The 114087-nt window shown below is 68.5% G+C and carries 101 protein-coding genes, 5 tRNA genes and 1 other RNA gene (2 of these 107 cut by a window edge); 74 read left to right on the top strand and 33 right to left on the bottom strand.

What is annotated here, in order from left to right; genetic code table 11:
* On the bottom strand, window positions 1-668 hold the 5' portion of the coding sequence (gene lepB / locus ACMX37_RS09065) for a signal peptidase I (RefSeq protein ID WP_483145614.1). Its footprint begins 172 nt before the window's first position; only the first 668 of its 840 coding nucleotides appear in the window; its start codon is at window positions 666-668; its stop codon lies off the left edge, out of view.
* A 58-nt stretch (window positions 669-726) separates the two neighbouring features.
* On the opposite strand from lepB, the gene pgi reads away from it, so the two are divergent.
* The 7 genes from pgi (at window position 727) to ACMX37_RS09030 (ending at window position 8448) form a co-directional block, all read left to right on the top strand.
* Window positions 727-2277 (top strand): glucose-6-phosphate isomerase, encoded by a 1551-nt coding sequence (pgi, locus tag ACMX37_RS09060; protein WP_483148388.1) that lies wholly within the window; start codon window positions 727-729, stop codon window positions 2275-2277.
* A 244-nt stretch (window positions 2278-2521) separates the two neighbouring features.
* Window positions 2522-2920 carry a hypothetical protein gene (locus tag ACMX37_RS09055; RefSeq protein WP_483145613.1) on the top strand — a complete coding sequence of 133 codons (399 nt, stop codon included), beginning with the start codon at window positions 2522-2524 and terminating at the stop codon, window positions 2918-2920.
* Between the two features lie 65 nt (window positions 2921-2985).
* Window positions 2986-3432, top strand: coding sequence for a hypothetical protein (locus tag ACMX37_RS09050; RefSeq protein ID WP_483145612.1), 447 nt, complete (start codon window positions 2986-2988; stop codon window positions 3430-3432).
* Window positions 3433-3635: 203 nt separating this feature from the next.
* A complete protein-coding gene (locus ACMX37_RS09045) occupies window positions 3636-5189 on the top strand; it encodes a DEAD/DEAH box helicase (RefSeq protein WP_483145611.1) in 1554 nt (517 codons plus the stop codon).
* 105 nt (window positions 5190-5294) lie between these two features.
* The gene (gene gorA / locus ACMX37_RS09040) at window positions 5295-6647 is read left to right on the top strand and encodes a glutathione-disulfide reductase (protein ID WP_483145610.1); all 1353 of its coding nucleotides are present in this window, start codon (window positions 5295-5297) and stop codon (window positions 6645-6647) included.
* A 56-nt stretch (window positions 6648-6703) separates the two neighbouring features.
* On the top strand, window positions 6704-7726 hold the full coding sequence (locus tag ACMX37_RS09035; protein WP_483145609.1) for an NAD-dependent epimerase/dehydratase family protein: 1023 nt from the start codon (window positions 6704-6706) through the stop codon (window positions 7724-7726).
* Window positions 7726-8448, top strand: coding sequence for an SDR family oxidoreductase (locus ACMX37_RS09030; RefSeq protein WP_483145608.1), 723 nt, complete (start codon window positions 7726-7728; stop codon window positions 8446-8448). The genes ACMX37_RS09035 and ACMX37_RS09030 overlap by 1 nt, the downstream gene beginning before the upstream one ends.
* Here the strand turns inward: ACMX37_RS09030 and ACMX37_RS09025 are convergent.
* Window positions 8445-9548, bottom strand: coding sequence for an NAD(P)/FAD-dependent oxidoreductase (locus ACMX37_RS09025; protein ID WP_483145607.1), 1104 nt, complete (start codon window positions 9546-9548; stop codon window positions 8445-8447). The two genes, ACMX37_RS09030 and ACMX37_RS09025, sit on opposite strands and share 4 nt — an antisense overlap.
* A gap of 99 nt (window positions 9549-9647) precedes the next feature.
* On the opposite strand from ACMX37_RS09025, the gene ACMX37_RS09020 reads away from it, so the two are divergent.
* The 10 genes from ACMX37_RS09020 to ACMX37_RS08975 all read left to right on the top strand — a co-directional run bounded on the left by ACMX37_RS09020 (window position 9648) and on the right by ACMX37_RS08975 (window position 21144).
* Window positions 9648-11180, top strand: a complete 1533-nt coding sequence (locus tag ACMX37_RS09020) for an acyl-CoA carboxylase subunit beta (protein WP_483145606.1) — start codon at window positions 9648-9650, stop codon at window positions 11178-11180.
* A 110-nt stretch (window positions 11181-11290) separates the two neighbouring features.
* The gene (gene mce / locus ACMX37_RS09015) at window positions 11291-11743 is read left to right on the top strand and encodes a methylmalonyl-CoA epimerase (RefSeq protein WP_483145605.1); all 453 of its coding nucleotides are present in this window, start codon (window positions 11291-11293) and stop codon (window positions 11741-11743) included.
* A gap of 115 nt (window positions 11744-11858) precedes the next feature.
* Window positions 11859-12644 (top strand): enoyl-CoA hydratase-related protein, encoded by a 786-nt coding sequence (locus ACMX37_RS09010; protein ID WP_483145604.1) that lies wholly within the window; start codon window positions 11859-11861, stop codon window positions 12642-12644.
* A gap of 126 nt (window positions 12645-12770) precedes the next feature.
* Window positions 12771-14924, top strand: a complete 2154-nt coding sequence (gene scpA, locus ACMX37_RS09005) for a methylmalonyl-CoA mutase (protein ID WP_483145603.1) — start codon at window positions 12771-12773, stop codon at window positions 14922-14924.
* A 403-nt stretch (window positions 14925-15327) separates the two neighbouring features.
* Entirely contained in the window at window positions 15328-16338 is a 1011-nt protein-coding gene (gene bioB / locus ACMX37_RS09000; RefSeq protein ID WP_483145602.1) for a biotin synthase BioB, read from the top strand.
* Window positions 16335-17168: an alpha/beta hydrolase gene (locus tag ACMX37_RS08995; RefSeq protein ID WP_483145601.1), complete on the top strand. Its 834-nt coding sequence runs from the start codon at window positions 16335-16337 to the stop codon at window positions 17166-17168. Before bioB ends, ACMX37_RS08995 begins: the two co-directional genes overlap by 4 nt.
* A gap of 1 nt (window position 17169) precedes the next feature.
* Window positions 17170-17961, top strand: coding sequence for a heme-dependent oxidative N-demethylase family protein (locus tag ACMX37_RS08990; RefSeq protein ID WP_483145600.1), 792 nt, complete (start codon window positions 17170-17172; stop codon window positions 17959-17961).
* The gene (locus ACMX37_RS08985) at window positions 17958-18368 is read left to right on the top strand and encodes a lysozyme inhibitor LprI family protein (RefSeq protein ID WP_483145599.1); all 411 of its coding nucleotides are present in this window, start codon (window positions 17958-17960) and stop codon (window positions 18366-18368) included. Before ACMX37_RS08990 ends, ACMX37_RS08985 begins: the two co-directional genes overlap by 4 nt.
* Window positions 18369-18456: 88 nt before the next feature.
* Window positions 18457-20511, top strand: coding sequence for an ATP-binding protein (locus ACMX37_RS08980; RefSeq protein ID WP_483145598.1), 2055 nt, complete (start codon window positions 18457-18459; stop codon window positions 20509-20511).
* Between the two features lie 351 nt (window positions 20512-20862).
* Window positions 20863-21144, top strand: a complete 282-nt coding sequence (locus ACMX37_RS08975; protein WP_088915552.1) for a hypothetical protein — start codon at window positions 20863-20865, stop codon at window positions 21142-21144.
* Window positions 21145-21163: 19 nt separating this feature from the next.
* Here ACMX37_RS08975 and ACMX37_RS08970 read toward each other — a convergent pair whose 3' ends face one another.
* From ACMX37_RS08970 to ACMX37_RS08955, 4 genes are read right to left on the bottom strand one after another with little or no spacing between them, the layout of a single operon-like run.
* Complete coding sequence (locus ACMX37_RS08970) at window positions 21164-21622, bottom strand: GNAT family N-acetyltransferase (RefSeq protein ID WP_483145597.1); 459 nt, start codon at window positions 21620-21622, stop codon at window positions 21164-21166.
* 2 nt (window positions 21623-21624) lie between these two features.
* The gene (locus ACMX37_RS08965; RefSeq protein ID WP_483145596.1) at window positions 21625-22395 is read right to left on the bottom strand and encodes a cyclase family protein; all 771 of its coding nucleotides are present in this window, start codon (window positions 22393-22395) and stop codon (window positions 21625-21627) included.
* Window positions 22392-23510 (bottom strand): 3-dehydroquinate synthase, encoded by a 1119-nt coding sequence (aroB, locus tag ACMX37_RS08960; RefSeq protein WP_483145595.1) that lies wholly within the window; start codon window positions 23508-23510, stop codon window positions 22392-22394. The genes ACMX37_RS08965 and aroB overlap by 4 nt, the downstream gene beginning before the upstream one ends.
* Window positions 23501-24070 (bottom strand): shikimate kinase, encoded by a 570-nt coding sequence (locus ACMX37_RS08955; protein WP_483145594.1) that lies wholly within the window; start codon window positions 24068-24070, stop codon window positions 23501-23503. Before ACMX37_RS08955 ends, aroB begins: the two co-directional genes overlap by 10 nt.
* Before the next feature lie 38 nt (window positions 24071-24108).
* Here ACMX37_RS08955 and ACMX37_RS08950 point away from each other — a divergent pair, with 38 nt between their 5' ends.
* The 5 genes from ACMX37_RS08950 (at window position 24109) to ACMX37_RS08930 (ending at window position 29677) form a co-directional block, all read left to right on the top strand.
* Window positions 24109-24309 carry a hypothetical protein gene (locus ACMX37_RS08950; RefSeq protein WP_483145593.1) on the top strand — a complete coding sequence of 67 codons (201 nt, stop codon included), beginning with the start codon at window positions 24109-24111 and terminating at the stop codon, window positions 24307-24309.
* Entirely contained in the window at window positions 24306-26240 is a 1935-nt protein-coding gene (locus ACMX37_RS08945) for a hypothetical protein (protein ID WP_483145592.1), read from the top strand. The genes ACMX37_RS08950 and ACMX37_RS08945 overlap by 4 nt, the downstream gene beginning before the upstream one ends.
* Before the next feature lie 10 nt (window positions 26241-26250).
* A complete protein-coding gene (locus ACMX37_RS08940; protein ID WP_483145591.1) occupies window positions 26251-27138 on the top strand; it encodes a tyrosine recombinase in 888 nt (295 codons plus the stop codon).
* A gap of 9 nt (window positions 27139-27147) precedes the next feature.
* Window positions 27148-28092: an acetyl-CoA carboxylase carboxyltransferase subunit alpha gene (locus tag ACMX37_RS08935; protein WP_483145590.1), complete on the top strand. Its 945-nt coding sequence runs from the start codon at window positions 27148-27150 to the stop codon at window positions 28090-28092.
* 103 nt (window positions 28093-28195) lie between these two features.
* Window positions 28196-29677, top strand: a complete 1482-nt coding sequence (locus ACMX37_RS08930; RefSeq protein WP_483145589.1) for a M48 family metalloprotease — start codon at window positions 28196-28198, stop codon at window positions 29675-29677.
* Window positions 29678-29781: 104 nt separating this feature from the next.
* On the opposite strand, the gene ACMX37_RS08925 is transcribed toward ACMX37_RS08930, so the two are convergent.
* Together ACMX37_RS08925 and ACMX37_RS08920 are read right to left on the bottom strand one after the other, a co-directional pair.
* Window positions 29782-29958 (bottom strand): Flp family type IVb pilin, encoded by a 177-nt coding sequence (locus ACMX37_RS08925; protein WP_483145588.1) that lies wholly within the window; start codon window positions 29956-29958, stop codon window positions 29782-29784.
* Between the two features lie 114 nt (window positions 29959-30072).
* On the bottom strand, window positions 30073-30255 hold the full coding sequence (locus ACMX37_RS08920; protein WP_483145587.1) for a Flp family type IVb pilin: 183 nt from the start codon (window positions 30253-30255) through the stop codon (window positions 30073-30075).
* 99 nt (window positions 30256-30354) lie between these two features.
* On the opposite strand from ACMX37_RS08920, the gene ACMX37_RS08915 reads away from it, so the two are divergent.
* Window positions 30355-30765: a (deoxy)nucleoside triphosphate pyrophosphohydrolase gene (locus tag ACMX37_RS08915; RefSeq protein ID WP_483145586.1), complete on the top strand. Its 411-nt coding sequence runs from the start codon at window positions 30355-30357 to the stop codon at window positions 30763-30765.
* A gap of 60 nt (window positions 30766-30825) precedes the next feature.
* Window positions 30826-30902, top strand: a tRNA-Arg gene (locus ACMX37_RS08910).
* Window positions 30903-30966: 64 nt separating this feature from the next.
* Here ACMX37_RS08910 and ACMX37_RS08905 read toward each other — a convergent pair.
* A complete protein-coding gene (locus ACMX37_RS08905; protein ID WP_483145585.1) occupies window positions 30967-31356 on the bottom strand; it encodes a metallopeptidase family protein in 390 nt (129 codons plus the stop codon).
* 196 nt (window positions 31357-31552) lie between these two features.
* On the opposite strand from ACMX37_RS08905, the gene folE reads away from it, so the two are divergent.
* The 4 genes from folE to ACMX37_RS08885 all read left to right on the top strand — a co-directional run bounded on the left by folE (window position 31553) and on the right by ACMX37_RS08885 (window position 34110).
* Window positions 31553-32179 carry a GTP cyclohydrolase I FolE gene (gene folE, locus ACMX37_RS08900; RefSeq protein ID WP_483145584.1) on the top strand — a complete coding sequence of 209 codons (627 nt, stop codon included), beginning with the start codon at window positions 31553-31555 and terminating at the stop codon, window positions 32177-32179.
* Between the two features lie 152 nt (window positions 32180-32331).
* Window positions 32332-32781, top strand: coding sequence for a hypothetical protein (locus ACMX37_RS08895; protein WP_483145583.1), 450 nt, complete (start codon window positions 32332-32334; stop codon window positions 32779-32781).
* A gap of 132 nt (window positions 32782-32913) precedes the next feature.
* A complete protein-coding gene (locus ACMX37_RS08890) occupies window positions 32914-33414 on the top strand; it encodes a c-type cytochrome (protein ID WP_483145582.1) in 501 nt (166 codons plus the stop codon).
* Window positions 33415-33420: 6 nt separating this feature from the next.
* On the top strand, window positions 33421-34110 hold the full coding sequence (locus ACMX37_RS08885) for a cytochrome b/b6 domain-containing protein (RefSeq protein WP_483145581.1): 690 nt from the start codon (window positions 33421-33423) through the stop codon (window positions 34108-34110).
* A 69-nt stretch (window positions 34111-34179) separates the two neighbouring features.
* On the opposite strand, the gene ACMX37_RS08880 is transcribed toward ACMX37_RS08885, so the two are convergent.
* The gene (locus ACMX37_RS08880; protein WP_483145580.1) at window positions 34180-34659 is read right to left on the bottom strand and encodes a redoxin family protein; all 480 of its coding nucleotides are present in this window, start codon (window positions 34657-34659) and stop codon (window positions 34180-34182) included.
* 189 nt (window positions 34660-34848) lie between these two features.
* Between ACMX37_RS08880 and ahcY the strand changes: the two genes are divergently transcribed.
* From ahcY to trxA, 8 genes are all read left to right on the top strand, one after another.
* Entirely contained in the window at window positions 34849-36273 is a 1425-nt protein-coding gene (ahcY, locus tag ACMX37_RS08875) for an adenosylhomocysteinase (RefSeq protein WP_483145579.1), read from the top strand.
* Between the two features lie 100 nt (window positions 36274-36373).
* Window positions 36374-38734, top strand: a complete 2361-nt coding sequence (locus ACMX37_RS08870) for a PAS domain-containing sensor histidine kinase (RefSeq protein WP_483145578.1) — start codon at window positions 36374-36376, stop codon at window positions 38732-38734.
* Window positions 38731-39195, top strand: coding sequence for a tRNA (adenosine(37)-N6)-threonylcarbamoyltransferase complex ATPase subunit type 1 TsaE (gene tsaE, locus ACMX37_RS08865; protein WP_483145577.1), 465 nt, complete (start codon window positions 38731-38733; stop codon window positions 39193-39195). Before ACMX37_RS08870 ends, tsaE begins: the two co-directional genes overlap by 4 nt.
* The gene (locus tag ACMX37_RS08860; protein WP_483145576.1) at window positions 39192-40178 is read left to right on the top strand and encodes an aminoglycoside phosphotransferase family protein; all 987 of its coding nucleotides are present in this window, start codon (window positions 39192-39194) and stop codon (window positions 40176-40178) included. Before tsaE ends, ACMX37_RS08860 begins: the two co-directional genes overlap by 4 nt.
* Window positions 40175-40891, top strand: a complete 717-nt coding sequence (locus tag ACMX37_RS08855) for a nucleotidyltransferase family protein (RefSeq protein ID WP_483145575.1) — start codon at window positions 40175-40177, stop codon at window positions 40889-40891. Before ACMX37_RS08860 ends, ACMX37_RS08855 begins: the two co-directional genes overlap by 4 nt.
* Window positions 40884-43946, top strand: a complete 3063-nt coding sequence (gene addB / locus ACMX37_RS08850; protein WP_483145574.1) for a double-strand break repair protein AddB — start codon at window positions 40884-40886, stop codon at window positions 43944-43946. Before ACMX37_RS08855 ends, addB begins: the two co-directional genes overlap by 8 nt.
* Window positions 43943-47464: a double-strand break repair helicase AddA gene (gene addA, locus ACMX37_RS08845; protein ID WP_483145573.1), complete on the top strand. Its 3522-nt coding sequence runs from the start codon at window positions 43943-43945 to the stop codon at window positions 47462-47464. The genes addB and addA overlap by 4 nt, the downstream gene beginning before the upstream one ends.
* Before the next feature lie 68 nt (window positions 47465-47532).
* The gene (gene trxA / locus ACMX37_RS08840) at window positions 47533-47853 is read left to right on the top strand and encodes a thioredoxin (RefSeq protein ID WP_483145572.1); all 321 of its coding nucleotides are present in this window, start codon (window positions 47533-47535) and stop codon (window positions 47851-47853) included.
* A gap of 3 nt (window positions 47854-47856) precedes the next feature.
* Here trxA and ACMX37_RS08835 read toward each other — a convergent pair whose 3' ends face one another.
* A complete protein-coding gene (locus tag ACMX37_RS08835; protein WP_483145571.1) occupies window positions 47857-48651 on the bottom strand; it encodes an inositol monophosphatase family protein in 795 nt (264 codons plus the stop codon).
* Window positions 48648-49874, bottom strand: a complete 1227-nt coding sequence (gene argJ, locus ACMX37_RS08830; RefSeq protein WP_483145570.1) for a bifunctional glutamate N-acetyltransferase/amino-acid acetyltransferase ArgJ — start codon at window positions 49872-49874, stop codon at window positions 48648-48650. The genes ACMX37_RS08835 and argJ overlap by 4 nt, the downstream gene beginning before the upstream one ends.
* 89 nt (window positions 49875-49963) lie before the next feature.
* Between argJ and ACMX37_RS08825 the strand changes: the two genes are divergently transcribed.
* From ACMX37_RS08825 to ACMX37_RS08815, 3 genes are all read left to right on the top strand, one after another.
* On the top strand, window positions 49964-50239 hold the full coding sequence (locus ACMX37_RS08825) for a hypothetical protein (RefSeq protein ID WP_483145569.1): 276 nt from the start codon (window positions 49964-49966) through the stop codon (window positions 50237-50239).
* A 124-nt stretch (window positions 50240-50363) separates the two neighbouring features.
* Window positions 50364-53126: a preprotein translocase subunit SecA gene (gene secA, locus ACMX37_RS08820; protein WP_483145568.1), complete on the top strand. Its 2763-nt coding sequence runs from the start codon at window positions 50364-50366 to the stop codon at window positions 53124-53126.
* Between the two features lie 22 nt (window positions 53127-53148).
* A complete protein-coding gene (locus tag ACMX37_RS08815; protein WP_483145567.1) occupies window positions 53149-53904 on the top strand; it encodes a sulfite exporter TauE/SafE family protein in 756 nt (251 codons plus the stop codon).
* A 110-nt stretch (window positions 53905-54014) separates the two neighbouring features.
* Here ACMX37_RS08815 and ACMX37_RS08810 read toward each other — a convergent pair whose 3' ends face one another.
* The 3 genes from ACMX37_RS08810 to ACMX37_RS08800 all read right to left on the bottom strand — a co-directional run bounded on the left by ACMX37_RS08810 (window position 54015) and on the right by ACMX37_RS08800 (window position 57326).
* The gene (locus ACMX37_RS08810) at window positions 54015-56153 is read right to left on the bottom strand and encodes a hypothetical protein (RefSeq protein ID WP_483145566.1); all 2139 of its coding nucleotides are present in this window, start codon (window positions 56151-56153) and stop codon (window positions 54015-54017) included.
* Window positions 56154-56364: 211 nt separating this feature from the next.
* Window positions 56365-56439 (bottom strand) — tRNA-Asn (locus ACMX37_RS08805).
* A gap of 92 nt (window positions 56440-56531) precedes the next feature.
* Window positions 56532-57326, bottom strand: a complete 795-nt coding sequence (locus ACMX37_RS08800; RefSeq protein ID WP_088914155.1) for an NAD kinase — start codon at window positions 57324-57326, stop codon at window positions 56532-56534.
* Window positions 57327-57480: 154 nt separating this feature from the next.
* Here ACMX37_RS08800 and ACMX37_RS08795 point away from each other — a divergent pair, with 154 nt between their 5' ends.
* Window positions 57481-58314, top strand: a complete 834-nt coding sequence (locus ACMX37_RS08795; RefSeq protein WP_483145565.1) for an EAL domain-containing protein — start codon at window positions 57481-57483, stop codon at window positions 58312-58314.
* Between the two features lie 18 nt (window positions 58315-58332).
* Here the strand turns inward: ACMX37_RS08795 and ACMX37_RS08790 are convergent, their stop codons facing one another.
* The 3 genes from ACMX37_RS08790 to ACMX37_RS08780 all read right to left on the bottom strand — a co-directional run bounded on the left by ACMX37_RS08790 (window position 58333) and on the right by ACMX37_RS08780 (window position 63135).
* Window positions 58333-59109: a transglutaminase-like domain-containing protein gene (locus ACMX37_RS08790; protein WP_483145564.1), complete on the bottom strand. Its 777-nt coding sequence runs from the start codon at window positions 59107-59109 to the stop codon at window positions 58333-58335.
* Between the two features lie 88 nt (window positions 59110-59197).
* Window positions 59198-62698 (bottom strand): transcription-repair coupling factor, encoded by a 3501-nt coding sequence (mfd, locus tag ACMX37_RS08785; protein ID WP_483145563.1) that lies wholly within the window; start codon window positions 62696-62698, stop codon window positions 59198-59200.
* Window positions 62699-62856: 158 nt separating this feature from the next.
* Window positions 62857-63135 (bottom strand): FAD assembly factor SdhE, encoded by a 279-nt coding sequence (locus tag ACMX37_RS08780; protein WP_483145562.1) that lies wholly within the window; start codon window positions 63133-63135, stop codon window positions 62857-62859.
* A 74-nt stretch (window positions 63136-63209) separates the two neighbouring features.
* Here ACMX37_RS08780 and recG point away from each other — a divergent pair, with 74 nt between their 5' ends.
* Complete coding sequence (gene recG / locus ACMX37_RS08775; RefSeq protein WP_483148387.1) at window positions 63210-65285, top strand: ATP-dependent DNA helicase RecG; 2076 nt, start codon at window positions 63210-63212, stop codon at window positions 65283-65285.
* Between the two features lies 1 nt (window position 65286).
* On the opposite strand, the gene ACMX37_RS08770 is transcribed toward recG, so the two are convergent.
* From ACMX37_RS08770 to ACMX37_RS08760, 3 genes are all read right to left on the bottom strand, one after another.
* Complete coding sequence (locus ACMX37_RS08770; protein WP_483145561.1) at window positions 65287-65787, bottom strand: low molecular weight protein-tyrosine-phosphatase; 501 nt, start codon at window positions 65785-65787, stop codon at window positions 65287-65289.
* A gap of 134 nt (window positions 65788-65921) precedes the next feature.
* On the bottom strand, window positions 65922-67226 hold the full coding sequence (locus ACMX37_RS08765; protein ID WP_483148386.1) for an ABC1 kinase family protein: 1305 nt from the start codon (window positions 67224-67226) through the stop codon (window positions 65922-65924).
* Between the two features lie 169 nt (window positions 67227-67395).
* A complete protein-coding gene (locus tag ACMX37_RS08760) occupies window positions 67396-68169 on the bottom strand; it encodes an SDR family NAD(P)-dependent oxidoreductase (RefSeq protein WP_483145560.1) in 774 nt (257 codons plus the stop codon).
* A 78-nt stretch (window positions 68170-68247) separates the two neighbouring features.
* Here ACMX37_RS08760 and ACMX37_RS08755 point away from each other — a divergent pair, with 78 nt between their 5' ends.
* Complete coding sequence (locus ACMX37_RS08755; RefSeq protein WP_483145559.1) at window positions 68248-68703, top strand: DUF3429 domain-containing protein; 456 nt, start codon at window positions 68248-68250, stop codon at window positions 68701-68703.
* A gap of 94 nt (window positions 68704-68797) precedes the next feature.
* Window positions 68798-71164, top strand: a complete 2367-nt coding sequence (locus ACMX37_RS08750) for an EAL domain-containing protein (RefSeq protein WP_483145558.1) — start codon at window positions 68798-68800, stop codon at window positions 71162-71164.
* A gap of 317 nt (window positions 71165-71481) precedes the next feature.
* On the opposite strand, the gene ACMX37_RS08745 is transcribed toward ACMX37_RS08750, so the two are convergent.
* A tRNA-Pro gene (locus ACMX37_RS08745) sits at window positions 71482-71558 on the bottom strand.
* Between the two features lie 111 nt (window positions 71559-71669).
* Between ACMX37_RS08745 and thyA the strand changes: the two genes are divergently transcribed.
* The 6 genes from thyA to ACMX37_RS08715 all read left to right on the top strand — a co-directional run bounded on the left by thyA (window position 71670) and on the right by ACMX37_RS08715 (window position 77268).
* A complete protein-coding gene (gene thyA, locus ACMX37_RS08740) occupies window positions 71670-72638 on the top strand; it encodes a thymidylate synthase (RefSeq protein ID WP_483145557.1) in 969 nt (322 codons plus the stop codon).
* 113 nt (window positions 72639-72751) lie between these two features.
* On the top strand, window positions 72752-74059 hold the full coding sequence (locus tag ACMX37_RS08735; protein ID WP_483145556.1) for a thiamine pyrophosphate-dependent enzyme: 1308 nt from the start codon (window positions 72752-72754) through the stop codon (window positions 74057-74059).
* Window positions 74056-75111, top strand: a complete 1056-nt coding sequence (locus ACMX37_RS08730; RefSeq protein WP_483145555.1) for an alpha-ketoacid dehydrogenase subunit beta — start codon at window positions 74056-74058, stop codon at window positions 75109-75111. Before ACMX37_RS08735 ends, ACMX37_RS08730 begins: the two co-directional genes overlap by 4 nt.
* Before the next feature lie 7 nt (window positions 75112-75118).
* On the top strand, window positions 75119-76471 hold the full coding sequence (locus ACMX37_RS08725; RefSeq protein WP_483145554.1) for a dihydrolipoamide acetyltransferase family protein: 1353 nt from the start codon (window positions 75119-75121) through the stop codon (window positions 76469-76471).
* 34 nt (window positions 76472-76505) lie between these two features.
* On the top strand, window positions 76506-77072 hold the full coding sequence (locus ACMX37_RS08720) for a YdeI/OmpD-associated family protein (protein ID WP_483145553.1): 567 nt from the start codon (window positions 76506-76508) through the stop codon (window positions 77070-77072).
* A gap of 119 nt (window positions 77073-77191) precedes the next feature.
* A tRNA-Asp gene (locus tag ACMX37_RS08715) sits at window positions 77192-77268 on the top strand.
* Window positions 77269-77286: 18 nt separating this feature from the next.
* Here the strand turns inward: ACMX37_RS08715 and ACMX37_RS08710 are convergent.
* The 6 genes from ACMX37_RS08710 to ACMX37_RS08685 form a co-directional block, all read right to left on the bottom strand.
* The gene (locus ACMX37_RS08710; RefSeq protein WP_483145552.1) at window positions 77287-78360 is read right to left on the bottom strand and encodes an MBL fold metallo-hydrolase; all 1074 of its coding nucleotides are present in this window, start codon (window positions 78358-78360) and stop codon (window positions 77287-77289) included.
* 116 nt (window positions 78361-78476) lie between these two features.
* The gene (locus ACMX37_RS08705; protein ID WP_483145551.1) at window positions 78477-78731 is read right to left on the bottom strand and encodes a DUF2842 domain-containing protein; all 255 of its coding nucleotides are present in this window, start codon (window positions 78729-78731) and stop codon (window positions 78477-78479) included.
* The gene (locus ACMX37_RS08700; protein ID WP_483145550.1) at window positions 78731-79300 is read right to left on the bottom strand and encodes a 5-formyltetrahydrofolate cyclo-ligase; all 570 of its coding nucleotides are present in this window, start codon (window positions 79298-79300) and stop codon (window positions 78731-78733) included. The genes ACMX37_RS08705 and ACMX37_RS08700 overlap by 1 nt, the downstream gene beginning before the upstream one ends.
* Before the next feature lie 222 nt (window positions 79301-79522).
* Window positions 79523-79694: non-coding RNA, 6S RNA (gene ssrS, locus ACMX37_RS08695), on the bottom strand.
* Between the two features lie 11 nt (window positions 79695-79705).
* The gene (locus ACMX37_RS08690; protein ID WP_483145549.1) at window positions 79706-80182 is read right to left on the bottom strand and encodes a cell division protein ZapA; all 477 of its coding nucleotides are present in this window, start codon (window positions 80180-80182) and stop codon (window positions 79706-79708) included.
* Between the two features lie 8 nt (window positions 80183-80190).
* A complete protein-coding gene (locus ACMX37_RS08685) occupies window positions 80191-80406 on the bottom strand; it encodes a hypothetical protein (protein WP_483145548.1) in 216 nt (71 codons plus the stop codon).
* A gap of 201 nt (window positions 80407-80607) precedes the next feature.
* Between ACMX37_RS08685 and tkt the strand changes: the two genes are divergently transcribed.
* The 7 genes from tkt to thiE all read left to right on the top strand — a co-directional run bounded on the left by tkt (window position 80608) and on the right by thiE (window position 87532).
* Window positions 80608-82587, top strand: a complete 1980-nt coding sequence (gene tkt / locus ACMX37_RS08680; RefSeq protein WP_483145547.1) for a transketolase — start codon at window positions 80608-80610, stop codon at window positions 82585-82587.
* A gap of 15 nt (window positions 82588-82602) precedes the next feature.
* Entirely contained in the window at window positions 82603-83610 is a 1008-nt protein-coding gene (gap, locus tag ACMX37_RS08675; RefSeq protein WP_483145546.1) for a type I glyceraldehyde-3-phosphate dehydrogenase, read from the top strand.
* Window positions 83611-83741: 131 nt separating this feature from the next.
* Window positions 83742-84944, top strand: coding sequence for a phosphoglycerate kinase (locus ACMX37_RS08670; protein WP_483145545.1), 1203 nt, complete (start codon window positions 83742-83744; stop codon window positions 84942-84944).
* A gap of 2 nt (window positions 84945-84946) precedes the next feature.
* Window positions 84947-85372, top strand: coding sequence for a YybH family protein (locus ACMX37_RS08665; RefSeq protein ID WP_483145544.1), 426 nt, complete (start codon window positions 84947-84949; stop codon window positions 85370-85372).
* A 2-nt stretch (window positions 85373-85374) separates the two neighbouring features.
* The gene (locus tag ACMX37_RS08660; RefSeq protein WP_483145543.1) at window positions 85375-85827 is read left to right on the top strand and encodes a PaaI family thioesterase; all 453 of its coding nucleotides are present in this window, start codon (window positions 85375-85377) and stop codon (window positions 85825-85827) included.
* A gap of 122 nt (window positions 85828-85949) precedes the next feature.
* The gene (locus ACMX37_RS08655; protein WP_483145542.1) at window positions 85950-86834 is read left to right on the top strand and encodes a fructose bisphosphate aldolase; all 885 of its coding nucleotides are present in this window, start codon (window positions 85950-85952) and stop codon (window positions 86832-86834) included.
* A gap of 59 nt (window positions 86835-86893) precedes the next feature.
* A complete protein-coding gene (gene thiE, locus ACMX37_RS08650; protein WP_483145541.1) occupies window positions 86894-87532 on the top strand; it encodes a thiamine phosphate synthase in 639 nt (212 codons plus the stop codon).
* A 14-nt stretch (window positions 87533-87546) separates the two neighbouring features.
* Here thiE and ACMX37_RS08645 read toward each other — a convergent pair whose 3' ends face one another.
* Together ACMX37_RS08645 and ACMX37_RS08640 are read right to left on the bottom strand one after the other, a co-directional pair.
* A complete protein-coding gene (locus ACMX37_RS08645; RefSeq protein ID WP_483145540.1) occupies window positions 87547-88284 on the bottom strand; it encodes a haloacid dehalogenase type II in 738 nt (245 codons plus the stop codon).
* Between the two features lie 22 nt (window positions 88285-88306).
* On the bottom strand, window positions 88307-88735 hold the full coding sequence (locus ACMX37_RS08640; protein ID WP_483145539.1) for an elongation factor P: 429 nt from the start codon (window positions 88733-88735) through the stop codon (window positions 88307-88309).
* 195 nt (window positions 88736-88930) lie between these two features.
* Here ACMX37_RS08640 and efp point away from each other — a divergent pair, with 195 nt between their 5' ends.
* From efp to ACMX37_RS08615, 5 genes are all read left to right on the top strand, one after another.
* Window positions 88931-89494, top strand: a complete 564-nt coding sequence (gene efp / locus ACMX37_RS08635; RefSeq protein WP_088914183.1) for an elongation factor P — start codon at window positions 88931-88933, stop codon at window positions 89492-89494.
* A gap of 97 nt (window positions 89495-89591) precedes the next feature.
* A complete protein-coding gene (locus ACMX37_RS08630) occupies window positions 89592-90410 on the top strand; it encodes an inositol monophosphatase family protein (RefSeq protein WP_483145538.1) in 819 nt (272 codons plus the stop codon).
* A 143-nt stretch (window positions 90411-90553) separates the two neighbouring features.
* Window positions 90554-90638: transfer RNA gene (locus ACMX37_RS08625), tRNA-Leu, on the top strand.
* A gap of 68 nt (window positions 90639-90706) precedes the next feature.
* Entirely contained in the window at window positions 90707-92545 is a 1839-nt protein-coding gene (locus ACMX37_RS08620; protein ID WP_483145537.1) for an SLC13 family permease, read from the top strand.
* Between the two features lie 23 nt (window positions 92546-92568).
* Entirely contained in the window at window positions 92569-93891 is a 1323-nt protein-coding gene (locus tag ACMX37_RS08615) for an amidohydrolase (RefSeq protein WP_483145536.1), read from the top strand.
* Window positions 93892-94037: 146 nt separating this feature from the next.
* Here ACMX37_RS08615 and ACMX37_RS08610 read toward each other — a convergent pair whose 3' ends face one another.
* The gene (locus tag ACMX37_RS08610) at window positions 94038-94226 is read right to left on the bottom strand and encodes a hypothetical protein (RefSeq protein ID WP_088914187.1); all 189 of its coding nucleotides are present in this window, start codon (window positions 94224-94226) and stop codon (window positions 94038-94040) included.
* Between the two features lie 108 nt (window positions 94227-94334).
* Window positions 94335-95933 carry an isocitrate lyase gene (locus ACMX37_RS08605; protein ID WP_483145535.1) on the bottom strand — a complete coding sequence of 533 codons (1599 nt, stop codon included), beginning with the start codon at window positions 95931-95933 and terminating at the stop codon, window positions 94335-94337.
* Between the two features lie 180 nt (window positions 95934-96113).
* Here ACMX37_RS08605 and ACMX37_RS08600 point away from each other — a divergent pair, with 180 nt between their 5' ends.
* The 6 genes from ACMX37_RS08600 (at window position 96114) to ACMX37_RS08575 (ending at window position 104968) form a co-directional block, all read left to right on the top strand.
* On the top strand, window positions 96114-97469 hold the full coding sequence (locus ACMX37_RS08600) for a helix-turn-helix domain-containing protein (RefSeq protein ID WP_483145534.1): 1356 nt from the start codon (window positions 96114-96116) through the stop codon (window positions 97467-97469).
* Between the two features lie 122 nt (window positions 97470-97591).
* The gene (locus tag ACMX37_RS08595; protein WP_483145533.1) at window positions 97592-98977 is read left to right on the top strand and encodes a TIGR03013 family XrtA/PEP-CTERM system glycosyltransferase; all 1386 of its coding nucleotides are present in this window, start codon (window positions 97592-97594) and stop codon (window positions 98975-98977) included.
* Window positions 98956-101088 (top strand): XrtA/PEP-CTERM system histidine kinase PrsK, encoded by a 2133-nt coding sequence (gene prsK / locus ACMX37_RS08590; protein ID WP_483145532.1) that lies wholly within the window; start codon window positions 98956-98958, stop codon window positions 101086-101088. The genes ACMX37_RS08595 and prsK overlap by 22 nt, the downstream gene beginning before the upstream one ends.
* The gene (prsR, locus tag ACMX37_RS08585) at window positions 101088-102452 is read left to right on the top strand and encodes a PEP-CTERM-box response regulator transcription factor (RefSeq protein WP_483145531.1); all 1365 of its coding nucleotides are present in this window, start codon (window positions 101088-101090) and stop codon (window positions 102450-102452) included. Before prsK ends, prsR begins: the two co-directional genes overlap by 1 nt.
* Window positions 102436-103914: a hypothetical protein gene (locus tag ACMX37_RS08580; RefSeq protein WP_483145530.1), complete on the top strand. Its 1479-nt coding sequence runs from the start codon at window positions 102436-102438 to the stop codon at window positions 103912-103914. Before prsR ends, ACMX37_RS08580 begins: the two co-directional genes overlap by 17 nt.
* Window positions 103915-103966: 52 nt before the next feature.
* Window positions 103967-104968, top strand: coding sequence for a bile acid:sodium symporter family protein (locus tag ACMX37_RS08575; RefSeq protein WP_483145529.1), 1002 nt, complete (start codon window positions 103967-103969; stop codon window positions 104966-104968).
* Between the two features lie 189 nt (window positions 104969-105157).
* On the opposite strand, the gene panB is transcribed toward ACMX37_RS08575, so the two are convergent.
* Window positions 105158-106030 carry a 3-methyl-2-oxobutanoate hydroxymethyltransferase gene (gene panB / locus ACMX37_RS08570; protein WP_483145528.1) on the bottom strand — a complete coding sequence of 291 codons (873 nt, stop codon included), beginning with the start codon at window positions 106028-106030 and terminating at the stop codon, window positions 105158-105160.
* Between the two features lie 137 nt (window positions 106031-106167).
* On the opposite strand from panB, the gene ACMX37_RS08565 reads away from it, so the two are divergent.
* The 7 genes from ACMX37_RS08565 to ACMX37_RS08535 form a co-directional block, all read left to right on the top strand.
* Window positions 106168-107745: an amino acid permease gene (locus ACMX37_RS08565; protein ID WP_483148385.1), complete on the top strand. Its 1578-nt coding sequence runs from the start codon at window positions 106168-106170 to the stop codon at window positions 107743-107745.
* A 174-nt stretch (window positions 107746-107919) separates the two neighbouring features.
* Window positions 107920-108624 carry a recA-like protein gene (locus ACMX37_RS08560; RefSeq protein WP_483145527.1) on the top strand — a complete coding sequence of 235 codons (705 nt, stop codon included), beginning with the start codon at window positions 107920-107922 and terminating at the stop codon, window positions 108622-108624.
* Window positions 108506-110125, top strand: coding sequence for a DUF6504 family protein (locus ACMX37_RS08555; RefSeq protein WP_483145526.1), 1620 nt, complete (start codon window positions 108506-108508; stop codon window positions 110123-110125). The genes ACMX37_RS08560 and ACMX37_RS08555 overlap by 119 nt, the downstream gene beginning before the upstream one ends.
* A 56-nt stretch (window positions 110126-110181) precedes the next feature.
* Window positions 110182-110514: a PilZ domain-containing protein gene (locus tag ACMX37_RS08550; protein WP_483145525.1), complete on the top strand. Its 333-nt coding sequence runs from the start codon at window positions 110182-110184 to the stop codon at window positions 110512-110514.
* An 89-nt stretch (window positions 110515-110603) separates the two neighbouring features.
* On the top strand, window positions 110604-111845 hold the full coding sequence (locus ACMX37_RS08545) for a putative DNA modification/repair radical SAM protein (protein WP_483145524.1): 1242 nt from the start codon (window positions 110604-110606) through the stop codon (window positions 111843-111845).
* Window positions 111842-113290, top strand: a complete 1449-nt coding sequence (locus ACMX37_RS08540; protein WP_483145523.1) for a UdgX family uracil-DNA binding protein — start codon at window positions 111842-111844, stop codon at window positions 113288-113290. Before ACMX37_RS08545 ends, ACMX37_RS08540 begins: the two co-directional genes overlap by 4 nt.
* A 1-nt stretch (window position 113291) precedes the next feature.
* Window positions 113292-114087 carry the 5' end (the start) of an error-prone DNA polymerase gene (locus tag ACMX37_RS08535; protein ID WP_483145522.1) on the top strand. It continues 2672 nt past the right edge of the window, so 796 of the gene's 3468 nt are visible here — the first part of the coding sequence; it begins with the start codon at window positions 113292-113294; its stop codon lies off the right edge, out of view.

Genomic DNA, 114087 nt, shown 5'->3' with positions numbered 1-114087 from the left:
AGCGAGCTGTCGCGGTTGTCGCCCATCACGAAAAGCGCGCCCTCGGGCACGGTGACCTCGGCGAAGTCGTCGGCACCGGTGCGGCCGAAATCGAGCACGCGGAAGGCGGGGCCGCCGCCGGGCAGGGTCTCGCGGAAGGCGGCATAGCGGCACGCCTCGCTCCCGTCGGCGGCGCGTTCGATGTCGCCGCCCCAGGCGCAGCCGGTGTTGGGCGAGACCGGCACCAGCGCATCCGGCGCCCGCACGCGCGCGACACGCGCGCCGTTCAGCACCACCTCGCCGCCCTGCACCGCCACGCGGTCGCCCGGCAGGCCGATGACGCGCTTGATGTAGTCGCGCCGGTCGACGGGGTGCTTGAAGATGACGATGTCCCCGCGCTCCGGCGTTGCCGCCAGCAGCCGGCCCTCGGGCAGGGCGAGATCGAAGGGCAGGGAATGGCGCGAGATGCCGTAGGGCCACTTGGCGGCGAGCAGGTAGTCGCCGTTCATCAGCCGCGGAAGCATGGATTCGGACGGGATCGAGAAGGGCGAGAAGACGAAGATACGGAAGGCCAGCACGGCCAGCAGCAGCTTGACCAGAAACCAGGCGAAGCTGCCCCAGCCATCGCCCGTGCGGGGCCCGGCTGCGGCGGGCGGCGCTGCCCCCAGCGATTGGGTCTTAACATCCATCGTTCATGCCCTTACTCGCAGCCGCACACTTGCGCAAAGGGGAACGATGATGAGCGGCATGGACGGGTCTGGCGGCGGGGATGCGGCGGCGGTATGGGCGAGCCTTCGCGCCGCGGAACACCCGACGCTGGCGGGGCTGTTTGCGAATGATCCCGATCGTCCCTCCGCCCTGACCCGGCGGATCGACTGGCCGGTGGAGCCCGGCAGCGAGACGCGCGCGGGGATGCTGATCGATTTCTCCAAGACCCACCTCTCGGGCGAGACGCTCGGCCTGTTCGAGGCGCTGGCCGAGGCGCAGGGCTTCGGCGCGGCCCGCGAGGCGCTGTTCGGCGGGGGGATCGTCAATCCGACCGAAGGCCGCGCCGCCACCCACGGCGCCCTGCGCGGCAGCGGCACGCCCGCGCAGGTCGACGAGGCCGAGGCCCTGCTCGCCCGCATGGGGATGCTGGTCGAGGCGATCCATGAGGGCGCACTGGGCGAGGTCCGGCACTGCATCGCGATCGGGATCGGCGGGTCGGCGCTCGGCCCGGCGCTCGCCATCGATGCGCTGACCCGCGATCTCGCGCTGGTCGATGTCCATGTCGTCTCGAACATCGACGGCCTCGCGCTCGAACAGGCGTTCCGCGCCTGCGATCCGGCGACGACGCTGATCGCGGTCGCCTCCAAGACCTTCACCACCATCGAGACCATGACCAACGCCGCGAGCGCGCTCAAGTGGCTTGCCGAGAACGGCGTCGAGGACCCGGGCGGGCGGGTGGTGGCGCTCACCGCTGCCCCCGAGAAGGCGGTCGAATGGGGCGTCGACGAAACCCGGGTGCTGCCCTTCGTCGAGAGCGTCGGCGGGCGCTATTCGCTGTTCTCGAGCATAGGCTTTCCGGTCGCGCTGGCGATCGGCATGGACGAGTTCCGGGCGATGCTCGCCGGTGCCAAGGCGGTGGACGACCATTTCCGCCAGACTGAGGGCCGCGCCAACGCGCCCCTGCTCGCGGCCTTCTGCGACCAGTATTACACCCGCCTGCGCGGCTGCCACACCCGCGCGGTCTTCGCCTATGACGAGCGCCTCGCGCTGCTGCCCGACTATCTCCAGCAGCTCGAGATGGAGTCGAACGGCAAGAGCGTGACCGCCGACGGCAAGCCCGTGGACGGGCCGACCGCGGCGGTGACGTGGGGCGGGGTGGGGACCGATGCACAGCACGCGGTGTTCCAGCTGCTCCACCAGGGCACGCACCTCATCCCGGTGGACTTCATCGCCTCGATCGCGCCCGGCGACGCTCTCGATCCGGCGCATCACCGCATCCTGCTGATGAACTGCCTTGCCCAAGGGGCGGCGCTGATGGCGGGCAAGCCGTCGGACGATCCCGCGCGCGCCTATGCGGGGGACCGGCCCTCGACGACGTTCCTCGTCGACGATTGCGACGCTGCCGCGCTCGGTGCGCTGATCGCCTTCCACGAGCACCGCACCTTCGCCAATGCCGTGCTGATGGGGATCAACCCGTTCGACCAGTTCGGGGTGGAGCTGGGCAAGGCGATCGCCAAGCAGATCGAATCCGGGGAAGGGACCTTCGATCCCAGCACCCGCGCGCTGATGGCGGCGGCGGGGCTGGCCTGACCGGCTGCTGGTGCAGAATTGCCACACCGGACGGGCGGCATTGCGCGGAACGCTATTCTTGTTCCTCGCGGAAGTTGCAGTCTTTCGTAGGCCGGTAACTTAATTGCTGGCTTGTGTGGGCGGTGTGCAAGAAACCGCCGATTTGAACGGTTTGCCGCGTTCGAATTGCACCTCGGCAATGAGCGGTTAAGGTGGAGGCTCTGCGGCGCTGACCGCATCCTCCATCCGCGATCAGGGCCCGTTCATGAAATCCGCGCTTTTCCTCGTTCCGATCGCCGCGCTTGTCGCGATTTCCACTCCCGTGATCGCCGAGGAGAAGGCCCAGAACGACGGTACGGCGCGCTCCAAGGTCAAGCCGGCGCGGTTGATCGAGTTCACCGGCGACCGTGAGTTCCTCAAGGAATCCTCGCGCCTCAGGGTTTGGCGCGGCGAAGTGGGTTACACGCTCGAAGTGGACGCGGCCGGAACGCCGACCGATTGCGAGCTGACCGAGAAGTTCCGCATGAACTACGTCAACGACAAGCTGTGCGAAGTGCTGCTCAAGCACCACAGCTTCGAGCCTGCGGTCGACGACAGCGGCGCGGCAGTCGAGAGCAGCTACGAGGGTAAGCTCAACTATCTGGAAATGCGCGAGAAGGATTGATTTACCGCCGGAACCGTGTTTTCCTTCGGCCGTTTCCAAGGCACCGCCGTTGGAAAGGGTCGCATATGAAGGTCGCCGGTCTCGCGCTTGCCGCACTCGCCGCCACTGCGGGTTCCGCTCCGGCTTTCGCCTCGACGCCGCCGGTTACCGAAAGCGCCGCCGTGCGCGCTGCGATCGGGCAGGCCCACACGGTCGCTTCACCCGCCCGGGCCAGCGGAGCCCAGCCTGCCGAACTGGTCGATTTCGACTACCACCGCTTCTTCGAACGCGCCTTCCGGCTCGGTATTCCGACCCAGCGGATCGCCTATGAGCTGACGGTAGGGGCAGACGGCAAGCCCACCGGTTGCGCGCTGAGCCGCGACTACCGCTACGCCGCGACCGACCGGCAGATGTGCCGCCAGATCATGCGCGTGGCGCGCTTCAATCCCGCCCGCGATGCGCAGGGCAATGCCGTCGCCGGCACCTATAGCGGCGAGGTCATGATGGTGAATGTCGTCTTCTACGACCGATAATCCTTTGACATTCGGGCGCCGAGGCCCCATCTGCGCCCCATCGAAGCGCGCTAGCCAGCGTGAAGCGGCGGAATTCTGAAAGCATCCGCCCCGGCCGCGCCTCGGTTTTTTCCAAGGACTTCCCTTTTCACGCGGGCGGTTTGAACCCCCGCGCCGCGCGCCCCGTTAGGGCTGCGCGCGTCGCACATATTGCGAGTATTCACATGACCACTTTCGCTGAACTCGGGCTGTCGCAGCCCGTGCTCCAGGCCCTCGACATGAAGGGCTATACCACTCCCACGCCGATCCAGGAGCAGGCCATCCCGGCCGTGCTCAAGGGCCGCGACCTGCTCGGCATCGCCCAGACCGGGACCGGCAAGACCGCCGCCTTCATGCTGCCGTCGATCGACCGTCTGCGCGAGGCCGACAAGCAGATCCCGTTCAAGTCCTGCCGCATGCTGGTGCTGGCCCCGACCCGCGAACTCGCGGTGCAGATCGCCGACAGTGCCAAGGATTACGGCGCGCTTGCCGGGCTCAAGGTGCAGGTGATCGTCGGCGGCACCTCGGTCGGCAAGGACCGGAACAAGCTCCACCGCGGCACCGACATCCTCGTGGCGACGCCGGGCCGCCTGCTCGACCTGATCGACCAGAAGGCCTTCAACCTCAACGGCATCGAGGTGCTGGTGCTCGACGAGGCCGACCAGATGCTCGATCTCGGCTTCATCCACGCCCTGCGCAAGATCCGCGAGCTCGCGCCGAAGGACCGCCAGACGCTGTTCTTCAGCGCCACCATGCCCAAGGCGATCAAGGAGCTGGTGGGCGGATACTGCAACAACCCCGTGCAGGTCTCGGTGACGCCCGAGAGCACCACGGCGGAGCGGATCGACCAGTATCTCTTCATGGTCCAGCAGGACGAAAAGACCGCGCTGCTCGAAATGATCCTCAAGCGCCGTCACGAGGTGCCCGGCGAATTCGAGCGCATCCTTATCTTCACCCGCACCAAGCACGGCGCGGACCGGGTGGTGAAGAAGCTCGCCCATGCCGGGATCGAGGCCAACGCGATCCACGGCAACAAGTCGCAGCCGCAGCGCCAGCGTGCGCTTGACGAGTTCAGGAAGGCCCGCGTGCCGATCCTGATCGCGACCGACGTTGCCGCGCGCGGGATCGACATCCCGGGCGTCAGCCACGTGATCAATTACGAGCTGCCCAACGTGCCGGAACAATATGTCCACCGCATCGGCCGCACCGCGCGCGCCGGGCGTGACGGGGTGGCGATCGCCTTCTGTGCCGAGGACGAGCGCGCCTATCTGAAGGACATCCGCAAGACGACGGGTGCCGAACTGGAGCGTCTGCCGCTCCCCGACAACTTCCGCGCGGTGGTGGAAGGCGAGGGGCCGGAAAAGCCGGCACCGCGCCAGCCGATGAAGCGCGTGCAGCCGCGCCCGCTCGGGCAGCGCAAGCCGCAGGGTGAGCGTCGCGAGGGCGAGAACAGGGGCGAGCGTCGCTCGCAGCAGGGCAAGCCGCAGGGCCGTCCGCAGCATGACCGCAGTGGCGGCGGTGGCGAGCGGCGCCATGCCGATGCCCCGCGCGGCGAACAGCGCCCGCAGGGTGATCGCCGCCAGCCCTCTGCCAAGGCCGGGCAGGGTGGCCGTCCGGGCGGCGGTGGCCGTCCGCAGGGGCAGGGCCATGGCGGCGGCGCAAACGGCGGGGGCGGCAATCGCCACCGCGGGCGTCGCGGCGGCGGTGGCGGCGGGCGTCCGCGTGCCGCACAGGGCTGATCGCCCTTTCAGGACTCTTGTCTGAAATGCGGCATTTCGGGCCCCGATGGTTGCCGCCATCGGGGCCTTCGCCCATATGCGCTTGCGACAAAGCGGGAGCAGGCGATGGCCGACGAATACGATTATGACCTCTTCACCATCGGCGCAGGATCGGGCGGGGTGCGCGCCAGCCGCGTTGCTGCCGCCCACGGCGCGCGCGTGGCTGTGGCCGAGGAATACCGCGTCGGCGGCACCTGCGTGATCCGCGGCTGCGTGCCCAAGAAGATGCTGGTCTACGGCGCGCACTTCGCCGAGGACCTCGTCGATGCCCAGCACTTCGGCTGGACGATCGAGGGCAAGCGTTTCGACTGGGCGGTCTTGCGCGACCATGTTCAGAAGGACGTGACGCGTCTCGAGGGGCTCTATGGCCAGACCCTCGGCAACCACAATGTCACGATCTACAACGAGCGCGCGACGATCACCGGCGACCATGAGATCACCCTGGCGAGCGGCAAGGTCGTGACCGCCAAATACATCCTCGTCGCCACCGGTGCGCGCCCGCACGTGCCGGAGTTTCCGGGCAACGAGCACGTCATCACCTCCAACGAAGCCTTCCACCTCGACGAACTGCCGCGCCGCATCCTGATCGCGGGCGGGGGCTATATCGCCAATGAATTCGCGGGCATCTTCAACGAATTCGGCTGCAAGGTGACGATCGCCAACCGCTCCGACACGATCCTGCGCAGCTACGATGCCGCGCTGCGCGACCGGCTGCTCCAGATCTCGATGGTGAAGGGCATCACCTTCCTGTTCCACGCCGAGTTCGAGAGCATCGAGAAGCAGGCCGACGGCACGCTGATGGTCAAGCTCACCGGGCAGGAGCCTTGCGAATATGACGCGGTGATGGTCGCGACGGGCCGCGTCCCCAATGTCGAGGGGCTGGGGCTGGAGACGGTCGGGGTCGAACTCGGCCGGAAGGGCGAGATCGTGGTCGACGCCTTCAGCCGCACCAATGTCGATTACATCTACGCCGTGGGCGACGTGACCGACCGGGTGCAGCTGACGCCCGTCGCGATCCGCGAGGGCCAGGCCTTTGCCGACTCTGTCTTCGGCCCGGGCGAGCCCTATGCGGTCGATCATTCCTGCGTGCCGAGCGCCGTCTTCAGCCACCCGCCCATCGCCGCGGTCGGCATGACCGAGAGCGAGGCGCGCAACACGCTCGGCAACGTCAAGGTCTACCAGTCGGACTTCCGCCCGATGAAGAACGTCGTGGCGGGCCGCAACGAGCGCAGCCTCTACAAGATGATCGTCGATGCGGCGAATGACCGGATCGTCGGCATCCACATGATCGGGCCGGATTCGCCCGAGATCATGCAGGCCGCCGCGATCGCGGTGAAGGTGGGCCTGACCAAGGCCGATTTCGACGCGACGGTGGCGATCCATCCGACCATGGCCGAGGAGCTGGTGCTCTTCAAATAGGTTGCAGGCCGAAACCCACCTGTTAGGCTGCGTTCGATCGAGGGGAGAGGGCGCGCATGGCAGGCACGGTTCTGGTGACGGGGGCGACCGGCTACATCGCCGGGGAGCTGATCCGGCAATTGCTGGCCAAGGGCTGGACAGTGCACGGTACGGTCCGCAATGTCGCCAAGAGCGAAGCGGGCTTGCGCGCGCGGCTCGGCAATCCTTCGGCGGATGCATTCAAACTGTTCGAAGCCGAACTCATGTCCGACGAGGGCTGGGCCGAGGCGGTGGCCGGCTGCACCCATGTCGCCCACGTCGCCTCGCCGATCCCCGCCCAGGCACCCCGCCACGAGAACGATCTGATCGTTCCCGCGCGAGAGGGCACGCTGAGGGCGCTGCGCTTTGCGCGCGATGCGGGCGTCACGCGCTTCGTCCAGACCTCCTCGACGGCGGCGGTGGTCTATGGTGTCGACCGCGGCACCTATACCTTCGACGAGAGCCACTGGACCGATGTCGACCACCCCGACGCCTATCCTTACGTCAAATCCAAGACCATCGCCGAGCGCGCCGCGCGCGACTGGGTGGCGGCAGAGGGCGGCGCGCTGGAATTCGTCTCGGTCAATCCCGGCATGGTGCTGGGGCCGGTCGACAGCGGGGACTTCTCGGCCTCGGTCGAGCTGGTGCAGCAATTGCTCTCGGGCGCGATGCCGATGGCGCCGAACCTCGGCTTCCCCATCGTCGACGTACGCGACATCGCCGCGCTTCACGTGCTGGCCCTGGGGACCCCGGGGCTGGCGGGCGAGCGGTTCCTGGGGGCGGGACCATTCCTCAGTGCGCTCGAGGTCGCAGGCGTGCTGCATGCGCGGCTCGGCGCGAAGGCGAGGAAGGCCCCGACCCGGCCCATGCCCGACTGGATGGTCAACATCCTCGCGCTGTTCAACGCCGAGATCCGCGGTATCAAGACCGAGATCGGCAAGGTCCGCAATGTCGATGCGAGCCACGCGCGGGAGCGGCTCGGCTGGACGATGCGCCCCGTCGAGGACACGATCGCGGACTGCGGCGAAAGCCTGATCGTACATGGAGTGGTGAAGGTCTGATGGATGTGAACGGCAAGAGCGTGCTGCTGACGGGCGGCAGCGCAGGCATCGGGCGCGAGCTTGCCCGCCAGCTGAAGGCGAAGGGTGCGAAGGTGCTGCTCACCGGACGCGATCCGGCGCGGCTGGCGGCGATGGAGGCGGAGGGTTTCGAGACCCTCGCCGCCGATCTGTCGAGCGCCGCGGGCGTCGACGGGCTGGTCGCGGCGCTCGGGGACCGCGTAATCGACATCCTCATCAACAATGCCGGGCTGGGCGTGCCGCATGATGTGAGAAATAAGCTGCCCGATCCGGACGCGGCCGACGGCTGCCTCTATGCCAACCTCTCCGCCCCCGTGCGGCTCATCACCGCGCTTCTCCCCCGTCTTCGCGCGCGCCCCGAGGCGGCGATCATCAACGTGACGAGCGGCCTCGCCATCGCGCCCAACACCGCAAGCTCGGTCTATTGCGCGAGCAAGGCGGGCTTGCGCAGCTACACCATGGCTTTGCGCGCGCAGCTGGCCGACGAGAACATTCACGTGATCGAGGCGCTCCCCCCGGTGGTCGACACCCAGATGACCGCCGACCGCAAGACCTCCAAGATGCCGCCCGAGGAATGTGCCCGCCAGATCATCGCCGCGCTCGAAAACGGGCAGGACGAGGCGAATGTCGGCATGGTGAAACTGCTGCGCGCGGTCTATTCGATCTCGCCCGCGCTGGCGCGCAGCGTGATGCGGCGGTTCTAGGCCCCGAACCGCGCCGGGGCGAAGGTCTCGAACGACAGTCCCGCCGCCGCGCAATCGGCTGGGAAGGGCTGACCAAGCGCCGCCGCCGCCGCGATCCGCGAGAGCGCGGGTGCGGTCTGGAACCCCGCGCCGCCTTGCCCGGCGCACCAGATGAACCCGGGCGCATCCGCCGCCTCGCCAATCACCGGCAACTCGTCCGGCGCGAAGCTCCTGAGACCCGCCCAGCTGTGGGCGATGCGGCGGATCGCGAGGGTCGTCGCCTGCTCCACGCGGTCGGCGGCGATGGCGATGTCGAGTTCCTCCGCCGCCGCGTCGCAGGGCTCGGACGGGGTCTGGTCCATCGACGATGCGAGCAGCGCGCCGCGCCCCTCGGGCAGCAGGTAGAAGCCCTCGCCGACGGTCTTGGTGAAGGGCCAGTGCCGCACGTCCTCCCCCTCGGGCGCGGCGAAGCTGATGACCGTGCGGCGGCGCGGTTCGAGACCGACGGGCGTGACGCCCGCCATGCGCGCGACCTCGTCCGCCCAGGCTCCTGCCGCGTTGACGAGAATGGCAGCGGCGAATTCGCCGGCGCTGCTTGCCACCCGCCATTCGGCCCCCTCGCGCGCGACAGCGGAAACCCGCGCCCCCGTGACCAGCGTCCCGCCTGCCGCCTTCAGCGCCGACGCATGGGCCTGCAGCATGGCATTGGTGTCGAGCTTCAGCGATCCATGATCGACCAACGCCGCCACGCAGGCCTCGGGCTTCAGGGCGGGCATCAGCGCGCGCGCTTCCTGCGGCCCGATCCGCGCGCAGTCGCAGCCGAAGTTGCGGTGAACCGCCTCCAGCGCATCGAGCGCGCCGATCTGTTCGCCGCCGGCGATATGCAGCGCAGGGTGCACCGTGCCATGCGCCGCCAGTTCGGCCATGCTGAGAGCGGTCAGCGTTCGTACCACCGTCTCGCCGAGCCCGTAATGCGCGAAAGCGACCGAGCGGCCCGAGGCATGGTAGCCCGGCGCGCTCTCGCCCTCCAGCACCACGACGCGGGCGTGCACCGCCATCCGCGCCGCCACCGAGAGTCCCGCGATCCCTCCGCCGACCACCACCACATCAGCCGTCTTCACCCGCGCACCTCCTGCCGACCGCCACTTTTGCCACGTTGACGCTTGGGACGCGCTAAGGCAACGCGTCAGCCCAAGAGACCTGACGAGAGAGGATCCCGCGTGTCCGCCAACATCGCCGAAATGGAACGTCGCCGCGAAGCCGCCCGGATGGGGGGCGGGGCCAAGCGCATCGCCGCGCAGCACGCCAAGGGCAAGCTGACCGCGCGCGAACGCCTCGACGTGCTGCTCGACGAGGGCAGCTTCGAGGAGGTCGATGCCTATGTCGAGCACGACTGCATCGACTTCGGCATGGAGACGCAGAAGATCCCCGGCGACGGGGTGGTGACCGGCAGCGGCACGATCAACGGGCGTCTGGTGTTCGTCTTCAGCCAGGACTTCACCGTCTTCGGCGGCTCGCTCTCCAAGCGCCATGCCGAGAAGATCTGCAAGATCATGGACATGGCGATGAAGGTGGGCGCGCCCGTGATCGGCCTCAACGATTCGGGCGGCGCGCGCATCCAGGAGGGCGTGGCTTCGCTGGGTGGATATGCCGAGGTGTTCCAGAGGAACGTGCTGGCCTCCGGCGTCGTCCCGCAGATCAGCCTCATCATGGGGCCGTGCGCGGGCGGGGCGGTCTATTCGCCCGCAATGACCGACTTCATCTTCATGGTGAAGGACTCGAGCTACATGTTTGTCACCGGCCCCGATGTGGTGAAGACCGTCACCAACGAGGTCGTGACGCAGGAGGAACTGGGCGGGGCGATCACCCACACCACCAAGACCTCGGTCGCCGACCTCGCCTACGAAAACGACATCGAGGCGCTGCTTGCGACCCGCCGCTTCTTCGACTTCCTGCCGCTCTCCAACCGCGAGGAAGGGCCGACGCTCCCCACCAACGACCCGTGGGATCGCTTCGAGAACAGCCTCGACACGCTGATTCCCGACAACGCCAACCAGCCTTACGACATGCACGAGGTGATCACCAAGGTGCTGGACGAGGGCGATTTCTTCGAAATCCAGCCGGCCCACGCGGGCAACATCATCTGCGGTTTCGGCCGGGTGGAGGGCCGCACCGTCGGCGTGGTGGCGAACCAGCCGATGGTGCTCGCCGGGGTGCTCGACATCAACTCCTCGAAGAAGGCCGCGCGTTTCGTGCGCTTCTGCGACGCCTTCGAGATCCCGATCATCACCTTCGTCGACGTCCCCGGCTTCCTCCCCGGCACCGCGCAGGAACTGGGCGGGATCATCAAGCACGGCGCGAAGCTGCTGTTCGCCTATGCCGAGGCGACCGTGCCCAAGATCACCGTCATCACCCGCAAGGCCTATGGCGGGGCCTATGACGTGATGGCCTCCAAGCACCTGCGCGGCGACCTCAACTACGCCTGGCCCACCGCGGAAATCGCGGTGATGGGCGCGAAGGGCGCGGTGGAGATCATCTTCCGCTCCGAGAAGGACGACCCCGCCAAGATCGCCGAGCGGACGAAGGAATACGAAGACCGCTTTGCCAACCCCTTCGTGGCGGCGCAGCGCGGCTATATCGACGAGGTGATCCACCCGCACTCGACCCGCCGCCGGATCGCGCTGGGGCTACGGAAGCTGCGGACGAAGCAGTTGGAGAACCCTTGGAAGAAGCATGACAATATTCCGTTGTGAGCATTTCCGTCGTTGCGAGCGCAGCGAAGCAATCCAGAGCGTTGCGCGAACAGCTCTGGATTGCCACGGCGGCTGCGCCGCCTCGCAATGACGATTGAGAGAGGAATGAAATGAAACTCGGCCGTCTCAACCACATCGGGGTCGCCACGCCCTCCATCGCGGACTCCATCGCCTTCTACCGCGACGTCATGGGCGCGACCAAGATCCACACGCCCTTCGATCTCGAGGAGCAGGGCGTGAAGGTCTGCTTCGTCGACACCCCCGGTGCGGACGGGGCGATGAACGGGACGCAGATCGAACTGATCGAGCCGCTGGGTGAAAACTCCACCCTTGCGGGATTCCTCGCCAAGAACCCCTTGGGCGGGCAGCATCACCTGTGCTTCGAAGTGCCCGACATCGCCGAGGCGCGCAGCGAGTTCGAGGCGCTCGGCAAGCGCATCCTCGGCCCCACCCGCATCGGCGCCCACGGCACCCCTATCTTTTTCGTCCATCCCAAGGACATGGGCGGCATGCTTACCGAGATCATGGAGACGCCCAAAGAGGGCACCCACTGGTCGAACTAAACCAGAGCCGTTCGGGCTGAGCTAGTCGAAGCCCCGCACTTCACTTTGATCGCCGCGCCCGAAGGAAGAACGGCCCTTCGACAGGCTCAGGGCGAACGGGGAGTTGAACAGAAGAATGTCCTACGAAACCATCCGCGTCACCCGCGAAGGCCCGCTGCTCACCATCACCCTGAACCGCCCGGAACGGCTCAATGCCATGCCGCCGCAGATGGCGGACGAGCTGGGCCAGGCGTTCTACGACCTCGGCGATGCGCGCGCGGTGCTGATCACCGGCGAGGGCAAGGGCTTCTGTTCGGGCGCGGACCTTTCGGCGCGCGGTTCGGGCTCGGCGCTGGGCGGCAAGGGCGGTAGCCACGAGGCGCTCATCAACCATTACAACCCCGCGATCAGCCAGCTGATCCGCGCGAGCGTGCCGGTGATCTGCGCGGTCAACGGCCCCGCGGCGGGCGTCGGGTGCTCGCTGGCCCTCGCTGCCGACTTCACCATCGCGGCCAAGAGCGCCTATTTCCTCCAGGCCTTCGTCAATATCGGCCTCGTGCCCGACGGCGGCTCGACCTGGCTGCTCACCCGCGCCATCGGCCGCGCCCGCGCGACGCGGATGATGATGCTGGGCGAGAAGATTTCGGGGCAGCAGGCCGAGGAGTGGGGCCTCGTCTACAAGTGCGTCGAGGATGCCGACCTGATGACCGAGGCCCGCGCGCTCGCCGAGAAGCTCGCCAACGGCCCGACCATCGCCTACGCCCAGATGAAGCGCAACATCGCCACCGCGCTCGACCAGAACCTCCAGATGGTGCTGCTCGCCGAGGCCGAGGGCCAGCGCATCGCGGGCGCGACCAAGGACGCGATGGAGGGCGGCATGGCCTTCCTCCAGAAGCGAAAGGCGGAATTCAAGGGGGAGTAATCCCTTCCCAAACCAACCCCGTTCGGGCTGAGCTTGTCGAAGCCCTGCACTTCCTCTTCCAGCTCTGAGCCGCAAAAGAAGGACAGCCCTTCGACAGGCTCAGGGCGAACGGATATGGTATCTGACATGACCGACAAACCCACGCTCGAAGACTGGAACGCCCTCGCCGCCAAGGAGGTGAAGGGCCGCGACCTCACCTGGCACACGCCCGAGGGCTTCGCGATCAAGCCGCTCTACACGGCTGAGGATCACGCCGGCTTCGACCCGGGCCTCCCCGGCTTCGCGCCCTTCACGCGCGGGGTGAAGGCCTCGATGTATGCGGGCCGCCCCTGGACGATCCGGCAATATGCGGGCTTCTCCACCGCCGAGGAGAGCAACGCCTTCTACCGCCGCAATCTGGCGATGGGGCAGAAGGGCCTTTCCGTGGCCTTCGACCTCGCCACCCACCGCGGCTACGATTCCGATCACCCGCGCGTCGTCGGCGATGTCGGCAAGGCGGGGGTGGCGATCGACACGGTCGCGGACATGGAGATCCTGTTCGACCAGATCCCGCTCGATTCCATGAGCGTCAGCATGACGATGAACGGCGCGGTGATCCCGGTGCTGGCCTTCTTCATAGTCGCGGCGGAGCGTCAGGGCGTGTCGCAGGAGAAGCTCGACGGGACCATCCAGAACGACATCCTCAAGGAGTTCATGGTCCGCAACACCTATATCTACCCGCCCGAGCCCTCGATGCGGATCATCTCCGACATCATTGCATACACCTCGGCCAACATGCCGAAGTTCAACAGCATTTCGATCTCCGGCTACCACATGCACGAGGCCGGGGCGACGGCGGTGCAGGAGCTCGCCTTCACCATCGCCGACGGCAAGGAATATGCCCAGCGCGCGATGGCCGCGGGGCTGGATATCGACGCTTTCGCGGGCCGCCTGTCGTTCTTCTTCGGCATCGGCATGAACTTCTTCATGGAGATCGCCAAGCTGCGCGCCGCGCGCACCCTGTGGTGGCGGGTGATGGACGGGCTGGGGGCGAAGGACGAGCGCTCCAAGATGCTGCGCACTCACTGCCAGACGAGCGGCGTGAGCTTGCAGGAGCAGGACCCCTACAACAACGTCATCCGCACCACGGTCGAGGCGATGGCGGCGGTGCTGGGCGGCACCCAGTCGCTCCACACCAATGCGCTGGATGAAGCGATCGCGCTCCCCACCGATTTCAGCGCCCGCATCGCCCGCAATACCCAGCTGGTGTTGCAGGAAGAGAGCGGGATCACGAGCGTCGTCGATCCGCTCGGCGGCTCGCACTATATCGAGGCGCTGACCTCCACCCTTATCGACGAGGCGTGGAAGCTGATCGAGCAGGTCGATGCGGCGGGCGGCATGACCGCCTTCGTCGCCACCGGCGCGCCCAAGGCTGCGATCGAGCGCGCCGCTGCCGAAAAGCAGACCAAGGTCGACAAGGGCGAGACGGTGATCGTCGGCGTGAACAAGTACCGCAAGGAAAGCGAAGACGCGCTCGAGACGCTCGAGGTGGACAACCAGAAGGTCCGCGCCGGCCAGATCGCGCGGATCGAACGGGTGCGCGCCGGCCGCGACGAGGCGCGGTGCCGCGCGGCGCTGGCGGCGCTGACCGAAGGCTGCAAGTCGGGCGCGAACCTGCTGGCGCTCGCCGTGGAAGCCGCGCGCCACGATGCGACGCTGGGTGAGATTTCCTCGGCGATGGAGGAGGTGTTCGGCCGCCACGATGCGACCCCCGCGCCCGTCACCGGCGTCTACAAGAGCGCCTACGAATTCGACCGCCGCTGGGCGCAGGTGGTGGACGGGGTCGAAGCCGTGGGTCGCCGCCTCGGTCGCAAGCCCCGCATCATGATCGCCAAGATGGGCCAGGACGGCCACGACCGCGGCGCCAACGTGATCGCGTCTGCGTTCGGCGACATGGGCTTCGAGGTGATCTCCGGGCCGCTGTTCCAGACCCCGCAGGAGAGCGCCGCGATGGCGCTCGAACACGATGTCGACGTGGTCGGCGCGTCGAGCCTCGCCGCTGGACACAAGACCCTGATCCCCGAATTGATCCGCCTCCTGCGCGGTGCCGGTCGCGGCGACATCAAGGTCACCGCCGGCGGCGTCATCCCCCCGCAGGACTACGACTTCCTGCGCGAGGCAGGGGTGCAGGGGATCTATGGTCCCGGCTCGAACGTGGTGGAATGCGCGGCGGACATTCTGGTGCTGCTCGGCCACAACATGCCTCCGCTGGATGGCGGACTGGACGAGGCGGCGGAGTAGGGTTTCCCCCTAGTCCGTTCGCCCTGAGCTTGTCGAAGGGCTGCTTTTCTTCTTCTCCGACAGCGCCGAAAAAAGAACGGGGCTTCGACAAGCTCAGCACGAACGGTTATTGGGTTGCTCCGGATTGCAGCGTCGCCTGCGGCTCCTCGCAATGACGAAGGAGGGCGAGTGAGTTTCAACGGTAAGCCCGCCTGACAAACCCGCAAAAGGCGGGATGCGCCCTCTATGTTCTATTTGGTGGCTTCATTTCGCTCACCGCCATGGGGGGCGCGGCGCTCGGGGATTGTGTCCCCGACGGCGATTGCATCAGCGAAGCGGGCCGCGCGATTTTGTTCTATGGCGTGCCGCTGGCAGTGCTTATGGGCGGTGCACTCATGATCCGCCACTTCATGCGAGACAAATCTTGACCCACCCCCGCACCGACTGGACCCGCACCGAAATCGCAGGCCTCTTCGACCTGCCCTTCACCGAGCTGCTGTTCCAGGCCGCCACTGTCCACCGCGACCATCACCCTGCCACCGAAGTCCAGCTGTGCACCCTGCTCAGCATCAAGACCGGCGGATGTCCGGAGGATTGCGGCTATTGCTCGCAGTCGGTGCACGCGGACTCCGGCGTGGAAGCCACCAAGCTGATGGACGTGCAGGCCGTGCTCCAGCGCGCGGCGCAGGCAAAGGATGCGGGCTCGCAGCGCTTCTGCATGGGCGCGGCGTGGCGCAATCCCAAGGACCGCGACATGCCCGCGATTGTCGCAATCGTGAAGGGCGTGCGCGCCATGGGCCTCGAGACCTGCATGACGCTCGGGATGCTCGAGCCGCATCAGGCCGCAATGCTCGCCGAGGCGGGGCTCGACTACTACAACCACAATATCGACAGCTCGCCCGAATACTACGAGCGGGTGATCAGCACGCGCGACTTCCAGTGCCGCCTCGATACGCTGGATCACGTGCGCAAGGCCGGGATCAACGTGTGCAGCGGGGGGATCGTCGGCATGGGCGAGACGCGCGAGGACCGGGTGGGCTTCGTCCACACCCTCGCCACCCTGCCGCAGCACCCGGAGAGCGTGCCGGTCAATGCGCTGGTGCCGGTCAAGGGCACGGTGCTGGGCAACATGCTGGCCGACACGCCGCTTGCGAAGATCGACGATATCGAGTTCGTCCGCACCGTCGCGGTCGCCCGCATCACCATGCCGCGCTCGATGGTGCGGCTCTCGGCCGGGCGCGAGTCCATGTCGGAAGCCACGCAGGCGCTCTGCTTCCTCGCCGGTGCCAATTCGATCTTCACCGGCGACAAGCTGCTGACCGCGCCCAACGCGGGTGACGACAAGGACGGCGCATTGTTCGCCAAGCTGGGCCTCACCGCGCTCAAGGGCGAGGAACCGGCGCGGGCATGCAAGAGCGCGGTGCCGGCTGAGTGATCGGGCTGCTGGCAGCGGCGGCACTGGCAGCGGCTCCTGCGCCAGAGCCGCAGCCACTCGCCATCGGCGAAACCGTGAAGCTCGAAGCTCTCGGAGCCGCGCGCGAGGTCAATATCGTTCTGCCGATCGGCTACGCGGAGGAGCCGGAGCGGCGCTGGCCCGTGGTCTACCTGCTCGATGGCGGACTGACGCAGGACCTGCTGATGGGGGCAGGTTTGCAACGGTGGAACACGATCTGGGGCCGCAGCGAGGATGCGATCCTCATCGGCATCGAGACAAAGGACCGCCAGCGCGAGCTGCTCCCCGCGACGAAGGACCCCGCCGAGACCAGGCGTTGGCCCAGCGCGGGCGAGAGCGCCGCCTTCCGCGCGTGGCTCGCGCAGACCGTCAGGCCGATGATCGAGGCGCGCTATCGCACCGATGGCCGCGCCGTCCTCGCCGGCGAGAGCGCGGCGGGGCATTTCGTGGTCGAGACATGGGCGCAAGCCCCCGCGCTTTTCACCGGCTACGCGGCGATCTCGCCCAGCCTGCAGTGGGACTTCGAGGCCCTGAGCCGCCGACCGCTGGGCGCGGGCCAGCGCCCCCCGCTCTACGTCAGCCTTGCCGACGAGGGCGGGGCGACCGAGACAGGGATGATGCGGATGCTCGACAGCCTGCCGCCCTCGCAGCCCTACTGCTTCTCGGACCGCCGCAAGGAGCTGCGCCACGCTACCGCGCTCCACGGCCTTCTACCCGAGGCGCTGCAATATCTGCTGCCGACCGGGGTCGATTACCTCGAGGAATACGGCATGGTCCTGCGGTGCGAGAAGCGCGGAGAGGAGGGGGGCTAGGATGACCCTCGGCTTTTCCGTCGATACTTTGCTCCCCAAGGCGCGCGGCGGCGGGCAGTTGCGCATGGGGCTGGTGAAGCTGGAGGAGCGCGAATGGCTCCAGCCCCGGCCCGATCTGGCGGCGCGCGCGGCGGGCTTTGCCGATTGGCCGCAAGGGGTGCAGCTTACCCCCGAGGTGGGCGCACCGGGCCGCGAGCTTGCCGCCATGGTCGGCGTCGAGGGCGCGCTCCCCGAGGCGGCGCTGGCGGTGCACGAGGACCTGTGCCTGCTCACGCGGGCCGAGGGCGAGGAGGTCTATCGCCTTATCGGTGCGGCGGTGGCATGGCCCTCGGACTGGCACCCTGCCGAGAAGATCGGCCTGCCCCTGCGCGCGCTACACGCGCCGATTGCAGGCTACGAGGAACAGCTCGCGAGCGGTGTCGACCGCTTCATGGAGACCCTGCGCCCGGGCCCGATCTATGGCCGCTGCAACTGGTTCATTGCCGCCACGCCAGAACGCCGCTGGCTCCCTGACCGGCCCCCGCAGGAAGCCTTCGCCCATGTCACGCCGGAAAACGCGGGCGAGACCCTGTTCGTGCGCTCGGAACGCCAGACCCTGCGCCGCCTGCCGCAGACGGGCGCGATCCTGTTCACCATCGGCATCTATGTCGAACCGCTCGGCGGCCTTGCGCCCGCCAATATCGCCATGCTCGGCAAGGCGGTGCAGACCCTTGTAAGCGGCGAGGGTGACCGCAGGGGCGCGCCCGCCTATGCTGCCAGCCTGATCGCCTACGCCGAAAGGAACGCCGCATGATCGCCACGCTGATCCTTCCGCTGCTCGCCCAGTCCGCGCAGCCGCCCGTGCCCGAATGGAATTGCGCCGACCCGCAGGTGCAGGCCGAGATGAACTGGTGCGCCGGGCAGGACTACGAGGCCGCCGATGCCGCGCTCAACGCCCAGTGGGCGATCACCGCCGAAGTGATGAAGAAGCGCGATGCAGAGTGGGCCGAACTCGGCTCGTCCGACAGGCGCCCGGGCTTCTTCAGGAGCCTGCTCGACGGCCAGCGCGGCTGGCTGCGCTACCGCGACGCGCATTGCCGGCTGGACGGCTACACGGCGCGCATGGGGAGCCTCGAGCCCTTCCTCGCCGCGACCTGCAAGACGCGCCTCACCCGGCTTCGCACGGCCGAGCTGAAGGAACTGGTCGAGGTGCCGGGCTGAGAGCGCAAATCCGCTAGCTTGCCTGCCAGCCAAACCCTCGGCATAGCCCTCGCCGTAACGGCACCCCCTGGAGAGAGGTTTTCCGCCCTTGTTCTCGAAAATCCTGATCGCCAACCGCGGCGAGATCGCCTGCCGGGTCATCACCACCGCCCGCAAGATGGGGATCAAGACCGTCGCGGTCTATTCCGACGCCGATGCCCGCGCGCCCTTCGTCGCCATGGCCGACGAGGCGGTGCATATCGGGCCCTCGCCTGCGGCCGAGAGCTACCTGATCGCCGACAAGATCATTGCTGCCTGCAAGCAGACCGGGGCCGAGGCCGTCCACCCCGGCTATGGCTTCCTCTCGGAGCGCACCTCCTTCGCCGAGGCTTTGGCGAAAGAGAATATCGCCTTCATCGGGCCACCGATCGGCGCGATTGCCGCGATGGGCGACAAGATCGAATCCAAGAAGCTGGCGAAAGAGGCGGGCGTCAATGTCGTCCCCGGCTTCGTCGGCGAGATCGAGGATACCGAGCACGCGGTGCGCATCTCCAACGAGATCGGCTACCCGGTGATGATGAAGGCCTCGGCCGGCGGCGGGGGCAAGGGGATGCGCCTCGCCTATTCCGAGGCCGACGTGCGCGAAGGCTTTGAGAGCGTGAAGCGCGAGGGACTGAACAGCTTCGGCGACGACCGCGTCTTCATCGAGAAGTTCATCCTCAACCCGCGCCACATCGAAATCCAGATCCTCGGCGACCAGCACGGCAACATCCTCTATCTGAACGAGCGCGAATGCTCGATCCAGCGGCGTCACCAGAAGGTGGTCGAGGAAGCGCCGTCGCCCTTCGTCACGCCCAAGATGAGGAAGGCGATGGGCGAGCAATGCGTCGCCCTGGCGCGCGCGGTGGGATACTACAGCGCGGGCACGGTCGAGCTGATCGTCAGCGGCGCGGACCCGACGGGGGAGAGCTTCTACTTCCTCGAGATGAATACCCGCCTGCAGGTCGAACACCCCGTCACCGAGGCGATCACCGGCATCGACCTCGTCGAGCAGATGATCCGCGTGGCGGCGGGCGAGAAGCTCGCCATGACGCAGGACGACATCGGCATCGACGGCTGGGCGATCGAGAACCGCGTCTATGCCGAGGACCCCTATCGCGGCTTCCTGCCCTCCACCGGGCGGCTGGTGCATTACTCGCCGCCGCTGCCCGGCTGGCAGGAGGACGAGACGGTCGCCGGCAAGCCCCGGCGCGGCGTGGCGCGTGGGCCCGGCTCGGTACGCGTCGATGACGGGGTCTACGAGGGCGGCGAGGTCTCGCGCTTCTACGATCCGATGATCGCCAAGCTGATCACCTGGGCCCCGACCCGCGACGAGGCCGCCGATCTCCAGATCGAGGCGCTCGACAATTTCCGCATCAAGGGCCTCGGCCACAACGTCGATTTCCTCTCCGCGATCATGCAGCACCCGCGCTTCCGCTCGGGCGAGCTCACCACCGGCTTTATCGCCGAGGAATACCCCGAGGGCTTCCACGGCGCGGCGACCTCCGACGAGGTGATGCGCATTCTGGCCGCCGTGTGCGCCGGGAACGAATTCACCCTGCAAAGCCGCGCGCGGCGGATTTCCGGCCAGCTCGACGGGCCGCTACCGGTGACGAGCGAATGGGTGGTCAAGCTCGGCGACCGGCGCTTCGAGGTGATGCTGGGCGAGGGCCATGCGATCGTCGACGGGGTCAGGGTCGATGGCACCTGCACCTGGCGGCCCGGCATGGTGCAGGCCGAGGCCACCGGCACGGTGGACGGCGGCGCGGAGCACCGGCTGGGCCTGATCGTCGAGCGCGTCGGCAACCAGTGGAAGGTCACCACGCGCGGCGCAGCCCATACTGCCCTGGTCCTGCCGCAGCGGCTGGCACGGCACGAAACGCTGATGCTCGAAAAGGTCCCGCCGGATCTGTCCCGCCTGCTGATCTGCCCGATGCCGGGGATGCTGGTGAAGCTCCATGTGGCGGAGGGCGAGACGGTCCAGCCGGGCCAGCCGCTCGCCACGGTCGAAGCGATGAAGATGGAGAACATCCTTCGCGCCGAGAAGGAAGGCGTTATCGCCAAGATCAACGCCGCCGAGGGGGAGAGTCTGGCGGTCGATGCGGTGATCCTCGAGCTAGAATAGGCGCCGGAGCATCTGGCCCGCGCGGCGGCGGTGCCGGTCGATCCGGCACTGCCGCGCGCCGAGAGCTCGCTTTCCTGCGCCCTTCAGGGTCGTGTTGATCCTACCCAAGCCCCGCTCGCCGCGCGCTTGACGAAGTTGGGATAAACGGGCCGATCGCGTCAACTCGGCGCAAAGCTGCGCTGCACGGCAAGATTCTTCCAAAATTTGTTGTAGTTTTGCGCCAGTTTAATGATTTCCGACGGAAATTTGCCGATCCCCCTGTCCTACACTGCGCTTCGTGAGAAACTCTGTCCTTGCCGAGTCGCGGTATTCTCCGCGCGAGGGATTGAATCTCAGTGGGAGGATTTGATCATGGCACATACAGGAACCGGTTTCTTCGACCGGAAAGGCAACTTCTTCAAGACCGCGCGGGATGCGACGGTGAGCGATCTGGCCGGGCTGCTCGGACAGATCGGCGAGGGCGAGAGCCTTGCGCCGGGCATCGCCTACATGCTGCTCGAACGCCGCGCCGAGATCGAGCGCCTGTTCGCCGAGCATGACAAGATGCTCGAGGAAGAGGCGGCGATGAAGGCGGCGCGCGAGGGCGATCCGCTCGGCAACGTCGCCAAGCTCCCGAGCCGCCCGGTCGCCTGAGGCCGGGCCGCGCTGCCGCTCAGCCGAGCGGCAGGTGCAGGCACTGGTTGAAGTCGGTGAGGATGTAATCGGCGAAGGCGGGTCCGTTCACGAACCCCCGCTGCCGGTAGAGCGCCAGCGCCGGCTCGAAGACGGACCCGGTGCCGGTCTCGAGGCTCATCACCCGGAACCCTTCGGCGCGGGCATGGTCGATGATCGTCTCCAGCAGCGCCGCCGCGCAGCCCCGCCGCAGGAAATCGGGATGGGTGCGCATCGACTTGAGCTCGCAAGCCGCATCGTCGATCCGCTTGAGCGCGCCGATCGCCGCGGCGCGGCCGTCCAGATGCACGGTCCAGACCGTAACGCCCGGCGTCTTGAGGCCGGACAGGTCGAGCGCGAAACTCAGCCCCGGCGGCGATCCTTCGATCATGCTGCGCTGGTGGTAGGCGATCAGCGCCCGGACCTCCGGATCGTCAAGGTCGGCAAGCGCGATCCGCACCCCTATTCCTCCACCATCGCCACCGCGCGGATCCAGCCCGCGCTCGCCCGCTCGATCTTCACCGGGAAGCAGCTGACCATGAAGCCGTGGGGTGGAAGCGCGGCGAGGTTGGCGAGCTTCTCGATCTGGTAATAGGGCCGGATCCGCCCGGCCTTGTGGCCTTCCCAGATGATCGCCGGATCACGCGTCTCGGCCCAGCGCTTCGCGGTGTGGCTGAAGGGCGCGTCCCAGCTCCAGGCATCGGTGCCCACCACCTCGATGCCCTTCTCGGTGAGCCACAGGGTCGCCTCGGCGCCGAGCCCGACGCCCTGATCGGTGAAGCCCTCGGTGCCGTAAACCGCGCCCGATTGCACCAGCACGATATCGAGCGGCTCGAGCGTGTAGCCGATCCGCGCCAGTTCGGCCTCCACTTCGGCCGCCGAGACGACATGGCCGTGGGGCAGGTGGCTGAAGTCGAGCTTCACGCCGGGGCGGAAGAAACGGTCGAGCGGGGCCTCGTCGATGCTCGGGGCGGGGCGTGCGCCCGCGTCGGTGGTCGAATGGTAATGCCAAGGCGCGTCCATGTGGGTGCCGTTGTGGGTCGAAAGCTCGACGAATTCGACCGCCCAGCCTTCGCCGTCGGGCAGGTCCTCGCGCCGGAGCCCGGGAAAGAACATCGCGATCTGTTCCCACGTGCTCTCGTGGGTCATGTAGGTGACCTTGGGCCGCATCACCTCGGGATCGGAGACCACGGCGTTGGTGATCGGGATCGAGAGGTCGATGAAGCGCGTCATCCGGTCAGTTCCTCGTCAAGAAAGGCGGCGATGTCGGCAAGGTCGACATCGCGGGCGACATGGGCCTCGCCGAGCCGGCGCAGCAGAAGGAAGGGCAGGGTGGTGCCCTCGGCCTTCTTGTCGTGGCGCATGTGATCGACCAGCGCGGCCCCGTCGCAGGCAAGGCCGAGATCGGGCAGGCGCGCGGGAAGGCCCGCCGCCGCGATCGCCGCCGTTGCCCGCGCGGCATCCGCCGCCGAAATCGCCCCCCGCCGCGCCGAATACTTCGCCGCCAGCACCATGCCCATCGCCACCGCCTCGCCGTGGAGCAGCCGGTCGGAGAAACCCGTTTCGGCCTCGAGCGCGTGGCCGAAGGTGTGGCCGAGATTGAGCAGGGCGCGCAGGTCCTGCGTCTCGCGCTCGTCGGCCGCGACGATCCGCGCCTTCATCGCGATGCTTGTGGCGATGGCGTGTTCGAGTGCGGCAGGCTCGCGCGCGAGCACCTTGTCGCCGTTCGCTTCGAGCCAGGCAAAGAAGGCCGCATCGCCGAGCAGGCCGTACTTGAGCACCTCGGCATAGCCGGCGCGCATTTCGCGGTCGGGCAGGGTCGCCAGCACCAGCGGGTCGATCAGCACCAGCGACGGCTGATGGAAGGCGCCGATGAGGTTCTTGCCTGCGCGCGTGTTGATCGCGGTCTTGCCACCGACGGAAGAATCCACCTGCGCCAACAGCGTCGTGGGCAGCTGCACGAAACCCACCCCGCGCTTCACCACCGAACAGGCAAATCCGACCAGATCGCCCACCACCCCGCCTCCCAGCGCGAAGACATGGTCCTTGCGGGTGACGCCCAGCGCCAGCAGCCAGTTGCACAGGCGTTCAAGCACGGCCCAGCTCTTGGCGTCCTCTCCCGGCTCGACCACGAACCACTCCGCCGCCATTCCCTGCGCGGCGAGATGCGCGTCCACCGGAGCGGCGAACAGACGGTGGGTGTTGGTGTCGGCCACGAAGGGCACGGGGCGCTGCGGACCGCATCCCTTGAGGTACGGTGCGGCAGCCTCGGCAAGGCGGTCGAGCAGCCCCTCCTCGATCACCACGTCATAGGCGCGCCCGGCCAGCGCGACGGGAATTACAGCCATTTGTCGATCGCCTCGATGATCGCGCGGGCGGTGTCGGCGTGGGGGCCGGTCTCGCTGACGACGCGGATATGCGCCTGCCCATAGAAGGGCGCGCGCTCTGCCGCCAGCCGGGTCAGGATGGCGCGCGGGTCGCCCTGCTTGAGCAGCGGGCGGGTGGCGCGGCGCGAGGTGCGCTCGACCAGCGTGTCGATGTCGCAGTCGATCCACACCGCGATGCCCTTGTCCAGCACGGCGGCGCGGGTCTGCGGATCGACGAAGGCGCCGCCGCCGGTGGCGATCACGCCGTGGCCTTCCTCGATCAGGCGGGCGATCACGCGCCGCTCGCCGTCGCGGAAATAGGCCTCGCCGTAGGTCTCGAAGATTTCCGGGATCGACCGCTGGGCGGCGGCGACGATGGCTTCGTCGGCATCGACGAAATCGCGCTTCAGCAGCCCCGCGAGCTTGCGCCCCACAGTCGTCTTGCCGACCCCCATCAGCCCGACCAGCACCACCGGACGCGTGATGCGCGCGGCGATGGCGGCAAGATCGCTGTGATGCGAGGCGGAGGGCGCGGCGGACATTGCCGCAAGGCCTATAGATGGGCTAGGGCACGCGCAATATGCGAAGCCCGCGACCCCCGCGTCTCTCCCCGACCGGCCTACAGGAGGCCGCCCCGCCGCCGCGTCTCTCCGTGCGGGCGTGGTGGCCCGTGGCGGCGATCCTCGTGACGGGATTGCTCGTGCTCGCCTGGGTCGACGGCGGCGAGGAGCCGCTGCGCCCGATCGCCGAGGATGTGGCCCTGCCGGAGCAGGGGCAATGAGCGCGCGGCGGCCAGGCTGGGGCGCGAGCGTGCTGGCGCTCGGCCTTGCGGGTGCGCTCGGCGGAGCGGGGCTCGCAGGCCTCGCCGGGGCGCAGGGCAAACCCGAATCGCTCCTTCCCCCCGGTTTCGACGACCCCGCACCCACGCCCAGTCCGCGGCCCAGCGCGAGCCCGCGCCCGGCGCCGACCCCCGGGGCGGCCCCCGCCACCGTGCCGGGCACCGCGCCGCCGCCCGGCGGCGCGATCGCTCTGCCTCCGCCGAGCGTGCCGGTCGATCCTTCGTCCCTCCCGCCGCTGCCGAGCATCACGCGCGACGATCTCGCCCGCCTGCCGAGCCTTGCGGAGCTGGAGAACATGTCGACCGAGGAGCTCGACCAGCTGCTCGGACTCAAGCCCAAGTCCGACATTCCGCCCGGCGCGCAGCGGGCGCTGACCCGCGTCGGCGTGCTCGCCGCGGACGAGGGCGGCCTGCCGCCGGTGGCGCTCGCGAACCAGTCGGACAAGCTCGTACGCGCGGTGCTGAACGGCACGCAGGGGCCGATGGTGTCGCGCTGGGGCCATATCCTCCTGCGCCGCGCGCTGGCGAGCCGCCTTGCCGCGCCGCTCGGCATGGACCCGATCGAATTCGCCGCCCTGCGCGTCGGCGTGCTGAACCGGATCGGCGAGTTCGCGCTGGCCCGCGCGGTGGTGCAGGATATCGACACGGCGAACTGGTCGCCCTCGCTCACGCAGGAGGCGCTCGGCGCCTATCTCGCGGGCGGGGATGTCACCGGCGCCTGCCCGGCCGTGCGGCTCCAGGGCTCTGCCCGCGAGGACGGCGAATGGCAGCTGTGGCAGGCGATCTGCAACGCCTATGCGGGCGAGGCCGCGCTTGCCGCCTCGCAGCTCGACCGGGCGCTGTTCCGCGGGGTCGCGCCGCGGATCGACGTGCTGCTGGCGCGCCGCTTTGCCGGAGCAGCGGGGCGCGGCCAGCGCGCGGTGCAGATCGAATGGCAGGGCGTCGATGATCTCAACCCCTGGCGCTTCGGCCTTGCCAATGCGCTGGGCGAGCCCCTGCCCGAAGGCCTGCTCGACGGAGCCCTGAAGGCGAGGGGCGGCGCCTATTATGCCCGCGCCGGCGCGCTGCTGCCGATGCTGCCCGCCCGCCAGCGCGCGCCCTTCGCCGGACGCGCGGCGCGCGAGGGGATCCTCTCGGCCGATGCGATGGTCGATCTCTATTCCGAGATCCACGCCGATCCCGCCGCGAGCGGCGATCCGCAGACCCATGCCGCCACCCTGCGCGAGGCCTACCTCGCCACCGATCCCGCCGCGCGGATCGACGCGATGGAGCGCCTGTGGTCGGCAGGGCCCGCCCTGGGCGGCGGGGATGGTTACGGCGCGCGGGTGCTGACGGCCTATGCCGCGGCACGGATCCCGCCCTCGGCCGATCACGCCTCCGCGGCGGGCGAGCTGATCGCGGCCATGCTCGCCGCCGGGCTCGATCGCAACGCGGGCCGCTGGGCCGGCGTGGTCGAGGAAGGCTCGCTCGGCTGGGCGCTGATCGCGCTGTCCAACCCGCGCGGCGATGCCGTGGGGCAGGGCGCGGTGCAGAGCTTCATCGGCGGGGATTCCAGCGAGGACAGTCGCAAGTCGGCCTTCCTCGTCGCCAGCCTTGCCGGGCTCGGACGTCTCGACGCGGGCGACGCCGCCTCGCTCGCGGGCGATCTCGACTTCGATCTGGCCCGCCGGACCCGCTGGACGAGCGCCATCGCGCGCGCGGCCGAAGTCGGCAATCCGGCGCTGGTGGTGCTGCTGGCGGGGCTGGGAATGCAGGGCACGAGCTGGTCGCAGATGACCCCGCTGCACCTCTACCATATCACCGCCGCACTGACCCGCGTGGGGCTGGAGGCCGAGGCCCGGATGATCGCCGCCGAGGCGGTCGCACGCGGGTAGAGGTGCTCTGATGTCCGCGGCGACAGAGGCGTTCCTCGCCATGCTCGCCGCCGAGCGCGGTGCGGCGCTCAACACGCTCGCCGCCTATCGCCGCGATCTCGAGGGTGCGGAGGAGGCGATCGGCGACCTTGCCGCCGCGCCGCGCGATGCGGTCTCCTCGCTGGCGGGGGAATGGGCGAGCCTTGCCCCTTCGAGCGTCGCGCGAAAGGCGTCGGCGCTGCGGCAGTTCTTCGGCTTTGCGATCGACGAAGGCTGGCGGCAGGACGATCCTTCGGGCGCGCTGCCCGCGCCGAGGGCCCGTCGCCCGCTGCCCAAGGTGATGGGTCACGATCAGATCGCCGTGCTGTTCGCCCGCGCCGAGACGGAGGCGGCTGGCGATGATCCGCGGGCGGTGCGGCTGCTGGCCCTGATCGAGCTGCTCTACGGCTCGGGTCTGCGCGCAACCGAGCTCGTCAGCCTGCCGCTGGCCGCCGTGCCGCGCGATGCGCCCTTCCTCACGGTCACCGGCAAGGGCGGCACGGCGCGGCTGGTGCCGGTCGGCGGGCGGGCGCTCGAGGCGCTCGGACGCTGGCGGGCGCTGCGCCCGGCGACCCCTGCCTCGCGCTACCTGTTCCCGTCGGGCAAGAGCGGCCATCTCAGCCGCGTGCGCCTGTTCCAGCTCCTGAAGGCGCTGGCGGCGAGGGCGGGGCTGGACCCTGCGGGTATCAGCCCCCACGTGCTGCGCCACGCCTTTGCCACCCACCTGCTCGAGGGCGGGGCGGACCTGCGCGTGCTCCAGACCCTGCTCGGTCATGCCGACATCGCCACCACGCAGATCTACACCCATGTCGATGCCGCCCGCCTCGTTGCCCTCGTCAATTCCCGCCACCCGCTTGCAAGCAGGGCAACATCGGACTAGCGCCGCCCGATGATTTCCTATCTCGATTTCGAGAAGCCGGTCGCCGCGCTCGAGGAGCGCATCACCCAGTTGCGCAGCGTCAACGCGCTGCACGACGTGGATGTGGAGAGCGAGATCGCCCGGCTCGAGGCCAAGAGCGCCGAGCTGCTCGCCAGCACCTATGCCTCGCTCACCCCGTGGCAGAAGACGCAGGTCGCGCGGCACCCGCAAAGGCCGCATTTCCGCGACTATGTGGCGCACGCCTTCACCGATTTCATGCCGCTGGGCGGGGACCGGCTCTATGCCGACGACCTCGCGATCATGGGCGGCTTCGCACGGCTCGATGGGCGGCGGGTGATGCTGATCGGGCACGAGAAGGGCCACGACACCAAGACCCGGATCGCGCACAATTTCGGCATGGGCAAGCCCGAGGGCTACCGCAAGGCGATCCGCCTGATGGAGCTGGCGAGCCGATTCGGCCTGCCGGTGGTGACGCTGGTCGACACTTCAGGCGCATTTCCGGGGATCGAGGCCGAGGAACGCGGCCAGGCCGAAGCCATCGCCCGCGCGACCGAGGCCTGCCTCGCGCTCGAGGTGCCGATGGTCGCCGCGATCGTCGGCGAGGGCGGATCGGGCGGCGCGGTGGCGCTCGCCAGCGCCAACCGGGTGCTGATGATGGAACACGCGGTCTATTCGGTGATTTCGCCCGAAGGCTGCGCCTCGATCCTTTGGCGCACGTCGGAAAAGGCACCCGAGGCGGCGCAGGCGATGAAGGTGACGGCGCAGCATCTCAAGCGCGACAATGTGATCGACCGGATCGTCAAGGAGCCGGTCGGCGGCGCGCATCGCGATCCCGTCGGCGCGGCGCGGATGCTCGGTGAGGCACTCGCCGAGGAGCTGGACAGGCTCGCCGGGCAGGACGGCGCTCAGCTGGTCGCCGCACGCGAGGCACGATTCCTCGCCATTGGCGGGTAGGGCGGCCAACCCAGGTTAAGCTTTCGTTTGCCAAGCCCTTGTCGCGCGCTGCTTTCCCGATAGGCTGTGGAAAGACCTGAAAAGGCGCAAGCGAGGACTGATTATGGCACGGATTTCACGCAAGTGGCTGGCTTTCGGCGCGGCAAGCATCACGCTCGCCGGGTGCATGGGCGCTGGGGCGCAGGTGCCCTCGGCCTCGTCGCCGATCACGCCGCAGGAAGCCCAGATGGGCGCGCAATATCACCCGCAATTCCTCGCGGAATTCGGCGGCGCGATGAGCGGCACCCATGCGCAATATGTCGAGCAGGTGGGCAAGAACATCGCGGTCCAGTCGGGCCTCGGCAATGCCCGCGAGGCCTTCACGGTCAGCCTGCTGAACTCGCCCGTCCACAACGCCTTCGCCGTGCCGGGCGGCTATATCTACACCACCCGCCAGCTGGTGACGCTGATGAACAGCGAGGCGGAACTGGCCGCGGTGCTGGGGCACGAGGTCGGCCACGTCGCCGCGCGCCATTCGCAGCGGCGCCAGCAGACGGCCCAGAAGAACTCGCTGCTCGGGCTGGGCGGGGCGATTCTCTCGGGCGTGCTGTTCGGCAACAGCGAGCTCGGGCGGCTCGGCCAGCAGCTCTCGCTCGAGGGCTCGCAGCTCTTCACCCTCAAGTTCTCGCGCAAGCAGGAGCTCGAGGCCGACGATCTGGGGATCTTGTATCTAGGCCGTGCGGGCTATGACCGGCGGGCGATGGGCACGGTGCTGGCGAGTCTCGCCGCGCAGAACGCGCTCGATGCGCGCCTTCAGGGCCGCAATGCCAGCGTGCCCGAATGGGCCTCGACCCACCCCGATCCCGCGAGCCGGGTGCAGAGCGCGCTCGCCAAGGCGCGCACCGCAGGGGAGACCGGGACCGGTGTAACGAATCGCGACACCTTCCTCACCCGAATCGACGGGCTGCTCTATGGCGACGATCCCGCGCAGGGGCTGATCGAAGGCAGCACCTTCATCCATCCCGAGCTGCGGCTCGCCTTCACCGCGCCCCAGGGCTTCTACATGGTCAACGGGACGCGCGCGGTCAGCATCAACGGGCAGGGCGCGCAGGCGCAGATGACGCTGGCGAACTACAACGGCAATCTCGAGACCTATGTGCGCCAGCAGTTCGCTGCGGCGGGCGGGCAGAACGGCAATCTCGCCCCGCAGCAGCTCGAGCGCACCACCGTCAACGGTCTGCCGGCGGTCTATGGGGTGGCGCGCGTCAACAACGGGCGCAGCCAAGTCGATCTGGTGGTGTTCGCCTACGAATTCGCGCGCGACCGGGCCTATCACTTCACCGCGATCGCGCCGGCGGGCCGTGCGGCGACGTTCAATCCGATGTTCCAGTCGATGCGCCGGATCACGCCGAGCGAGGCGGGATCGGTGGTGCCCAAGAAGCTGCAGGTGGTGACCGTGGCGCGCGGCGACACGATCGCGAGCCTCGCGCGGCGCATGGCCTACGACAGCGCGCAGGAGGAACGTTTCCGGGTGCTCAACGCGCTTGGCAGCAACGACACCCTGACCCCGGGCCAGAAGGTCAAGCTGGTGGTGCGGGCGCGCTAGTCGCGAGGGTTCGCTTCGGCGGTCTGCGCCACAACAGCCACCACACAAAGAAAAACGGCGGGGATTGCTCCCCGCCGTCTTCCTTTTTGCCTGAGGCGTTCCGCTTACGCGGTGGTGCCGGCCTGCATGTTGGTGTCGACGTTCTCGAAGGTGCCCGAGAGGGTTTCACCCAGCGAGGTCATGGCGGTGATGGCGGCGACGGCGATCAGGGCGGCGATCAGGCCGTATTCGATGGCGGTGGCACCCTGTTCGTCACGGACGAGGTTCTTGAAGAAGGTCATGTCTAGTCTCCTGGTTTGGTCTTCGGTACCCGTGCCCCCCTGTTTCGCGGCGGGCTGTGGTCTTGTTAAATCGCTACCTGTTGAGAAATTCCTAATTCGAGAGTTGAACCGGAATTAATTCGTCATGGCATCGACAGAGCGGTCCTCGATGTCGTTCCACATGGCGATCGTCGTCGTCGCAACACTCTGCAGCGAGACGATCATCGCGATCACGATCAGCGAGATGATCAGCCCGTATTCAATGGCGGTCGCCCCCGACTGGTCGTCGATCAGGTCTTTGATGAAAGTCGACGACATCGGGATTTTCCCCATTCCCTCTGGACTGATGCAGCAAGAATCGCGCGCGGGGGTTAAGAAAAGGTTGAGAAGGCGGCCTCGCATGGAAAGAAATCCGACATGACACATCACTGGATTGCCGTGGTCGCGGCGGCGCTTCACCGGCCCGACGGCCTCTGGCTGATGCATCGCCGCCCGCGCGGCAAGCACCACGCGGGGCTCTGGGAGTTCCCCGGCGGCAAGGTCGAACCTCCTGAAATGCCTGCGCAATCCCTTGCGCGCGAGCTCGCCGAGGAACTCGGAATCCGCTGCCGCCCGGAGACCTGCGTGCCGGCCGGTTTTGCGGAAAGCGATGGCGGCGAGGGGGCGGCTGCGCTTGTCATCCTGCTTTACACAGTCGGCGCCTGGGAGGGCGAACCGCAGGCGCTCGAGGGCGGGGCGGTGGGCTGGTTCACCGCCGACGAGGTGCTCGCGCTGCCCAAGCCGCCGCTCGACATCCTGCTCGCCCGGCAGCTTTTCCAAAATCGCTGAGAGGCCGCAAAAGGCCCTTGCCAAGCCCGACCGACCCCCCTAGATGGCGCCCCTCAGCGCGCACCCGTAGCTCAGCTGGATAGAGCACCAGACTACGAATCTGGGGGTCAGAGGTTCGAATCCTTTCGGGTGCGCCAACAACGCCCGCTCCTCGGTCGAGGGGCGGGCGTTGTCGGTTATGCGGGGCGATTCGCGTCGCTCTCAGTCGCCGACGCTGTCCTCGAGCGCGCGCATGTCGTCATCCGAGAGGCCGAAATGGTGGCCGGCCTCGTGGATCACGACATGGCGCACCAGCTCGGCAAAGCCGACGCCGGTTTCCTCCATCTCGGCCAGCAGCGGCTCGCGGAACAGGGTGATGACCGGCGGGAGGCCCTCGCTGTCCCATTGCGATCTTTCGGTCAGGGCAACGCCTTCATAAAGGCCGGTGAGCTCGTAGGGATCCTCGATCCCGAGCGAATCGAGCTGTTCGTCGCTCGCGAACTGCTCCACCCGCAGCACCACCCCCTCCAGTTCGCGGCGGAAAACCTCGGGCAGCCGCGCCAGAACGGCGCGCGCTGCGGCTTCGAAATCGGCGGCGGAGGGATATCGCAAGGTGCTCGCCTTTCTGCGGTCCGGGGGATGATTTGCGCGAATTATCTATTACATCAGCCCATGTGGGGACGCATCCGTCCGGTGCAATCGGCGTATCTGCAAAGGAACGCCTCGCGCGGTCGATGGTTGACGTCACTCGGGATCGACAGGCGAGGGGGCTCCGGCAGAGCCGATGAGTGAGAAAGACGACAGACACATGAACTACATTTGCGCCCACGATCACGACGACGAATTCGATCCGGAGAACCCGCTGGGCAAGCCCGAGGTGCCGGAGAACGTGCAGGAGGCGATCCGCACACTGATCGCCTGGGCGGGCGATGATCCCTCGCGCGAAGGTCTGCTCGACACCCCCAAGCGGGTGGGGCGCGCGTGGCTGGAATATTGCGAGGGCTACAAGGAGGATCCCGCGGTCCACCTGACCCGCCAGTTTTCCGAAGTGGGCGGCTATGACGAGATCGTGCTACTGAAGGACATCCCCTTCCAGTCGCATTGCGAGCACCACATGGCGCCGATCATCGGCAAGGCGGCGATCGCCTATCTGCCGCGCAACAAGGTCGTCGGCATCTCCAAGCTCGCGCGGGTGCTGCACGGCTATGCCCGCCGACTCCAGATCCAGGAGCGGCTGACCGCCGAGGTCGCGCAATGCATCTGGGATCATCTCGAACCGCACGGCGTGGCGGTGGTGATCGAGGCCCAGCACGGCTGCATGACCGGGCGCGGGGTCAAGACCCCCGGCGTGGGCATGATAACAAGCCGGATTCTCGGCTGTTTTCTTGAAGATGATCGCAGCCGCAAGGAAGTGATGAGCCTGATGGGCTACTGACGGCGATATCTGCAGATATTCGCGAATCAGATTTTTCACTTGCCTGTGTCGGTTTTGCATCATCCTGCACTTGGATTCGTGGACGAGTGTTGTTATTCTGTCTCCCGACCCGGCATCCATAGACCGGGATGGGATGATGCAGGAGAACATCCATGAATTATCGCGTTGTTGCCGGCCTTGCGCTGTGCGCCGCTCTCGTGTCGCCCGCTGCGGCGCTGGAGCATGAAGTCGTGATCGACCACGTCGCCGGCCCGATCGCGGCCGATTACAAGGGGTCGGTGACCATCGAGACCACTCAGGTCGGCGCTGCCGGCGTGGCGGGGCGTCCGAGCACGCTCGCTTGCCAGTGGACCGCCACGCTCAATGTCGAGCGCGTCGCCAAGGTCGGCGAGGGGCTGCGTTCGCGCCGCGCCATGACCCAGGAAGACGTTGCCAGCGGCCGCAAGCCCGGCTGGTGCGAGACCAATACCAAGGCAATCGACCGTCTCGTCGATGCTCGCCGTGAAACCTTCCGCGGCGCGATGCTCGCGCTGGTCGAACAGGACCGTGCGGCGATCCTCGCCGAGGCCGACAGCACCACCGACGGCAGCCGCGGCGGCTGATCACCCCCTCAGGGTCGCAGGATTGGGGGCGCTTCCGGTCGGAGGCGCCCCTTTTTCGTGTTTGCGATCAGCGCCGAAGCGGCATAGCCTGCGGGTGCTGTATCCCTAGCGGTCTGCCCAAGGAGATTGCCTATGTCGTCCCTGTCTGCTTCCCGCCTGCTGTTCGCCGCCGCGCTCGCCGCCAGCCTCGCCGCCTGCTCGGGCGAGGGGGCCACCGGAGACGCCGCGCCTGCCGCCAAGGACGCGCCGCCGGTGCTCGAGGAGCGGCACGACAATTTCGAGGCGATCGGCGATGCCTTCAAGGCGGTGCGCGGCGAGCTCGACAAGGACGCGCCCGATTTCACGCTGATCGCGGCCAAGGCCACTGACATCAACACCCGCGCGCAGAAGATCGAGACCCACTTCCCCGCCGGCACCGCCCGCGAGGACGGCTACGACACCAAGGCGCTCGCGACGATCTGGCAGAAGCCCGAGGAGTTCAAGGTCGCCCACCAGAAGCTCGTCGACGAGAGCGCCAAGCTCGCCAGTATCGCCGGAGGCGGCGACAAGGCGGCCGTGGGCGCGCAGGCGATGGCGATGGGCGGTGCCTGCAAGGGCTGCCACGACCAGTTCCGGTACGACGACAAGAAGTAGGCCGGCATGAGCGATCCGGCGGGCGAATCGCCCATGCGGGTGCGTGACGTGACGGTGTGGGACCCGTTCCTGCGCCTCACCCACTGGAGCTTCCCGCTGCTGGTCCCGGCCTTGTGGTGGACGGCGGAAAACTCGCGCTGGGCGCTGCACAGGCGATTGGGGCTGGTGCTGCTCGGCCTGCTGCTGTTCCGGCTGCTATGGGGCTTTGCCGGGCCGGAGACGGCGCGCTTTGCCCAGTTCGTGAAGGGTCCGCGAACGGTGCTCGCCTATCTGCGGGGCGACCGGGCCCAAGGGCCGGCCATCGGCCATTCGCCGCTGGGCGGGTGGAGCACCCTCGCGCTGCTGGGCGCGATGCTGTTCCAGGTGAGCCTCGGCCTGTTCGCGGGCGATCCCTATGACGGGATGACCGGGCCCTTGAACCCGCTGGTCGGCGTGGCGCTCGCCGACACGATCACCGAGATCCACGAGACCTTCTTCTGGGTCGTGGCCGGGCTGATCGGCCTCCATCTGGCGGCGATCAGCTTCTATGCGGTGCGCGGCGATGATCTGCTGAGCCCGATGGTGGGTGGCAGCCGCCCGCCGATGGGTGGCGTCGATGGCATAGGGACAACGCCCTGGGGCAGGGGCTTGCTGGCGGCGGCGCTGGCGGCCGCGCTGGCGCTGTGGGTCGCTTTCGGGGTGCCGCCGCTGACGTGAGGCGGACATGCAAAAGGGGCGCTCCCTTGAACCGGCAGCGCCCCTTCGCGATGTTCGGATATAATCAGATCAGAGCTGGCCGAGCATGTGATCGGCGCTAGAGACCTTGAAGTCGCCCGGCTCCTCGACATTGAGCTGTTCGACGACGCCGTCGTTGATCACCATCGAAAAGCGCTGGCCGCGCGTGCCCATGCCGAAGCCCGAGCCGTCCATGGTGAGACCGATCGCCTTGACGAATTCGGCATTGCCGTCGGCGAGCATCGTGATGTCGTCCGAACCCTGCGCCTTGTTCCACGCGCCCATCACGAAGGCGTCGTTGACCGCCGTGCCGACGATCTCGTCGACGCCCTTGGCCTTGAGGTCGCCCGCCTTCTCGACGAAGCCCGGCAGGTGCTTGGCCGAGCAGGTCGGGGTGAAGGCGCCCGGGACAGAGAACAGCGCGACCTTCTTGCCGGCGAAATATTCGGAGGACTTGACCGCCTGCGGGCCTTCCGGGGTGGCCTTGACCAGCGTGACTTCGGGGATCTTGTCGCCAACGGAAATCGTCATTTGGGGTGCATCCTTGCCTGTGCGGAAATTGTCCGGGCTCTCTAGCCCGCACGCTCTTTCAGGGCAACAAATAGACATATAAAGATAAGTTTATATTTGCCTCCAGGGCCGTGTGCCGCTAGGGGGCAGGGCGCAATTGCAGAACCCTCGCCGTCGCGGGTGCGTATCTGTGCATAGGAGACATAGAAGATGGCCACCCTCGCTGCCGCCCCGACCCACGAATATGTCATCAAGGACATCGCGCTCGCCCGCTTCGGCCGCGACGAGATCCAGATCGCCGAAACCGAGATGCCGGGCCTGATGGCCCTGCGCGAGGAATACGGTGCTTCGCAGCCGCTCAAGGGCGCGCGCATCACCGGCTCGCTCCACATGACGATCCAGACCGCGGTGCTGATCGAGACCCTCGTGGCGCTCGGCGCCGAAGTGCGCTGGGCGACCTGCAACATCTTCTCGACCCAGGACCACGCCGCCGCCGCGATCGCCGAGCGCGGCATTCCGGTGTTCGCCATCAAGGGCGAGACGCTGGCCGATTACTGGGACTATGTCGGCCGCATCTTCGACTGGTCGTCGGAAGCCGATCCTGACCTCACCGCCAACATGATCCTCGACGATGGCGGCGATGCCACCATGTTCGCGCTGTGGGGCGCGCGCCTCGAAGCGGGGGAGGAAATGGGTGAGCCGACCAACGCCGAGGAAATCGAGTTCCAGCGCGCGCTCAAGGCCTTCATCGCGGCCAAGCCGGGTTACCTCACCAAGACCGTCAAGGCGATCAAGGGCGTATCGGAAGAGACCACCACGGGCGTCATGCGCCTCTACCAGATCGCCAAGGCGGGCAAGCTCCCGTTCCCCGCGATCAACGTGAACGATTCGGTGACCAAGTCGAAGTTCGACAACCTCTACGGCTGCAAGGAATCGCTGGTCGACGCGATCCGCCGCGCGACCGACGTGATGCTGGCCGGCAAGGTTGCCTGCGTTGCCGGTTACGGCGATGTCGGCAAGGGCTCGGCCGCCTCGCTGCGTGACGGCGGCGCCCGCGTGATGGTCACCGAGATCGACCCGATCTGCGCGCTCCAGGCGGCGATGGACGGCTTCGAGGTCGTCACCATGGAAGACGCCGTGAAGCGCGCCGACATCTTCGTCACCGCCACCGGCAACGAGGACGTGATCACCGCCGATCACATGATGGCGATGAAGCCGATGGCGATCGTGTGCAACATCGGCCACTTCGACAGCGAGATCCAGATCGCCGCGCTCTCCAACTACGAGTGGAAGGAGATCAAGGAAGGCACCGATCTCGTCACCTTCCCCGATGGCAAGTCGATCATCGTGCTGGCCAAGGGCCGCCTCGTGAACCTCGGCTGCGCCACCGGCCACCCGAGCTTCGTCATGAGCGCGAGCTTCACCAACCAGACCCTCGCCCAGATCGAGCTGTTCACCAAGGCGGACGAATACGACAACGACGTCTACGTCCTGCCGAAGCATCTCGACGAGAAGGTGGCGGCGCTGCATCTCGAAAAGCTGGGCGTGAAGCTGACCCAGCTCAGCCAGAAGCAGGCCGATTACATCGGTGTGCCGGCGCAGGGCCCGTTCAAGCCCGACCACTACCGCTACTGATGCTGCGAACCGCCCGCTCCGCCCCGTTTTCTTACGGGGTTGGGGGCGGGCGGGTTCATCACCGTTGCGCTGGCGCGCGCGCGCGCATAGCGGTTGAGCGATGGACATCTCGCCCCTTTCGCTGGTGCTGATCGCGCTGGTGCTCGCCGCATGGGCGGCGGGCGCGGCGCTGGTCGTGCTGCGCGCGAACCGCAGCGTCGGGCGCGCCAAGGCGATGCGCACCAGCCTCAAGCGGATGCAGACGCTGCTCGATGTCGCGCCTGCGCTGCCGCTGCTGGTGCGGGTCGACGGGCGGATCGAGGCGCCCGACAGGCTCGCGCGGATGCTCGGGCTGGCGGCGATGCCCAAATACCTCTCCGAACTCGCCGCAACCCCCGGAAGCCCCAAGGGCGGGGGGCTCGCCCAGGCACAGCTCGACGAGCTGTGGGCGAAGATCCAGACCACCCAGAAAAGCGCCGCGCCCTTCCGCATGGCGCTCAATCTGCCGAACTCGCAGCGCAGCCTCGCGCTTTACGGCACGCTCGCCGATCCGCAGGTCTCGCCGGGCGGGGCGGCGCTGGTGTGGGTGTTCGATTTCACCGAGAGCCACGGCGAGATGGCGCGCCTGCGCGCCGCCGCCGCGCGCGCGACGGGCGATTTCGCCGCGCTGGTGGGCCTGATCGAGGCCGCGCCCATGCCGATGTGGTTCCGCGACGCCGACCTCAGGCTGCAGCTCGTCAACCAGGCCTATGTCGACGCGGTGGGCGCGACGGGTGCGGCCGAGGTGGTGCAGGGCCAGATCGAGCTGCTAGAGCCCGAGGATGGCCGTTCGCCCGCCGACATCGCCCGCGCCAGCCTGCAAACCCAGGACAAGTCCGAACGCATCGTCGCGGCCACCATTCACGGCGCGCGCCGCACCCTGCGCGTCTCCGACCTGCCGCTCGGGCAGGAGGGCGTCGCGGGCTACGCCATCGACATCGAGGAGCAGCAGCAGGTCGCGCGCGAGTTCCGCGCATTCCGCGATGCCCAGCGCGCCCTGCTCGACCAGCTGTCGGTGGGCGTTGCGCTGTTCGATGCCGAGGAGCGGCTGACTTTCGCCAACCGTCCGTTCCGCCGGTTGTTCAGCCTCACCGAGGAGGCGATCGAGGCGCTCACACCCTTCGACCGCTTCCTCGCCGAGGCCCGCGAGCGCGGACGCACGCCGGAGGTGCGCGATTTCCCCGAATGGCGGCGCGAGCGTGGCGGATGGTTCGGGATGCAGGCGAGCATCGAGGAGGCCTGGCCCCTGCCTGGTGGCACTCATCTGCGGGTCGTTGCACAGCCGATGCCTGATGGTGGGCTGGTGCTTATCACCGAAGACCGCACCGAAAGCCTCGCGCTCTCCGCCGTGCGCGACACGCTGCTGCGGACCCGCACGGCGACGCTCGACAGCCTGTTCGAGGCGCTCGCGATCTTCGCGCCGGACGGCTCGGTGCAGCTCTGGAACCGCAGTTTCGCGGGCACCTGGGGCCTGTCGGGCGAACTTCTCGACCAGCACCCCAGTGCCGATGAACTGCTGAGCGCGATCGGGCGAAACCTGGTGCGCCCCGAGGAGGCGAGCCTGATCGGCGCGGCAGTGCGGGCGGCGACGCTCGACCGGCGCGAGAAGGAAGGCCGGGTGGATCTGGCCGACGGGCGCACCCTGCGCTTTGCCGGCATCCCGCTGCCCGACGGCAACGGCCTGCTGACGGTGCTCGACATCACCGCCTCGCAGAAGGCCGAGCAGGCGCTGCGCGAACGTGCCGAGGCGCTGGAGGAGGCCGACGCGGTCAAGGCGCGCTTCCTCGCCAACATGAGCTACGAATTCCGCACGCCGCTCACCACCATCGGCGGTTATGCCGAGCTGCTCAAGAGCGGCGTGGCGAGCGATCCGGCACAGGCGGCGGAATATGTCGATGCGATTCTTGCCGCAGTCGAGCGCCTGACCGAGCAGGTCGAGAACGTGCTCGACCTGTCGCAGAGCGAGGCAGGACTGCTGCCGATCCGCAAGGAGCGGCTCGACGTGCTCGATTTCCTCACCACGCTGGTGCGCGAGCGCGAGGCGGCGATCATCGCGACTGGGCTGAGCCTCGATCTCAAGGGGCGGCGCGGGCGGATCATCTCGGCCGATCCGCGCCAGCTCGGCCGCGCGGTGGGCAATCTGATCGATAACGCCATCGCTCACACGCCCGAGGGAGGGCGGATCGTGATCGAGATCAGGAAGGCGCCCGAAGGGGCGGACTACACCGTCGAGATCGGCATCGCCGACAATGGCCGCGGCATGACATCGCAGGAACTCGCCCGCGCCGCCGGCGGCACCGTCCCGCGCGGCGAAGGGGCACCGGAGCGGCGCACCGGGCTCGGCATCCCGCTCGCGCGGCAGCTGATCGCGGCGCATGACGGGACGCTCGACATCGCCAGCCGCAAGGGCGCGGGCACGACCGCGACGATCAGGTTGCCGTGACGGCGACGCGCGAGACGCTCCCCGATCTGGCGGCGATGGTGGCCTATGGCGCACGCATCGCCGCAGTCTTGCGAGAAGGCGACGTGATCGCGCTCGAGGGCGGCCTCGGCGCGGGCAAGACCACGCTCGCCCGTGCGATCCTTGCCGCGCTGGGCCATGACGGCGAGGTGCCTTCGCCGACCTTTACCATCATCGAGACCTACGCCGCCCCGCCGCTGCGCCTGCCCGTGGTGCACGCCGATTTCTACCGCCTCGAAGACCCTTCCGAGCTCGCCGAGATCGGGCTCGACGACTATCGCGAGGGCGCGGTGCTGATCGCCGAATGGCCCGGAAACGCAGGCGGTTTCGCCCAAGAGCCGGGCTGCCTTTCGATCATGCTGGAACCTGCCGGACAAACGGGGGAAGGCGGGCGGATTGCGATTGCCCGGGGCGGGGCGGATTGGGTAGGGCGCTTGCCATGAATGCGCTTCCCGAAGGTCTAGCCGAATTCGTCGCCCGCGCCGGATGGGGCGACGCGACGATCGCGCCGCTGCCGGGCGATGCTTCGTTCCGGCGCTATTTCCGCCTCCAGCGCGACGGCGCCAGCGCGATGCTGATGCATGCGCCGCCGCCGCACGAGGATCCGGCGCCCTTCCTCCATGTCGCGCACTGGCTGAACGCCGGCGGGATGCGCGCCCCCGAGATCCTCGCCGCCGAGCCCGAGGCGGGCTGGGTGCTGACCGAGGATTTCGGCAATGACCGGATGCGCGACTGGCTTGATGCCCACCCGGGCCAAGAGCGGACGGCCTACGAGGCCGCGGTCGAGGCGCTGGCGATGCTGCACCGCCTGCCGCCGGGGCCTTTCGCGCCATACGACCTCGCGGTGTACCAGCGCGAGGCGGCCTTGCTCACCGAGTGGTGGTGCCCGGCGCAGGGCCTTGCCGTCGACGCCGAAGGCTACACGGCCGCATGGGCCGAGGTGCTTGCCCCCGTCCTCGCGCGCCAGAACCCCGGCGTCACCGTGCTGCGCGACTACCATGCCGAGAACATCATGCTGCTCGGCGGCAAGGCCGGGGCGCCGCAGGGGCTGATCGATTTCCAGGACGCGCTGGTGGGGCATCCGGCCTATGATCTCGTCTCGCTCCTCCAGGACGCGCGGCGCGATGTCGATGTCGATCTCGAGACCGCGATGCTGGTCCACTACGCCCATCATGCGGGCGGGGCGGACGAGGATTTTCTGGCCGACTACGCCACGCTCGGCGCGCAGCGGAACGCCAAGATCGTGGGGATCTTCACCCGACTCGACCGGAGGGACGGCAAGCCGCGCTATCTCGCCATGATCCCGCGCGTCTGGGCGGCGCTCGAACGCGATCTGGCGCATCCCGCGCTCGCGCCGGTCGCGGCGTGGTTCGATGCGAACATCCCCGCCGATCTGCGTGCGGCAAACGGAGCCTTCGCGGCGTGACCGCGCTCGCCTCCGATACCGCGATGATCCTCGCTGCCGGGCTCGGCAAGCGGATGCGGCCGCTCACCGCCAGCCAGCCCAAGCCGCTGGTGCGGGTGGCGGGCAAGGCGCTGATCGACCATGCGCTCGATCGCCTCGTCGAGGCGGGGATCGCCCGGGCGGTGGTCAATGTCCACTATCTCGCCGACGCGCTCGAGGCCCACGTGCTCGCGCGCAAGGCCCCGCAGGTGAGCGTCTCGGACGAGCGTGCCCTGCTGCTCGAGACCGGCGGCGGGATGGTGAAGGCGATGGGGCAGCTGCCCGATCCCTTCTTCGCGCTCAATGCCGACAACATCTGGCTCGACGGGCCCAAGAGCGCCTTCCACGATCTCTCGCGCCGCTGGGATCCGGACGCGATGGACGCGCTGCTGCTGGTCGTCCCGCACGCGCGCGCCTGCAATTTCGCGGGGCCGGGCGATTTCCACATGGACCCGCTCGGCCGCCTCTCGCGCCGCCGCGACGGGCGCATCGCGCCCTTCATCTACACCGGCATCCAGCTTGTCAGCCACCGCCTGCTGCGCGACGCGCCGGAGGGCCCTTTCTCGACCAACATCCTCTGGAACCGTGCCATGGCCGAAGGCCGGCTCTACGGCATCAGCTTCACCGGCCTGTGGTTCGAGGTCGGCACGCCGCAGGCGATCCGCCCGACCGAGGAGGCGCTGACGGGTGGCTGAGCCGCGCCGCTCCGGTCCGCGTGTCCGCTCGATCGCCGCACATCGCGGCTTTGCCGATGCGCTGGTCGCCGGGCTGGTGCCGCGCTACCACGAGGACGGCTTCGGCCTTGCCCGCCTGACCCTGCTGGTCCCCTCGAGCCGTGCTGCGCGCACCCTGTCCGAGGCCTTCATCCGTCATGCGGGCGAGAACGGCATGGGCGGGCTGCTCATGCCGCGCATGATCGCGGTGGGCGATCTCGATCTCGACGAGAAGCTCGGGCCTGCCCTCGATCCGCTGGGGGCGACCGACATCCCCCCGGCCTGCGATCCGGTGCGGCGATGGCTGACGCTCGACCGCCTGATCGCCGAGGAGCGCGCGGCCGAGGGCCTCGATGCGCTCCCCGGACGCGCGCGGCTCAATCTCGCGCGCGAGATGGCGCGCACCATCGACCGCCTGCTGGTCGAGGAGAAGACCGTTGCCGACCTGCTGGGCGATGCGGTGCTCGACAGCGTGGCCGAACTGGCCGAACACTGGAAACGCGCGATCCGCCTGTTCGCGCGGGTCGCCGCCCGCTGGCAGGCGGAACTGGCGCAACGCGGGGAGGTCGATGCCGCCACGCGCCGCAATCTGCTGTTCGACCACGCCGCGCGCCGCTGGAAAGAGGCACCGCCGCCCCATCCGGTGATCGCTGCCGGGGTGACCAGCGCCGCCCCCGCGCTCGCGCGGCTGCTGCGGGTCGTGGCCGAGCTGCCCGAGGGCGCGGTGGTGCTGCCCGACTGCGATCTTGCGATGGATGACGCCGCGTGGGACGAGCTGGGCCTTGCGGGTGCCGCTGCCGAGCCGGGCGGTCCGGTGTTCGGCGCTGCGGACGCGGTGACCCATCCCCAGTATCACCTCAAGCTGTTGCTTAACCGCATGGGCGTGAACCGCGTCGAGGTGCAGCCCTGGCACCGCCGCGGGTTGACCGCCGCCGAGCCTGCGCGCAGCCGCGCCATTTCCTCGCTGTTCCTACCCCCGCAGGCGAGCCGCGCCTGGGTCGGGCTCGATGCCGACAGGCGGCGGCTCGACGGGGTACGGCTGATGACCTGCGCCGCGATCGAGGAGGAGGCACAGGCGATCGCCCTGCTGGTGCGGCAGGCGCTCGAACAACCGGCCAAGCGGATCGCCGTGGTCGCGGCCGACCGGGGCCTTGCGCGCCGTGTGGTGCAGCATCTCGAACGCTGGAACATCGCCGCCGACGATTCGGCCGGTCGTCCGCTGGCGCTGACCCCGGCCGGGCGGCTGTTCGGTCTGCTCGCCGAGATCGCTGCCAATGGGCCCGATCCCGCGAGCCTCGTCGCCGCCTTCAGCCATCCGCTGGTGCGCGCATGGGACGACGGCGCGCGGCGTGAATGGCTCACCGGCCTGCGCGTCTTCGACCGGGCCCTGCGCGGGCCGTCGCCTGCCCCGGGGCTGGAGCCGCTGCGCGAGATAGCCGGCAAGGCGAAGATCGGCGCGTGGTGGGACGAGGCCGAGGCGCTGATCGCTCCGCTTGCCGACTGGCCGCCGAACATTGCCCTAGCCGAGGCGCTGGCGCGGCTCTCGGCCGCCGCCGAGGCCTTCGCCCGGTCCGCGATCTGGGAGCGCGAGGACGGGCGCGCGCTCGGCCAGATGGTCGAGGAACTGCGCGGGACGGCGGCCAGCCTCGGCACCATGATCGAGACCGCCGACCTTGCCGGCGTGCTGCGCGACCAGATGGAGGCGGTGGCGGTGCGCCCCGGCTATGGCGGGCACCCGCGCGTTGCCATCTACGGCCTGCTCGAGGCGCGCATGGCGCGGGCCGACCTGGTGATCTGCGCCGGGCTCAACGAGGGGTCCTGGCCGCAGGCGCCGGGTGCCGACGCGTTGCTGGCGCCGGCGATCCTGCGGGCGCTGGGCGTGCCGGGCGCGGAGTTCCGGATCGGGCTTGCCGCGCACGACCTTGCAGGTGCGATGGGCGCGCCGCAGGTGGTGCTCTCGCGCTCCCTGCGCGATGCCGAGGGGCCGACGCTGCCTTCGCGCTTTCTGCTCAGGGTCGAGGCGCTGCTGGGCGATGATCTCGAGCGCGAGCACCTCGAGCTCACGGTGCCGGCGCTGCTCCCGCATCTCGACCGCCAGCGTCCACCCGCCGATGAGTATCCCCGTCCGGCGCCCGAGCCTTCGGCAGCCTTGCGCAACGTGCCGATCCGGGTGACCGCGCTCGACCGGCTGCTGGGCGATCCCTACCAGTTCTATGCGCAGGCGATCCTTGGCCTGCGCCAGCTCGATCCGCTCGCCGCCGATCCCTTCAGCGATCCCGCGCTGCGCGGCACGCTGGTGCACGACATCCTCGATTCGTGGCACAAGGCCAAGGCGACAGAGCCCGGCCTCGCGCTCGCGCCCTTTGCCGCGGCGCATTTCGAGAAAAAGCGCGTCCACCCCCTGTTCCGCGCGCTGTGGCAACCGCGCCTGATCGCCGCGATGGAACGCTTCGAGCGGATGATCGCCGATGAGGCCGCCGGAGAGGGCCGCACAGTGCTGGCCACCGAGATCGAAGGCGAGATGACCTTCGACGGCGTGCGGATCATCGGCCGCGCCGACCGGATCGACCGGCTCGCCGACGGCAGCCTCGCGATCGTCGATTACAAGACCGGCGCCCCGCCGTCCAAGACGCAGGTGACTGCCGGCTATGCGCTGCAACTCGGGCTGCTGGGGCTGATCGCGCAGCACGGGCGGTTTGCGAACAGAAAGACCGGCCAGGTGGTGACGGGCGAGGCGACCCGTTTCGAATACTGGTCGCTCGGCAAGGCCAACAAGGAGGAGGGCTTCGGCTACCGCGAGACCCCGATGCGGATCGATAAGGCCCGGACCGGGATCGAGCCCGGCGACTATCTCCCCTTCCATGCCGACAAGCTATCGCTGGCGATCGCCCGCTTCATCAGGGGCACCGATCCCTTCACCGCGCGCGAAAACCCCGATTACAAGGGCTACAACGAATACGACCAGTTGATGCGGCTCGAGGAATGGCTGGTGCGCATGAGCGGGCCTGACAGCGGAACCGGCGGAGGCGCGGCATGAGCGGTCTCGTTTTTCCTCTGGCGGGCAACCAGCTGCTTGCGGCGGACCCGGAAGACAACGTCTGGCTCTCCGCCTCGGCGGGGACTGGCAAGACCCAGGTGCTCTCCGCGCGCGTGCTCAGGCTGCTGCTGCGCGAGGACGTGAGCCCGTCGCAGATCCTGTGCCTCACCTTCACCAAGGCGGGCGCGGCGGAGATGGCGAACCGCATCAACGCGGTGCTGGCGCGCTGGGTGCGGCTTCCCGAGACCAAGCTGTTCGAAGAGCTTGGCCATCTCGGCGCGCCGAACGATCCGGCCACCCGCGAGCGCGCCCGCAGCCTCTTTGCAAGCGTCCTCGACTGCCCCGGCGGGGGGCTCAGGATCGACACCATCCACGCCTTCGCGCAGTTCCTGATCGGCAATTTCCCGGAGGAGGCGGGCCTTGCCCCGGGCACGCGGGTGATGGACGACCGCAGCCGCGAACTGCTGGCGCGCGAGGTGCTGACCGACCTCGTCGAGGAGGCCGAGCGGACGCATGATGTGGCCGTGCTGGATGGGATCCGCCTGTTCACCACCCGCAAGGATCCCTCCGCCCTGCACGGTTGGCTGATGCGCGCTGCCGATGCCGAGGACCTGTGGCAAGGCCCGGGCAGCTGGCAGTCGCCGATGATCGCCCGGGTGCGCCAGACGCTCGGTATGCCGGCCGATGCGGGCGAGGAATGGGCAAGCGAGGTGCTCCATCCCGATCTGTTCCCCGACGATGTCCTGCTGGCGCTGCTCCCCGCGCTCGAGGGCTGGAAAGCCAAGACCGGCCAGGAGGCGGCCGTTTTCGTGCGCCACTGGCTGTCGCTCGATCTCCCGGCGCGGGTGGGGGAGGCAGCGCGCTTTCGCGAGACGCTGCTCAAGAAGGACGGCGAGCCGCGCAAGATGGAGGGCGCGGCCAAGCTCGACCCGCTCTTCACCCGCCGTCAGGAGGACATCGCCGAGGCTTTGCGCGAACACGAGGATCGCCGCGCGCTCGTCGCCTGCGCTGACATCGTCGCCTCCGCGCTCGAGATCGGCCGTGCCTTCGCGCTCCGCTGGGAGGCGAGGAAGGCCCGCGAGGGCCTGCTCGATTTCGGCGACCTGATCCGCAAGGCCGCAAGCCTGCTCGGCGAGGCCGAGGCCGCCGACTGGATCCGCTACAAGCTCGACCGCCATTTCGACCACATCCTGATCGACGAAGCGCAGGACACCAACCGCAGTCAGTGGGACATCGTCGAGGCGCTGATCGACGACTTCTTCAGTGGGGAGGGCGCGCGCGGGGACAAGCTGCGCACGATCTTCACCGTGGGCGATTACAAGCAGGCGATCTTCGGCTTCCAGGGCACCAGCCCGGAGAACTTCGCCCGCGCCAAGAGCCGCGTCCACGCCCGCATCACCGCCGCGCGCGAGGGGATCGCCGCAGGTCGGGTCAACCGCCGTGCGCCGGGCTGGCAGGATCTCGATCTCGGCCAGTCGTTCCGCACCGCCGACATCGTTCTCGGCTTCGTCAACCGGATGATCGACCTGCTGGGTTTCCCCGCCTTCGGGCTCGACCGCGCGCCTGCGCCACATGTCGGCGCCGAGCGACCGGGACTCGTCACCCTGTGGCCGCCGGTCGTGCCCGAGAAGGCCGAAAGCGAGACCGACGAAGACGAGGCCGAGGAGGCGGGCGAGCGCGACTGGCTGCCGCGCCACGACACCCTGCTCGCCGAACGCATCGCCGAACAGGTGCGCCGCTGGGTCAGCCTCGAGGATCCCTTCGTCCTCGCCAAGGGCACGCACCGCCACGCCCGGGCCGGGGACATCATGGTGCTTGTGCGCCAGAGGAAGGAACTCGCCGCCCAGATCGTCGCGAAGCTCTATGCCAAGGGCGTGCCGGTCGCGGGGGTCGACCGGCTGCGACTAGGCGCGCCGCTGGCGGTGTGCGATGTGCTCGCCGCGCTGCGCTTCGCCGCGCAGCCGCAGGACGACCTCAGCCTTGCCTCCCTGCTCGCCTCGCCGCTGATCGGATGGACTCAGGACGATATTCTCGCCCATGTCCCGCGCCCGGAGAAGGTGCGGCTGTGGGATCACCTGCGCCGCAAGGATGCGCCGCCGGAGGTTGCCGCCACGGCGGAGAAGCTGCGCGATCTGCTCCGCCGCGCCGATTACCAGACCCCGCAGGCGCTGATCGCCTGGCTGCTGACCGGCCCGTGGCAGGGCCGCGCGCGGCTGGTCGAGCGGCTGGGGGCCGAGGCCAATGATCCGCTCGACGAGCTGATCAACGCCGCCTTCTCCTACGAGGCCGAACACTGGCCGAGCCTTGCGGGCTTCATCGCCTGGTTCGATGCCGGGACGGGCGATCTCAAGCGCGATTCCGGCGGCGGGGGCGGGCAGGTGCGGGTGATGACGGTGCACGGCTCCAAGGGCCTTCAGGCGCCGATCGTGATCCTCGCCGATGCGACCGGCGCCCCCGGCGATCCGGGCGATCTTTCGCTGGAGGACGATCCCTTCGACCTCGCGGGCGACCGCAAGCGCGAGGTGCCGCTCCCGCCGCTGGGCAAGGAGGAGCGCAAGGGCCGCATCGCCGAGGCCGAGGAGGCGAAGAAGGCCGCCGCGCTGCAGGAGCACTGGCGGCTGCTCTACGTCGCCCTGACCCGCGCCGAGGAGGCCCTGTTCATCGGCGGGTCGCTCAACAAGAACGAGGCGAAGAAGGGCGTACCCCACGAGGACAGCTGGTATGCCCGCCTCGCGCCGCTGTTCGAGGGCGAGGAGCTGTCCGATCCGGTCTGGAACTGGCGCCAGGAATGGGGCGAGCGTGCCGGCCCGCTGGTGCCGGACGCCGACGCCGCGTCGCAGCCTGCCGAGGCGGTTTCGCTCCCGCGCTGGGTCACCACGCCGATCGGCCCCGAACCGCGCCCGCCGCGACCGCTCGCGCCGTCATCCGCGGGCGAGGACAGGGCCGCCACGCCGCCGCTCCCGCCCGAGGCCGCGCGAGATGCCGCAAGGCGCGGGAGCCTGATCCACGCACTGCTCGAGCGCCTGCCCGATGTCCCTGCGCATGGGCGGGCTGAGGCGGCCCGCGGCTGGCTTGCGCGGCAGGCGTCCGACCTCGAAGAACCGGCGCGCGAGGAAATGCTGTCTGCCGCGCTCGGCGTGCTCGATCACCCCGAATTTGCCGCACTGTTCTCGCCCGGGGCGCTCGCCGAGGTGCCGCTGGCCGCAACGGTGGACGGAGTGGTGGTCGCCGGCACCGCAGACCGCCTGCTGATCGGGGAGACCACCATCACCGTGGTCGATTTCAAGACCACCCGCCGCCCGCCGACAAGCGCGGAAGAGATCCCGCTTTCCACTCTGCGGCAGATGGCCGCCTATGTCGCCGCGCTGGAGGCGATCCATCCGGGCCGCACGGTGCGGGCAGGGGTGCTCTACACCCACGCTCCGGTGCTGTTCGACCTGGCGCCCGAGGTGCTCGCGGCGCACAAGCACGCCTTGCAGACTCCGCAGCAATCCTTGCCGCTCCCCGATATTGAGTGAAAAGCCGCGCTCACTAGATTGCATTCCCGTGACCGGCGCTCCTATGCTCCGGCAAAAGGAGACAGATGATGGCGACCGTCAACGTGACCGATGCGAGCTTCAAGGCCGATGTGCTGGACAGCGATACCCCCGTGCTGGTGGATTTCTGGGCGGACTGGTGCGGCCCCTGCAAGATGATCGCCCCGGCGCTCGAGGAAATCAGCGATGAACTCGCCGGCAAGGTGGTGATCGCCAAGATGGACATCATGGAGAACACCGACACGCCCGCCGCCATCGGCGTGCAGTCGATCCCGCTGATGGTGCTCTACAAGAACGGCCAACCCGTCGCCCAGAAGCTGGGCGCCGCGCCCAAGGGCGCGCTAAAGGCCTGGCTCGAAAGCGAGCTCTGAAGCTCAGCCCAGCACCCGCGCGACGAATTCGTCCCAGATCGCCGGGCTCGATGCGCCCACCAGGCCGGGCGCATCGTGCTGGTCGACGCGGTAGGCGCTGCCGTCGAGCCGCGCCGCCTTGCCGCCTGCCTCGTTCAGCCACAACACGCCCGCCGCGTGATCCCAGGCGAGTGTGCGCTTGAAGCTGGAGATGTCGTTCTCGCCGAGGGCGAGGCGCGGATATTGCTCGGCGGCGCAGCGGGGGATGTCGACGAGGGTGTAGTGGGGCGCGAGCTTCGCATCGACCATCGCCGACTGCTCGGGGGTGAGGAAGATGCGGCTGACGGCGGTGACGGGCGGTGTTTGCCCGGTGGTGCGGGCCGCGATCCGCTCTCCGTTCACGAAGGCTCCTTCGCCGCGACGGGCATGGCAGAAGCGGTCCTTCACCGGATCGTAGATCCACCCTGCGACAGCCTCTCCCGCGTCGGCCAGCGCGACGATGATGCCGAAGGGCTCCTTGCCCTCGGCGAAGTTCGCCGTGCCGTCGAGCGGATCTATGATCCAGCACTGGCCGGAGAGGTGATCGAGTACGCCCTTGTCGGCGTGCACCGCCTCCTCGCCGACGACGGCAACGCCGGGGGCGAGCTTTGTCAGCGCCTCGGTGAGGAAGGCCTCCACCTCGCGGTCGACCACGGTGACGGGATCGTCCGCGCCCTTCATCTCGACCTCGCCTGCAGCCAGATTGCGGAAGCGCGGCAGCATCGAACGCTGCGCGGCGAAGCGCATCAGATCGCGGATTTCGTCGTCGAGCGCGCTCAAGACCGGTAATCCGCGTTGATCGCGATGTAGCCGTGGGTGAGATCGCAGGTCCAGACGGTGGCGCGGCCTTCGCCAAGCCCGAGGTCGACGGCGATGTCGATTTCCTCGCCCTTGAGGTGTGCGGCCACGGGCGCCTCGTCATAGTCCTCCACCGGCACCCCGTCCCGCGCCGCCCACACGCCGCCGAAGGCGATCGAGAGCCGGTCGCGGTCGGCCGGTTCGCCCGCCTTGCCCACCGCCATCACGACGCGGCCCCAGTTGGCGTCCTCGCCGGCGATGGCGGTCTTGACCAGCGGCGAGTTGGCGACGGCGAGGCCGACGGCCCTTGCGCTGGCGTCGCTGACGGCGCCCGAGACGCGGACAGTGACGAACTTGCGCGCGCCTTCGCCGTCGCGCACCACCAGCTGCGCGAGTTCGCGGCACACGTCGGCGAGCGCGGCGGCGAAGGCATCGGCGCCCGGGCTGTCCCAGCTCTCGATCCGGGCGTTCCCGGCCTTGCCGGTGGCGAAGACCATCACCGTGTCGCTGGTGGAGGTGTCGCCGTCGACGGTGATACAGGAGAAGGTCTTCGCATTGGCGCGCTCCAGCGCCTCCTGGAGGAAGGCCGGGGCGACGTCGGCATCGGTGAAGACATAGCCGAGCATGGTCGCCATGTCGGGGGCGATCATGCCGGAACCCTTGATGATCCCGGCCAGCTCCACCCGCACGGAGCCGACCATCGCGCTGGCACCCGCGCCCTTGGCGAAGGTGTCGGTGGTGCCGATCGCGTTCGCCGCATCCTCCCATCCGCAGGTCTGGGCCTCGAGCGCCGCGGCGATCCCGGCCTGCGCCTTGTCGACCGGCAGCGGCACGCCGATCACGCCGGTCGAGGAGACGAACACCTCGTCGAGCGAGCAGCCCAGCGCCTGGGAGACCTGCGCGCGGATCGCCTCGACGGCGGCGCGACCGCGCCAGCCGGTGAAGGCGTTGGAGTTGCCGGCATTGACAATCAGCGCCCGCGCGCGCCCGAGCTTCACCGCCTCGCGCCCGAGTTCGACCTCGGAGGAAGCACAGGCGCTTTTCGTGAACACGCCTGCCGCGCTCGTGCCCTCGGCCAGTTCGGCGAAGGTCAGGTCGCAGCGGTCCCACGTCTTGTAGCGCGCCCGGGCCACGCGCAGCGTCACGCCGGCAATCGCGGGCAGGGCGGGGAAGGGGCGGGCGAGCGGGGAGCGGTCGATCTGCATGGGTGAGGCCTCTAGGCCGGGGACGCGGCGCAGTAAATCCGCGAAACCCGGTGGACGAAACGCGGTCGATTCTCTATCTGCGCATGACCATGACCCGGCGTTTCCTAGCCCTGCTGGCCCTGCTTACCGGCCTTGTCGCTTTCGGCGGCACGGCGCAGGCGTCGCTGGCCGAGGCGCTGGCGTGCTCGTCCAGCGTTGCCGCCGCGAGCGGCACAGAGCACATGGCGGGCGAAAGCGTGGCGGTCCAGCCCGCGCCCGCAACGATCATCGCCACCCGCGCGGCAGAGGCGACCTGCCCGCCGCCCGCCGAGCCCGAGGCTCTGCGCCTGCCGGTGCTGATGGGGATCGAACGCGCCTACGAATAGGCGCGCCCGAGCTTTCCTCCCGTGCTTTCCGCGCGCCGGACCGATCGCGGCCGCGCGCGCCATCCTCCATCACCCGCTTGAGGCCCGTCCGCCGGGCCGCCGTGTGCATCAAAGGTCTGTCCCCATGTTCAATGCCATCGTCAAATCGGTCTTCGGTTCGTCCAACGACCGCTACATCAAGTCCGCGCGCAAGATCGTTGCCCAGATCAACGCGCTGGAGCCCCAGATTCAGGCGCTCTCCGACGAGGAGCTGCAGGGCCAGACGGCCAAGCTGCGCGCCCTCATCGACGGCGGCGCCAAGCTCGACGACATCCTGCCCGAAGCCTTCGCCACCGTGCGCGAGGCATCGGTGCGCGTCTTCGGAATGCGCCATTTCGACGTGCAGCTGATCGGCGGCCTCGTGCTCCACCGCGGCGAGATCGCGGAAATGCGCACCGGCGAGGGCAAGACCCTGATGGCGACGCTCGCGGTCTACCTGAATGCGCTCGAGGGCAAGGGCGTCCATGTCGTCACGGTCAACGACTACCTCGCCCGGCGCGACGCGGCCGAGATGGGGCGGCTCTACAACTGGCTCGGCCTGACGGTCGGCGTGATCGTCCCCGGCATGCCCGAGGAATACAAGCGCGACGCCTACAATGCCGACATCACCTACGGCACCAACAACGAGTTCGGCTTCGATTACCTGCGCGACAACATGAAGCACGAGCGTGCGGCGATGGCGCAGCGGCCCTTCAACTTCGCGATCGTGGACGAGGTGGACTCGATCCTGATCGACGAGGCGCGCACGCCGCTGATCATCTCGGGTCCGACCGAGGACAAGTCCGAGCTCTACGTTGCCCTCGACCAGGTCGCGCGCGACATTCCGCGCGAATGGCTCGACATCGACGAGAAGACCAAGCGCGTCCAGCTCACCGAAGAGGGCATGGAGGAAGTCGAGCAGCTGCTCATCGAGAAGGGCCTGCTCGCCACCGACAACCTGTTCGATGTCGAGAACACGCAGGTCGTGCACCATCTCGACCAGGCGCTGGTCGCCAATTTCGCGAGGAAGCGCGACACCGATTACATCGTCAAGGACGGCAAGGTCATCATCATCGACGAATTCACCGGGCGCATGATGGACGGCCGCCGCTGGTCGAACGGACTTCACCAGGCGGTCGAGGCCAAGGAGGGCGTCCGCATCGAGCCAGAGAACCAGACGCTCGCCTCGATCACCTTCCAGAACTATTTCCGCATGTATCCCAAGCTCTCGGGCATGACCGGCACGGCAGCGACCGAAGCGGCGGAGTTCTGGGACATCTACAAGGTCGGCGTGGTCGAGATTCCGACCAACCTGCCCGTCGCCCGGATCGACGAGGAGGACGAGTTCTACAAGAACACCGCCGACAAGTTCCAGGCGATCGCCCGCGCGATCAAGGCCAAGCAGGAGATCGGCCAGCCGGTGCTGGTCGGCACGGTCTCGATCGAGAAGTCGGAACTGCTCAGCCAGTATCTCGACAAGGAAGGCGTGAAGCACGCCGTCCTCAACGCCCGCTTCCACGAACAGGAAGCGCACATCGTCGCCCAGGCGGGCCGTTATGGCGCCGTCACCATCGCCACGAACATGGCCGGGCGCGGCACCGACATCCAGCTCGGCGGCAATGTCGAATTCCGCATCAACGACGAGCTCGCCGACATGCCGGAGGGGCCCGAGCGCGACGCGGCGATTGCCCGCATCCGCGCCGAGGTCGCCGAGGAGAAGGAGCGCGTGAAGGCGGCCGGCGGCCTGTTCGTGCTCGGCACCGAGCGCCACGAGAGCCGCCGCATCGACAACCAGCTGCGCGGCCGCTCGGGCCGTCAGGGCGACCCGGGCCTCTCGCGCTTCTACCTGTGCCTCGAGGATGATCTCCTGCGCATCTTCGGTCCCGACACGCTGTTCGCCAAGATGATGAACTCGAACCTCGCCGACGGCGAGGCGATCGGTTCCAAGTGGCTGTCGAAGGCGATCGAGACCGCGCAGAAGAAGGTCGAGGCGCGCAACTACGACATGCGCAAGCAGGTCGTGCAATACGACGACGTGATGAACGACCAGCGCAAGGTTGTCTACGAACAGCGCGCCGAGATCATGGATTCGGAAGCCGTGGACGATGTCGTGGTCGACATGCGCCACGACACGATCAACGCCATCGTCGGCGCCGCCTGCCCGCCGGGCTCCTATCCCGAACAGTGGGACATCGAGAAGCTCAAGGCGCGCACCGAGGAGATCTTCGGTTTCCAGCCGCCGTACGACGAATGGCTCGCCGAGGACGAGGTGGAGCCGGAACTCCTCGAGGAGAAGCTGCGCGCGCTCACCGACGCGATGATGGAGGAGAAGGTCACGGCGTCCGATCCCTCGATCTGGCGGATCGTCGAGAAGGACGTGCTGCTGCGCCAGCTCGACCATCACTGGAAGGAGCACCTCGCCACTCTCGATGCGCTGCGCCAGGTGATCTGGATGCGCGGCATTGCCCAGAAGCAGCCGATCAACGAATACAAGCAGGAAGCCTTCGGCCTGTTCGAGACCATGCTCGACACCCTGCGCGAGGAGGTCACCAAGATCCTGTTCCGCGCCGAGCTGCGGATCGAGCAGCCCGCGCCGCAGGCTCTGCCGGAACTGCCCGATTTCCTCACCGGCCACATCGACCCGCTGACCGGCCTCGACAATTCGGCCGATGGCGACGGGTCGGAGCTGCGCCCCGAACTGTTCGGCTCGCTGGCCGGAAGCCCGCGCGCGGCGTTCGGGCCGGGAGGGGCCAACCCGGAAAATCCCTGGGCCAATCTCGACATCAGCCGCAACGCGCCGTGCCCCTGCGGCTCGGGCAGCAAGTACAAGCATTGCCACGGTGCGGTGGGCGCCTCCCACAACGTCTGACGCCTGAGAGCGGGGGGCGATGATGATCGGAGCGGTTCCGGCGCTGCTCGCGCTCGCCTTCGGGGTGACGGCGCTGCTCTATGCCAGTGTCGGCTTCGGCGGCGGATCGACCTATTCGGCGCTGCTGGCGCTGTCGGACCTCGACTACCGGCTGATCCCGCTGGTCAGCCTCGCCTGCAACATCGTGGTGGTGACGGGCGGAAGCATCCGCTTCGCCCGCGCCGGCGTGACCCCGTGGAAGAAGGCGCTGGTGATCGTCGCCCTCGGCGCCCCGGCGAGCTTTCTCGGCGGGCTGACCCCGATCAGGGAGGCGACCTTCCTGACGCTGCTCGGCGGGAGCCTCGTGCTGACCGCGCTCACCATGCTGGTCCCGGTGCGCGAAGGCGCGGGGGCCGCGCCCGCGCGGGCCGCGCGCCTCATGCCGCTCGCCGCCGCGCCGCTCGGCTATTTCGCCGGGCTGGTGGGGATCGGAGGGGGCATCTTCCTCGCTCCCCTGCTGCACCTCGTGCGCTGGCACGAGGCGCGAGGGATCGCGGCGACCGCCAGCCTGTTCATCCTCGTCAATTCGCTGTTCGGACTGGCCGGGCAGATGGTCAAGAACGGCCCCGCGCTGTTCGGGCAGGCGATTGGCGCGGCGCTTCCGCTGCTCATCGCGGTGGTGATCGGCGGACAGGTCGGCAGCCTGATGGCCGCGCGCCTGCTTTCGCCGAAATGGATCCGCTGGCTGACCGCGCTGCTGGTGCTGGTGGTGGGCGTGCGCCTGCTGCTCGGCGTCTAGGCGCTGCGGCGAGGCTCAGGCGTTCGTCGGCTTAGCCTGCCGCCGGACCGAGAGTGCGAGGAACAGAGTCGCGACGGTGCCATCGACAGCCCGACTGCCGCCGCGCGGTCTCAGCCCACGAGCCGTCTCACCGCTGCCTTCGACTTGCCGATCAGGCGCGGATAGGCCGACCCGTCCTTGAGCGTCTTGCAGGCGAGCATCACCGGGTTGCTGCGGGCGAGCGAGGCGGCCGGCCACTGGGTCTTGAGCGTCGCATCCAGCCCCAGTTTGGTGCCGATGTAGCGGTGATCGTAGGGCGGGGCGAAATCGCGGGTGCACCGGCTGCTGCCGAGGCCGAGCTCCCACGGGAAGGTGCCCCAGGCCTCGGCCTCGAGCCGCGTCGGGCGCTGCCACAGGAGGTCGACGACGCGTTCGAGGGCAGGCCGCACGTCGACATTGAGGAAGGAAGTCTCGTCTAGGTCCACATTGGCGACAAAGGCAGCGACGGTCTCGTAGACCCGGTCGATGTTCCACGCGCGGACTTCGGCGGGCCTGCGCGCATCGGTGACCGGGAGCACGCGGCCGTCCGCGCGGCGATAGCCGAGGAGGGAACCCTCGCGGCCGGCGCAGAACATCTCGAACAGCGAATAGAGCTCGCGCGGGGCGACCTTGCCCAGTTCCTCCGGCACGCGCGGGGGCTGGTAGCCCCACGGGCCGTCATGGACCTCGCCGGCATTTTCGGCGGCGTGGCGGCGGGCATCGAAGTAGAAGCCGCTGCGCAGGCTCCCCCACTGGCTGCCGCTGAGGTCGAGCCCGAAGAACAGCCCGTAGGCCGGGGCGACGCCGCGCTCGCGCTGCAATTCGATCAGCACGTCGTGCTGCGTCCCGCGCCAGCCCACGTCGACCACCGCATGGGGGACGTCGTCGAACAGGCCTTCCTGCCCGAGGTAGTCGAGCACCAGCTCCTTGTTCCGCTCGGCGAGACGCTGCAGCGTGCCGTCGGCCTGCAGGCCCTCGAGCGTGGTCCGCAGGATCGTGCGGTCGCGCGTCCCGCTCCATTCCCTGCGGTCTGCGGCGGTGATCCGCTCGATCTGGTCCTGCTCCAGCCCGACGCGCTCGAGCAGTTCGGCGTTGGAGAAGCCGGTCGCCGACTGGTAGATGACGCTGTACCACACGTGGGGGTTGGTGTCGGGGCCGGAGACCGCCGAGTTCCATGCCAGACGGCTGGCATAGAGATAGCGCAGCTCCACCCGGTTGCGGAGCTTGGGCGCGAGTTGCAGCGCGATCTCCATCAGGATCTCGGCATCGCGCGAGAGGAAGTAGAGCCGCTTGAGCCCGCGCTCCTCGACCTGCTGGAACAGCCACAGCACGAAGGAGGTGAGCAGCGGGGCGATCACGCCGGCCGCGACATCGATCATCGCCTGATCGCGTCCCGATGTCGCCGGGAGCGACGTGCGGGCGAGGCGCGAGGCACCCGCGAGGATCGCGGTCCTGCCGTCGGTCTCGTGGCGAAAGGCCTCGAGCGCGCGTTCGTAGCGGTTCGGATTGCCGGTCGTGACGAGCCTGCCGGTCGCTCCGGCCTTTTGCGGCCCGCGCCAATCGGCGGCGGTGTCGTTGCCGAAATGGGTGATGGCGCGGGGAGAGACGCCCTCGGCTTGCGCAACTATCCCGAACAGGCGCCCGCCGCGCTTTTCGCAGCCATGCTCGTGCGAGACGTAGAGACGGTCGCCTTCCTCCCAGAAGCCGTGCCGAGCGAGCTGTTCGCGGATGAAGTCCGCGGGCAGATACATGTCGGAGACGAAGGCGACGCCGCGCCCTGCCTGTCTCGCCTGGTCCAGCAGCGGCCGGACGGTCTCGACCGGACGCAGCGCGCGCGCTTCCTCGGCAATCTCCAGCGCCATCAGCTCCTGCGCGACCTCCGCCGACAGGCCCAGCGCCGCGGCAAGATCGGCATAGATCTCGCGCAGGCACATTGCTTCGCCATGCAGCGATCGGGTGCGGTGGTTCGCGGCTTCGCGGGTTCGCGCGAAGGCGTGGGCTGAGCAGGGGATCAGCCCGCGGCCTGCGGCGACGCGGCCGAGCCGGTCGAAGATCTCGTGATGCGGGGTGACGCAGCGCACGAGCAGCGTCTCGAACACGTCGAAGGTCGTCAGCCCGCCGGATGGCAAGGGCCGGGGAGAGGTATGCAGGCGGCCACCGCCGGGCGCGGCGTTCCCGCCGCTCGCCTCGGGGAGCTCCGCAAGCGGCACGGCGACGCGACGAGTTTCCATCTCTTCCCCCCGTTCGATGTGGACGAGCGGCAGCAGGCGAGATTGCCGTGCCGCGAGCCTGCCCATCGCCCGTGCGGGCGCGCCCCGCCCGAACATAGGTTACGAGATCGCCGTGAACGGCGCAGCCGCGATCCGGCGCGCCGCGTTGAACAGCCGGACCCTGCCGGCGGTGCAGGTCAGGTCAGGTTCCGGAACGGGTTGTGGAGGAAAGTGGCTCCCCGAGTAGGATTCGAACCTACGGCCATTCGATTAACAGTCGAATGCTCTACCGCTGAGCTATCGGGGAGCAACCGGCAGACAAGTCCGCTGGCAGAGGCGCGCCTATATGGGGCGGGCTGGGGGATTGCAAGAGGCTTTTGGCAAGCCCGTGGATGATCCTCAGGCGGTGACGAACTGCTCTGCCACGATCCGCTCCTCGAGGCTCTGGCCGGGGTCGAACAGCAGGGTGAGGTCGCAGTCGCGCGCGATCTCGAGCCGCACCTCGGCGATGTCGCGCAGCTCCTTCTGGTCGGCCACCGCCGCGACCGGGCGCTTGGCCGGGTCGAGCACCTTGAGGATGATCTTCATCCGGTCGGGCAGGATCGCCCCCCGCCAGCGGCGCGGGCGGAAGGGGCTGATCGGGGTGAGGGCGAGCATCTTGCTGTCGAGCGGCAGGATCGGCCCTTGCGCCGAGAGGTTGTAGGCGGTCGACCCGGCCGGCGTCGCCACCAGTACCCCGTCGCACACCAGTTCCCGGATGCGCACGCGGTCGCCCACCGTGACCTCGATCTTGGCGGTCTGGCGGGTCTCGCGCAGCAGCGAGATCTCGTTGATCGCGCTCATCACGTGGGTTTCGCCATCCTGCGTCACCGCCTCCACCCTGAGCGGCGAGATCGTCCAGTGACGCGCCTTGTTGACCTTGGCGGCGATCGCGGCGCGCCGGTCGTAGCGGTTCATCAGGAAGCCGACCGTGCCGAGGTTCATGCCATAGGCCGGGATCACCCGGCCCGCGTCGAGCATCGCGTGGAGCGTCTGGAGCATGAACCCGTCGCCGCCCAGCACCACCACGGCATCGGCCTCGTCGAGCGGCACCCATTCGCCCTGGGCGAGCAGCGCGTCATAGGCCTCGGCCGCGCGCGGGGTGTCCGACGCGAGCAGCGCCAGCCGCTGATAGGTCATGCCGTTGCTCGCCATTCGTCCCCCTCCGGCAGAAAAGCGGCGCCAACCGGGTTATCCCCGACGCCGTGCCAGGCGGTTGCCCTGATGTGCCATATCGGCTCGGATTGCAATTGATGCGAGGCAGGCGCGCGATCAAGGGTTAAGGAAGGGCGGGGCAAAGAGGAGCGTGATGGAACAGGGTCGGACATCCTTGCGTGCACCGGCAACGCGCGGGCACCTGCCCGGCGTGCGGCCGGGCGTGCTCGAGGCCGATCTGCTGCGCGCGCTCGACCGGCGCGAGATCGAGGTGCTGTTCCAGCCGCAGTTCTCCTGCATCACGGGAGCGGTGACGGGCGCCGAGGCGCTCGCGCGATGGCGGCACCCGACGCTGGGGCCGATCGGGGCGCGCGACCTGTTCGCCGTGGCCGAACGCGCCGCGCTGGTCGCCCCGCTGTCGCGCCACGTGGTCGCCCGCGCGCTGGAGGATGCGGGCACCTGGCCCGAGGTGCTGACCCTGTCATTGAACATCACGCCCGAGGAACTGGGCGATCCCCGCTTCGCCGCCGATTTCGCTGCGCTGATCGGCCAGTCGGACATCGCCCCGCAGCGGCTGATGCTGGAGATCACCGAGGACCTGCTGCTGCGCAACCTCGCCCAGGCGGCGAGCGCATTGAAGGCCCTTCGGGGCCTCGGCTTCCGCACCGCGCTGGACGATTTCGGCGCGGGCTTCTGCAATTTCCGCTACCTGCGCGAGCTGCCTCTGGATGTTCTCAAGCTCGACAAGGTGATGGTCGAGGGCGTGCCGGGCGATCCCACCGCGCTGGCGGTGTTCCGCGCGATCGTGCAGCTCGGCAAGGCGCTTGGCCTGGCGATCTATGCCGAGGGGATCGAGACCGAGATCCAGCGCGCCGCGATCACTGCCGAGGGCTGCGATGGCTGGCAGGGCTTCCTGCGCGCCCAGCCGATGCCGAGCGAGAGCGTGCTGGCGCTGGCTCGCACCGCGCGGGGCATGGGGCACGGGTAGCGGCGGGCGTCCTGCCGCTCAGACCGCCTCCACCGACACGCTCTGACCGTTCATTGCAAGCGGTCCGAAGGCGGTCATGAAGGCAACGTCGCCGTTGTCGCGGCCCACGCCGATCACCGCCATCTCGGTCGCGCCGGCCATGCCGGTTGCATCGATCAGGTGCCAGCCATCGCCCAGATACACCTCGGCAACCGCATGAAAATCGGGCGGGTCGACGCGCGGCGCATAGACGCTGGCGAAGCGCGCCGGGATGTCGGCGGCGCGGACCAGCGCGATCATCAGATGCGCATAGTCCCGGCACACCCCGGCGCGGGCATGGAAGGTATCGGCTGCGGTGGTCTCGGCATCGCTTGCGCCCGGGACATAGGACAGGTGGCCCGCAACCCAGTCGCGCATCGCGGCGACCTTGGCTCCGCCCTCGAGACCGGCGAAGTCGCGTTCCACCAGCGCGGCGAAGCGGTTGGAGGGGCAATAGCGCGAAGGGAACAGATATTGCACCGCCTCGTGCGGAAGCTGGTGGAAGGGCGCAGCGGGCATCTGCGACCAGTCCCGCTCCTGGCGGTCGATCGTGATCGCCGCGCGGTAATCGATCTCCAGCCGCCCATGCGCGGCCAGCCAGGCGCGCTCGCCGACCCGGTCGTGCGCGGCAACGCGCGTGATCCCGGCTGAAGGGGTGACGGACAGCTCCGCCGTCTCGACGGTCTGGCCGTGGGTCGGCGCGGCCTCGATCTGCAGCAGAACGTCGCTCGGCTGCGGGAAGGCATAGTCGAGCCTTGCGTGGATCTGGAGCTTCACGGGCGGGCCGGTTCCGTTCGGGCGAGAGGGGAGGGGCACTCGGGGACTGAACCGGACAGGTCCCGCCCTGTTCCGTCCCCGGCATGCGTCAAGCGGCTTTTCTGGCCTTCTGCGCCTTGCGAACGATGCCGCTCAGGCCCTTGGTCAGCTGGAACAATCCGTTGAGGCGGCTCAGCGGATCGCCCCAGGCGCGGTTGATCACCAGCTTCATGTCGGGGCGCAGCTTGGCGGTCTCCGGCGCGCTGGCGTTGAGCCGCTCGACATAGGCGATGAGGCCCGTCGGATCGGGGAAGTCGTCATTGTGGAAGGTGACGAGCGTGCCGCGCGCGCCGACGTCGATCTTGGCGATGCAGGCCGCGATTGCCTGATGCTTGACCTCGATCAGGCGGATCAGGTTCTTGGTGGGCTGCGGCAGGTCGCCGAAGCGGTCGATCATCTCGGCGGCGAGGCTCTCGATCTCGTTCTGCCCTTCGGCCTGGTTGAGGCGGCGGTAGAGCGCCATGCGGACGGCCAGATCGGGGACGTAGTCCTCTGGGATCATGATCGGGGCATCGACCGTGATCTGCGGGGTGATCTTGTCGCGCGGTTTCTCGAGGCCCATCTCGCCCGCCTTGACGGCAAGGATCGCCTCCTCGAGCATCGCCTGGTAGAGCTCGAAGCCGACCTCGCGGATGTGGCCCGACTGCTCGTCGCCGAGCAGGTTGCCCGCGCCGCGGATGTCGAGATCGTGGCTGGCGAGCTGGAAACCGGCACCGAGCGAATCCAGATCGCCGAGCACCTTCAGGCGCTTCTGCGCGATCTCCGACAGGGCCACCCCGGCCTCGTGGGTCAGATAGGCATAGGCGCGCAGCTTCGCCCGCCCCACGCGCCCGCGCAGCTGGTAGAGCTGGGCAAGGCCGAAGCGGTCGGCGCGGTGGATGATGATGGTGTTGGCGCTGGGGATGTCGAGCCCGCTCTCGACGATGGTGGTCGAGAGCAGCACGTCGTACTTGCGGTCGTAGAAGGCGCCCATCCGCTCCTCGACCTCGCCGGGGCTCATCTGGCCGTGGGCGGTGACGGCCTTCACCTCGGGCACGTTCTTGCGCAGCCAGTCCTCGACATCGGCCATGTCCGAGATGCGCGGCACGACGATGAAGCTCTGCCCGCCGCGGTGATGCTCGCGCAGCAAGGCCTCGCGCATCACCATGTCGTCCCACTCCATCACGTAGGTGCGCACCGCGAGGCGGTCGACCGGCGGGGTCTGGATGGTCGACAACTCGCGCAGGCCCGACATCGCCATCTGGAGCGTGCGCGGGATCGGGGTGGCGGTGAGGGTGAGGACATGGACGTCGGCGCGCAGCTGCTTGAGCTTTTCCTTGTGGGTGACGCCGAAACGCTGCTCCTCGTCCACGATCACGAGGCCGAGGTTCTTGAACTTCGTCGACTTGGACAGGATCGCATGGGTGCCGACGACAAGGTCGATCTGCCCGTTCTCCAGCCCCTCGCGGGTCTCGGCGGCTTCCTTGGCGGAGACCAACCGCGACAGCCGCCCGACCTTGAGCGGGAAGCCCGCGAAGCGTTCGGCGAAGTTCTGGTAGTGCTGGCGGGCCAGCAAGGTCGTTGGCGCAACGATGGCAACTTGTTGCCCATTCATTGCCGCAACGAAGGCAGCCCGTAGCGCCACTTCGGTCTTGCCGAAGCCGACATCGCCGCACACCAGACGGTCCATCGGACGCCCGCTTTCGAGGTCGGAGAGCACGTCGGCGATGGCGCGTTCCTGGTCCTCGGTCTCGGCCCATGGGAAGCGGTCGGTGAACTGGCCGAGGCTGGCGGGGTCGGCGGGCAGGGCCGGGGCCTGCCTCAGCGCGCGGGCGGCGGCGACCTGCATAAGCTCGCCGGCAATCGCGGTGATGCGCTCCTTGAGCTTCGCTCGCCGCCGCTGCCACGCCTCGCCCCCGAGCTTGTCGAGCGCCACCGCCTGTTCCGAGGAGCCGTAGCGGGTAAGGACGTCGAGATTCTCGACCGGAATGAACAGCTTGTCCCCGCCGGCATATTCGAGCGCGACGCAATCGTGCTGGCTCTTGCCGACGGGGATCGCCTCGAGCCCCAGGTAGCGGCCGATGCCGTGCTCGACATGGACGACGAGATCGCCTTGCGACAGCGCCTGAAGTTCGGCGAGGAAGGCATCGGAATCCTTGCGCTTCTTCTTGCGCCGCACCAGCCGGTCGCCGAGAATGTCGGCCTCGGTCAGGATCTCCAGCGTGTCGGAGGCAAAGCCGGTCTCGAGCGGCAGGACGACCACCGCGGTCCTGGCCTTGGCCGCCAGCCCCAGCGCCTGTTGCCAGCTTTCGGCGATGGCGGTGGGGGCGCCCGCTTCCTCGAGGATCGCGGCCATGCGCCGCGCGCTCCCGGGGGAATAGGCCGCGACCAGCGACTTGCGCTGCGACTTGGCAACCGGCTTCAGGTGCGCGGCGGCGGCCTCGTAGACATTCTCGCCGCGCCCGCGCTCGGGGGCGAAGTCGCGCGCCGAGCGGAAGCCGAAGTCGATTGCGTTCGCGCTTTCCTCCGCGACGAAGGCCGAGGCGCGGTGGACCGGAAGCGCGGCCAGCGCGGCGTCGAACTCCGCGCGCGTAAGGTAGAGCGCATCGGGCTTCAGCGGGCGGTAGCTGCCCTTCCGCTCGCCCGCGATCCGCCCGCGCTGTTCGTGGTAGTCGGCGATGTCGGAAAGCCGCTCCTCCGCCGCGCCCAGCGCGTTCTGGTCGATCACGACCACGTCGTCCTTGGCGAGGTGGTCGAACAGGCTCGCCAGCTTGTCCTCGAACAGCGGGAGCCAGTGTTCCATGCCGGCCAGCCGCCGCCCCTCGCTGACCGCCTCGTAGAGCGGGTCCTGCGTCGCGCCCGCGCCGAACAGCTCGCGGTAGCGGGTGCGGAAGCGCTTGATGCTCTCCTCGTCGAGCAGGGCCTCGGAGGCGGGGAGCAGCAGGTGTTCGTCGATCCGCTCGATCGTCAGCTGGGTGGCGGGATCGAACAGGCGCAGGGATTCCAGCTCGTCGCCGAAGAAGTCGAGCCTGAGGCCGCTCTCGAGCGAGGAGGGGAAGATGTCGACGATCGATCCGCGCACCGCGAATTCGCCGTGGTCGATCACCGTGTCGGTGCGCGAATAGCCCTGCCGGGTGAGCAGCGCGGCGAGGCTCTCGTGCCCGATGGTGGTGCCGACCTTGAACGCGCGCACGCTCTCGCGCACCCGGAAGGGGGTGAGCACGCGCTGGAGCACGGCGTTGACGGTGGTCACCAGCAATTGCTGCGCGGCGCCCGGCTGCTGCAGCCGGTGGAGCGCGGCGAGCCTTTCGGCGCTGACCGACAGGGCGGGACTGGCGCGGTCGTAGGGCAGGCAGTCCCATGCCGGGAAGGTGACGACCTCGATCTCGGGCGCGAAGAACCGCGCCGCCTCGGCGGCGGCCCGCATCGCCGCATCGTCGGGCGCGATGAACACCGCCCGGCGTTTGGCGGCACGGGCGAGATCGGCGAGCACCAGCGGCACGCTTCCGCGCGGGAGCGAGGCGAGGGTGAGCGGATCGCGGGCCGCGAGGATGCGGTTCAGGTCGGGCATCGGGTCACTTCACAAGGATCAGGGGCAAAGCACGAGCGCCCCCGGCTCGGATCGAGGGGGGTATGGGCAAGGGCGCACGCCCCCGCACAACCGCGGGTGCGCGCGATTTGTTCCGGGCCTTAGCGGCGCATCGGCGGCTTGTCGAACGGCGCTGCCCCTCAGCGCGGGATGTCGACGTAATCGAGCTTCTGCATCGTGGCCAGCAGGTCGCCCGCAAGGTGCTCGGGCGGGGCCTGCGTTCCCAGCGCCCAGGCCATCACGTCGACATCGTCCTCGTCGAGCAGCGCCTCGAACCACGCCAGTTCCGCCTCGCCCCAGGCGGCATGATAGCGGTCGTAGAAGCCGCCGATCATGTAATCGGCCTCGCGCGTGCCGCGATGCCAGGCGCGGAACTTTGCGCGGGCGAGACGTTGTTCGAAAGAGGGCGCGTCGGTCATGCCGATGCACCTAGCCACAGCCTTGCGCGCCTTCAACTCGCAAAGACGCAAGGCAGGTGATAGCCATGCTGCCCATGCGTCCCGAGGCTCTCAATCCGCTCTTTGCCGAAGTGGCGACGCTCGACGGGGTCGGGCTTAAGCTGATGAAGCCGCTCGAGCGGCTCGGCCTGACGCGGGTGAAGGACGTGGCCTATCACCTGCCCGAACGCTTCGTCAGCCGCCGGGCTGTGGCCGATCTCGATTCGGCGAGCGAAGGCGAGCAGGTGATCATCCCGCTCACGCCGGTCGAGCACCGCAGCCCCCGCGCGGGCAGTCGCGGCCCCTATCGTGTGCTGGCGCAGGACGACAATGGCAACGTCTGCTCGCTCACCTGGTTCGGCAAGGCCGCCTACAGCGCCAGGAAGCTGGTGCCGGTGGGCGAGAAACGCTGGGTCGCGGGGCGGCTCGACCGCTATGGCGACATGCTCCAGATCGTCCATCCCGAGCACATCGAGGCCGACAGCGCCGCGAACATGGGGCGCCTGAGCGAACCGGTCTATCGCCTCTCGGAAGGGCTGGTGCAGCCGCGCATCGCCGATTTCGCGCGGCAGGCTCTGGCGCGGTTGCCCGAGTTGCCTGAATGGATCGAGCCGGGACAGCTGGAACGCGCCGGCTGGCCTTCGTGGCGCGATGCGCTGCGGCTGGCGCACGAGGGCACCGATGCCAGGGCGCGCGACCGGCTGGCCTATGACGAATTGCTGGCGAACAGCCTCGCGCTGCTGTTGGTCAAGGCCGACGGGCGGCGCAGGCGCGGGCAGGCGCTGGTCGGCGACGGCGCGCTGCGGCAAAAGCTGCAACTCCCTTTCGGCCTCACCGGCGCTCAGAGCCGCTCGATCGGCGAGATCGAGGGCGACATGGCGCAGGAGGCGCCGATGCTGCGCCTGCTTCAGGGCGATGTCGGCGCGGGCAAGACCGTGGTGGCGCTCAATGCCATGCTGATCGCCGTCGAGGCGGGCAAGCAGGCGGCCCTGCTGGCACCGACCGAGATCCTCGCGCGCCAGCACTTCGAGACGCTGAGGAAGATGCTCGGCCCGACCGGGGTCGAGATCGCTCTGCTGACGGGCCGCGCCAAGGGACGCGAGCGCGAATCGATCCTGATGGGGCTGCTCGATGGCTCGATCCAGCTGCTCGTCGGCACCCATGCGATCTTTCAGGACACGGTCAATTACCGCGACCTGGGCCTTGTGGTGATCGACGAGCAGCACCGCTTCGGGGTGGCGCAGCGGCTGGCGCTGGCCGCCAAGGGCCGACGGGCGCCGCATACCCTCGCCATGACCGCGACCCCGATCCCGCGCTCGCTGACGCTGGCGCAATATGGCGAGATGGACGTGAGCCGCCTCGACGAACTGCCCCCCGGGCGGCAGGCGATCGAAACGCTCGTTTTCCCTCAGGCGCGCATGGAGGAGATGATCGCCGGGGTCGAGCGGCACCTTGCCAGCGGACAGCAGGCCTACTGGGTCTGTCCGATGGTCCGCGAAGTGGACGGTGTTCCCGACCTTGCCGACATCGCCGCCGCCGAGGCGCGCTATGCCGCGCTGCGCGAGCGGTTCGGCGATGCGGTGGTGATGGTCCACGGGCAGCTTCGGCCCGAGGCCAAGGACGCTGCGATGGAACGCTTCGTGACCGGTGACGCGCGCCTCCTGATCGCGACCACGGTCATCGAAGTCGGGGTCGATGTGCCGTCCGCGACGCTGATGGTGATCGAACAGGCCGAGCGGTTCGGACTTGCCCAGCTCCACCAGTTGCGCGGCCGAGTGGGGCGCGGCTCGATGAAGAGTCGTTGCGTGCTGCTGCGTGGCGACGAGCTTTCCGAGACGGGCAAGAAGCGCCTCGCCCTGATGCGCGAGACGCAGGACGGGTTCCGGATCGCGGAGGAAGACCTGGAACTGCGCGGCGGGGGCGAGCTGCTCGGCACGCGGCAATCGGGGGAGGCGGGCTTCCGCATCGCCGATCTCGAACAGACCCAACGCCTGCTCCCCGTCGCTCACGGCGATGCGCGCCTGCTGATGGAGCGCGACGGCGGGCTGACCTCGCCGCGCGGCGAGGCAGCGCGGCTGCTGCTTTACCTGTTCGAGCGCGACTGGGGCGTGCAGTTGCTTCGGGGCGGCTAGATCAGGCGCGCAGCGCGTCGGCTTCGCGCAGCAGGCGGTCCGCCCAGGCCGCAACGCCCAGATCGATCAGGTTCCAGGCGTGCTCGAAAGCGGCAGTATCGCCATAATAGGGATCGGGCACCGGTTCTCCGCGGCGCCCTTCCACCGCATCCATCAGCATCGCCAGCGTGGCCGTGCCGTCGCGCGGAGCCTTGGCGCGCACACCTTCGAGATTGGCGCGGTCGAGCGCGATGATGTGGCTGAAGCGGTAGAAATCGTCCCGCTCGATCTGCCGCGCCGACTGGCCGGCGATGTCTATCCCCTTGAGGCTCGCCATCGCGATGGCCCGCGGGTCGGGCTGGTGCCCGACGTGGTAGGAGGCGGTTCCGGCAGAATCGACATTGACCGCAAGTCCGCGCGCCTGCGCGGCCGCGCGGAATGCGCCTTCGGCCATCGGTGACCGGCAGATATTGCCGAGACACACGAACAGCACGCTGATCCTGTGATCGATCCCCCCATGCATGGCCTCGCAGTATTACAAATCCTGCAGCCTGTCTATCGCCTATCTCGTTGGTTTCACGCGAAACATCCAAACCACCATCGGTGGTGCCGAGCAAGGGGCGGGTGCACCGGGAGCGGGAAGAGTTCGGTCGGCCCTCAGGCAGCAGCGGCGGGAAGGGGCGAGGTGCTGGCCAACACCTCCTCGGTGATCCGCCGGATGTTGACCTTCGCCTTCAGCCGCGCGCCAAGCAGCGCCGTGCCCGAGACCTTGCGCTGGACGAACAGGGTCTCGATCGGCGGGAAGGCCCAGGTGTCCTTGTCCTGCGCGATGGCATAGCCTTCTTCGCGCAGCAGCGGCACGAAAGCGCGGTCCCCGAAGTCGAAGGGCGCATCGGCGCGCATCTCGTTGATGACGATGTCGATCATCCGGCCCACCCGGTCAGGGTGCTTCTCGGCCACGATCGGCATCATGAAGCCCGCCTCGATCGTCGCCTTGAGCACCTCCTCGGCATTGCCCTGAAGGCCTGCCAGCAGCATCTTGCGATAGCCGTTCGCCACCGCCGGATCGACCGGGCGGCAGGCGCCGAAATCGAGCAGCACGATCTCGCCCGTCCCCGGCCGGTAGCGGAAATTGGCGAAATTGGGATCGGTCTGCATCACCCCGAATTCGAAGAGCTCGCGCGCCACCAGGCGGATCAGCCGGGCAAAAACCTCGTCGCGGCGTTCGGGGCTTTCCTTGCCGAGTTCCTCGATCGAGACGCCCTCCTCGAAGCTCATCGCGAGGATTGCGCCGCGCGTCAGGCCCTCGTGGAGGCGCGGCACGACGAAGCCGGGGGTCCCGGCAAGCCGCTCGCGATAGAGCGCCATCTGGCGGCCTTCGCGCTGGTAATCGGCCTCCTCGTGGAGCTGCTGCTTGGCCGCCGCCATCAGCTTGTCCATCTCGAGTTCGGGCGGGGCGAAACCGGCGACCTTGAGCAGGGTCATGACGTTGTCGACATCGCTGTCGATTGACTTGGCGACGCCGGGATACTGCACCTTGATCGCTAGCTCCTCGCCGTCGCGGGTGAGGGCCTTGTGGACCTGACCGATGCTGGCGGCGGCAATGGGCCGGGGGTTGAACCAGCGGAACTGCTTGCGCCAGTCCGGGCCCCATTCGCTTTTCAGCACCTGGTCGAGCTGACGGGTCGGCATGAAATTGGCCTGGTCACGCAGGGTCGCGAGGATGCGCGAGAGCTCGTCGGGCAGGAAATCGCCGGCATCGAGGCTGATCATCTGCCCCATCTTCATCGCCGCGCCGCGCAGGTGCGACAGGCGGTCGGTCAGGCGCTGGACATTGCCGGGTGTCAGGATCAGGTCGCGCGCGGTGATCCCCTCGCCACTGGCGAGCCGCCGCGCCCCTTCCGCGACCATGCCGCCGGCCACACCGCCGACGAGCTTGCCGAAGGTGCCGAAGCGCGCCATCCGCCCCGCCGGCACGGGGCGCTGACGGGTGCGGTCTTCGGGCAGGTCGCGAAAATCGGGAATATCGTCGTCGGCCACGGGAGAGGGTTCCGGTTACGGGAGGCGTTTCAGACGGCAACGGCTGGCAGAGCCGGGCGTTCCGGCCAAGGTGGGGCCGATGCGCGGGTATTCAACTGATGCACAGGCCCCCGTCAACGGGCAGACACTGGCCGGTGATGTAGTCCGAATGCGGCGAGGCGAAGAACACCGCGAGGCCTTCGAGCCCCGCATGGTCGCCCGGGCGGCGCAGCGGGATGCGGCGGCTCATCCATTCGGCGAATTTGGGGTCGGCCTTGGCGGTGATGTCGGTCTCGTAATAGCCGAAAAGCAGGGCGTTAGCGGTGATCCCGTAGCGCGCGAGTTCGAACGCGGCGGCGCGGGTGAGGCCGTTGAGGGCGGCCTTGGAGGCGGCGTAATCCGACGAGCGGTTCACCCCCATGATCGACTGGCCCGAGGAGGTCGCGATCAGCTTTCCGCCGGGATCGCCTTCCTTCGCCCGCGCGATCATGTGGCGGGTCACGTACTTGTAGACCAGCGCCGCCCCGCGGGTGTTGACCGCGAGCGTCCGGTCCCAGCCTTCGGCGGTGATGTCGGGGATAGCCGTCCCCGCGCCCGAAATCCCGGCATTGGCGAAGCAGACATCAACCCGCCCGAAGGCACCGAGGGTCTGTTCCAGCGCAGCGGCGATCGCGTCCTCCTCGGCCACGTCGCAGGTCAGCGCCAGCACGTCGCCATCGCCCAGACCGCGCAGTTCCTGGACCGCAGCGGCGTTCTTGGCGGGGTTGCGGGCGAGGATGGCGACATGGGCGCCCGCCTTGGCGAGCCCGCGGGCCATCGCAAGGCCGAGCCCGCCATTGCCGCCGGTGACGAGGGCCACGCGGCCGGTGAGATCGAACAGGTCCATGCCGTCCCACGTGGCGCAAACGCCGCGCCGGTGCAATACGGGCGGGAACCGCTGCAAGGGCTGCCGGTTTGTGCCCGCATGGACGGACAGACCTCGCTTTCACCCGCAGCGCGGGCGCTCGGCTATGCCGGGCTGCTGCCGCAGATCATCTGCATCGCGTTGATCCTGACGGGCCACGAATGGCGCTATTCGGCGCTTGCCGGGGGCTTCGCCTATGCGGCGGCGATCTTCAGCTTTCTTGGCGGTGTATGGTGGGGACAGGCGCTCGGACACGGGCGGGCGGGCACGGGTCCCTATATACTCGCCGTGCTCCCGAGCCTGATCGCTGTGGCGCTGTTCCTGCCCTGGACTTTCGGCTGGGACTGGCCCGGACCGGCGATGCTCTACCTCGGCGCGCTGATCCTGCTCTCGCCGCTTGTCGACCGCGCCCTAGGCTTTGCCGGGCCGGGTTTCCTGCGTCTGCGCTGGCACCTATCGCTCGGTCTCGGCGGGCTGACGATCGGGCTTGGACTTCTGGCGCCGCAGGTGCTGTGACCCGCGTGCGGACAAGCGCGAGGGCGGCCCGTTTGCGATGAATTAACCACCATACCCTAGGGAGAAGCTTGGGTTTCCCCACGGGACATCGCGCTTGATCATTGCCTCGCTTAAGTCACTGGCCGACAGGATCCGGCGCACGTTCGGCAGAACCGGCGGACAAGTTCCTGTATCTGCGAGAGAATTGGAAGGCCGCTCGGGCACGGACATCGTCCTGCGCAAGCGCATCAAGGTGGCCGTGCTCGCCATCGGACTCGGTTTGACCTCGGGCGCGATCGATCTGCCCCTTCCGGCCGAGGATGCCTTCCGCGTGATGCGTGCCTACGTCAGGGCGAGACCTGCGCCGCAGGACATCGTATTGATTGCGCTCGATGACGCCTCTCTCAACGAGATCGGCAAGGGGATGCCTTCGCGGTTCGAGGACAGCGAACTGATGGACCGGCTGGTTGCCGCCGGGGTCGACCAGATCGTGTGGGACCGGGTCCACGCCGACCCTCAGACGCCCGAGAGCGACGCGCAATTCGCCCGAACGCTTGAGCGCTATCGAGGGAAGGTTTGGCTCGGCATGGTGCCCGAGGAGACGAGACCCTTCCGCAAGGTCGATGAGATTCTTCCGCACCAGGCGTTTCGGCCTTACGCTGATGCGGCCTCCATGGTGTTCCAGGCCTCGCCGTTCCGGCTCGGGGCGAGAATTCCCACCGAGGTTGAGACCAGCGGAATCCGGTATCCGGCGATCGCGGCCGTTCTCAGTGGGTACAAAGGCGAACCCCGACGTTTTCGGCCGGACCTGGCGATCGATGTCCGCACCCTGCCGAAATACAGCTATGCCGATGTCCTGCGCGGCCGGGTCGGAAAGGCCGAGCTGAAAGGCAAGAGGGTCATCATCGGGGAGGCCTACATCGCGTCGGCCGATGTGTTCGAGCATCCGGTCTATGGCCGGTTTCCCGGGGCGACGCTGCATGTGATCGGTGCTCATACGCTCAAGCGCGGCACTCCTGTCGACCTCTACTGGTATCCTGCCTTGCTGGCCGGTGCTGTCGCCATTGTCGTGGTTGCACTGCGGCGCACCCGTTCGTCCCGTGTCCTGTGGTGCACGGCTGGTGGTTTGCTTGCGGTCACATTCGTGCTCGACGAGACTGCCGTCAGCATCGACATCATGTCCGGGTTGCTTGCCCTCGGCGTCGCGGGCTTCGGCTTCCACCGGATCACGAAGAAGTACTATAGCGGCGATGTCGACGCGATGACCACCTCGGCGCTCAGCCTCGACCGGACCAATTCGGGCCGCGACGTCTATGCGCTCAAGATCTCCAATCTGTCGGAGATTTCCGAAGAATGGAGCGAGCGCGAACTCGGCGAGTTCGTGAACAGTCTCATCGCATACGTCAAGGAACCGGGCGAGGTCGCCGATATCGCCTTCGAGCGCGACGTGCTGGTGTGGTTCGCGCCCCGCATGGATGCGGTCAGCCTCGAACGCCATGCCGACGGCCTTGCGCTGATGCTCAAGACCGCGATCAGCTACGACTGGCAATCGACCAACAGTGCGCCGGCGCTCGGCATCGACATCAACTACGCTCTGCCGATCAGCCAGCGAATCAAGAAGGCGATGCAGGCCGCCGACGAGGCGGCGACTCGCGGGGTGCGTTTCATCATCAATGATGCCGCCTATCTCGAGGCGCGCAACCATCGGCTCGGGATGATCCGCCTGCTCGAAAAGGGCCTGCGCGACCGCGACATCGGGGTCGCCTACCAGCCGAAGGTCGATCTCGCCTCGGGCCGGATCGTCGGTGCGGAGACGCTGATCCGCTGGCGACCCGAAGGCGGTGAGTTCGTCAACGCGCAGGACCTGGTGCTTGCCGCCGAGGCGGGCGACCGGATCAACGAACTCACGCTGGTGGTGATGGAAGGCGCGTTGCTCGAGGCCAAGCAGGCGATCGCGCTCGACCCGCGCTTCAAGCTGGCCGTCAACATGTCGGCCAAGAGCCTGTCCGACACGCATCTTCTGTTCGACATCATGACTCTGCTGGGCCGCTACGGCTTCCCGGCCGAGAACCTGACGCTGGAACTGACCGAGACCGCCAAGCTGGAGGATCACCGCATCGCCCCGCAGATCGCCGCGCTCAAGGCGCGGGGGATCGGGCTATCGATCGACGACTTCGGGACCGGCGAATCGAATCTGGAATACATCGAGAAGCTGCCGAGCTCCGAACTGAAGATCGACAAGCGCTTCGTGCAGCATATGGCGACCTCGGAGGAAAGCCGGGCGGTGGTACGGGCGACCATCGAGATCGCCCATTCCCTAGGCAAGATCGTGGTCGCCGAAGGCGTGGAGGACGCTGCGGTCCTGGCCGAGCTCAAGGCAATGGGCTGTGATCAGGCGCAGGGATATTTTTTCTCGCAGGCGATCACAATGCCCGAACTGCTCGCCATGATGGGAGACAGGCGGATCGCACTTAACGTTTGATTAAGGTTAATTATGTGCTATAGAACCTCTCGAGCGCAATGGTCGCTGGTAGGAGGTTTTTATGTGGGAATGGATCACCAACGCGGGTGGCGTTCGCTAATCCGCTGACTTCAAAGTCAAGAGTAAGCCCCGGGAAACCGGGGCTTTTTTCGTTTATGCTGGAATTTGCGGGGGATCGCCACGCAGCTGATCCGCCCTGCCAACGACGGCGCAATCCGCGCGAATCATGGTTAATCGCGAAGAGCCAGCACCGGTCTTTCACAGATTGCGGACCATTCCCGGAACTGTTCTTCGCAAATGTCCGGCTTGCGCGAAATTGGTCGGGGAGAGAGGATTCGAACCTCCGGCCCCTGCCTCCCGAAGACAGTGCTCTACCAGGCTGAGCTACTCCCCGACCGTGTCGGCTCCGCTGGGTCGAAAGCCCCTGCGGATCGAGGCAAGGCGCGCCCTATAGGTGTGGATTGGCATGGTGGCAAGCGCTCAAATGCGCCCTATAGTCCGGGTCATGGCCAGTGCTGCGAATCCCCTTCCCGCCAAGGTTTCTCCCCATCCCGAACAGCAATATCTCGATCTCATGCGGCAGATCTGGGAGACCGGCAGCGAGCGGATCGACCGCACCGGGGTGGGGACGCGCTCGGTGTGCGGCAGCGTGTTGCGATTCGACCTCGGCGGAGGCGCGATGCCGCTGCTCACCACCAAGCGGGTCTACTGGAAGACCGCGACGCGCGAATTGCTGTGGTTCCTGACAGGCGAGACCAACATCCGCCCGCTGGTGCTGCAGGGCGTGAAGATCTGGAACGAGTGGCCCCACGCCAATTACGTGCGCGAGACGGGCGAACAGGTCAGCCTTGACGATTTCGTTCAGCGGATTGCCGAGGACGAAGCCTTCGCCAGGCGCTGGGGCGATCTCGGGCCGGTCTATGGCAAGCAGTGGGTCGACTGGCCGACCTGGCGCTACCGCCCCGACGGGCTCTACGAGAAGGGCGAGGGCATCAACCAGGTTGCGCAGGTGATCGAATCGCTGCGCACCAGCCCGGGCAGCCGCCGCCACATCATCGAAGGGTGGAACGTCGCGGAGCTCGACCGCATGGCGCTGCCGCCCTGCCACAAGACCTACCAGTTCCATGTCGCGGGGGAGGGGGCGGAGGCGCGCCTCAATTGCCTTCTCTACCAGCGCAGCTGCGACGTGGCGCTGGGCCTGCCGTTCAACCTGTGGTCGGCGGCGCTGCTGACCCGCATGATCGCGCAACAGGTCGACATGGAGCCGGGCGAGCTGGTGTGGATGGGGGGCGACGTGCACCTCTATCTGAACCACGCCCACCTCATCGAGGAGCAGCTCGCGCGCGAGCCGCAGGGCCAGCCCCGCCTCGAGATCCTCCGCAGGCCCGAAACAATTTTCGGATATGGGATCGAGGATTTCGTGGTGCATGATTACGCGCCGTTGCCCCCGATCAGCGCCCCTGTTGCGGTGTGACCGCGCGCCCGCGACCGTGCTTGACCGCTCCCCGGCGGTGAAATAAAAATACGTATTCAAGCAATGATTGCACCCGAGTCTGCGGGGGCATGGCGAGGGGAGACGCGCGCGACATGGCCGACCACAGGGCCGACCCGGCAAACCCGGCTGACAGCAACCGCGCGGGCCTCGCGCTCCACGTTCCCGAGCCGAAATACCGCCCCGGCGACGCTGCGGATTTCTCGCACATCGACATCGGCGCCCCCGGCGACCAGCCCCGCCCCGACGAGAGCATCCACCCTTCGCGGATGGCGGGCCTTGCCTATGGCCTCGTGCGCGTGCTGGGTGACGACGATCTCGCCCACGGCCCCTGGAACCCCCGTCTCGATCCGGAGACGCTGCGCACCATGCTCGGCCACATGGCGATGGTGCGCGCCTTCGACGAGCGGATGTTCCGTGGGCAGCGCCAGGGCAAGACCAGCTTCTACATGAAGTGCACCGGCGAGGAGGCGACCTCGATCGCGCCCGCCATGGCGCTCGCCAGCGACGACATGATCTTCCCTTCCTACCGCCAGCAGGGAATCCTGATCGCTCGCGGCTATCCGCTGATCGAGATGATCAACCAGATCTACTCGAACAAGGCCGACAAGCTGAAGGGCCGCCAGCTGCCGATCATGTATTCGAGCCGCGAGCACAGCTTCTTCTCGATCTCCGGCAACCTTGCCACCCAGTGCCCGCAGGCGGTGGGCTGGGCGATGGCAAGTGCGGTGAAGGGCGACAGCCGCATCGCGGCAAGCTGGGTGGGCGAGGGTTCGACTGCGGAAGGCGACTTCCACTCCGCCTGCACCTTCGCGGCGGTCTACAACGCGCCGGTGATCCTCAACGTGATCAACAACCAGTGGGCGATCAGCAGTTTCAGCGGTTTTGCCGGGGCCGAGCGCACCACCTTCGCGGCACGCGGTCTGGGCTACGGCATCGCCGCCTTGCGGGTCGACGGCAACGACGCGCTCGCCTGCTACGCGGCCGCCGAATGGGCCGCCAACCGCGCCCGCGGCAATCACGGGCCGACGCTGATCGAATACTTCACTTACCGGGCGGAAGGCCACTCCACCTCGGACGATCCATCGGGCTACCGCTCGGCACAGGAGCGTGAGGAGTGGCCGCTGGGCGATCCCATCAACCGGCTCAAGAACCACCTCATCGCGCTCGGCGAATGGGACGAGGAACGGCAGGCAGCGATGGACCTGCACTGCGCGGAGACCGTCAAGGCGACCACCAAGGAGGCCGAGAAGAACGGCATCCTCGGCCACGGCCTCCACCACCCGTTCCACACCATGTTCGAGGATGTCTACGAGGAGCTGCCCTGGCACCTCAAGGAGCAGGCCGAGCAGGCGATCCGCGAACGCATCACCAAGTTCGGCACGGAAAGGCCCTTCGGATGAGCGAGCAACCAGCCACCGTGGGCGACGCCGTTCTGGAGGAACGCCGCCTCAACATGATCGAGGCGATAAACGAAGCGCTCGACATCATGCTCGAACGCGATCCCGACGTGATCATCATGGGCGAGGACGTGGGCTATTTCGGCGGCGTGTTCCGCGCGACCGCGGGCCTGCAGGCCAAGCACGGCAAGACCCGCGTGTTCGACACGCCGATCAGCGAATGCGGGATCATCGGCGTGGCGGTCGGCATGGGGGCCTATGGCCTGCGCCCCGTGCCGGAAATCCAGTTCGCCGATTACATCTATCCCGGTCTCGACCAGCTCATCAGCGAGGCCGCGCGCCTGCGCTACCGTTCGGCGGGGGACTACATCGCCCCGCTCACCGTGCGTTCGCCCTTCGGCGGGGGCATCTTCGGCGGCCAGACCCACAGCCAGAGCCCCGAGGCGCTGTTCACCCATGTCGCCGGCCTCAAGACCGTCATCCCCAGCACGCCGCACGATGCCAAGGGCCTGCTGATTTCCGCGATCGAGGATAATGATCCGGTGATCTTCTTCGAGCCCAAGCGCATCTATAACGGGCCGTTCTCGGGCTATTACGACAAGCCCGTGGAGCCGTGGAAGAAGCACCCGGATTCGGTGGTGCCCGAAGGCTATTACAAGGTGCCGCTGGGCAAGGCGCGCATCGTGCAGGAAGGCGAAGCGCTGACCGTGCTCGCTTACGGTACGATGGTCCATGTCGCCGAGGCGGTTTGCAAGGCCAAGGGCGTCGACGCCGAAATCCTCGACCTGCGCACGCTCGTGCCGCTCGACATCAAGGCGATCGAGGCGTCGGTGGAAAAGACCGGACGCTGCCTGATTGTCCACGAAGCGACCCGCACGAGCGGCTTCGGCGCCGAGCTTTCCGCCCTCGTCACCGAACGCTGCTTCTACCACCTCGAAGCCCCGGTCGAGCGCGTCACCGGCTTCGACACGCCCTATCCCCACAGCCTCGAATGGGCCTATTTCCCCGGCCCCGTCCGCATCGGCGAGGCCATCGACAAGCTTCTGAAGGACTGACCCCAGGATGGCTAAGTTCACATTCAACATGCCCGACGTGGGCGAGGGCGTTGCCGAGGCGGAGGTCGTCGAGTGGCACGTCAAGGTCGGTGACCGCGTGGAGGAGGACCAGCACCTCGTCGATGTGATGACCGACAAGGCGACGATCGATATCGAAAGCCCTGTCGCGGGCGTGATCACGCAGCTTGCGGGCGAGGTGGGCGACACCATCGCCATCGGCGCGATGCTGCTGGTGATCGAGACCGAAGGCGAGGGCGAGGTGACCGAAGCGGAAGCCGAAGCCGCTGCGGAGCAGATCGAGGACGAGATGTCCGATGCGCCGACCTCCGATGAGGTTGCCGAGCGGATCGAGGTCGAGACCTCGGACGCCAGCGACCAGGAGGATGCGGCGGCTACTGTTTCACAATCTACCGTTCGCCCTGAGCCTGTCGAAGGGCTGCACTCTTCTTCCGAAGAGAAGAACAGTGCTTCGACAAGCTCAGCACGAACGGATGTGAAGGTCCTGGCTTCCCCCGCCGTCCGCCAGCGTGCGAAGGACCTCGGGATCGACCTTGCGCAAGTGAAGCCCGCCGCCGACGGCCGAGTGCGCCATGCCGATCTCGACGCCTTCCTCGCCTACAACGGCGGCTTCGGCGCGGCCGGCAAGGCTCGGGCCGACGAGACGATCAAGGTCATCGGCTTGCGCAAGCGCATCGCCCAGAACATGGCCGCGGCCAAGCGCCACATCCCGCACTTCACCTATGTCGAGGAGTGCGACGTCACCGACCTCGAGGAACTGCGCGCGCAGCTCAACGCGGCGCGGGGCGAGCGGCCCAAGCTCACCATGCTCCCGCTGCTCATCACCGCAATCTGCAAGGTGATCCCGCAATACCCGATGATCAACGCGCGCTACGACGACGAGGCGGGGATCGTCACCCGCTACGGTGCGGTGCATCTCGGCATGGCGGCGCAGACCGGTTCGGGGCTTATGGTGCCGGTCATCCGTGACGCGCAGGCCAAGAACCTGTGGCAGCTCGCGCGCGAGATCGGGCGCCTCGCCGAGGCTGCGCGCAGCGGCAAGGCGACCTCGGAGGAGCTCTCGGGCTCCACCCTTACCGTCACCTCGCTGGGGCCGCTCGGCGGGGTGGCGACGACGCCGGTGATCAACCGCCCGGAAGTGGCGATCATCGGCCCCAACCGCATCGTCGAGCGCCCGATGTTCGTCCCCGACGGCATGGGCGGCGAGCGCATCGCCAAGCGCAAGCTGATGAACATCTCGATCTCCTGCGATCACCGCGTGGTCGACGGGCACGATGCGGCGAGCTTCGTCCAGGGCGTGAAGAAGCTGATCGAGACGCCGGCGCTTCTGCTGGTCGACTGAATGCGGTAGTGTCGGCGCCGAGGAAGGAGCCGGCATGACCCGCGATCCGCGCATCGACGACTACATCGCGAAGGCAGCCGCTTTCGCGCAGCCCATCCTCGCGCATGTGCGCGCGCTGGTGCACGAGGCGCTGCCCGAGGCGGAGGAAGGCATCAAGTGGGGGATGCCGCACTTCATCCTCGGCGGGCGCAATGTCGTGGGGCTGGCGGCGTTCAAGGCGCACGCCGCGGTCGTCATCCACCACGAGGACCAGTCGGGCGAGGGCATGGGCTCGCTCGGCAAGCTAGCAAGCCTTGCCGACCTGCCGCCCGACGCGGAACTCGTTGCGCGAATCCGGGCGGGAGCGGCGGCGCTCGGCACGCCGCGGCCGAAGCGTGCACCGAAGCCCGAACTGCCCGTGCCGTCCGATCTTGCCGCCGCCCTCGATGCCGCCCCGCAGGCGCGCGCGGTGTTCGACGGCTTCGCCCCCTCGCACCGGCGCGAATACATCGAATGGATCACCGGGGCGAAGCGGGCCGAGACCCGCGCGGGCCGGGTCGCACAGGCGATCGAATGGCTCGCCGAGGGCCGCAAGCGCAACTGGAAGTACGATAAGTGCTGAAGCTTGCAGCCACCCCGAAATTTTGCCGATTGGGCCGTTGACAGCCCGGTGCACCGGCCCTAATGGCGGCGCTCCACGAGCGGGACGGCATCGCCGGAACGCTCCTGGGCAAGCAGTGCGCGGGTGTAGCTCAGTCGGTTAGAGCGCCGGCCTGTCACGCCGGAGGTCGCGGGTTCGAGCCCCGTCACTCGCGCCATTGCTGCCCTTTCTTACCCTACAGAACCTGATCGTAAGCGATGCTGTCGGCCTGTGCCGGCAGGCTGACGATCAACCCGTCATCGGCGATCCGCATCGCGCCGCCGAAGCGGCTGCGCGCCTCGCCGAGGAAGGCGGGCTCGAGGAACCACACGGGCGGGCCGGGGATGACGTGGTAGAACACCAGCGCCTTCACCCCCGCGTCCTCGGCGATGGCGGCGGCCTGCTCGGGCGTGGCGTGATAGGAGGGGATGTCGGCCATGATCTTGGCGACGTCGCGGTTCCCGTTCTTCGCCGCCTGCTTGCCGATCTCGCCCACCAGCTTCGGATTGAGCGCCTCGTGGAACAGCACGTCCGCGCTGCGCGCGAAGGCGGCAAGCGGGGGATGGTTGCTGAGGTCGCCGCTGATCACCACCGAACGCCCGCCATAGCTGATGCGATAGGCGAAGGCGTCCTTCACCGGATCGTGCGGCACGCGCGCGGCGGTGACGGTGACGCCGTTGGCGGCATAGACCACGCTGCCGTCCAGCGCCTCGGGCACGAATTCGCGCGGGGCGCCGCCGAAGCCGCCCGGGCGGGCGACGGCGGGGCCGTGATGGGCGATGCGCAGGCCGCGGTCGGTGGCATATGCCGCCGCGAAGCCATCGACCACGGCGCTCGTGCCCGGCGGGCCGTGGACGGGAAGCGGCGCGCCGCGCCGTCCCGCCATCCACGCCTGCAGCAGCAGTTCGCCCAGTCCGTCGATATGGTCGGAGTGGAGGTGGGTGAGGAACGCCGCATCCAGCCGCTCCATCGGGAAGCCCATCGCGCCGAGCTTGCGGACCGAACCCGAGCCCGAATCGAACACGAGCCCCGTGCGCCCGGCCAATACCGCGAGGCACGGCCCCGCGCGGTCGGCATCGTGCAGCGGAGAGCCCGTCCCGCAGGCATAGACATGGAGGCCATCCGGCAGCGCCGCCGACGGATCTTCGCCGACGCGCTCTTGGATCGCGGCAAGAAACAGCCGCTCGCTGATGGCCTGCTTGCCGAAAGTCCAGGCAAGACCGCCTGCCAGCACCAGCGCCGCAACCGCGACCAACGCGATCCGCTTCATCGTCACTCTCCCCCGTTCGCGTCCCCGGGGGCGGTTATGCGGGGTGCCTGCACGACTGGCAAGCGGGGCGCGTCAGAGGAGTTCAGCGATGCCTGCGCGACGAGAGCCTGCGAGGTCTATCTCAGCGGTTCCTCGGGCGCAGGGGCGGGGGGCGGGGGGCTCCAGCGGCCTGTCTCCATCCAGATCAGGAAGCGCCGCAAGGGCAGCAGCCAGATCAGCCCCAGCACCACATAGACCACCGTCTGCGCCCCGCCCGACCAGTGGCCGATGATCTCCGGCGCATAGCGCGCGATGGTGACGCCGTAGAGCATCAGCAGGAAGAAGAGGCTGACGATGCCGAAAGGGATTCGCCAGGTCGGGGTCTCGCGCATCAGGGCTTTCCGTAGATCCGGGTGGGCGTGACGACTGCATTGAGCGGCACGTCGTGCGGTTCGGTGGGCAGGGCTTCGCACAATTGCGCGTCCCATGCGAGCCCAACGGCGAGGACGGGGGGATGTTCCGCCAGCCAGCGGTCGTAATGCCCGCCGCCCTGGCCGAGCCGCGCGCCATCGGCGGTGAAGCCGACGAGGGGGACGAACAGCACGTGGGGGATGAGCGCCTCGGCGTCGGAGGCAGGCTGGAGGATGCCGAAGGGCCCCACCTCGAGATCCTCCTGCGCGTAGGGATCGGTGTGATGGCGGAAGGTCATCGGCGCGGCGCGATCGGCGAAGTGGGGGAGCGCGATCACGTGCCCCGCGTCGCGGAAGAAGCGCGCATAGGCGGCCGCGGGTGCCTCGAAGGGGCCGGCGTGGTAGAGGCCGATGGTCGCCTCCTGCGGAATCCGCGCGAGCAGCGGGGCGGGCGGGCGGTGGAACATGAGCGCGCGCAGGTTGTCCGGCAGCGCGTCGACATGCGCCTTGCGCGCAGCGCGCAGGCTCTTGCGGAGTTCGTCCTTGGTCATCGCGTGTCCTTCCGCCTGCGCCAGTGAAGAAAAAGCAGGGCTTCGACAAGCTCAGCCCGAACGGAGGAGGAGCGAAAATCGGCCCGCAGGGCCGCAAGCGCGACCGCGCGCCCGGAGGTGTGGCCCCGCAGGAGCCGGTGCCCCCGAGGAAACCGCCTCGTGGAGGCGATGCGGAAAACAAACAAGCCCTCAAGCAGCGAAGCGGTAGGGCATCAGGAACGTGGCGGAACCACCATGGGTCGTTTGCACTCGAAATCCTCTGACGCCAGTAACGTCAGGTGGGCGCCGTTTACCCGAGCCTTCCGGACGGACCGGCAGACAGGGGCAGGGACAGCTCCCATGGATTGCTTATAGCCTCAGGGATATTCAATCGGCTCGTGCCGGGCAGTCCCGCCACTTGCCAATCTAGGCGTTCGCGGCGGCAGCTTCAAGCGCGGCGGCGCTCGCCTCGGCGCGCGCGGCGAGGGCTTCGAGCCGCTCAGCCATGTCCTCGGCCAGCGGGGAGGGTGCGGCGGGGCCGCCGAACAGGTCGAATTGCGGGGTGGCGGCAGGCGCGACCGGCGGGGCCTTGCGCGCCGAGGCAAGCTCGGCCTCGAGCCGCGCGACGGTCTTGCGCAGGGCGTCGAGTTCGGCGGTGTCGGGCGCGGGGGACGGAGCAGGTGCGGGTGCGGGTGCCGTCCGCTTCTTCGCCTCGGCCAGCTCGTCGGCGAGGAACAGCGCCGCGAACAGCAGGTTCTGCGCCTCGAGCGGCGCGCGTGCCTGCCCCAGCTGGGCGTATTTCTCGGCGATCATCGCGCCCAGCGCCCGGATGTGCGCTTCCTCGCCGTCGGCGCAGGCGATGGTGTAGCTCTTGGGGCCGATGCTGAGGGTGACGGTGCTCATGGCGCGGCTCAATCCTCCAGCTGGGCGAGCAGATCATCGAGCTCGCGCAGGGATTCGGCGACCTGTTCGCGCAGCTTCTCGTGGACGTTGACCAACTCCACGACCCGTCCCGAGCCGCCGCCGACCTTGCCGTCCGCGCCCGCCGCCACCTCCCGCGCCGCATCGATGCGCGCCATCGCGCTCTCGATACGGGCCAGCGCGGTTGCGATGCGTTCGGCGGTCATGATGGCTACCGATACCAACAGAAATCATGACGCGCAAAGGCTTGGGGCGGGCTGTTGATAAGTGTGCCGAGGGCGGATGCGCGCGATCTGCGCGCGCGAGGTTGACCTCCCTCTTGGCCTCGGCAATGGCACAGCGCACCGTGACAGGGGTCGAATCGTGCAAAGCGGACGCTGTCGCCGAGCCAGGAGAATATCGTGCCGATGAGCATCGACGCCGCCCGCCTCAAGCCCATGGCCGACGCCATCCGCGCCCTGTCGATGGATGCGGTCGAGGCAGCCAATTCGGGACATCCGGGCATGCCGATGGGCATGGCCGACGTGGCGACGGTGCTGTTCACCGGCCACCTCAAGTTCGATCCCGCCGCCCCGAACTGGGCCGACCGCGACCGCTTCGTGCTTTCGGCGGGGCACGGCTCGATGCTGATCTACAGCCTGCTCTACCTCACCGGCTACGCCGCGCCGACGATCGACGACATCCGCAATTTCCGCCAGCTGACCAGCCCCTGCGCCGGTCACCCCGAGAACTTCCTGCTCGAGGGGGTCGAGTGCACCACCGGCCCGCTCGGGCAGGGCCTCGCGATGGCGGTCGGCATGGCGATGGCCGAGCGGCACCTCAACGCGGTCTATGGCGATGACCTCGTGAACCACCGCACCTGGGTGATCGCGGGCGACGGGTGCCTGATGGAGGGCATCAACCACGAGGCGATCGGGCTCGCGGGGCACCTCGGGCTCGGGCATCTCAACGTACTGTGGGACGACAACCGCATCACCATCGACGGGGCGACCGACCTGTCGACCTCGGAGGACATCAAGGCGCGCTATGCCGCGACAGGCTGGCACGTCACGGAGTGCGACGGCCACGACTTCGCCGATATCGAGCGCGCGTTGCAGGAGGCCAAGGCCGACCCGCGGCCCTCGCTGGTCGCCTGCCGTACGCTGATCGGCAAGGGCGCGCCCAACAAGCAGGGCACCAGCGCCACCCACGGCTCGCCGCTCGGCGCCGCCGAGGTGAGCGCCGCCCGCGAGACGCTGGGGTGGACGCACGAACCTTTCGTGGTGCCGTCCGAGATCCTCGCCGACTGGCGCGGCGCAGGCGAGCCCGGGCGTCGGGCGCATGGCACCTGGGCCGGACACCTCGAGGCGAGCCCGCACAAGGCCGAGTTCGAGCGCCGCATGGCGGGCGATCTGCCGGATGACTTCAGCCTCGCCGATCACATCGCCGGGCTGATCGAGGCGCCCCAGAAGATCGCCACCCGCAAGGCCAGCGAGATCGCGCTCGCCGCGATCAATCCGCGCCTGCCCGACACGATCGGCGGCAGCGCCGACCTCACCGGCTCGAACAATACACTCGCGGGCGGTATCGGGGCCTTCACGCGTGACGACTATGCGGGCCGCTATGTCTATTACGGCATCCGCGAATTCGGCATGGCCGCAGCGATGAACGGCATGGCGCTGCACGGGGGCGTGATCCCCTACGGCGGCACCTTCCTCGTCTTCACCGACTATGCCCGCGGTGCGATCCGCCTCTCGGCGCTCCAGCGCGCCCGGGTGATCTACGTGATGACCCATGATTCGATCGGCCTCGGCGAGGACGGGCCGACCCACCAACCCATCGAGCACCTCGCCTCGCTGCGGGCGATGCCGAACCTCCTGGTGATGCGCCCCTGCGATGCGGTCGAGACGGCGGAGTGCTGGGAGATCGCGCTGGCGCAGAAGGGCCGGCCGGCGGTGCTCGCGCTGACCCGCCAGAACCTGCCGCAGCTGCGCCTGACTGCATCGACGGAAAATCTCTCGGCCAAGGGCGGCTACCGCCTCAAGGCGGCCGAGGCGCCCCGCAAGGTCGTGATCCTCGCCACCGGTTCGGAAGTCGAACTCGCCGCCGCCTGCGCCGCGAAGCTGGAAGAACAGGGCGTGGGCACCGATGTCGTCTCGATGGTCTGCACCGAACTGTTCGACGATCAGCCGGAAGCGTACCGTGCCGACCTGCTGCCCGCTGACGCGCTGATCGTCTCGGTGGAGGCGGCGAGCACCTTCGGGTGGCAGCGCTACACCGGCACGGGCGGCCTCACCATTGGCCTCGACCGCTTCGGCGCGTCCGCCCCGGCGGGCGACCTGTTTGCCCATTTCGGTTTCACCGCGGAGAGTATCGTTCCGCAAATCCTGAACAAGCTCAAGAACTAAGCAGGAGTACCTCTCATGGCTACCAAAGTCGCCATCAACGGCTTCGGCCGCATCGGCCGCCTCGTCGCCCGCGCCATCCTCGAGCGCACCGACCACGATCTCGATCTGGTCGCGATCAACGACCTCGCCGATGCCAAGGCCAACGCGCTGCTGTTCGCCCACGATTCGATCCACGGCCGCTTCAACGGCGAAGTCACCGCCGACGGAGATGCGATCGTGGTCAACGGCAAGCGCATCGCGGTGACCAAGGAGCGCGATCCGGGCAAGCTGCCGCATGGCGAGATGGGCGTCGACATCGTGCTCGAGTGCACCGGCTTCTTCCAGTCGGACGAAGCGAGCCGCCCGCACTTGGCCGCAGGCGCCAAGCGCGTGATCATCTCCGCGCCTGCGACCGGCGTGTCCAAGACCATCGTCTACGGCGTAAACCACGAGACCCTGACGGCCGAGGACGTGATCATCTCCAACGCGAGCTGCACCACCAACTGCCTCGCGCCGGTGGCCAAGGTGCTGAACGACGCGATCGGGATCGAGCGCGGCTTCATGACCACGATCCACTCCTACACCAACGACCAGCGCATGCTCGACCAGATCCACTCGGACCTGCGCCGCGCCCGCGCCGGTGCGCAGAACATGATCCCGACCACCACCGGCGCCGCGCGCGCTGTCGGCCTGGTGCTGCCGGAGCTGAAGGGCAAGCTCGACGGCTCGTCCGTGCGTGTGCCGACCCCGAACGTCTCGATGGTCGACCTCGTCTTCGTGCCGAGCCGCGACACCACCGCCGAGGAAATCAACGCTGCGCTTAAGGCGGCCGCGGAAGGCCCGATGAAGGGCGTGCTCGATTACACCGACCAGCCGCTCGTCAGCTCGGACTTCAACCACTATCCGGCCTCCTCGACGGTCGACAGCCTCGAGACCTCGGTGATGGAAGGCAAGCTCGCCCGCGTCGTCAGCTGGTACGACAACGAGTGGGGCTTCTCGAACCGCATGATCGACACCGCCGGGGTGGTGGCGAAGTTCCTGTAATCCCTACATCAACACCGTTCGTGTCGAGCGAAGTCGAGACACCCCTCGGCACGAACGGTTCTCGACTGACGACCAAGTCGGCAGCTCATCCTGACCCTGCCGAAGGGCTCGAACCGAACGGAAACGTGGCCATGAGCTTCAAGACCCTCGATGATCTGCCCGCCGACCTCACCGGCGAAGTCGCGCTGGTGCGCGTCGATCTCAACCTTCCCATGAAGGACGGCTCGGCCACCGACGTGACGCGAGTGGAGGCGGTAAAGCCCACCATCCTCGAACTCGCCGGGCGCGGGGCCAAGGTGCTGCTGCTCGCGCATTTCGGGCGTCCGGGCGGGCAGCGGTCCTCGACCCTCTCCACCAGTATGGTGATCGGCGATGTCGAAAAGGTGATCGGCAAGGAGATCATGTTCATCCCCGAGATCGCCGGGCCGGTGGTGGCGCAGGCGGTGGAATCGATCCTGCGCCCGGGCGACATCGGCCTTCTCGACAACACCCGCTTCTGGCCGGGCGAGGAGAAGAACGATCCCAACCTTGCCCAAGCGATCGCGGCGCACGGGACGCTCTACGTCAACGACGCCTTCAGCGCCGCGCACCGCGCCCATGCCACCACCGAGGGCCTCGCGCATCACCTGCCCGCCTATGCAGGCCGCTCGATGGAAGCCGAACTCAAGGCGCTCGACGCCGCCCTGGGCGCGCCCGAACAGCCGGTCGCGGCGGTGGTCGGCGGGGCCAAGGTCTCGACCAAGCTCGCCGTGCTGGAAAACCTCGTGGGCAAGGTCCAGCACCTCATCATCGGCGGGGGCATGGCCAACACCTTCCTCGCCGCGCGCGGGGTGAATGTCGGCAAGAGCCTGTGCGAACACGATCTCGCCCCCACGGTCGCGAAGATCATGGACGAGGCCGAGCACGCCGGCTGCACCGTTCACCTGCCCTATGACGTGGTCGTGGCGAAGGAATTCGCCGCCAACCCGGCCAGCTTGCGGGTCTGCAACGTCCACGAGGTTGCGGAGGACGAGATGATCCTCGACCTCGGCCCGCAGGCGGTGGAAGCCCTGGCCGACGTGCTCAAGACCTGCCGCACGCTGGTGTGGAACGGGCCGCTCGGCGCCTTCGAGACCGAGCCCTTCGATGCCGCGACCGTCGCGCTGGCGCGCACCGCGGCGGCATTGACGCTCGAAGGCTCGCTCACCAGCGTCGCCGGCGGCGGGGACACGGTCGCGGCGCTCGCCCATGCGGGGGCTTCGGAGGACTTCACCTACATCTCGACCGCCGGCGGCGCCTTCCTCGAATGGATGGAAGGCCGCGTTCTGCCCGGCGTGGCGGCGCTCGAAGCCTGAGCATGGCTGCGAAGGAAGCCGAGATCGAGGCTCTGGCGCTCACCCTGATGCGCGCCTGGGTGGCGGGCGACGCCAAGGCAATGAAGAAGCTGCTGGCCCGCGATTTCATGATGCTGGCGGGCAGCACTCCGCCGCAACTGCTTGATCGCCCGAGCTTCCTCGCCGCGATGGAGCGCGCCTTTGCCTGCACCCGCTTCACCTTCCGCGAGGTGATCGTGCGCGCGCAGGGCAAGTCCGCCTGGTTCGTCGCGGGGGCCGAGCTCGAACTCGCCTTCGGGCAGAAGACCTGGACCGGCAGCTTCCTCGTCACCGACCTGTGGCGCAAGGGCACGATCGGCGGGTGGAAGCTCGCCGAAAGGAGCCTCGGGCGGCTCGACAGCGACGACAGCATCGCCGCCGCCATCGGCAAGCTGCAATTGTGGAAGTGAACATGAGCGAAGCGGTCGAAACCTCCTACGGCGCCCTCAAGGTGATGGATTCGGGCGAGTTCGCAGGGTGGCGCTTCTGGGAGGGCGATCCCTTCGAGACGCGCTCCGGGCCGTTCTTCTACCGCCGCGAGGAGGACGGGAGCTACGTGGCCGCTTTCCGCGCCGAGGGCCGGCACATGAACGGCGGCGGGTTCATGCACGGCGGCTGCCTGCTGACCTTTGCCGACTTCGCGCTTTTCGCCATCGCCACCGATGCCCTGAACGGCGACCATGCGGTGACGCTGAACCTCTCGGGCGACTTCCTCGGCTCGGTCCAGTCCGGCGCGCTGGTCGAGGCGCGCGGCGAGGTGACGCGGGGCGGGGGCAAGACCATCTTCGTGCGCGGCCTCGTCACCGGCGACGGCATTCCGGCGCTCAGTTTCACCGGGATCATCCGGCGGCTGTCGAAGCGCTAGTTCTTCGCGGTTGCAGCATCTGCAAGCCCTCGCTAAGGCCGCTCGCGAAGGCTTGTGCATACCTATGCAAAGACCGGATGGGCCGCACGACACCACCTCTCGCGACTTGGAGAACGCTTGCCATGAACACCCGTGAAATGACCGACCGCATCGCCACCGGACAGGGGTTCATCGCCGCGCTCGACCAGTCGGGCGGTTCGACCCCCAAGGCGCTGCGGGGCTATGGGGTCGAGGACAGCGAGTGGTCGGGCGATGACGAGATGTTCGCCCAGATCCACGCGATGCGCGCCCGCGTCATCACCAGCCCCTGCTTCGGCAGCGGCAAGGTGATCGGCGCGATCCTGTTCGAGAAGACGATGGACGGCGAGGTCGACGGCAAGCCGACCGCCGATGCCCTGAAGGCGCGCGGCATCGTGCCCTTCATCAAGGTCGACGAGGGCCTCGCCGACGAGGCCGACGGGGTGCAGCTGATGAAGCCGATGGGCAAGCTCGCCGCGCTGCTGGAAAAGTCGGTCGCGGCCGGCATGTTCGGCACCAAGATGCGCTCGGTGATCAAGGCCGCGAACCCGGCCGGGATCGCCGCGATCGTCGCCCAGCAGTTCGAGGTGGGCGCCCAGATCATCGCCGCGGGCCTCATGCCGATCATCGAGCCCGAATACGACATCACCGCCGAAGACCGCGCCGAGGGCGAGGCGATCCTGCTGGCCGAGATCACGAAGCACCTCGATGCCCTGCCCGAGGGCCAGCAGGTGATGCTCAAGCTCTCGATCCCCGCGACCGCCGGGCTCTACGCGCCGCTGATCGCGCACCCCAAGGTGCTGCGCGTCGTCGCGCTCTCGGGCGGGTTCTCGACCGACGAGGCCTGCGCGCGCCTGGCGCAGAACCCCGGCATGATCGCGAGCTTCAGCCGCGGGCTGCTGCAGGACCTGCGCAAGGGCCAGTCGGACGAGGAGTTCAACACCGTCCTCGGCAAGGCGATCGACCAGATCGCGGGCGCGAGCGTCTGACGCGCCTGCGGGCAAGGGGGCGTGACAGCAGGGGCGCGAGCCGCTAGCGAACCGCCCCCATGACCCAGACACAGCTCTACCTCATCTCCCCGCTCGATGTCGGCGGGGATTTTCCCGCCCGGCTCGAGCGCGCGCTGGCGGCGGGGGCGCGTCGGCATGGCGATCTCGTCACCGCCTTCCAGTTCCGGGTGAAGGGGCTGGACCAGCACGAGGCCGCCCGCCTCGCCGCGCCGCTCCAGGCGATCTGCGCCGCGCATGACGTGGCCTTCATCGTCAACGATTCGGTCGCGCTCGCCAAGCGGATCAAGGCCGACGGCGTGCATCTCGGGCAGGACGACGGCTCGCCCAAGGATGCCCGCGCCGAACTGGGGCGCGAGGCGCAGATCGGTGTCACCTGCCACGCCAGCCGCCACCTCGCGATGGAAGCGGGCGAGGCGGGGGCGGATTATGTCGCCTTCGGGGCGTTCTTCCCGTCGAGCACGAAGGACAAGGGCGAGGCCGAACGCCCGCTTCCCGAACTCCTCAGCTGGTGGACCCAGCTGTTCGAGATCCCCTGCGTCGCCATCGGCGGCATCACGCCCGACAACTGCAAACCGCTTGTCGAGGCGGGGGCGGATTTCCTTGCAGTCAGCCACGCGGTGTGGGGCGGAGACGAGGTCGCGGCGATCGAGGCCTTCGCCAAGGTCATGCGCGGATAGCGGCTACCCGCCGGTCAGCAACCGAGCTGGTCGGCGAGGTCGGTGAAGCTGGTCGCCGACCATTCCCACGCCTGTTCGTGATGCGCATCGGGCGCAGGGGCCCCGCCATACTCGTCGGGCCGGTCGACATAGGCGCACATCAGTCCGGCATTCCGCGCGCCGGCGAGGTCGCCGTGATGCGCAGCGACGAGGCACACCTCGCCCGGCGCAAGGCCCAGCACCTCGGCGGTGTGTAGATAGGCCCGGGGGTCGGGCTTGTAGGCGCCGCTCACCTCCGCGCCGAGGATCGCGTCCCACGGCAGGCCGGCGCGGCGGGCCATGGCGAGGATCAGCGCGATATTGCCGTTCGAGCAGGTGACGATCGGAAACCGCGCCTTGAGCCGCGTGAGGCCCTCCACGGCATCGGGCCACGGGTCGAGCCGATGCCAGGCGCGGTTCCAGTCGTCCAGCAGCGCCTCGTCGAGCCGGGCCGCATCGACGCCGCGTTCGCGCAGCGCCGTCTCGAGCATCTCGCGGTGGAGCACGTCGAGCGGAACGAAGGCCCGGCCCGATTTGCGCATCCCGATCATGGCCGCGATGTATTGCCCCCGCCAGGCATCGGCGAAGCTCTCGGCGTCTTGGGGATCCTCGCCGATCATCGCGAGGAAGTGGGCGGATTCGCGCGCGACGCTGGTGCGCCAGTCGACCACCGTGCCGAAAACGTCGAAGGCGAGGGCCTTGGGCAGGGTGCGGCTGAGTGCGGGTTCGGCCATCCTTGCTCTGCCGGTCCCGGTGTCAGACGCCGCTGTTGCCGCCGATGCGGGTGCAGATCAGCTTGCTGTCGCTCCCGTCGGGCGCGAGCTTCCTCAGCGTGTTCTCGCCCAGCACGCGGAAGCGTTCGTCCTTCTTGGGGCCGCGGGTGAAGACAAGTTCGGTGCCGCGCAGCAGGTAGATGCCGCCCCCCGCCGGGCTCTCGTAGCTCGAGGCGGTGCCGATGCGGAAGGCTTCCTCCGGCACCTCGACAAAGGCCTCGCCCCCCGCATCGCCGGGAAGCGCGCATTGCCAGTTGCCGTGGCGCAGGATGCCGAGCATCCCGCCGCTCGGCATGGCGGCGCTGCCGCCCGGACGCGAGGCCTTGCGGTCCTGGCCATGCACATCGCCCGGAAGGAAGGCAGCCATCGCGGCGGCGGAGAGAACAAGCAGGAACACGTAGCGCATCTTCATGAGGCTCCCCTACCAGCCCCGCACCGCCTGCGCCATGTCATTAACCACGCGAGGACAGGCGCGCCGTGCCGCGAGCGTGCCGCCCCGCTTGCCGACCGGACCATGCTCGGCTATGGGCGCGCATCTTTGCGGGTGCCGCGCCTGTCCGGCGGCGCACCCTCTCGCTCTTTCCACCTCGTAAAAAGGCCCACAGCCATGAAGATCAGCGGCGTCGACATCCGCCCCGGCAACATTCTCGAATACGAAGGCGGCATCTGGAAGGTCGCCAAGATCCAGCACACCCAGCCGGGCAAGGGCGGGGCCTACATGCAGGTCGAGATGAAGAACCTGCAGGACGGCCGCAAGACCAACGTGCGCTTCCGCAGCGCCGACACGGTCGAGCGCGTGCGGCTCGACACCAAGGACTTCCAGTTCCTCTATGAAGACGGCGACATGCTGGTGTTCATGGACCAGGACACCTACGAGCAGATCAACCTGCCCAGCGACCTCCTCGGCGACGCGCGCCCCTTCCTCCAGGACGGGATGCAGGTGATGCTCGAACTGTGGGACGAGAAGCCGATCAGCGTCGAACTGCCCGCGCAGATCGAAGCGACCATCGTCGAGGCCGACGCCGTGGTGAAGGGCCAGACCGCCTCCTCGAGCTACAAGCCCGCGATCCTCGACAACGGCGTGCGCATCATGGTGCCCCCGCACATCGAGAGCGGCACGCGCATCGTGGTCGACGTTTACGAGCAGGCCTACGTCGGCAAGGCGAACTGAGCGTCAAGCTCCGTTCGTGTCGAGCGAAGTCGAGACACCCTAGCGCCGAGCAAACGCCTCTCGACTTCGCTCGAGGCGAACGGCGAGGAACTGAACAATGGCAGCCATTTCCGGCCTCATCCGCGTCATGGAACGCGCCGCGCGCAAGGCGGGCGGTCGTCTGCGGCGCGACTTCGGCGAAGTCGAGCATCTCCAGGTCAGCCGCAAGGGCCCGGCCGATTTCGTCAGCAAGGCCGACATGCGCGCCGAGCGCACGCTCTATGACGAGCTTTCCGCCGCGCGGCCCGGTTGGGGCTTCGTGATGGAAGAGGCGGGTGTGATCGAGGGCGATCCGGGCATGCCGCGCTGGATCGTCGATCCGCTCGACGGCACCAGCAACTTCCTCCACGGCATCCCGCACTTCGCCATCAGCATCGCCGCGCAGGAGCCGCGGCCCGACGGCAAGGGCTGGGGCGACGTCGTCGCCGGCGTGGTCTACCAGCCGATCACCGACCAGACCTTCTGGGCGGAGAAATCGCGCGGCGCCTGGCTGCATGATGCGCGCCTGCGCGTCTCGGCCCGCTCGCGCCTCTCGGACGCGCTGGTCGCGACGGGCATTCCCTTCTTCGGCCACGGCGACTTCACCGAATGGAGCCGCATCTTCGGCGCCATCGGCCCCGAGGTCGCAGGCATCCGCCGCTTCGGCGCCGCCTCGCTCGATCTGGCCTACGTGGCGCAGGGGCGCTTCGACGGGTTCTGGGAAAGCGGCCTGTCCGATTGGGACACGGCCGCCGGCTGTCTGCTGGTGCGCGAGGCGGGCGGCTTCGTCTCCGATTTCCGGGGTCGTTCGGAAGCGATCCATTCGGCGCAGGTGCTGGCGGCGAACGATGCGCTGCACTCGAAGCTGCACAAGCTGCTCGCGGGCGCGCTGCGCTGACGAACATGCGCCGGTCATCGGCAGGTCGTTGCGCGGTCATCGCCCCGCCGTCCCGCTGCCGTCGCGGTGTTCCACTTGGAACAGCCGGGGTCATGCTTGATGCCGCGCGCAATGCGGGCTAGAGGCGCCCGGTCCGCTCCGGGGCCCCTGTGGTGGAATTGGTAGACGCGACCGACTCAAAATCGGTTATCGAAAGATGTGCCAGTTCGAGTCTGGCCAGGGGCACCACCCACTTGCGTTAGCGACAAACCGCTTGCCCGCAGCGCCAACCAGTGGCTAGCCTTGCGGGCAACGCCATGCTGGAAGCACCCTCCTATCACGCGATAGCGGCCATGGCGGTGACCATCGCCATGTTCATCGGCTTCGCCCGGGGGCGCTACCCCGAGGAGATCGTCTCGCTCGTCACCATCGCGGTGATCGGGGTGGGGCTCTACTTCGCGCCGCTGGCCGGCACCAAGCCGACCGACGGCCTCGCTCTCGCCTTCGGGGGCTTCGGCCATTCGGCGCTGATCACGATCTGCGCGCTGATGATCATGGGCCGGGGGCTGGTGGTCACGGGCGCGCTCGAACCCTTCGCGCGGCTGCTGGAAAACGTGTTCCGCCTCAATGGCCAGATCGGGCTTCTTGCGGCGCTCTTGCTGGCGTTCTTCCTGTCGATGTTCGTCAACGACACGCCGGTGATGGTGCTGCTGATCCCGATTGTCGTCGCCATCGCGGCCAAGGGGCTCATGGCCTCCTCGAAGGTGCTGATGCCGATCAACACCGCGGTGCTGCTGGGCGGCATGGCGACCACCATCGGCACATCGACCAACATCCTCGTGGTCAGCATCGCCGACGACATCGGCATGGCTCCCATCGGGGTGTTCCAGTTCACGCCGATCGTGCTGATGGCCGGGCTGGTGGCGGTGCCCTACCTGTGGCTGGTGATGCCGCGGATGCTGCCTGACAACTCGGTCCTGCCGGACAATGCCCGGCGCATCTTCCACACCCGCCTGCGCGTCGGTGCGAGCGGCGCGCTGGCGGGCGGCGACCTGTCGAGTGTCCACGCCAAGCTGCCCGAGGGGATCACCGTCCACGATGCCCCTGCCGGGCCCCTGCCGCCCCACCACAGGCTTCACATCTCGGGCACCCACGAGGCGATCGAGGAGGCCGCCCGCGCGCTCAAGGGCGACCTCGCGCCGACCTGGGTGCTCGACAGGATCCGCAGCGTGTCCAAGGCAAAGGGCGAGGACATCGTCGCCGTCGAGATGACGGTCACCGCCGATTCGCGCCTCGTGACCCGCACCCTGGCAAGCTCGGGGATCGCCGATCTCTACGGGGTCGCGGTGCTCGGCATCCACCGTCCGGCGCGCGTTCTGGGCGAGCGCGAGATCTACAGCGAGGCGGGCGATCTCAGGATCCTCGAGGGCGACGTGCTGCTGGTGATGGGCATCGAGGAGGACCTCCAGAGCTTCGCGCGCAGCGACGGACTGCTGCGGCTCGAGGGTGCCCGCGAACTGCCGCGCCGCTCGAAGGCGGTGCTGGCCGGCGCGATCATGCTGGGGGCGATCTCCACCGCCTCGCTCGGTGTGCCGTGGTTCGACAGCGCGGGCGGCTATGCGCCGATCAAGCTCCCCATCGCGATCTCCGCGCTTGCCGGGGCGATCGCGATGTTCGTGACCGGATGCGTGAAGTTCGACCGCGTGGGCCGCGCGCTCTCGGCCAAGGTGATCGTGCTGATCGCTGCGAGCCTCGCCATCGGCCGGGTGATCGACGAGAGCGGGGCGGCGGAGTGGCTGGGGCAGGCGCTCTCGCTGGGCCTTGCCTACCTGCCGCCCGCGCTGGTGCTCTCGGCGATCATGCTGTTCGTGACGCTGCTGACGAACTTCGCCTCCAACGCCACCGCCGCGACGATCGGGACGCCGATCGCCTACAGCATCGCGCTGCAGCTCGGCCTTCCGCCCGAGCCGCTGGTGCTGGCCGTGCTGTTCGGCTGCAACCTCGCCTTCGCCACACCCATCGCCTATCAGACCAACCTCCTGATCATGTCCGAGGGCGGCTACGAATTCGGTGACTATGTGCGCGCCGGCCTGCCGGTGGTGGCGCTGATGGTGACGGTGCTCTCGGTGCTGCTGGTCCTGTGGTACGGCTTGTGACGATGGGGAAGGGGAGTGCGATGATGAAGCGACGGGCATGGGCGGGGGCGAGCGCCCTCGCGCTGGTGGCGGCGCCGGCGCAGGCGGACGAGCTGCGCGATGCGGTGGCGGCGGACCTGCCGGCGCTGGTCGAGCTATACAAGGACCTCCATGCCAACCCCGAGCTGTCCTTCCAGGAGGTCGAGACCGCGAAGAAGCTCGCCGCCCGCGCGCGTGCGCTGGGCTTCGAGGTGACCGAGGGCGTCGGCAGGACCGGCGTCGTCGCGGTCATGCGCAACGGCGAGGGCCCCACGGTGATGCTGCGCGCGGACATGGACGGGCTGCCGGTGATCGAGCAGACCGGGCTCCCCTATGCCTCGAAGCGCCGCGCCGTGCCCGCGACGGGTGTCGAGACCGGGGTGATGCATGCCTGCGGGCACGACACCCACATGGCCGCCTGGGTCGGCACCGCGCAGCTGCTGAGCGAGCGGCGCGACCAGTGGTCGGGCACGCTGGTGATGATCCTCCAGCCCGCCGAGGAAATCGGCGAGGGCGCCAAGGCGATGCTCGACGACGGGCTCTACACCCGCTTCCCCAAGCCCGACTACGTGCTCGCCTTCCATGATTCGGCGCAGGCCCCGGCGGGGCATCTGGGCTATTCCAACGGCTTCGCACTCGCCAATGTCGATACGGTCGACGTGATCGTCCCCGGCATCGGCGGACACGGCGCCTCTCCGCATACGACCAAGGATCCGGTGGTTATCGCCTCCAGCATCGTGATGCGCCTCCAGACGCTGGTGAGCCGCGAGATCGACCCGCAGGAGCCTGCCGTCGTCACCGTCGGCAGCTTCCAGGCCGGCTCCAAGCACAACATCATCCCCGACGAGGCCCGGCTCCAGATCACCGTGCGCAGTTATGCCGACACGACCCGCCAGCACCTGCTGGACGGGATCGCGCGGATCGCCAGGGGCGAGGCGGTCGCCGCCGGGATGCCGGAGGACAGGATGCCCCGCGTGGTCGTGCAGCAGGTCTACACGCCGGCGACCTTCAACACCGCCGAGCTGACCACCAAGGTGATGTCCGGGCTCGAAGCGCGCTTTGCCGGCAGGGTCTCGGAGGTCCCGGCAGCGATGGCGGGGGAGGATTTCAGCCAGTACTACCGGGCCGACCGCGAGAATGTCGAAAGCCTGATCTTCTGGGTCGGCGGGGTGCCGCAGGACCGCTGGGAGAAGGCGCAGAAGGGCGAGCTGTCGCTGCCCTCGCTGCATTCTCCCTTCTGGGCGCCCGATGCCCCGGTGGTGATCGCCACAGCGACCGAGGCGCTGACGGCGGCGACGCTGGATCTGATGGCGAAGAAGGGCGGGTAGGGCGCGTCATCCATCCGACCCGTTCGCTTCGCCAGGAACTTTCGCGTCCCGCCAATAAATTCGGCCGCCGGAGCGCCCCCTCGCGGAGGCATTCCGGCGGCCGTTTCTCCTCCCCAGGAGAACTGTGAAAGCGGGTTGTTCGCCCCCTATTCGCCCGATGCGGGCACGTAGGTGCCGAGGCGGTGGTGGAGGGCGTTGATCTTGGCCAGCTCCTCGCGGTCCTCGGTCGCGCGGGCATGGCTTTCCAGCGCGCGGCGCAGGAGCTTCATGTCGGCGGTCGAGAGCAGCGCACGGGCGCGGGCGGGCTCGGTCTTGGGGGTATCGGTCTCGGTCATGTCACTCTCCGCTGGGTGATGTCACCCGCGTTTCCTTAGGCGGTTCGGGTGCATCCCGGAAGGCCGGATCGTCCGGTCCTCCCGGGATTCTCTCCCATCCCTTGAGACTTACGCCGCCTCGAACTGGTTCATCGTGTTGTGAACGCCGCCCGCCTTCAATGCGGCTTCACCGGCGAAGTACTCCTTGTGATCGTCACCGATGTCGGAGCCCGACATGTTCTGGTGCTTCACGCAGGCGATGCCCTGGCGGATTTCCTCGCGCTGCACGTTCTTGACGTAACCCAGCATCCCGGCCTCGCCGAAGTACTCGCGGGCGAGGTTGTCGGTCGAGAGCGCCGCCGTGTGATAGGTCGGCAGGGTGATGAGGTGGTGGAAGATGCCCGCCCGCGCCGCAGCGTCGCGCTGGAAGGTGCGGATCTTCTCGTCGGCTTCGTTCGACAGCTCGGTGCCGTCGTAATCGACGCTCATCAGCTTGCTACGGTCATAGGCCGAAACGTCCTTGCCCGCCGCTTCCCAGGCATCGAACACCTGCTGGCGGAAGTTCAGCGTCCAGTTGAAGCTGGGCGAGTTGTTGTAGACCAGCTTGGCGTTCGGCACGACCTCGCGGATGCGGTCGACCATGCCGGCGATCTGCTCGACGTGGGGCTTCTCGGTCTCGATCCACAAGAGGTCCGCGCCGTTCTGGAGCGAGGTGATGCAGTCGAGCACGACGCGGTCCTCGCCGGTGCCGGGGCGGAACTGGTAGAGGTTCGAGGGCAGGCGCTTGGGCGCGAGCAGCTTGCCGTCGCGGCTGATGAAGACCTGGCCGTTGGTGATGTTGGCCGGATCGACCTCGTCGGCATCGAGGAAGCTGTTGTACTGGTCACCCAGATCGCCCGGCTCCTTCGAGAAGGCGATCTGCTTGGTGAGACCAGCGCCGAGCGAGTCGGTGCGGGCGACGATGATCCCATCGTCAACGCCCATCTCGAGGAAGGCGTGTCGGCAGGCGCGGATCTTCTGGAGGAAGTCCTCGTGCGGCACGGTGACCTTGCCGTCCTGGTGGCCACACTGCTTTTCGTCCGAGACCTGGTTCTCGATCTGTAGCGCGCAGGCGCCCGCCTCGATCATCTTCTTGGCGAGAAGGTAGGTGGCTTCCGCGTTGCCGAAGCCCGCGTCGATGTCGGCGATGATCGGCACGACGTGGGTTTCGTAGTTGTCGATCGCGTTCTCGAGCCGCTTGGCCTCGACTTCGTCACCGGCCTTGCGGGCGGCGTCGAGGGCGCGGAACATCATGCCGAGTTCGCGGGCGTCGGCCTGCTTGAGGAAGGTGTAGAGTTCCTCGATCAGCGCGGGCACCGAGGTCTTCTCGTGCATCGACTGGTCGGGCAGGGGGCCGAACTCGCTGCGCAGCGCGGCGACCATCCAGCCCGAAAGGTAGAGGTAGCGGCGCTTGGTCGAGCCGAAGTGCTTCTTGATCGCGATCAGCTTCTGCTGCGCGATGAAGCCGTGCCAGCAGCCGAGCGACTGGGTGTACTGCGCCGGATCGGCGTCATAGGCTGCCATGTCGGCGCGCATGATCTTGGCGGTGTACTTGGCGATGTCGAGGCCGGTGGCGAAGCGGTTCTGGATCGCCATGCGTGCGGCGCTTTCAGGGTCAATCGCGGCCCAGCTCGGCCCATTGGCGGTGACGATGTCGCGCATCCGGGTGATGGTGTTCTGGTAGGTCATGGTCTTCTCCTGTCCATCCTGGGGAGTGGTTCGGGCCCGCTGTCGGACTCGCGCCGCTGCATGGCCTCGCTCTGCCGTGTTGCGGCGCAGCATGACAGGGAAAGTTACAAAAATTCTTGTCGCTATACGGACTTTGGCCAGCGATCTTGTGTAAATCGGTAAATTTGTTTACAAGGGCGTATGAGCGACACCAGCCTCCTCGCCGGACCCGCCCTGCGCCGCCTGCGCAAGCGCGAGGGCCTCACGCAAGCCGGCATGGCGGGCCTGCTCGGCATCTCGCCCTCCTACCTCAACCTCATCGAGAGGAACCAGCGTCCGCTCTCCGCGCGCGTGCTGGTGCAGGTGATCGAACGCTTCGACTTCGATCCGCGCTCCCTGCGCGAGGACGATGCCATCGGCGGGCTCGACGGGCTGGCGCGGCGCATGGCCGACAAGCGTTTCGCCGATCTCGGGATCGACCGCGAGGAGGTGCAGGAATTCCTCGCCGCCTCGCCCCAGATCGCCGCCGCCTTCGCGCGGCTCTACGACACCGGAGGAGGGGGAGAGCGCATCCTTGCCGAGGACGCCGCCGCCGCCGCGCGCCGCGCCGTGGAGCGTTGGCAGAACCATTTCGCCGATCTCGATCATGCCGCGGAAGACCTCGCCGACGAGCTGCGCCTCTCGCGCGGGGAGATCAGCGCGGCGCTTTCCGAGCGCCTGCGCGAGAAGCACCAGCTGCAGGTGCGCATTCTGCCGGCCGAGGTGATGCCCGGACAGGTTCACCGTCTCGATCTCCACGCCCGCCAGTTGCAGCTTTCCGAGATGCTCCCGGGCGCGGCGCGGCGGTTCCAGATCGCGCGGCAGGTGGGGATGCTCGAGATGCGCGAGGGGATCGAGACGCTGGTGGCGGGCGCGAACCTCGCCAGTCCCGAAGCGCGCGACCTCTTGCGCGAACACATCGCCGATTACCTCGCCGGGGCGCTGCTGCTCCCCTACCGCCGCTTCCTGCGCGCCTGCGAGGCGACGGGATATGATCTCGCGGTGCTGCAGCGCCGCTTTGCCGTCAGCTTCGATCAGGTCGCGCAGCGTCTTACCACGCTGGGTCGGGTGGGCGAGCGGGGCCTGCCGTTCTTCACCGCCACCATCGACCGCGCCGGACGGATGACCCACTTCACCGCCGGCGGGAGCGGCGCGCTTTACCCGCTCGAGAGCGCGCGCTGGCCCGCCTGGGTGCCCTACGCCGCCTTCGAGCGACCCGGCACGGTGCTGACCCAGGCCGTCACCTTCGGCGAGGGCGAGGCGGCGGCGCGGCACTGGTTCACCATCACCCGCACCGTGGACGGCGACGGCGTGATGTGCGCCGGGCGCCGCGCGGTGGTGCTGGGGCTTGAGGCGCGCTTCGCGGGCGATCTCGCCGACGCCCGCGGCGTCTCGCTCGACCGGGCCGACGCGGTGCCGCTCGGCACGCCATGCCTGCGCTGCGGGCGGGCCGAGTGCCTCACCCCCGCCCCGGTGCGCCTAACGGGGACCCTGCCCCGGCCGAGGCCTGCTTCGTAGCCCCGGCATTAACCCTCGCAACCCGCATGAAAGCGCGGCCCGGGCGAGCGGTGTAAAGTTTACCGACACTTAAGGTCTCGCGCCTAGAAGCGTCAGGGCATGCACCAGAGGCACCCTGCGCAATGATCCGCCTGTTCAAGCACTATATCCCGCACGCCGTGCTGCTGCTCGGCCTGCTCGATCTCGGCTTGCTGATCATCGCCAGCGAGATCGCCTGGCAGTGGCGCGCGCACCAGATCGGGATTGCGCCGGGCGCTGCGGGCGAGCGTTGGCTGCCGCTACTCGGCACCTCGGTCGTGATCTGGCTGGCGATGATCGCGGTGGGGGTCTATGGCCCCCACGCGCTGCGGTCCCTGCGCTTTGCCGGGGCGCGCGTGCTGGTCGCGATCAGCCTCGGCATCATCGCGCTGGCGGTGATCGACTTTGTCTTCCCGAGCGACATGTTCTGGCGTTCGACCCTGCTCTACACGATGGGCCTTGCCATCCTGGTGCTGGTGGCTGACCGGCTGCTGCTCAACTCCTTCCTCGGCTCCTCGGCCTTCCGGCGCCGGGTGATGGTGCTGGGCGCGGGCGACCGTGCGCAGCGCCTGCGCGAGCTGGGCGAGAGGCCCGAGACCGGCTTCGCCATCGTCGCCTACATCGCCATGAGCGACGACAACCGCGTGGTCGAGGAAGCCATCCCGCGCGCCGCCATCCATGATCTGGGGCGCTTCGTGGAGAACCTCGGCGTCTCCGAGGTCGTGCTCGCCCTGCAGGAACGTCGCAACGCGCTGCCGCTGAAGGACCTCCTGCGCATCAAGACCAAGGGTGTCCACGTCAACGATTTCTCGAGCTTCATCGAGCGCGAGACGGGCCGCGTCGATCTCGACACGGTGAACCCCTCGTGGCTGATCTTCTCGGACGGCTTTTCCAGTTCGCGGATGTTCTCGAGCGCCGTGAAGCGCATCTTCGACATTGCCGCGAGCCTCGTCCTGCTTGCCGTCACCCTGCCGGTTATCGTGGTCTTCGCCGTGCTGGTGAAGCTCGACAGCAAGGGGCCGGCCTTCTTCCGCCAGCAGCGCGTCGGGCTCTACGGCGAGCCCTTCACCCTCATCAAGCTGCGCTCGATGCGCACCGATGCCGAGAAGGACGGCGCCAAGTGGGCCGAGAAGAACGATCCGCGCGTCACCCGCTTGGGGCGCTTCATCCGCAAGGTCAGGATCGACGAGCTGCCCCAGACCTGGAGCGTGCTCAAAGGCGAGATGAGCTTCGTCGGCCCGCGCCCCGAAGTGCCCTCCTTCGTCGAGAGCCTCGAGGAGGAGATCCCCTTCTACGGCGAACGCCACATGGTGAAACCGGGCATCACTGGATGGGCGCAGATCAACTACCCCTACGGCGCCTCGGTCGAGGACAGCCGCTGCAAGCTCGAATATGATCTCTACTACGCCAAGAACTACACGCCCTTCCTCGATTTCGTGATCCTCCTCCAGACGCTCCGGGTGATCCTGTGGCCGGAGGGTGCGCGGTGATCTGGCCGGGCACCCTCGTGCCGCTGGCGGGCTTTCTCGCCTGGCTGGCCGGCGCCGTGCTGAGCGCGGGCGCGCTGCTGTGGATCTGGCGCAACGGCGAACGCGCGCGGCCCGACCGCACCGGGCTGATGGCGGCCTCGGGTGGGAGCGCGGTGTGGTGCGCGCTGGCGGCGGGGATCGGGCCGGAACACGGCGCGACGGTGCTGGCAGGAATGGTGCGCAATCTTGCCCTGATCGCCACGATCTTCTCGCTCTTTGCCGCAGATGGCCGCACCGCCAGCCTCAGGCCCGTGCGCCCGGTGATCATCGCGCTGGTGCTGGTGCAATTGCTGCAGGCGGTGGTGCTGCTGGCCGGCGGCCCGCTGGAGGGGGGGCGCGCCGCCTTCGAGGTGCGGGTGCTGATCGATATGCTGGTGGCGATCGGCGCGCTGATGCTGCTCCACAACCTCTATGCCGGGGCGGCGAGTGCGCTCAGGCCGGTGCTGCGCTGGACCGGCGTCGCGCTGGCGGGGATCTTCGCCTACGATCTCAATCTCTACACGCTCGCCTATCTCGGCGGCGAGACGCCGCGCGCGCTGGCCGATCTGCGCGGGGTGTTCGCCGGGACGATGGCGGTGATCTTCGCGCTCGGGGTGAACGCGGCCGGGCCGCGGGTGCAGTTCAGCCCGTCGCGAGCGGTCACTTTCCGCACGCTCTCGCTGCTGCTGATCGGGGGCTATCTTGCCGGCATGGTACTGGTCGCCAAGGCGCTGGCGCTGCTCGGCGGCGACGTGGCGCGCGCGGGACAGGTGGTGTTCGTGGTCGCGGCGATCGTCGCGGCCGGGGCGGCGCTGCCCTCGCCGCGCATGCGCGCCTGGCTGCGGGTGATGGCGACCAAGCACCTGTTCCAGCACCGCTACGATTACCGGCAGGAATGGATGCGCTTCACCCGCACCATCGGTCGCGGGGGAACTGGCGGCGCGAGCCTCGAGGAACGCGTGGTCAAGGCGCTCGCCGACATCACCGAAAGCCCGGCCGGACTGCTGCTGATGCCCAACGAGCAGGCCCAGCTCGAACTCACCGCGCGCTGGAACTGGCCGACCCTCGCGGTCCCGGCGGTGGCGGGCGATTTCGCGCTTTCGGCGCTGCTCGAACAGCACAACCTCGTTCTCGCGCTCGACGAGGCCCGCGCGGGGATCGACCACCACGGCGAGGCGCGCGAGGTACCCGCGTGGCTGCGCGATGCCGATGATGCCTGGGCGATGGTGCCGCTGATCCATTTCGACCGCCTCGTGGGGGTGATCGTGCTCGCCCGCCCGCGCAGCCCGCGCCATCTCGACTGGGAGGATTTCGACCTGCTGCGCGTCGCCGGGCAGCAGCTGGCGAGCTACCTTTCCGAACAGGCCGGGCAGCAGGCGCTGATGGACGCGAGCCGGTTCGACGAGTTCAACCGGCGCATGGCCTTCGTCATGCACGACATCAAGAACCTCGTAAGCCAGCTCTCGCTCCTCGCCGCCAATGCCGAGAAACACGCCGACAATCCCGCCTTCCGCGCCGACATGCTGGTGACGCTGCGGAACTCCGCGGACAAGCTTTCCGCGCTGCTGGCGCGGCTCGGGCGCTATGGCGCGGGGCAGGTGGCGGAGCTGGCGCCGATCGACCTGATCGACCTCGCCCGCGCAGTGGCCGGGCGTTTCGCGGGGGTACATCCGGTGGCGCTGTCCCGCGAGGCGCCGGTGCGGGTGATGGGCAACCGCGAGGCACTGGAACAGGCGCTGATCCACCTTGTCCAGAACGCCATCGACGCGAGCGAGCCGCAAAGCCCGGTGTTCCTCGACGTCACCAGCGAGGGCCTCCACGGCACCATCGAGGTCGTCGACGCCGGCAAGGGCATGAGCCCCGAATTCGTGCGCACCGGCCTGTTCAAGCCCTTCGTCTCCTCCAAGCACGGCGGCTTCGGCATCGGCGCCTTCGAGGCGCGCGAACTGGTGAAGGCGATGGGCGGGCGGATCGCGGTCGAGAGTCGCGAGGGGCTGGGGACGCGCTTTGCCGTCGTCCTCCCGCTCGCCGAGGCGGTGCGCCTGCTCGATGCGGGCGCGCAAGGCCATCAACCCGTTCAGGAGGCCATGTGATGGCGGACAGGAAACCCGTTCTGCTGGTGATCGAGGACGATCCCGGCCTGCAGGCCCAGCTCAAATGGGCCTATGACGATTTCGAGGTGGTGATCGCCGGCGACCGCGACAGCGCCATCGCCGCGCTGCGGTCCGAGGCGCCGGGCGTGGTGACGCTTGATCTCGGCCTGCCGCCCGATCCCGACGGCACCACCGAGGGCTTCGCCGTGCTCGACGCGATCATGGCGCTCAAGCCCGACACCAAGGTGATCGTCGCGAGCGGCCACGGCGCCCGGGAAAGCGCCTTGGCGGCGATCGCGCGGGGCGCCTACGACTTCTACCAGAAGCCGATCGACATCGACGCCCTGGGCCTCATCGTGCGCCGCGCCTTCAATCTGCGCGCCATCGAGGAGGAAAACCGCCGCCTCGTCGCCTCGGCCAGCGCCGACAAGACCGTGCTCGGCCGGATGATCACCGGCGCGCCCGAGATGGTGAAGGTCGCGCGCACCATCGAACGCGTGGCGCGCACCAGCGTTTCGGTGATGCTGCTCGGCGCGAGCGGGACTGGCAAGGAACTGCTCGCCAAGGGCCTCCACGAGGCGAGCGACCGCGCGAACGGGCCCTTCGTCGCGATCAACTGCGCGGCGATCCCCGAGAACCTCCTCGAAAGCGAGTTGTTCGGCCACGAGAAGGGCGCCTTCACCGGCGCGGTCAAGACCACCGAGGGCAAGATCGAGAGCGCCGACGGGGGCACGCTGTTCCTCGACGAGGTGGGCGACATCCCCCTGCCGCTCCAGGTCAAGCTGCTGCGCTTCCTTCAGGAACGCACGATCGAGCGGGTCGGCGGGCGCAAGGCGATTGCGGTCAACACCCGCATCGTGTGCGCCACCCACCAGGACCTCGAGAGCATGATCGCTGCCGGGGCCTTCCGCGAGGACCTGTTCTACCGCCTCGCCGAGATCGTCGTGCGCATCCCCGGCCTTGCCGAGCGTCACGGCGATCCCGTGCTGCTGGCGAAGGCCTTCCTCAAGCGGTTCGCCGCCGAGATGAACCCCGCCGTCACCGGCTTCGCCCCCGACGCGCTTGCCGCGATCGACGCGCATGACTGGCCGGGCAACGTCCGCGAATTGGAAAACCGAGTGAAGCGGGCGGTGATCATGGCCGACGGCAAGCTGGTCAACGCCGAAGATCTCGATCTGGCCGGAGCCGAGGACGCGGAGGCCGACGTGCTCAACCTCAAGGCCGCCCGCGAGGCGGCGGACCGCAAGGTGATCCGCCACGCGCTCGCCCGCAGCGAGGGCAATATCTCGAGCACCGCCAAGCTGCTCGGGATCAGCCGCCCGACGCTCTACGACCTGCTCAAGCAATATGATCTCCAGACCTAGGGCCTTCCCCGTCCTTGCCGCGGTGGCGCTCGCGGGTTGCTCTGCCGATGGCGGGGAGGACGCGGCCGCGCGCCTCGCCGCCGCCGATCCGGCGGTGCGGCGGCTGCTGGCCGATGCCGATGCGGCGATGGCGGCAGTGGCGCTCTCCGATGCCGGGACGAAGCTCGACGAGGCGCGCGCCCTCGCGCCCGATAGCCCCGACCTGTGGCTCGCCATCGCCCGGCTGCGGCTGCGCGGCGGCGAGCACCTGACCGCGATCGAGGCCGCCGACCGCGCGCTCGCCATCGCCCCCGACCATGCGCCTGCCCTGCTGCTGCGCGCCCTGACTGTGCGCGACGCCCACGGCGCGACCGAGGCGCTGGTGTGGTTCGAGGCGGCGCGCAAGGCCGATCCGGACAATCCCGATATCCTCGCCGAATATGCCGCCACGCTCGGCGACAGCGGCGCGGCAGGCGCGATGCTGGCGATGGTGCGCGATCTGGCGGAGGCCGCGCCCGGCGATCCGCGCGTGCCCTATCTCCAGGCAGTGCTTGCTGCCCGCGGAGGCAAGTTCACCATTGCCCGCAGCCTCCTTGCGCGCAGCGGCATGGCCGCCCGGGGCGTGCCGGCGGCGCTGCTGCTCGATGCGGTGATCAGCCTCGAGGAAGGCAATGCCGACAGCGCCGCCGCGACGCTCGAAGGCCTCGCCGCCCGCCAGCCCGGCAATGCACGGGTGCGCGAACTGTTCGCCCGGGCGCTGCTCGTGGGTGGACGCGAGGCCGAGGTGATCGCGCGCCTCGGCGCCGAGGCCGAAAGTGCCGACGCGTCGGCCTACCTCCTCATGCTGGTCGCCCGCGCGCACGAGCGCCTCGGCGACCGGGCCGCTGCCGCGCCGCTGCTGGCGCGGGCCTATGGCGGGGGCACACCGGGGGCCGTGGTGCTGCCGGCGCGCGAAGGCCTGCCGCCGGCGACGGCGGGGGTGCGCGCGGCGCTTGCCGCCGGCAAGGCGCCGGCCGGGCGCGATCAGGCGCTGGCCTTGCGCAGACGTTTCCCGGCCTCGGCCGATGTCGCGGTGCTGGCGGGTGACGCGCTGCTTGGCGCAGGCGACGTGCGCGCGGCGCTGGCGGACTATGCCCGCGCGTCGCGCTATCGCCGCCCCTGGCCGCTGACCCGCAAGGTCGCGTGGACCTTCGACCGCGCGGGCGATGCCGCCGCGGCGGACCATCTGCTGGCGCGTCACGCGGGCGGGGAGCGCAGCAATGCGAGCGCCCTCGTTGCCCTCGCCGAACGCCGGGCAGCGCGCGGGGACTGGCAACGCACGGCGCTGCTGCTCGATCACGCGGCGGTGCTGGGCGCCGGGCACGATCCCGCGCTGCTCGCGCTGCGGCTGCGCGCGTCCCGCGAGGCGAAGGCGACGGATGACGAGCAACGACTTGCCGCGACCCTCGCTGAGGTGCGGCCTGTGCCCCTCGCGCTGCGCTGAGCGCCGGTCGCTCTCGACATTGCCGGGCGGGCAGGGCAGGGGCCTTGGCCTGATGTCCAAGCCCTCCGCTCCGCGCGCGCCCTTCCTGACCGATCCGATGATCGCGGTTCTCGTGATCGCGACCGTGCTCGCGCTGGTTCTGCCGGCTGCGGGGGAAGCACGCGCCACGGCGACGAGCGTGTCCAACGTCGGCATCTTCGTCCTGTTCCTCGTCAACGGGATGCGCATCCGCCGCTCCGAGATCGCGCGGGGGCTGGCCAACTGGCGCTATTTCGGGCCGTTGATGCTGTTCGTGTTCGGCGGCATGGCGCTGGCGGGGGTCGGCTTCGCGCACCTTGCCGCAGGCCTGCTGCCGCCGCTGGTTGCGCTCGGTTTCGTCTATCTCGGGGTGCTGCCCTCGACCGTGCAATCGGCGACCTCCTATACCAGCCTTGCCGAAGGCAATGTCGCCCTGTCGGTGGTCGGCGCGGCGCTGATCAACATCGCGGGCGTCTTCGTCAGCGCCCCGCTGTTCGCGCTGCTGGGCGGCGGAGGCGCGGGCGAGATCGGCAGCGAGGCAATTCTGCGCATCGGCCTGATCCTCATCCTGCCCTTTGTGCTGGGGCAGATCGTGCAGGACCGCGTGATCGACCGCATCGCCCGGCACCGCGCGCGGATCGCGTGGCTCGACCGGGCGGTGATCGGGATCGCGGTCTATGTCGCCTTCTCGGGCGCGGTCGAGCAGGGGCTGGCGACGATGTTCGCCGCGTCCGACTGGGCGGTGCTGGTCGTGCTGGTGCTGGCGATGCTGGCGCTGGCGCTCGGCGCGGCGTGGGGCATGGCGAGCCTGCTCGGCCTGCCCCGGCCCGACCGCATCGCCTTCCTGTTCGCCGGATCGCAGAAGAGCGTCGCCATCGGCGCGCCGCTCGCCGCGATCCTGTTCCCGCCGGCGAGCGCGGGCTTCGTGATCGCGCCGCTGCTGCTCTACCACCTCGCCCAGCTGGTTCTGGCCGCGCCGCTGGCGACCCGGCTAGCGCAGGGGGGCGGGGCCGAGGTGTTTCCTACAGGGCGCTGATCGCGCTATGGCAGCCGGGCTCTTTCCCATCGTCCGCCATACCGCTCCCATGGGCGAAAGCGCGAAAAGCGAAAGCACAGTGTCAACTTCGCTTTTAGCCCACAAGACCATGAATTTCTTGCCGGAATCCTGTAGGATTGCAAAGTTTACAGTGTCAACTTTGTAAACTTCGCCTCCGGGAGGATTCCCTCAAGCCCTGGGCTGATAGGTCTGGTCTGCCGTGGGGAAGCTGCGGGCGCGCACTTCCTCGGCATATTTCGCCACGGTCCGGTCGATCACGCCCGCGATGTCCTCGTAACGCTTCACGAAGCGGGGCACGCGCTCGAACATGCCGAGCATGTCCTCGGTGACGAGCACCTGTCCGTCGCAGCGGGCCGAGGCGCCGATGCCGATGGTGGGGCAGGCCACCGCCTCGGTCGCGGCGATGGCGATGGGTTCGACCACGCCCTCGACGACGATGGCAAAGGCCCCGGCCTCGTCGAGCGCCCTGGCGTCAGAGACGATCTTCTCGGCCTCCGCATCGGAGCGGCCCCGCGCGCCGTAGCCGCCGAGCACGTTGACCGCCTGCGGGGTGAGGCCGACATGGCCCATCACGGGAATGCCGCGCTGGTTGAGGAAGGCGACCGTTGGCGCCATCGCCGCCCCGCCTTCGAGCTTGACCGCCGCCGCCCCGGTCTGCTTCAGAAGAAAGGCTGCACTTTCAAATGCCTGCTGCGGCGAGCTTTCGTAGCTTCCGAAGGGCATGTCCACCACCACGACCGAATGATAGGACCCGCGCACCACCGCCGCGCCGTGGTTCGCCATCATCTCGAGCGTGACCGGCACGGTCGAGGGCAGGCCGTAGATCACCTGGCCGAGCGAGTCCCCGACCAGCAGGAGGTCGCAATGCGCATCGAGGATCTGCGCCTGCCGCGCGGTGTAGGCGGTGAGCATCACCAGCGGGTCGGCCGTCACCCCGCCCGTCTTGCGCGCCCGGATCGCCGGCACGGTCAGCCGCCGCATCGGGGCGGGCGTGGGGTTGGCGCGGCTCGTGCTCGTGTCGAGCTGGAAGGTCGTGGACATGGGCCGGGGGTCTAGCGTCTGCGCGCCCCGGGGGAAAGCCTCGCTTTGCCGCTTGTGTTGCGGGCGTGTTGCGCTAGCGTTGCGCCCTGACGATCGCGCGGGGGAACTGCCTGCGATCAATGGGAGACCAATTCCAGATGTTTCTTGACCGGATCAAGCCGCTCGATGCGATTCTCGCGACGGCGGAAAAGAAATCGCTGCACCGCTCGCTGGGCGCCGTGCAGCTGACGCTGTTCGGCATCGGCTGCATCATCGGCACCGGCATTTTCGTGCTCACCTCGGCCGGGGCGCAGAAGGCGGGACCGGGGCTGATGCTGGCCTTCATCATCGCCGGGGCCGTCTGCATCGTCGCGGCCCTGTGCTATGCCGAGATCGCCGCGATGGTGCCGGTGGCGGGCTCTGCCTACACCTACACCTATGCGACGATGGGCGAACTGCTCGCCTGGACGGTCGGGTGGGCGCTGGTGCTCGAATATGCGATCGCCGCCTCGGCAGTGTCGGTGGGCTGGTCGGGCTATTTCGCGGGGACGATCCTCAACGAGTTCTTCGGGGTCAGCCTGCCAGCCTGGCTGAGTGCCGGGCCGCTGGTCCTCGGCGGGTCGGAAGGCGGGCTGATCAACCTGCCCGCGCTCGTGATCGCGCTGCTCGTCACCTGGCTGCTGATGGTCGGCACGACCGAGAGCGCGCGGGTCAATGCCGTGCTGGTGGCGATCAAGATCACCGCGCTGACCGCCTTCATCGGCCTTACGCTGACGAGCGCCTATTTCGACCCCGACAAGTTCAACCCCTTCCTGCCGGCCGGCGTCTTCGGCGGCTTCGGCAGCGGCGTGGGTGCGGTCGGCGCGGCCGCGACGATCTTCTTCGCCTACGTGGGCTTCGATGCGGTCTCGACCGCGGCCGAGGAGACCAAGAACCCGCAGCGCAACGTGCCGATCGGTCTGGTCGGCTCGCTGCTGATCTGCACCATCTTCTACATCCTCGTCGCCGCCGGCGCGATCGGCACCATCGGCGGCCAGCCGATCATGGGGCCGAATGGGGTGCCCTTCCCGGCGGGCTCGGAGGAGCTGGCGCGCCAGTGTCTCCTGCCCGAGCACCGCGATGCGCTGGTTTGCTCGAACGAGGCGCTCGCCCACGTGCTGCGCCAGATCGGCTTCTCGGGCATCGGCAACGTGCTCGGCATCGCCGCCTTCCTCGCGCTGCCCTCGGTGATCCTGATCCTGCTGTTCGGCCAGACCCGCATCTTCTTTGTGATGGCGCGTGACGGCCTGTTCCCGGAGAAGCTGGCAGAGGTCCACCCCAAGTGGAAGACGCCCTACATCGTCACCGGGCTGACCGGCCTGCTGGTGGCGGTCGCGGCGGCGTTCCTGCCGGTTGGGCAGCTGGCCGACATCGCCAATGCGGGCACACTCTACGCCTTCTTCATGGTGGCGATCGCGGTGATGCTGCTGCGCAAGCAGGCGCCCGACCGCGAGCGGCCCTTCACCGTGCCCGCGCTCTGGCTGATCGGGCCGCTTACGATCGGGGGCTGTCTGTTCCTGTTCCTCAACCTGCCCACCGAGGCCATGCTGGTCCTGCCCATCTGGACGATCATCGGCTTCGTGATCTACTTCGCCTACAGCCGCGGCAACAGCCATCTGGGCCGCGGCGTGGTGGTCGTGGTCGACGACATCGAGGGCGAGGAGAAGATGGTGCCGATCCAGACCCCGGACAACTGATCGTCCTTTCGGACCCGAACCGCGAAGGGCCGCCCGTTGGGGCGGCCCTTCTGCTTTGGGGGACGGGGCGATTGCCAAGTCGGGCATGTTGGAACATAATGCGAACAAATGAGTCGTTCGCCCATGTCCTCCACGTCTTTCAGACCCTCGCCCGCGCGTGTCCTTTCCCGCCCCGTGCCCGAGCCGCGCTGGCGGCCCGGCCTGCCTGCGCAGCCGTTCCATTCCGAGATCTTCGCCCCTGCCGGCGAGGCGAGCGGGGCGGGGCTGGCGCTGGCTCTGGCGCGCGATGCTCTGGCGGCAGCAGGGGAGGGTGAGGAGACCCGCCAGGTCCTGTGGGTGCAGGACCGCGCCGCGATCCGGCTCGGCGGGCGGCCGTGCCTTGCAGGGCTCCCGCCGGACCTGCGCCACCGCCTGATCCACGTCGCCGCCGCCACGCCCGAAGACGCGCTCTTCGCATTGGAGGAGGGGCTGAAGTGCCGCGACCTCGCCTGCGTGATCGGCGAGATCGCCGGCAACCCGCGCGCGCTCTCCTTCACCGCCTCGCGCCGGTTGAGCCTCACCGCCGAGCGCCACGGGGTCAGGCTGTGGCTGGTGCGCCTCGATGCCACGCCCGACCTGTCCTCGGCGCGGATGCGGTGGCAGGCCCGTGCGGCGCCTTCCGCCGCCCCGCGCTGGAATCCCGCCGCCCCCGGCACCGCCACCTGGCATGCCGAACTGTTCCGCGCCCGCACCCACCTGCCTGGCCAATGGAGCCTCAGCGATGACGCCGGAACCCTGCGCCTCGCCGGCGACCCCGACCTCGAAACCGCCGCGCCGGATCCTGTCCGTCTGGCTCGCCCGACTGTCGGTCGATCGCTGGCGGCGCGCGTCCACGCCTGAGGCCGATGCCGCGCCCACCGCGCTGATCCTCGAGACGGCGCACGGCCCGCGCATCACTGCCGCCAACGCGGCAGGGACTGCGGCAGGGGCGCGGCCCGGGATGCTGCTCGCCGACGCCCGCGCCCTGTGCCCCGATCTCGCCGCCGTCCCCGCCGATCCAGCGGGCGATCTCGCCGCGCTCGAGAAGCTCGCCCTGTGGGCGCAGCGCTGGGGGCCGTGGAGCGCCCTCGATCCGCCCGACGGCGTGCTGGTCGACGTAACCGGCGCCGCGCACCTGTTCGGCGGCGAAGAGCGCCTGCTCGGGGATGTCGTCGCCGCCTTCGCCGAGCGCGGCCTCACCGCCCGCGCCGCCCTCGCGCCCACCGCAGGCGCGGCCTGGGCGCTGGCGCATTACGGGCGGGGTGCGACGATACTCGCGCCCGAAGACGATCCCCTGCGCCTGCTGGCCGACCTGCCCGTCGCCGCGCTGCGCCTCGATGACGATGTACTGACCGTGCTGCGCCGTCTCGGGATCAAGCGGCTCGGCGAACTGGCGGGGGTCAGCGGCGCCCGGGATGATCCGGCGCGCGAGGCCGCCGCGCGCGATGCCCTGCGCCGCCGGTTCCGCAACCGCCATGCACCCGCCGCCAACCCGCTGCTGCGCCTCGACCAGCTGCTCGGCAAGGTGCCCGAGCCGCTGCTGCCGGTCATCGACAGGCCCATGCCGCTGGTCCAGCGCCGGCTGATGGAACCGCTGCGCCACCGCGCCCCGCTCGACACCGTGCTCGCCGATCTCGCCGCCGACATGGTGCGTGCGCTCGAGGCGCGGGGGGAGGGCGCGCGGCGGCTAGAACTGGCCTTGTGGCGGGTCGATGGCGAGGTCCTGCAACGCCGCATCGAACTTGCCGCCGCGACCCGCGAGGCGGCGCACATCACCCGGCTCTTCGCCACGCGGCTCGACGATGTCGAGGCCGGGTTCGGGATCGAGATGGTGCAGCTGCGCGCCAGCTGGAGCGAGCCGCTGGCCCTGTCGCAGGCCGATCTCGATGCCGCCGCCGAGAGCCACGGGACCGCGCTTGCCGCCTGTATCGACCGGCTGACCATCCGCCTCGGGCCGCGGGCCGTCACCCGCCCGGTACCCCGCGCCAGCCACATTCCCGAGCGCGCGCAGAGCTGGCAGCCGCCGCTCGCCCCCGTTCCGACCGTCCAGCAGGCGCTCGCCTTCCACACCCGTCCGCTGAAGCTGCTCGACCGCCCGGAGCCGATCGCGGTGCTCTACGCTTCGCCCGACGGCGTTCCCCAGCGCTTCCGCTGGCGAGGGCAGGTGCGCGAGGTGGCCCGCGTCGAGGGGCCGGAGCGGATCGCGCCCGAATGGTGGCGCGAACGCTCCACCACGCGGCTGCGCGACTATTACCGCATCGAGGACGAAGCCGGGCGGCGCTACTGGATCTACCGGCAGGGGATCATCGGCGACGGACGCGGCGGGGTGCCGGACTGGTTCCTGCAGGGCCTCTATGCCTGACGATCCCGGCGTTCCCGCTCAGCTTTCCTTTACCGCTTCGTGCAATGCTCGCTCCCATGAACCTCGATTCGATCCCGCGTGCTTCCGACCGCAGGCCGATCAGCCTGACGGTGAAGAGCCGCGTGCGCTCGCGCGTGGTGTTCGTTGACCTGCTCGATCTGTCCGAGGGGGGGTGCAAGATCCGTGCGAAGCCGGGCTTTGCCGAGGTGGGTGACCGGGTGACGATGAAGGTCAACGGGATCAACGCTCCGCTCGGCTCGATCGCCTGGGTCGATGGCGGGCTCGCCGGCGTCGCCTTCGAAGGCGCGATGCATCCCGCAGTGATCGATTTCCTGTGCGAGGGCGGCTCCGCCCGCGACGACGGCCCGAGGCTGCGGCGCATCTACTGATCGCAGGCCAGACCCGCTTGCAAGCTTTGCATTTGGCACCGGCGCTGTAGGAACATATAAGGAACACACGAAAGGTGTTCCTCGTTCCCATGCCCCAGCAGACCCTCCGCCAGAAGCTCGAGATCCTCGCCGATGCGGCGAAATACGATGCTTCCTGCGCCTCGTCCGGCACAGCGAAGAAGAACTCGCTGGGCGGCAAGGGCGTGGGCTCGACCGAGGGGATGGGGATCTGCCACGCCTATGCGCCCGACGGGCGCTGCATTTCCCTTCTGAAGATCCTGCTGACCAACTACTGCATCTTCGATTGCCACTACTGCATCAACCGCAAGAGCTCGAACGTCGCCCGCGCAAAGTTCACCCCGCAGGAGGTGGTGGACCTGACGCTGAACTTCTACCGCCGCAACTATATCGAGGGGCTGTTCCTCTCCTCGGGCATTGTGAAGAGCGCCAACCACACGATGGAGCAGCTCGTCGAAGTCGCGCGGATCTTGCGGGAGGAGCACGATTTTCGCGGCTATATCCACCTCAAGACCATTCCCGAGGCCGATGCCGAGATCATCCATCAGGCGGGCCTCTATGCCGACCGCGTGTCGATCAATGTCGAACTGCCGACCGACACCGGCCTGACCCGCCTCGCCCCCGACAAGAACGCTCGCCAGATCGAGGGCGCGATGGGGCGCACGAAGGAGCGCATCCTCACCGCCAAGGACGAGCGCAGGAAGTTCCGCTACGCCCCCCGCTTCGCGCCTGCGGGCCAGTCGACCCAGATGATTGTCGGTGCCGACGATGCCAATGACGCGGCCATTATCGGCAAGGCGAGCCGACTCTACGACAATTTTGGGCTGCGGCGCGTCTATTACAGCGCCTTCTCGCCGATCCCCGATGCTTCCGCCGTGCTGCCGCTGAAGCGCCCGCCCTTGCTGCGCGAGCACCGGCTCTACCAGTCGGACTGGCTGATGCGCTTCTACGGCTTTGCCCCGCAGGAAGTGGCGGACGCTGCCGGGGCGGACGGGAACCTGCCGCTCGATATCGACCCGAAGCTGGCCTGGGCACTGAAGTTCCGCGAGAGCTTCCCGATCGATGTCAACCGCGCGCCCAGGGAGCTGCTGCTGCGCGTGCCGGGCCTCGGGACCAAGGCGGTCGCGCGCATCCTCACCTCGCGGCGGCACCGCAAGTTGCGATTGGACGATGTGGCGCGGCTCACGGCCTCGCTCGCCAAGGTCCGCCCCTTCATCTGCACCGTGGACTGGCGGCCGACCTTCCTCACCGACCGCGCCGACCTGCGCCTGATCATGGCACCCAAGGTCGAGCAGCTGGAGCTGTTCGGGTGACGGCGATGCAGCACGTCTCGCTCGGCTCCCGTTACGCCGTGCACCTGCCCGCGCCTGACGACTTCGCTGTCTGGCGCGAGCGGGCGCGGGGGCTGGTGCAGTGCGATGTGCCGCCGGACCGGGTTTCGTGGGTGGAGCCGGGCGGGACGGGTGATCTGTTCGCCTCCGAAGGTCCGTCACGCAGCGAGAAGCGTCTGCCCGTGCCGCCCGCCGATGCGCCGCCAGTGCGTGCCAGCAAGCGCTTCCTCGAACTCGCCCGCCATGCCGCGCTGCATTCCGACCCCGCGCGCTTCGGCCTCCTCTACCGGGTGCTGTGGCGCTTGCAGCGCAATCCCCGTTTGATGGAGGACAAGGCCGACCCGGAGGTGCGCCGGATCGAGGAACTCGCCAAGTCGGTGCGGCGCGACGCCCACAAGATGCACGCCTTCGTCCGCTTCCGCGAGGTCGAGGAGGAGGACGGTACCCCCCACTTCGTCGCCTGGTTCGAGCCCGATCACCACATCGTCCGCGCCGAGGCGGGCTTCTTCATGCGCCGCTTCGCCAACATGCGCTGGTCGATCCTGACCCCGCGCGGGAGCATCCACTGGGACGGCGAGACCATGCGCGAGGGGTCCCCGGCGCGGCGCTCCGACGCGCCTTCGGGTGATCCGGTCGAAGACCTGTGGCGCTCCTACTACGCCTCGATATTCAATCCCGCGCGGCTCAAGGTCGGCGCTATGCTGTCGGAGATGCCGAAGAAATACTGGAAAAACCTGCCCGAGGCCGCGCTGATCCCGCAGCTCATCGCCGGGGCGCAGCAAAGGGAGGCGGCGATGGTCTCGTCCGGCAGCCTCGACTTAGGCGAAAGGCCCGCGACGCTGGAGGGCGTGGACACAGCGATCCACGCCTGCCGCAACTGTCCGATCGGCGCGCTCGACAACCGCGCGGTGATGGGGGAAGGCCCGCTGAACGCACCTCTGATGATCGTCGGCGAGCAGCCGGGCGATCAGGAGGACAAGGCCGGGCGGCCCTTCGTCGGCCCCGCAGGCCAGCTGCTGGGGGACTATCTCGAACGCGCCGGTATCGACCGCAGCCAGGCCTACGTCACCAACGCGGTCAAGCACTTCAAGTTCGTGTGGAAGGGCAAGCATCGCCTGCACCAGTCGCCGGGCGCCAAGGAGATCGACACCTGCCGCTGGTGGCTCGAGACCGAGCGCGACATCGTGAAACCCCGCCTCGTGCTGGCGCTGGGGGCGAGCGCGGCGCGGGGGCTCCTCGGCAAGACGGTGAGCATCTCCAGGGCGCGCGGGACCCCCATGCAGCTCGAGGACGGCACCGAGCTGTGGGTCACCGCGCACCCCTCCTACCTGCTGCGCCTCGAAGGCGAAGCGCGCGAGGAACAGGCACGCCTCTTTGCGGCCGACCTCGCGGCGGTGAGGGAGCGGCTCGCGGAGCTGGCGGGCTGACATGCCCGACGCCCCGCTCACTCCCGACAAGCGCACGCTCGCCATCGACCCCGCGGACATCGCGCCGCCCAAACGCGCGCCTTTCGTCGAACTGGGCCTCGTCAGCTGCTTCAGTTTCCTGCGCGGGGCCTCGGATGCGGTCGATCTGGTGCTGGCAGCGCACGCGGCGGATTATGACGCGCTGGGGATCGCCGACGTCAACTCGATGGCGGGCGTGGTGCGCATCCATACCGAGGCGAAGACGCTCAAGCTGCGCCCGGTGATCGGCTGCCGGATCGAGACGGTCGAGGGCCTCGCCTTCCTCGCCTACCCGCAAGACCGCGCTGCCTATGGTCGGCTCTGCCGTCTCATCAGCGCCGGCCGGATGCAGACATTGTCGGGCGGGTGGCAGGACAAGGGGGTGTGCGAGATCGACCTCGCGCTGCTGGCGGCCCACGCCGAGGGGGTGCAACTGATCTCGCTGCCGCCGGACGATCTCGACGCGCAGTTCACCATCGCGGTGCCGAGCAACGTCGTCCCGTTTCGTCGTCCGCAGGAGAACGGCCCCCCGGATCAGGTTCAGGGCGGGGAGAGCATGGAGCGCACCGCTCCGTTCCAAGAGCTCCTGCCGCACATCGCCGAACAGCTTCCCAGCCTCAGGCACATCGCCGCCGCCTACCTTTACAGGGGCGACGACATCGCGCGGATCGAGCGATTGGACGCCCTCGCGCGCGCCCACCGCCTCGGCCTGCTCGCCACCAACGACGTGCACTACCACGCCCCCGAACGCCGCGCGCTGCAGGACGTGATGACCGCGA

The sequence above is a fragment of the Porphyrobacter sp. THAI-01a genome, from assembly GCF_056868655.1.
The sequence above is the reverse complement of the archived record's forward strand: the minus strand, read 5'-3'. Positions and strand labels throughout refer to the sequence as shown.

Bases quoted from the DNA above. Each gene is read 5' to 3' on its own strand.
- pgi (WP_483148388.1), top strand. From the start codon at position 727: ATGGACGGGTCTGGCGGCGGGGATGCGGCGGCGGTATGGGCGAGCCTT.
- ACMX37_RS09055 (WP_483145613.1), top strand. From the start codon at position 2,522: ATGAAATCCGCGCTTTTCCTCGTTCCGATCGCCGCGCTTGTCGCGATT.
- ACMX37_RS09050 (WP_483145612.1), top strand. From the start codon at position 2,986: ATGAAGGTCGCCGGTCTCGCGCTTGCCGCACTCGCCGCCACTGCGGGT.
- ACMX37_RS09045 (WP_483145611.1), top strand. From the start codon at position 3,636: ATGACCACTTTCGCTGAACTCGGGCTGTCGCAGCCCGTGCTCCAGGCC.
- gorA (WP_483145610.1), top strand. From the start codon at position 5,295: ATGGCCGACGAATACGATTATGACCTCTTCACCATCGGCGCAGGATCG.
- ACMX37_RS09035 (WP_483145609.1), top strand. From the start codon at position 6,704: ATGGCAGGCACGGTTCTGGTGACGGGGGCGACCGGCTACATCGCCGGG.
- ACMX37_RS09030 (WP_483145608.1), top strand. From the start codon at position 7,726: ATGGATGTGAACGGCAAGAGCGTGCTGCTGACGGGCGGCAGCGCAGGC.
- mce (WP_483145605.1), top strand. From the start codon at position 11,291: ATGAAACTCGGCCGTCTCAACCACATCGGGGTCGCCACGCCCTCCATC.
- ACMX37_RS09010 (WP_483145604.1), top strand. From the start codon at position 11,859: ATGTCCTACGAAACCATCCGCGTCACCCGCGAAGGCCCGCTGCTCACC.
- scpA (WP_483145603.1), top strand. From the start codon at position 12,771: ATGACCGACAAACCCACGCTCGAAGACTGGAACGCCCTCGCCGCCAAG.
- ACMX37_RS08990 (WP_483145600.1), top strand. From the start codon at position 17,170: ATGACCCTCGGCTTTTCCGTCGATACTTTGCTCCCCAAGGCGCGCGGC.
- ACMX37_RS08985 (WP_483145599.1), top strand. From the start codon at position 17,958: ATGATCGCCACGCTGATCCTTCCGCTGCTCGCCCAGTCCGCGCAGCCG.
- ACMX37_RS08975 (WP_088915552.1), top strand. From the start codon at position 20,863: ATGGCACATACAGGAACCGGTTTCTTCGACCGGAAAGGCAACTTCTTC.
- ACMX37_RS08965 (WP_483145596.1), bottom strand. From the start codon at position 22,395: ATGACGCGCTTCATCGACCTCTCGATCCCGATCACCAACGCCGTGGTC.
- aroB (WP_483145595.1), bottom strand. From the start codon at position 23,510: ATGGCTGTAATTCCCGTCGCGCTGGCCGGGCGCGCCTATGACGTGGTG.
- ACMX37_RS08955 (WP_483145594.1), bottom strand. From the start codon at position 24,070: ATGTCCGCCGCGCCCTCCGCCTCGCATCACAGCGATCTTGCCGCCATC.
- ACMX37_RS08950 (WP_483145593.1), top strand. From the start codon at position 24,109: ATGCGAAGCCCGCGACCCCCGCGTCTCTCCCCGACCGGCCTACAGGAG.
- ACMX37_RS08945 (WP_483145592.1), top strand. From the start codon at position 24,306: ATGAGCGCGCGGCGGCCAGGCTGGGGCGCGAGCGTGCTGGCGCTCGGC.
- ACMX37_RS08940 (WP_483145591.1), top strand. From the start codon at position 26,251: ATGTCCGCGGCGACAGAGGCGTTCCTCGCCATGCTCGCCGCCGAGCGC.
- ACMX37_RS08935 (WP_483145590.1), top strand. From the start codon at position 27,148: ATGATTTCCTATCTCGATTTCGAGAAGCCGGTCGCCGCGCTCGAGGAG.
- ACMX37_RS08930 (WP_483145589.1), top strand. From the start codon at position 28,196: ATGGCACGGATTTCACGCAAGTGGCTGGCTTTCGGCGCGGCAAGCATC.
- ACMX37_RS08925 (WP_483145588.1), bottom strand. From the start codon at position 29,958: ATGACCTTCTTCAAGAACCTCGTCCGTGACGAACAGGGTGCCACCGCC.
- ACMX37_RS08920 (WP_483145587.1), bottom strand. From the start codon at position 30,255: ATGTCGTCGACTTTCATCAAAGACCTGATCGACGACCAGTCGGGGGCG.
- ACMX37_RS08915 (WP_483145586.1), top strand. From the start codon at position 30,355: ATGACACATCACTGGATTGCCGTGGTCGCGGCGGCGCTTCACCGGCCC.
- folE (WP_483145584.1), top strand. From the start codon at position 31,553: ATGAACTACATTTGCGCCCACGATCACGACGACGAATTCGATCCGGAG.
- ACMX37_RS08895 (WP_483145583.1), top strand. From the start codon at position 32,332: ATGAATTATCGCGTTGTTGCCGGCCTTGCGCTGTGCGCCGCTCTCGTG.
- ACMX37_RS08890 (WP_483145582.1), top strand. From the start codon at position 32,914: ATGTCGTCCCTGTCTGCTTCCCGCCTGCTGTTCGCCGCCGCGCTCGCC.
- ACMX37_RS08885 (WP_483145581.1), top strand. From the start codon at position 33,421: ATGAGCGATCCGGCGGGCGAATCGCCCATGCGGGTGCGTGACGTGACG.
- ACMX37_RS08880 (WP_483145580.1), bottom strand. From the start codon at position 34,659: ATGACGATTTCCGTTGGCGACAAGATCCCCGAAGTCACGCTGGTCAAG.
- ahcY (WP_483145579.1), top strand. From the start codon at position 34,849: ATGGCCACCCTCGCTGCCGCCCCGACCCACGAATATGTCATCAAGGAC.
- ACMX37_RS08870 (WP_483145578.1), top strand. From the start codon at position 36,374: ATGGACATCTCGCCCCTTTCGCTGGTGCTGATCGCGCTGGTGCTCGCC.
- ACMX37_RS08860 (WP_483145576.1), top strand. From the start codon at position 39,192: ATGAATGCGCTTCCCGAAGGTCTAGCCGAATTCGTCGCCCGCGCCGGA.
- addA (WP_483145573.1), top strand. From the start codon at position 43,943: ATGAGCGGTCTCGTTTTTCCTCTGGCGGGCAACCAGCTGCTTGCGGCG.
- trxA (WP_483145572.1), top strand. From the start codon at position 47,533: ATGGCGACCGTCAACGTGACCGATGCGAGCTTCAAGGCCGATGTGCTG.
- argJ (WP_483145570.1), bottom strand. From the start codon at position 49,874: ATGCAGATCGACCGCTCCCCGCTCGCCCGCCCCTTCCCCGCCCTGCCC.
- ACMX37_RS08825 (WP_483145569.1), top strand. From the start codon at position 49,964: ATGACCCGGCGTTTCCTAGCCCTGCTGGCCCTGCTTACCGGCCTTGTC.
- secA (WP_483145568.1), top strand. From the start codon at position 50,364: ATGTTCAATGCCATCGTCAAATCGGTCTTCGGTTCGTCCAACGACCGC.
- ACMX37_RS08815 (WP_483145567.1), top strand. From the start codon at position 53,149: ATGATCGGAGCGGTTCCGGCGCTGCTCGCGCTCGCCTTCGGGGTGACG.
- ACMX37_RS08810 (WP_483145566.1), bottom strand. From the start codon at position 56,153: ATGGAAACTCGTCGCGTCGCCGTGCCGCTTGCGGAGCTCCCCGAGGCG.
- ACMX37_RS08800 (WP_088914155.1), bottom strand. From the start codon at position 57,326: ATGGCGAGCAACGGCATGACCTATCAGCGGCTGGCGCTGCTCGCGTCG.
- ACMX37_RS08795 (WP_483145565.1), top strand. From the start codon at position 57,481: ATGGAACAGGGTCGGACATCCTTGCGTGCACCGGCAACGCGCGGGCAC.
- mfd (WP_483145563.1), bottom strand. From the start codon at position 62,698: ATGCCCGACCTGAACCGCATCCTCGCGGCCCGCGATCCGCTCACCCTC.
- ACMX37_RS08780 (WP_483145562.1), bottom strand. From the start codon at position 63,135: ATGACCGACGCGCCCTCTTTCGAACAACGTCTCGCCCGCGCAAAGTTC.
- recG (WP_483148387.1), top strand. From the start codon at position 63,210: ATGCGTCCCGAGGCTCTCAATCCGCTCTTTGCCGAAGTGGCGACGCTC.
- ACMX37_RS08770 (WP_483145561.1), bottom strand. From the start codon at position 65,787: ATGCATGGGGGGATCGATCACAGGATCAGCGTGCTGTTCGTGTGTCTC.
- ACMX37_RS08765 (WP_483148386.1), bottom strand. From the start codon at position 67,226: ATGGCGCGCTTCGGCACCTTCGGCAAGCTCGTCGGCGGTGTGGCCGGC.
- ACMX37_RS08760 (WP_483145560.1), bottom strand. From the start codon at position 68,169: ATGGACCTGTTCGATCTCACCGGCCGCGTGGCCCTCGTCACCGGCGGC.
- ACMX37_RS08755 (WP_483145559.1), top strand. From the start codon at position 68,248: ATGGACGGACAGACCTCGCTTTCACCCGCAGCGCGGGCGCTCGGCTAT.
- thyA (WP_483145557.1), top strand. From the start codon at position 71,670: ATGGCCAGTGCTGCGAATCCCCTTCCCGCCAAGGTTTCTCCCCATCCC.
- ACMX37_RS08735 (WP_483145556.1), top strand. From the start codon at position 72,752: ATGGCCGACCACAGGGCCGACCCGGCAAACCCGGCTGACAGCAACCGC.
- ACMX37_RS08730 (WP_483145555.1), top strand. From the start codon at position 74,056: ATGAGCGAGCAACCAGCCACCGTGGGCGACGCCGTTCTGGAGGAACGC.
- ACMX37_RS08725 (WP_483145554.1), top strand. From the start codon at position 75,119: ATGGCTAAGTTCACATTCAACATGCCCGACGTGGGCGAGGGCGTTGCC.
- ACMX37_RS08720 (WP_483145553.1), top strand. From the start codon at position 76,506: ATGACCCGCGATCCGCGCATCGACGACTACATCGCGAAGGCAGCCGCT.
- ACMX37_RS08710 (WP_483145552.1), bottom strand. From the start codon at position 78,360: ATGAAGCGGATCGCGTTGGTCGCGGTTGCGGCGCTGGTGCTGGCAGGC.
- ACMX37_RS08705 (WP_483145551.1), bottom strand. From the start codon at position 78,731: ATGCGCGAGACCCCGACCTGGCGAATCCCTTTCGGCATCGTCAGCCTC.
- ACMX37_RS08700 (WP_483145550.1), bottom strand. From the start codon at position 79,300: ATGACCAAGGACGAACTCCGCAAGAGCCTGCGCGCTGCGCGCAAGGCG.
- ACMX37_RS08690 (WP_483145549.1), bottom strand. From the start codon at position 80,182: ATGAGCACCGTCACCCTCAGCATCGGCCCCAAGAGCTACACCATCGCC.
- ACMX37_RS08685 (WP_483145548.1), bottom strand. From the start codon at position 80,406: ATGACCGCCGAACGCATCGCAACCGCGCTGGCCCGTATCGAGAGCGCG.
- tkt (WP_483145547.1), top strand. From the start codon at position 80,608: ATGAGCATCGACGCCGCCCGCCTCAAGCCCATGGCCGACGCCATCCGC.
- gap (WP_483145546.1), top strand. From the start codon at position 82,603: ATGGCTACCAAAGTCGCCATCAACGGCTTCGGCCGCATCGGCCGCCTC.
- ACMX37_RS08670 (WP_483145545.1), top strand. From the start codon at position 83,742: ATGAGCTTCAAGACCCTCGATGATCTGCCCGCCGACCTCACCGGCGAA.
- ACMX37_RS08665 (WP_483145544.1), top strand. From the start codon at position 84,947: ATGGCTGCGAAGGAAGCCGAGATCGAGGCTCTGGCGCTCACCCTGATG.
- ACMX37_RS08660 (WP_483145543.1), top strand. From the start codon at position 85,375: ATGAGCGAAGCGGTCGAAACCTCCTACGGCGCCCTCAAGGTGATGGAT.
- ACMX37_RS08655 (WP_483145542.1), top strand. From the start codon at position 85,950: ATGAACACCCGTGAAATGACCGACCGCATCGCCACCGGACAGGGGTTC.
- thiE (WP_483145541.1), top strand. From the start codon at position 86,894: ATGACCCAGACACAGCTCTACCTCATCTCCCCGCTCGATGTCGGCGGG.
- ACMX37_RS08645 (WP_483145540.1), bottom strand. From the start codon at position 88,284: ATGGCCGAACCCGCACTCAGCCGCACCCTGCCCAAGGCCCTCGCCTTC.
- ACMX37_RS08640 (WP_483145539.1), bottom strand. From the start codon at position 88,735: ATGAAGATGCGCTACGTGTTCCTGCTTGTTCTCTCCGCCGCCGCGATG.
- efp (WP_088914183.1), top strand. From the start codon at position 88,931: ATGAAGATCAGCGGCGTCGACATCCGCCCCGGCAACATTCTCGAATAC.
- ACMX37_RS08630 (WP_483145538.1), top strand. From the start codon at position 89,592: ATGGCAGCCATTTCCGGCCTCATCCGCGTCATGGAACGCGCCGCGCGC.
- ACMX37_RS08620 (WP_483145537.1), top strand. From the start codon at position 90,707: ATGCTGGAAGCACCCTCCTATCACGCGATAGCGGCCATGGCGGTGACC.
- ACMX37_RS08615 (WP_483145536.1), top strand. From the start codon at position 92,569: ATGAAGCGACGGGCATGGGCGGGGGCGAGCGCCCTCGCGCTGGTGGCG.
- ACMX37_RS08610 (WP_088914187.1), bottom strand. From the start codon at position 94,226: ATGACCGAGACCGATACCCCCAAGACCGAGCCCGCCCGCGCCCGTGCG.
- ACMX37_RS08605 (WP_483145535.1), bottom strand. From the start codon at position 95,933: ATGACCTACCAGAACACCATCACCCGGATGCGCGACATCGTCACCGCC.
- ACMX37_RS08600 (WP_483145534.1), top strand. From the start codon at position 96,114: ATGAGCGACACCAGCCTCCTCGCCGGACCCGCCCTGCGCCGCCTGCGC.
- ACMX37_RS08595 (WP_483145533.1), top strand. From the start codon at position 97,592: ATGATCCGCCTGTTCAAGCACTATATCCCGCACGCCGTGCTGCTGCTC.
- prsR (WP_483145531.1), top strand. From the start codon at position 101,088: ATGGCGGACAGGAAACCCGTTCTGCTGGTGATCGAGGACGATCCCGGC.
- ACMX37_RS08580 (WP_483145530.1), top strand. From the start codon at position 102,436: ATGATCTCCAGACCTAGGGCCTTCCCCGTCCTTGCCGCGGTGGCGCTC.
- ACMX37_RS08575 (WP_483145529.1), top strand. From the start codon at position 103,967: ATGTCCAAGCCCTCCGCTCCGCGCGCGCCCTTCCTGACCGATCCGATG.
- panB (WP_483145528.1), bottom strand. From the start codon at position 106,030: ATGTCCACGACCTTCCAGCTCGACACGAGCACGAGCCGCGCCAACCCC.
- ACMX37_RS08565 (WP_483148385.1), top strand. From the start codon at position 106,168: ATGTTTCTTGACCGGATCAAGCCGCTCGATGCGATTCTCGCGACGGCG.
- ACMX37_RS08555 (WP_483145526.1), top strand. From the start codon at position 108,506: ATGACGCCGGAACCCTGCGCCTCGCCGGCGACCCCGACCTCGAAACCG.
- ACMX37_RS08550 (WP_483145525.1), top strand. From the start codon at position 110,182: ATGAACCTCGATTCGATCCCGCGTGCTTCCGACCGCAGGCCGATCAGC.
- ACMX37_RS08545 (WP_483145524.1), top strand. From the start codon at position 110,604: ATGCCCCAGCAGACCCTCCGCCAGAAGCTCGAGATCCTCGCCGATGCG.